This is a genomic window from Puia sp. (assembly GCF_035546395.1).
GTDB lineage: Bacteria > Bacteroidota > Bacteroidia > Chitinophagales > Chitinophagaceae > Puia.
The window spans coordinates 1-115,343 of sequence record NZ_DASZXR010000011.1 but is presented as its reverse complement, the minus strand read 5'-3'; the positions used below and the strand labels follow the sequence as shown (position 1 = coordinate 115,343).

Annotated in this window: 108 protein-coding genes, 2 tRNA genes and 1 pseudogene (1 of these 111 running past the window's edge); 32 read left to right on the top strand and 79 right to left on the bottom strand. The window is 54.1% G+C overall.

The window, feature by feature from the left end; all coding sequences use genetic code 11:
* Both VHE34_RS11180 and VHE34_RS11175 read right to left on the bottom strand, forming a co-directional pair.
* Positions 1-829, bottom strand: the beginning of a protein-coding gene (locus VHE34_RS11180) for a hypothetical protein (RefSeq protein ID WP_325587794.1). It extends 842 nt beyond the left edge of the window; the window shows 829 of its 1,671 coding nt (coding positions 1-829); its start codon is at positions 827-829; the stop codon falls past the left edge of the window.
* 44 nt (positions 830-873) lie between these two features.
* A complete protein-coding gene (locus tag VHE34_RS11175; protein WP_325587793.1) occupies positions 874-3,912 on the bottom strand; it encodes a tetratricopeptide repeat protein in 3,039 nt (1,012 codons plus the stop codon).
* Between the two features lie 191 nt (positions 3,913-4,103).
* On the opposite strand from VHE34_RS11175, the gene VHE34_RS11170 reads away from it, so the two are divergent.
* From VHE34_RS11170 to VHE34_RS11150, 5 genes are all read left to right on the top strand, one after another.
* On the top strand, positions 4,104-4,526 hold the full coding sequence (locus tag VHE34_RS11170) for a DoxX family protein (protein WP_325587791.1): 423 nt from the start codon (positions 4,104-4,106) through the stop codon (positions 4,524-4,526).
* A 25-nt stretch (positions 4,527-4,551) separates the two neighbouring features.
* Positions 4,552-4,971 carry a thioesterase family protein gene (locus VHE34_RS11165; RefSeq protein ID WP_325587789.1) on the top strand — a complete coding sequence of 140 codons (420 nt, stop codon included), beginning with the start codon at positions 4,552-4,554 and terminating at the stop codon, positions 4,969-4,971.
* 27 nt (positions 4,972-4,998) lie between these two features.
* Positions 4,999-6,267 carry a CinA family nicotinamide mononucleotide deamidase-related protein gene (locus tag VHE34_RS11160; RefSeq protein ID WP_325587787.1) on the top strand — a complete coding sequence of 423 codons (1,269 nt, stop codon included), beginning with the start codon at positions 4,999-5,001 and terminating at the stop codon, positions 6,265-6,267.
* Between the two features lie 71 nt (positions 6,268-6,338).
* Positions 6,339-7,700, top strand: a complete 1,362-nt coding sequence (locus VHE34_RS11155) for a dihydrolipoamide acetyltransferase family protein (RefSeq protein ID WP_325587785.1) — start codon at positions 6,339-6,341, stop codon at positions 7,698-7,700.
* 67 nt (positions 7,701-7,767) lie between these two features.
* Positions 7,768-8,487 (top strand): hypothetical protein, encoded by a 720-nt coding sequence (locus VHE34_RS11150; RefSeq protein ID WP_325587782.1) that lies wholly within the window; start codon positions 7,768-7,770, stop codon positions 8,485-8,487.
* 33 nt (positions 8,488-8,520) lie between these two features.
* Here VHE34_RS11150 and VHE34_RS11145 read toward each other — a convergent pair whose 3' ends face one another.
* From VHE34_RS11145 to VHE34_RS11125, 5 genes are all read right to left on the bottom strand, one after another.
* A complete protein-coding gene (locus VHE34_RS11145; RefSeq protein WP_325587780.1) occupies positions 8,521-9,438 on the bottom strand; it encodes a DMT family transporter in 918 nt (305 codons plus the stop codon).
* Positions 9,435-10,217, bottom strand: a complete 783-nt coding sequence (locus tag VHE34_RS11140; RefSeq protein ID WP_325587778.1) for a polyprenol monophosphomannose synthase — start codon at positions 10,215-10,217, stop codon at positions 9,435-9,437. Before VHE34_RS11140 ends, VHE34_RS11145 begins: the two co-directional genes overlap by 4 nt.
* A 62-nt stretch (positions 10,218-10,279) precedes the next feature.
* Positions 10,280-11,047, bottom strand: coding sequence for a 3'-5' exonuclease (locus tag VHE34_RS11135; RefSeq protein WP_325587776.1), 768 nt, complete (start codon positions 11,045-11,047; stop codon positions 10,280-10,282).
* Positions 11,048-11,053: 6 nt separating this feature from the next.
* Complete coding sequence (locus VHE34_RS11130; RefSeq protein WP_325587774.1) at positions 11,054-12,400, bottom strand: UDP-N-acetylmuramate--L-alanine ligase; 1,347 nt, start codon at positions 12,398-12,400, stop codon at positions 11,054-11,056.
* Entirely contained in the window at positions 12,397-12,747 is a 351-nt protein-coding gene (locus VHE34_RS11125) for a hypothetical protein (RefSeq protein WP_325587772.1), read from the bottom strand. The genes VHE34_RS11130 and VHE34_RS11125 overlap by 4 nt, the downstream gene beginning before the upstream one ends.
* 227 nt (positions 12,748-12,974) lie before the next feature.
* Here VHE34_RS11125 and ytxJ point away from each other — a divergent pair, with 227 nt between their 5' ends.
* Genes ytxJ through VHE34_RS11110 form a run of 3 tightly spaced genes read left to right on the top strand, consistent with a single transcriptional unit; the run spans position 12,975 to position 15,480 of the window.
* Positions 12,975-13,304, top strand: coding sequence for a bacillithiol system redox-active protein YtxJ (ytxJ, locus tag VHE34_RS11120; RefSeq protein ID WP_325587770.1), 330 nt, complete (start codon positions 12,975-12,977; stop codon positions 13,302-13,304).
* Between the two features lie 51 nt (positions 13,305-13,355).
* Positions 13,356-14,642, top strand: a complete 1,287-nt coding sequence (locus tag VHE34_RS11115) for an NCS2 family permease (protein WP_325587768.1) — start codon at positions 13,356-13,358, stop codon at positions 14,640-14,642.
* A gap of 7 nt (positions 14,643-14,649) precedes the next feature.
* The gene (locus VHE34_RS11110) at positions 14,650-15,480 is read left to right on the top strand and encodes a 5'-methylthioadenosine/adenosylhomocysteine nucleosidase (protein WP_325587766.1); all 831 of its coding nucleotides are present in this window, start codon (positions 14,650-14,652) and stop codon (positions 15,478-15,480) included.
* Between the two features lie 40 nt (positions 15,481-15,520).
* Here VHE34_RS11110 and VHE34_RS11105 read toward each other — a convergent pair whose 3' ends face one another.
* Complete coding sequence (locus tag VHE34_RS11105; protein WP_325587764.1) at positions 15,521-16,039, bottom strand: CAP domain-containing protein; 519 nt, start codon at positions 16,037-16,039, stop codon at positions 15,521-15,523.
* 280 nt (positions 16,040-16,319) lie between these two features.
* Between VHE34_RS11105 and VHE34_RS11100 the strand changes: the two genes are divergently transcribed.
* Positions 16,320-16,781 (top strand): MauE/DoxX family redox-associated membrane protein, encoded by a 462-nt coding sequence (locus VHE34_RS11100; protein WP_325587762.1) that lies wholly within the window; start codon positions 16,320-16,322, stop codon positions 16,779-16,781.
* Between the two features lie 283 nt (positions 16,782-17,064).
* On the opposite strand, the gene VHE34_RS11095 is transcribed toward VHE34_RS11100, so the two are convergent.
* The 9 genes from VHE34_RS11095 to VHE34_RS11055 all read right to left on the bottom strand — a co-directional run bounded on the left by VHE34_RS11095 (position 17,065) and on the right by VHE34_RS11055 (position 34,757).
* On the bottom strand, positions 17,065-18,495 hold the full coding sequence (locus VHE34_RS11095) for a RagB/SusD family nutrient uptake outer membrane protein (protein ID WP_325587760.1): 1,431 nt from the start codon (positions 18,493-18,495) through the stop codon (positions 17,065-17,067).
* A gap of 10 nt (positions 18,496-18,505) precedes the next feature.
* A complete protein-coding gene (locus VHE34_RS11090) occupies positions 18,506-21,937 on the bottom strand; it encodes a SusC/RagA family TonB-linked outer membrane protein (RefSeq protein ID WP_325587756.1) in 3,432 nt (1,143 codons plus the stop codon).
* A gap of 138 nt (positions 21,938-22,075) precedes the next feature.
* Complete coding sequence (locus VHE34_RS11085) at positions 22,076-23,104, bottom strand: FecR family protein (RefSeq protein WP_325587754.1); 1,029 nt, start codon at positions 23,102-23,104, stop codon at positions 22,076-22,078.
* Between the two features lie 135 nt (positions 23,105-23,239).
* Complete coding sequence (locus VHE34_RS11080; RefSeq protein ID WP_325587752.1) at positions 23,240-23,839, bottom strand: RNA polymerase sigma factor; 600 nt, start codon at positions 23,837-23,839, stop codon at positions 23,240-23,242.
* 80 nt (positions 23,840-23,919) lie between these two features.
* Positions 23,920-24,354: an EamA family transporter gene (locus VHE34_RS11075; RefSeq protein WP_325587750.1), complete on the bottom strand. Its 435-nt coding sequence runs from the start codon at positions 24,352-24,354 to the stop codon at positions 23,920-23,922.
* Positions 24,355-24,359: 5 nt separating this feature from the next.
* The gene (locus VHE34_RS11070; protein WP_325587747.1) at positions 24,360-27,944 is read right to left on the bottom strand and encodes a VCBS repeat-containing protein; all 3,585 of its coding nucleotides are present in this window, start codon (positions 27,942-27,944) and stop codon (positions 24,360-24,362) included.
* Positions 27,945-28,049: 105 nt separating this feature from the next.
* Positions 28,050-29,885 carry a RagB/SusD family nutrient uptake outer membrane protein gene (locus VHE34_RS11065; RefSeq protein ID WP_325587745.1) on the bottom strand — a complete coding sequence of 612 codons (1,836 nt, stop codon included), beginning with the start codon at positions 29,883-29,885 and terminating at the stop codon, positions 28,050-28,052.
* A 40-nt stretch (positions 29,886-29,925) separates the two neighbouring features.
* On the bottom strand, positions 29,926-33,171 hold the full coding sequence (locus tag VHE34_RS11060) for a TonB-dependent receptor (protein WP_325587743.1): 3,246 nt from the start codon (positions 33,169-33,171) through the stop codon (positions 29,926-29,928).
* Positions 33,172-33,284: 113 nt separating this feature from the next.
* A complete protein-coding gene (locus VHE34_RS11055) occupies positions 33,285-34,757 on the bottom strand; it encodes an FG-GAP repeat domain-containing protein (RefSeq protein ID WP_325587741.1) in 1,473 nt (490 codons plus the stop codon).
* Between the two features lie 124 nt (positions 34,758-34,881).
* On the opposite strand from VHE34_RS11055, the gene VHE34_RS11050 reads away from it, so the two are divergent.
* Complete coding sequence (locus VHE34_RS11050; protein ID WP_325587739.1) at positions 34,882-35,181, top strand: hypothetical protein; 300 nt, start codon at positions 34,882-34,884, stop codon at positions 35,179-35,181.
* A 50-nt stretch (positions 35,182-35,231) separates the two neighbouring features.
* Here VHE34_RS11050 and VHE34_RS11045 read toward each other — a convergent pair whose 3' ends face one another.
* From VHE34_RS11045 to VHE34_RS11025, 5 genes are read right to left on the bottom strand one after another with little or no spacing between them, the layout of a single operon-like run.
* Positions 35,232-35,816 carry a gluconate 2-dehydrogenase subunit 3 family protein gene (locus tag VHE34_RS11045; protein ID WP_325587737.1) on the bottom strand — a complete coding sequence of 195 codons (585 nt, stop codon included), beginning with the start codon at positions 35,814-35,816 and terminating at the stop codon, positions 35,232-35,234.
* A gap of 10 nt (positions 35,817-35,826) precedes the next feature.
* Positions 35,827-37,500 carry a GMC family oxidoreductase gene (locus VHE34_RS11040; protein WP_325587735.1) on the bottom strand — a complete coding sequence of 558 codons (1,674 nt, stop codon included), beginning with the start codon at positions 37,498-37,500 and terminating at the stop codon, positions 35,827-35,829.
* A gap of 3 nt (positions 37,501-37,503) precedes the next feature.
* Entirely contained in the window at positions 37,504-39,183 is a 1,680-nt protein-coding gene (locus tag VHE34_RS11035; RefSeq protein WP_325587733.1) for a GMC family oxidoreductase, read from the bottom strand.
* 26 nt (positions 39,184-39,209) lie between these two features.
* Positions 39,210-40,106 carry a hydroxypyruvate isomerase family protein gene (locus VHE34_RS11030; RefSeq protein WP_325587731.1) on the bottom strand — a complete coding sequence of 299 codons (897 nt, stop codon included), beginning with the start codon at positions 40,104-40,106 and terminating at the stop codon, positions 39,210-39,212.
* A 46-nt stretch (positions 40,107-40,152) separates the two neighbouring features.
* A complete protein-coding gene (locus tag VHE34_RS11025) occupies positions 40,153-41,403 on the bottom strand; it encodes an MFS transporter (RefSeq protein ID WP_325587729.1) in 1,251 nt (416 codons plus the stop codon).
* A 123-nt stretch (positions 41,404-41,526) separates the two neighbouring features.
* Here VHE34_RS11025 and VHE34_RS11020 point away from each other — a divergent pair, with 123 nt between their 5' ends.
* The 4 genes from VHE34_RS11020 to VHE34_RS11005 are packed head-to-tail and all read left to right on the top strand — an operon-like array spanning position 41,527 to position 44,983.
* Positions 41,527-42,684 (top strand): Gfo/Idh/MocA family oxidoreductase, encoded by a 1,158-nt coding sequence (locus VHE34_RS11020; RefSeq protein ID WP_325587727.1) that lies wholly within the window; start codon positions 41,527-41,529, stop codon positions 42,682-42,684.
* Positions 42,685-42,694: 10 nt separating this feature from the next.
* Positions 42,695-43,750: a sugar phosphate isomerase/epimerase gene (locus VHE34_RS11015; RefSeq protein WP_325587725.1), complete on the top strand. Its 1,056-nt coding sequence runs from the start codon at positions 42,695-42,697 to the stop codon at positions 43,748-43,750.
* A 27-nt stretch (positions 43,751-43,777) separates the two neighbouring features.
* Positions 43,778-44,200, top strand: a complete 423-nt coding sequence (locus tag VHE34_RS11010; protein WP_325587723.1) for a c-type cytochrome — start codon at positions 43,778-43,780, stop codon at positions 44,198-44,200.
* A 24-nt stretch (positions 44,201-44,224) separates the two neighbouring features.
* Positions 44,225-44,983 (top strand): ThuA domain-containing protein, encoded by a 759-nt coding sequence (locus VHE34_RS11005; protein WP_325587721.1) that lies wholly within the window; start codon positions 44,225-44,227, stop codon positions 44,981-44,983.
* 27 nt (positions 44,984-45,010) lie between these two features.
* Here VHE34_RS11005 and VHE34_RS11000 read toward each other — a convergent pair whose 3' ends face one another.
* The 6 genes from VHE34_RS11000 to VHE34_RS10975 all read right to left on the bottom strand — a co-directional run bounded on the left by VHE34_RS11000 (position 45,011) and on the right by VHE34_RS10975 (position 51,111).
* Positions 45,011-45,823: a phosphatase PAP2 family protein gene (locus tag VHE34_RS11000; protein ID WP_325587718.1), complete on the bottom strand. Its 813-nt coding sequence runs from the start codon at positions 45,821-45,823 to the stop codon at positions 45,011-45,013.
* 246 nt (positions 45,824-46,069) lie between these two features.
* Positions 46,070-47,404, bottom strand: coding sequence for a Gfo/Idh/MocA family oxidoreductase (locus tag VHE34_RS10995; protein ID WP_325587716.1), 1,335 nt, complete (start codon positions 47,402-47,404; stop codon positions 46,070-46,072).
* A gap of 72 nt (positions 47,405-47,476) precedes the next feature.
* Positions 47,477-48,040 (bottom strand): hypothetical protein, encoded by a 564-nt coding sequence (locus tag VHE34_RS10990; RefSeq protein ID WP_325587714.1) that lies wholly within the window; start codon positions 48,038-48,040, stop codon positions 47,477-47,479.
* A gap of 126 nt (positions 48,041-48,166) precedes the next feature.
* Positions 48,167-48,826 carry a hypothetical protein gene (locus VHE34_RS10985; protein ID WP_325587712.1) on the bottom strand — a complete coding sequence of 220 codons (660 nt, stop codon included), beginning with the start codon at positions 48,824-48,826 and terminating at the stop codon, positions 48,167-48,169.
* A 95-nt stretch (positions 48,827-48,921) separates the two neighbouring features.
* On the bottom strand, positions 48,922-50,784 hold the full coding sequence (locus VHE34_RS10980) for a M1 family metallopeptidase (protein WP_325587710.1): 1,863 nt from the start codon (positions 50,782-50,784) through the stop codon (positions 48,922-48,924).
* Positions 50,785-51,037: 253 nt separating this feature from the next.
* Positions 51,038-51,111 (bottom strand) — tRNA-Val (locus VHE34_RS10975).
* Positions 51,112-51,221: 110 nt separating this feature from the next.
* On the opposite strand from VHE34_RS10975, the gene VHE34_RS10970 reads away from it, so the two are divergent.
* A complete protein-coding gene (locus tag VHE34_RS10970; protein WP_325587708.1) occupies positions 51,222-52,136 on the top strand; it encodes a hypothetical protein in 915 nt (304 codons plus the stop codon).
* On the opposite strand, the gene VHE34_RS10965 is transcribed toward VHE34_RS10970, so the two are convergent.
* Positions 52,102-53,337 (bottom strand): proline dehydrogenase family protein, encoded by a 1,236-nt coding sequence (locus VHE34_RS10965; RefSeq protein WP_325587706.1) that lies wholly within the window; start codon positions 53,335-53,337, stop codon positions 52,102-52,104. The genes VHE34_RS10970 and VHE34_RS10965 overlap by 35 nt on opposite strands.
* A gap of 55 nt (positions 53,338-53,392) precedes the next feature.
* Between VHE34_RS10965 and VHE34_RS10960 the strand changes: the two genes are divergently transcribed.
* The 3 genes from VHE34_RS10960 to VHE34_RS10950 all read left to right on the top strand — a co-directional run bounded on the left by VHE34_RS10960 (position 53,393) and on the right by VHE34_RS10950 (position 56,913).
* Positions 53,393-55,063, top strand: coding sequence for a D-aminoacylase (locus tag VHE34_RS10960; protein ID WP_325587704.1), 1,671 nt, complete (start codon positions 53,393-53,395; stop codon positions 55,061-55,063).
* A gap of 8 nt (positions 55,064-55,071) precedes the next feature.
* A complete protein-coding gene (locus VHE34_RS10955; RefSeq protein WP_325587702.1) occupies positions 55,072-56,214 on the top strand; it encodes a dipeptide epimerase in 1,143 nt (380 codons plus the stop codon).
* A 177-nt stretch (positions 56,215-56,391) separates the two neighbouring features.
* The gene (locus VHE34_RS10950; protein ID WP_325587700.1) at positions 56,392-56,913 is read left to right on the top strand and encodes an acyl-CoA thioesterase; all 522 of its coding nucleotides are present in this window, start codon (positions 56,392-56,394) and stop codon (positions 56,911-56,913) included.
* On the opposite strand, the gene VHE34_RS10945 is transcribed toward VHE34_RS10950, so the two are convergent.
* On the bottom strand, positions 56,900-57,652 hold the full coding sequence (locus VHE34_RS10945; RefSeq protein WP_325587698.1) for a LytTR family DNA-binding domain-containing protein: 753 nt from the start codon (positions 57,650-57,652) through the stop codon (positions 56,900-56,902). The genes VHE34_RS10950 and VHE34_RS10945 overlap by 14 nt on opposite strands.
* Before the next feature lie 6 nt (positions 57,653-57,658).
* Positions 57,659-59,731, bottom strand: a complete 2,073-nt coding sequence (locus tag VHE34_RS10940; protein WP_325587696.1) for a tetratricopeptide repeat-containing sensor histidine kinase — start codon at positions 59,729-59,731, stop codon at positions 57,659-57,661.
* Positions 59,732-59,882: 151 nt separating this feature from the next.
* Here VHE34_RS10940 and VHE34_RS10935 point away from each other — a divergent pair, with 151 nt between their 5' ends.
* Positions 59,883-60,434, top strand: a complete 552-nt coding sequence (locus VHE34_RS10935; RefSeq protein ID WP_325587694.1) for a hypothetical protein — start codon at positions 59,883-59,885, stop codon at positions 60,432-60,434.
* Between the two features lie 25 nt (positions 60,435-60,459).
* Here the strand turns inward: VHE34_RS10935 and VHE34_RS10930 are convergent, their stop codons facing one another.
* Complete coding sequence (locus tag VHE34_RS10930; protein ID WP_325587692.1) at positions 60,460-61,278, bottom strand: lysophospholipid acyltransferase family protein; 819 nt, start codon at positions 61,276-61,278, stop codon at positions 60,460-60,462.
* 43 nt (positions 61,279-61,321) lie between these two features.
* Here VHE34_RS10930 and hxpB point away from each other — a divergent pair, with 43 nt between their 5' ends.
* Entirely contained in the window at positions 61,322-61,993 is a 672-nt protein-coding gene (gene hxpB, locus VHE34_RS10925) for a hexitol phosphatase HxpB (protein WP_325587690.1), read from the top strand.
* 26 nt (positions 61,994-62,019) lie between these two features.
* Here hxpB and rpsA read toward each other — a convergent pair whose 3' ends face one another.
* The 32 genes and pseudogenes from rpsA to VHE34_RS10765 all read right to left on the bottom strand — a co-directional run bounded on the left by rpsA (position 62,020) and on the right by VHE34_RS10765 (position 85,624).
* Positions 62,020-63,939, bottom strand: a complete 1,920-nt coding sequence (gene rpsA, locus VHE34_RS10920) for a 30S ribosomal protein S1 (RefSeq protein WP_325587688.1) — start codon at positions 63,937-63,939, stop codon at positions 62,020-62,022.
* 231 nt (positions 63,940-64,170) lie between these two features.
* Entirely contained in the window at positions 64,171-64,575 is a 405-nt protein-coding gene (locus tag VHE34_RS10915; protein ID WP_325587686.1) for a VOC family protein, read from the bottom strand.
* 3 nt (positions 64,576-64,578) lie between these two features.
* Positions 64,579-65,814, bottom strand: coding sequence for an NAD(P)/FAD-dependent oxidoreductase (locus tag VHE34_RS10910; protein ID WP_325587684.1), 1,236 nt, complete (start codon positions 65,812-65,814; stop codon positions 64,579-64,581).
* 3 nt (positions 65,815-65,817) lie between these two features.
* Positions 65,818-66,636 (bottom strand): type I methionyl aminopeptidase, encoded by an 819-nt coding sequence (gene map / locus VHE34_RS10905; protein WP_325587682.1) that lies wholly within the window; start codon positions 66,634-66,636, stop codon positions 65,818-65,820.
* 163 nt (positions 66,637-66,799) lie between these two features.
* On the bottom strand, positions 66,800-68,137 hold the full coding sequence (gene secY / locus VHE34_RS10900; RefSeq protein ID WP_325587680.1) for a preprotein translocase subunit SecY: 1,338 nt from the start codon (positions 68,135-68,137) through the stop codon (positions 66,800-66,802).
* Positions 68,138-68,316: 179 nt separating this feature from the next.
* The gene (rplO, locus tag VHE34_RS10895) at positions 68,317-68,766 is read right to left on the bottom strand and encodes a 50S ribosomal protein L15 (RefSeq protein WP_325587678.1); all 450 of its coding nucleotides are present in this window, start codon (positions 68,764-68,766) and stop codon (positions 68,317-68,319) included.
* A gap of 131 nt (positions 68,767-68,897) precedes the next feature.
* Positions 68,898-69,080 carry a 50S ribosomal protein L30 gene (gene rpmD / locus VHE34_RS10890; protein ID WP_325587676.1) on the bottom strand — a complete coding sequence of 61 codons (183 nt, stop codon included), beginning with the start codon at positions 69,078-69,080 and terminating at the stop codon, positions 68,898-68,900.
* A 12-nt stretch (positions 69,081-69,092) separates the two neighbouring features.
* Positions 69,093-69,611: a 30S ribosomal protein S5 gene (rpsE, locus tag VHE34_RS10885; RefSeq protein ID WP_325587674.1), complete on the bottom strand. Its 519-nt coding sequence runs from the start codon at positions 69,609-69,611 to the stop codon at positions 69,093-69,095.
* A gap of 34 nt (positions 69,612-69,645) precedes the next feature.
* A complete protein-coding gene (gene rplR / locus VHE34_RS10880) occupies positions 69,646-69,999 on the bottom strand; it encodes a 50S ribosomal protein L18 (protein WP_325587672.1) in 354 nt (117 codons plus the stop codon).
* A 51-nt stretch (positions 70,000-70,050) separates the two neighbouring features.
* Positions 70,051-70,605: a 50S ribosomal protein L6 gene (gene rplF, locus VHE34_RS10875; RefSeq protein ID WP_325587670.1), complete on the bottom strand. Its 555-nt coding sequence runs from the start codon at positions 70,603-70,605 to the stop codon at positions 70,051-70,053.
* 90 nt (positions 70,606-70,695) lie between these two features.
* Positions 70,696-71,094 (bottom strand): 30S ribosomal protein S8, encoded by a 399-nt coding sequence (gene rpsH, locus VHE34_RS10870; RefSeq protein ID WP_325587668.1) that lies wholly within the window; start codon positions 71,092-71,094, stop codon positions 70,696-70,698.
* A gap of 87 nt (positions 71,095-71,181) precedes the next feature.
* A complete protein-coding gene (gene rpsN, locus VHE34_RS10865) occupies positions 71,182-71,451 on the bottom strand; it encodes a 30S ribosomal protein S14 (protein WP_325587666.1) in 270 nt (89 codons plus the stop codon).
* A gap of 23 nt (positions 71,452-71,474) precedes the next feature.
* A complete protein-coding gene (rplE, locus tag VHE34_RS10860) occupies positions 71,475-72,044 on the bottom strand; it encodes a 50S ribosomal protein L5 (protein ID WP_325587664.1) in 570 nt (189 codons plus the stop codon).
* The gene (rplX, locus tag VHE34_RS10855; RefSeq protein ID WP_325587662.1) at positions 72,041-72,379 is read right to left on the bottom strand and encodes a 50S ribosomal protein L24; all 339 of its coding nucleotides are present in this window, start codon (positions 72,377-72,379) and stop codon (positions 72,041-72,043) included. Before rplX ends, rplE begins: the two co-directional genes overlap by 4 nt.
* Before the next feature lie 12 nt (positions 72,380-72,391).
* Positions 72,392-72,760, bottom strand: coding sequence for a 50S ribosomal protein L14 (gene rplN / locus VHE34_RS10850; RefSeq protein ID WP_325587660.1), 369 nt, complete (start codon positions 72,758-72,760; stop codon positions 72,392-72,394).
* 30 nt (positions 72,761-72,790) lie between these two features.
* On the bottom strand, positions 72,791-73,048 hold the full coding sequence (gene rpsQ / locus VHE34_RS10845) for a 30S ribosomal protein S17 (protein WP_325587658.1): 258 nt from the start codon (positions 73,046-73,048) through the stop codon (positions 72,791-72,793).
* Positions 73,049-73,073: 25 nt separating this feature from the next.
* Entirely contained in the window at positions 73,074-73,286 is a 213-nt protein-coding gene (rpmC, locus tag VHE34_RS10840; protein WP_325587656.1) for a 50S ribosomal protein L29, read from the bottom strand.
* Between the two features lie 102 nt (positions 73,287-73,388).
* The gene (rplP, locus tag VHE34_RS10835) at positions 73,389-73,808 is read right to left on the bottom strand and encodes a 50S ribosomal protein L16 (RefSeq protein WP_188938242.1); all 420 of its coding nucleotides are present in this window, start codon (positions 73,806-73,808) and stop codon (positions 73,389-73,391) included.
* Between the two features lie 247 nt (positions 73,809-74,055).
* Positions 74,056-74,721, bottom strand: a pseudogene (gene rpsC / locus VHE34_RS10830) (30S ribosomal protein S3); the annotation flags it as partial.
* A 26-nt stretch (positions 74,722-74,747) separates the two neighbouring features.
* Entirely contained in the window at positions 74,748-75,101 is a 354-nt protein-coding gene (rplV, locus tag VHE34_RS10825; RefSeq protein WP_325587651.1) for a 50S ribosomal protein L22, read from the bottom strand.
* Positions 75,102-75,117: 16 nt separating this feature from the next.
* Positions 75,118-75,390 (bottom strand): 30S ribosomal protein S19, encoded by a 273-nt coding sequence (gene rpsS, locus VHE34_RS10820; RefSeq protein WP_325587646.1) that lies wholly within the window; start codon positions 75,388-75,390, stop codon positions 75,118-75,120.
* Between the two features lie 16 nt (positions 75,391-75,406).
* Positions 75,407-76,246, bottom strand: a complete 840-nt coding sequence (rplB, locus tag VHE34_RS10815) for a 50S ribosomal protein L2 (RefSeq protein ID WP_325587644.1) — start codon at positions 76,244-76,246, stop codon at positions 75,407-75,409.
* Between the two features lie 25 nt (positions 76,247-76,271).
* Positions 76,272-76,571 carry a 50S ribosomal protein L23 gene (gene rplW / locus VHE34_RS10810; protein ID WP_325587642.1) on the bottom strand — a complete coding sequence of 100 codons (300 nt, stop codon included), beginning with the start codon at positions 76,569-76,571 and terminating at the stop codon, positions 76,272-76,274.
* Positions 76,572-76,599: 28 nt separating this feature from the next.
* Positions 76,600-77,232, bottom strand: coding sequence for a 50S ribosomal protein L4 (rplD, locus tag VHE34_RS10805; protein WP_325587640.1), 633 nt, complete (start codon positions 77,230-77,232; stop codon positions 76,600-76,602).
* Positions 77,233-77,252: 20 nt separating this feature from the next.
* A complete protein-coding gene (rplC, locus tag VHE34_RS10800; RefSeq protein WP_325587638.1) occupies positions 77,253-77,870 on the bottom strand; it encodes a 50S ribosomal protein L3 in 618 nt (205 codons plus the stop codon).
* 290 nt (positions 77,871-78,160) lie between these two features.
* Positions 78,161-78,466 (bottom strand): 30S ribosomal protein S10, encoded by a 306-nt coding sequence (gene rpsJ / locus VHE34_RS10795; protein ID WP_188938226.1) that lies wholly within the window; start codon positions 78,464-78,466, stop codon positions 78,161-78,163.
* 95 nt (positions 78,467-78,561) lie between these two features.
* On the bottom strand, positions 78,562-80,730 hold the full coding sequence (locus VHE34_RS10790) for a S9 family peptidase (RefSeq protein ID WP_325587636.1): 2,169 nt from the start codon (positions 80,728-80,730) through the stop codon (positions 78,562-78,564).
* Between the two features lie 156 nt (positions 80,731-80,886).
* Complete coding sequence (locus VHE34_RS10785; protein WP_325587634.1) at positions 80,887-81,192, bottom strand: hypothetical protein; 306 nt, start codon at positions 81,190-81,192, stop codon at positions 80,887-80,889.
* Between the two features lie 136 nt (positions 81,193-81,328).
* Complete coding sequence (gene fusA / locus VHE34_RS10780) at positions 81,329-83,476, bottom strand: elongation factor G (protein WP_325587632.1); 2,148 nt, start codon at positions 83,474-83,476, stop codon at positions 81,329-81,331.
* Between the two features lie 91 nt (positions 83,477-83,567).
* On the bottom strand, positions 83,568-84,035 hold the full coding sequence (gene rpsG, locus VHE34_RS10775; RefSeq protein ID WP_325587629.1) for a 30S ribosomal protein S7: 468 nt from the start codon (positions 84,033-84,035) through the stop codon (positions 83,568-83,570).
* Positions 84,036-84,066: 31 nt separating this feature from the next.
* Entirely contained in the window at positions 84,067-84,480 is a 414-nt protein-coding gene (gene rpsL, locus VHE34_RS10770) for a 30S ribosomal protein S12 (protein WP_188938214.1), read from the bottom strand.
* 79 nt (positions 84,481-84,559) lie between these two features.
* Positions 84,560-85,624, bottom strand: coding sequence for a branched-chain amino acid aminotransferase (locus VHE34_RS10765; protein ID WP_325587625.1), 1,065 nt, complete (start codon positions 85,622-85,624; stop codon positions 84,560-84,562).
* Between the two features lie 168 nt (positions 85,625-85,792).
* Here VHE34_RS10765 and VHE34_RS10760 point away from each other — a divergent pair, with 168 nt between their 5' ends.
* From VHE34_RS10760 to VHE34_RS10750, 3 genes are read left to right on the top strand one after another with little or no spacing between them, the layout of a single operon-like run.
* The gene (locus VHE34_RS10760) at positions 85,793-86,341 is read left to right on the top strand and encodes a hypothetical protein (RefSeq protein WP_325587623.1); all 549 of its coding nucleotides are present in this window, start codon (positions 85,793-85,795) and stop codon (positions 86,339-86,341) included.
* Positions 86,338-86,949, top strand: coding sequence for an RdgB/HAM1 family non-canonical purine NTP pyrophosphatase (rdgB, locus tag VHE34_RS10755; RefSeq protein WP_325587621.1), 612 nt, complete (start codon positions 86,338-86,340; stop codon positions 86,947-86,949). Before VHE34_RS10760 ends, rdgB begins: the two co-directional genes overlap by 4 nt.
* A 2-nt stretch (positions 86,950-86,951) precedes the next feature.
* Complete coding sequence (locus tag VHE34_RS10750; RefSeq protein ID WP_325587619.1) at positions 86,952-87,383, top strand: thioesterase family protein; 432 nt, start codon at positions 86,952-86,954, stop codon at positions 87,381-87,383.
* Here the strand turns inward: VHE34_RS10750 and aroE are convergent.
* The 3 genes from aroE to VHE34_RS10735 all read right to left on the bottom strand — a co-directional run bounded on the left by aroE (position 87,380) and on the right by VHE34_RS10735 (position 90,461).
* Positions 87,380-88,117 carry a shikimate dehydrogenase gene (gene aroE, locus VHE34_RS10745; protein ID WP_325587617.1) on the bottom strand — a complete coding sequence of 246 codons (738 nt, stop codon included), beginning with the start codon at positions 88,115-88,117 and terminating at the stop codon, positions 87,380-87,382. The two genes, VHE34_RS10750 and aroE, sit on opposite strands and share 4 nt — an antisense overlap.
* The gene (locus VHE34_RS10740; protein WP_325587615.1) at positions 88,114-88,887 is read right to left on the bottom strand and encodes a phosphosulfolactate synthase; all 774 of its coding nucleotides are present in this window, start codon (positions 88,885-88,887) and stop codon (positions 88,114-88,116) included. Before VHE34_RS10740 ends, aroE begins: the two co-directional genes overlap by 4 nt.
* A gap of 152 nt (positions 88,888-89,039) precedes the next feature.
* Positions 89,040-90,461: a tetratricopeptide repeat protein gene (locus VHE34_RS10735; RefSeq protein ID WP_325587613.1), complete on the bottom strand. Its 1,422-nt coding sequence runs from the start codon at positions 90,459-90,461 to the stop codon at positions 89,040-89,042.
* A 310-nt stretch (positions 90,462-90,771) separates the two neighbouring features.
* Between VHE34_RS10735 and VHE34_RS10730 the strand changes: the two genes are divergently transcribed.
* On the top strand, positions 90,772-91,134 hold the full coding sequence (locus VHE34_RS10730; RefSeq protein WP_325587611.1) for a hypothetical protein: 363 nt from the start codon (positions 90,772-90,774) through the stop codon (positions 91,132-91,134).
* Positions 91,135-91,136: 2 nt separating this feature from the next.
* On the opposite strand, the gene VHE34_RS10725 is transcribed toward VHE34_RS10730, so the two are convergent.
* The 4 genes from VHE34_RS10725 to VHE34_RS10710 form a co-directional block, all read right to left on the bottom strand.
* Positions 91,137-91,793, bottom strand: coding sequence for a hypothetical protein (locus VHE34_RS10725; RefSeq protein WP_325587609.1), 657 nt, complete (start codon positions 91,791-91,793; stop codon positions 91,137-91,139).
* Between the two features lie 328 nt (positions 91,794-92,121).
* Positions 92,122-93,954, bottom strand: coding sequence for a membrane protein insertase YidC (gene yidC, locus VHE34_RS10720; RefSeq protein WP_325587607.1), 1,833 nt, complete (start codon positions 93,952-93,954; stop codon positions 92,122-92,124).
* Positions 93,955-94,039: 85 nt separating this feature from the next.
* Positions 94,040-95,698, bottom strand: a complete 1,659-nt coding sequence (locus VHE34_RS10715; protein WP_325587605.1) for a CTP synthase — start codon at positions 95,696-95,698, stop codon at positions 94,040-94,042.
* 251 nt (positions 95,699-95,949) lie between these two features.
* Complete coding sequence (locus tag VHE34_RS10710; RefSeq protein WP_325587603.1) at positions 95,950-96,132, bottom strand: hypothetical protein; 183 nt, start codon at positions 96,130-96,132, stop codon at positions 95,950-95,952.
* Between the two features lie 282 nt (positions 96,133-96,414).
* Between VHE34_RS10710 and VHE34_RS10705 the strand changes: the two genes are divergently transcribed.
* On the top strand, positions 96,415-97,560 hold the full coding sequence (locus VHE34_RS10705) for a hypothetical protein (RefSeq protein WP_325587601.1): 1,146 nt from the start codon (positions 96,415-96,417) through the stop codon (positions 97,558-97,560).
* A gap of 29 nt (positions 97,561-97,589) precedes the next feature.
* Here VHE34_RS10705 and proC read toward each other — a convergent pair whose 3' ends face one another.
* From proC to purL, 3 genes are read right to left on the bottom strand one after another with little or no spacing between them, the layout of a single operon-like run.
* Positions 97,590-98,387, bottom strand: a complete 798-nt coding sequence (gene proC, locus VHE34_RS10700; RefSeq protein ID WP_325587599.1) for a pyrroline-5-carboxylate reductase — start codon at positions 98,385-98,387, stop codon at positions 97,590-97,592.
* The gene (gene rfaD / locus VHE34_RS10695; RefSeq protein WP_325587597.1) at positions 98,384-99,373 is read right to left on the bottom strand and encodes an ADP-glyceromanno-heptose 6-epimerase; all 990 of its coding nucleotides are present in this window, start codon (positions 99,371-99,373) and stop codon (positions 98,384-98,386) included. The genes proC and rfaD overlap by 4 nt, the downstream gene beginning before the upstream one ends.
* Entirely contained in the window at positions 99,370-101,601 is a 2,232-nt protein-coding gene (gene purL / locus VHE34_RS10690; RefSeq protein ID WP_325587595.1) for a phosphoribosylformylglycinamidine synthase subunit PurL, read from the bottom strand. Before purL ends, rfaD begins: the two co-directional genes overlap by 4 nt.
* Positions 101,602-101,730: 129 nt before the next feature.
* On the opposite strand from purL, the gene VHE34_RS10685 reads away from it, so the two are divergent.
* The 4 genes from VHE34_RS10685 (at position 101,731) to VHE34_RS10670 (ending at position 107,174) form a co-directional block, all read left to right on the top strand.
* A complete protein-coding gene (locus VHE34_RS10685; RefSeq protein WP_325588095.1) occupies positions 101,731-102,879 on the top strand; it encodes a glycosyltransferase family 4 protein in 1,149 nt (382 codons plus the stop codon).
* A gap of 4 nt (positions 102,880-102,883) precedes the next feature.
* Positions 102,884-104,125, top strand: coding sequence for a hypothetical protein (locus VHE34_RS10680; protein WP_325587593.1), 1,242 nt, complete (start codon positions 102,884-102,886; stop codon positions 104,123-104,125).
* 110 nt (positions 104,126-104,235) lie between these two features.
* A complete protein-coding gene (locus tag VHE34_RS10675) occupies positions 104,236-106,428 on the top strand; it encodes a glutamine synthetase III (protein WP_325587591.1) in 2,193 nt (730 codons plus the stop codon).
* 104 nt (positions 106,429-106,532) lie between these two features.
* A complete protein-coding gene (locus VHE34_RS10670; protein ID WP_325587589.1) occupies positions 106,533-107,174 on the top strand; it encodes a transposase in 642 nt (213 codons plus the stop codon).
* A gap of 93 nt (positions 107,175-107,267) precedes the next feature.
* On the opposite strand, the gene VHE34_RS10665 is transcribed toward VHE34_RS10670, so the two are convergent.
* From VHE34_RS10665 to VHE34_RS10655, 3 genes are read right to left on the bottom strand one after another with little or no spacing between them, the layout of a single operon-like run.
* The gene (locus VHE34_RS10665; RefSeq protein WP_325587587.1) at positions 107,268-108,032 is read right to left on the bottom strand and encodes an FkbM family methyltransferase; all 765 of its coding nucleotides are present in this window, start codon (positions 108,030-108,032) and stop codon (positions 107,268-107,270) included.
* 10 nt (positions 108,033-108,042) lie between these two features.
* Positions 108,043-108,720, bottom strand: a complete 678-nt coding sequence (cmk, locus tag VHE34_RS10660; protein WP_325587585.1) for a (d)CMP kinase — start codon at positions 108,718-108,720, stop codon at positions 108,043-108,045.
* 50 nt (positions 108,721-108,770) lie between these two features.
* Positions 108,771-111,296: an ATP-dependent Clp protease ATP-binding subunit gene (locus VHE34_RS10655; RefSeq protein WP_325587583.1), complete on the bottom strand. Its 2,526-nt coding sequence runs from the start codon at positions 111,294-111,296 to the stop codon at positions 108,771-108,773.
* Between the two features lie 93 nt (positions 111,297-111,389).
* Between VHE34_RS10655 and VHE34_RS10650 the strand changes: the two genes are divergently transcribed.
* Positions 111,390-111,770 (top strand): STAS domain-containing protein, encoded by a 381-nt coding sequence (locus tag VHE34_RS10650; RefSeq protein ID WP_325587581.1) that lies wholly within the window; start codon positions 111,390-111,392, stop codon positions 111,768-111,770.
* Between the two features lie 158 nt (positions 111,771-111,928).
* The gene (locus tag VHE34_RS10645) at positions 111,929-112,831 is read left to right on the top strand and encodes a ribonuclease Z (protein ID WP_325587579.1); all 903 of its coding nucleotides are present in this window, start codon (positions 111,929-111,931) and stop codon (positions 112,829-112,831) included.
* Between the two features lie 125 nt (positions 112,832-112,956).
* Here the strand turns inward: VHE34_RS10645 and dapA are convergent, their stop codons facing one another.
* Together dapA and VHE34_RS10635 are read right to left on the bottom strand one after the other, a co-directional pair.
* Positions 112,957-113,838: a 4-hydroxy-tetrahydrodipicolinate synthase gene (dapA, locus tag VHE34_RS10640; RefSeq protein ID WP_325587577.1), complete on the bottom strand. Its 882-nt coding sequence runs from the start codon at positions 113,836-113,838 to the stop codon at positions 112,957-112,959.
* 154 nt (positions 113,839-113,992) lie between these two features.
* Complete coding sequence (locus VHE34_RS10635) at positions 113,993-114,970, bottom strand: acetyl-CoA carboxylase carboxyltransferase subunit alpha (RefSeq protein WP_325587575.1); 978 nt, start codon at positions 114,968-114,970, stop codon at positions 113,993-113,995.
* Positions 114,971-115,268: 298 nt separating this feature from the next.
* Between VHE34_RS10635 and VHE34_RS10630 the strand changes: the two genes are divergently transcribed.
* A tRNA-Asp gene (locus VHE34_RS10630) sits at positions 115,269-115,342 on the top strand.
* Position 115,343 lies beyond the last annotated feature (1 nt).

The following is a 115,343-nucleotide window of genomic DNA, read 5'->3' as shown; positions in this document are numbered from 1 at the left end:
ATGGGTTCGAAGCCCCTGCCGGCGCCGTCATGCTGTAATGCGTCAGATCGGCCGTAAAGCCCAGGTCAAAGGCATAATCCTTCCCGATCGTCTTCTCGAGCGGCAGGTTCAGCACCGTATTGGCCTCCGTTCCCTTGGGATCGTGGTTATCCGTAAAATAAGAGATCTTGATATTGGGATGATACAACAGCCCGAATTCCGTCGGCACCGTATTACGCAGGCTAAGCCCGCCAAAAAAGGTCTGGAATCCCTGCTTCAGCTGATCGTTGGTAAACTTCAGCGTGTCCGGCCGGTACCCATAAAGATGATAGACATCGTTCTTGAACCCGACATTCCCGCTCCACTCCAGGTTATTCGTAGTCTTCACCGTCCCGATCAGCTTCACATCCGTAAGGCTGTTCTTCTGATTGGGCAAACTCCCCTTCGAGCTGAGTTGATTCGCAAAAAGATTGAAGAAGGTGGTCTTCCCATCCCCAAAGCTAAAACCCGTCCGGATATACGGGATATGTACGTTGCCCACCCCGATCTTGATAAAATTGTAATTCACCCAGGGATTGATGGTGTCGCGCTGCAACGCCACCGGTTTTAGTTCCCCGGGCTGATAGCTGAGAAAAAGATAGGACGGCGGGATCGTATAGTTCAATCGGGGCCGGCCCGTATCCACCGCCGGCGGCGCAGCATTGAAGTTTATCTTCACCGCCTCCCGCAGCACCGGCTTAAAAGAGGAGGTGATATCGATCGTCCTGCGCTTGGTCGTATCCTGCGCGTGCAGCGAAACGCTGGCGCAAAGCACGCCGGCGATCACAAGCAAAAAAAGTTTCTTATCCATGAAAGCGTACATTCAGATTGATTAATAGGTACCGGGAACGCGGCTTAATTACTACCACTGTCTACCTTACTTCCCTTCTTCTCCTCCTCCGTCACCTGCGCCAGCTTCTGCTGGGCCTGTAACCGCAACTCCTCGATCTTGGCATTTTCAATGATGCTCTGATAGGTCGCCTTTGCATTGAAATAGTCCTTCTCCGCAAAATAGATATCCCCCAGCAACAGGTAAGCCTTCGTCACCCACTCTTCATACGACCCGGATTTATTCACCACTTCGAATGCCGCCTTCTCCGCATCTTTCAGCTGACCGGCGCCGAAAAGACAGGCCGCGATCTGGTACCGCGCCTCCGCGCTATAAGCCGATTTGGTCAGACCCGCGGCGACCCGAAAGTACTGCAGCGCCTGCTCACACTGGTTGTTCACCTGGAAGGATTTGGCGATCGCCATATTGGCCAGCACCTTGTCATCCGTGCTCACTCCCCGCTGGCCAAGCAGCTCCTTTGCATTGGCCACCGCATCCGGCCACTTCTGCAGCTGGTACTGGCTGCGCAGCAGGCCGCGCATCGCCTCCATCTTATTTGCTTCGGAAGACGCAAAGTCCTTCAGCCGGCTGAAATATTTCTCGGCATTCGCATAGTCCTTCAGGTTGAAATAATAGAGGGTCGCAGCCTGTAGCAGCGACTTCTCGCCGAATCTGTTCGGCGCCCGGTCCCCGACCACCGCATAACCGACCACCGCCTTCGCATAGTCCTTCTGCGAGAAATAGATCTCACTCTTATAATAGTTGGCCTCCAATGAATATTTTCCATTGGGGAACTTGGCCAGGTATGCCTCGAAGCGTTGGACCGCAGCTGGGAAATTCCCGTTGTTGAACTGCACCTCCGCCTCCTGGTAGGCCAGCTGGTCCTCCTGGCTCGCACTGACCTCGACCCCCATCCCCTTGGCAAAGTTGACATACTCCCCACTCCGGCCTTCCTCCACATAGATGGTCTTTGCATTGTCCAATCCATCCTGCGCCTCGGGGGAATTTGGATACTGCCGCAGCAGCGAATCATATTGCCTCAGCGCTTCGGCATTATTATTCAGATTGTACCAGGCGATCCCCGATTGCAGATAGGCCTTCGGTTTCAAAGCATCGGCGCCGGGCGTCCGCAACACATTCTTCAGATAGGGCAACGCCTCCCGGTACTGCTCCCCGGCAAGATAGGTCCCCGCCACCTCCATATTGACATCCGCCGCAAGACCCGAGGTCGGGTATCGCCTCGCAAAGGAGTTCAACAGGTCTATCTTCTGCCTTCCGTTACTGACCCCCGCGATCATCGCCTTCTGAAGCGTGGCATAATCACTCGCCGGCCAGCTGAGGTCCAGCACCCTGTTGTACATCGCCAGCGCCGTCTTATAGTCCCGGTTCATATAATAACAGTCCGCATCCCGGAGATACGCATCCTGCTCCAAAGGAGAAGAACCGAGGCTGGGCGCCCGGACCACCTTCTCGAAAAAACCCTGCGCCTGACGATAGTTCTCCTTTTTCAGGAAGCAATATCCCAGGTTATAATTGGCGTCCGTCGGATTCACTTCCCCGTTGACGACCGGGGTCTTAAGATATTCGATATAATACCGGATCGCATCGTCGATCCGGCTCAGCCGGTAGGCGATCTCTCCCTTCCAGAAATGGATATAAGGCAGCACGCTTGAATTATTGGGCGATTTCAGCGCCTTGTCCAGAAGTTCGTTTGCATTCAACAGCATCCCGTCATTCACCAACTCCGTCGCCCGGCCATAGAGGATCCGCGGGATCAGCCGCTTCGCATTCTCCGAAGGATGGTCCAGGCTGTCCAGCAAGGTCAGCGCATCCCGGTAATTATTGGTGCCGGCAAGCACACTGACCAACATATCCCTTCCCTCCTCGGCATATTCCGACTTCGGATACCGCTGCAGGAATCCCTGCAGTTCCGTTAAAGCCACATCCTGGAAACCCAGCTCGTACGACAGCTTGGCGTAATTGAACTTCGAGATCTCCTTCTGCTTGGGGTTGCTGCTGTTGATGCTGCAGAACAAGAAAGCATTCCGCGCATTGGCCTTCTGGCCGGTCCGCAGATAAGCATCCCCCAGCAGGTACATCGCATTCTGTGACATGCTGTCGGCCGCCCCGCCCAGCTGCTTGAACCCGCTGATCGCCTTGTTCCAGTCCCTGGTCTGGTAATAACAGTAGGACAGCTCATACAGGTCCTCACGGCTCACCTTCTTGGAAGAATTGACATATTGCTCGAGGAAAGGCAGCGCCTTGGCAAAATCCTGCTTCTCGTAATACCCATGACCTACCAGTTGCCGCAGCTCCGAGTCATAATATTGGTTACCCTTCTTCAGATGCGCCTCCGCATATCCGATGGCTTTGTCCTTCTGGCCCTGCGCAAGGTAGATGTTGGCGACATAGTAAGGGACCACCTTTTCATAGGTAGGCGAATTCTCTACGATCTTAAAAGCCTCCAGGGCATCGTTGTATTTCCGCTGGTAAAAGCAGATGAACCCGTAATAGTAATTGGCGTCGGAATAATTGGGGTCCTTCGGCATCTGCCGGACGGCATTGAACAACGGCAAGGCATTGTCGAACTGTTTGGTCGTAAAATAACAATACCCTTCATGAAATTTCAGGTCCGCGATCTCCCGGTTGCTGAGATTCTCGATATCGGCATGCTCATACAATTTTACCGCATTGGCATAGTCCTTTTGACGGAAATAATATTCGGCAAGGTGGAAGCTGAGCATCGCCACGCGGGGCGCATTGTTCTCCAGTTCGATATAATCCTCCGCCGCCGTCACCGCGATCTTATCGTTCTGTTCCAGCGCACAGACCAGGTAATAGTATTTTACATCCTGGTATTCGACGGCGTTATTGCTCTTGTCCGTCTCCCGAAGCGTATACCGCAGATCCCGGAAGATCGGGTAGGCAAGACTATAGAACTCATGCTCGAAGAACTCCTTCCCCTGCCTGAACTCGGCCTGCGGGTCGTCATAATAACGCGTCTGCTGGGCAAAACAACAACAGGTCAGCAGAATGGCGAATAGCGATAATGCAGTATGCTTCACTGGAAATAAAGTTTGAATTGTGCCCGAAACGTCCGTTCCCAACAGGCCTAACGCGCTAAGTTTCTAATTATTTTGCCTTTTACCAAACATCGTTCCAAACACGTGTGGATAACTGCAAGGATTAACATTTCCTTATAACTCTTTGCACCACAACTCGCAATTGCTATCTTCACGGCAAATTCAAATCGCACATGAAAAAGTTCTTCTCCACCGCCTACTCCGAATCCGCCTTCAACGTCGCAACGCTGGCGATCCGCGCGGTCTTCGGTCTTATTCTCTGCTACTTCTATGGACTCGAAAAAATAAAGAACTTCAGCCATCTTCAAACCGTCTTCCCCGATCCCTTCCATATCGGTCATCGCATATCCCTCGCCCTCGTCGTCTTCGCCGAGCTGCTCTGCAGCCTCCTCGTCGCCCTGGGCTTCCTTACCCGCTTCGCCTCCCTTGTCCTCGTCATCGAATTTGTCGTCGCCGAATTCCTGATCCACAAAGGCCACGTCGCAACAATGAACGGCGCCCTGCACGAGCAGGCCTGGCTCTATCTCGCAGCCTTCTTCTCCATCCTGCTGGTAGGCCCCGGCCGTATCAGCATCGACGGCGCAATGGGCAAGTGATCCGCTGGGCAAATAACTCTACATCATGTACACAAGCGAAACACAAGTAAGGGTCCGCTACGCCGAGACCGACCAGATGAACATCGTCTATCACGGTAATTATGCCCAATATTTCGAGGTCGGCCGCGTCGAAGCCATCCGCCAATTAGGCTTTAGCTACAAAGACCTCGAATCGACAGGAATAATCATGCCCGTCATCGAGTGGACCGCAAAATTCCTCCGCCCCGCCCACTACGACGATCTCCTCACCGTCCGGACGACCCTCAAAGACTGGCCGGTCGATCACCGCATCGAATTCCACCAGGAAGTCTACAACCAGCGCGGAAAGCTCCTCACCACCGGCCTCGTCCGCCTCTACTTCCTCGTCGCCAAAACCATGGAAAAGACAAGTATGCCGCCCGAAATGGCCGACCGCCTAAGGCCGTGGTTCCCGTCAGAACCATAACGGGCCGGAAACCCCTATCTTTATCGAATGAATAAGGTTGTTGCCAGCATCATTACCATCGGAGATGAACTATTGATTGGCCAGGTGATCGACACCAACAGCGCCTGGATGGCGCAGGAACTCAACAAATACGGCATCTGGGTCGCCCGCCGCGTGGCAGTCGGCGACGTCTGGGACGATATCTGGCTGGCCCTCGATGAAGAATCCCGCCGCTCCTCCATCATCCTCATCACAGGCGGCCTCGGCCCCACCGCCGACGACATCACAAAACCACTATTAAACAAGTATTTCGGCGGCAAAATGATCATCGACGAAAAAGCCCTCGACAATGTCAAATGGATCTTCGAGCGGGTCCTGAAACGCCCCATGATCGACCGCAACCTCAGGCAGGCCGAAGTGCCGGACTCCTGTACCGTCATCCCAAACAAACGCGGCACCGCCCCCGGCATGTGGTTCGAACGGGAAGGCCGCATCTTCGTCTCGATGCCGGGCGTTCCCCATGAAATGAAAGGGATGATGACCGACGACATCCTTCCCACCCTCCGCGAACGCTTCCAGCTGCCCTATATCGCCCATCGGACCCTACTCACCGCCGGCATCGGCGAATCCTTCCTGGCCGAACACATAAAGACATTCGAAGAAGCCCTCCCCGCCTCCATCAAACTGGCCTATCTGCCCAACTACGGCATGGTCCGCCTCCGGCTGACGATCCGCGGCGGAGACCCAAACGATACCGCGACGGCCGAAACCCTCCTCCAGCAGCGGTTCGACACCCTTAAGGGACTGGTCGCCGAATGGATGGTCACCGACGAGGATATCTCCCTGCAGGAAGCCATCGGCCGCCTGCTGAAAACCCACGGTAAGACCCTCGGCACCGCCGAAAGCTGCACCGGCGGCTACATCGCCCACCTCATCACATCCATCCCCGGCAGCAGCATCTATTACAAAGGAAGCATCGTCAGCTATGCCAACGAGGTAAAAATGCATTCCCTCGGCGTAAGCGCCGGCACCATCGCGGCCCACGGCGCCGTCAGCGAAGAGACCGTCCGGGAGATGATCCACGGCGCCCTCACCGGACTCGACACGGACTATGCCATCGCCACCTCAGGCATCATGGGCCCGGACGGCGGCACTCCCGATAAACCGGTCGGCACGGTCTGGATCGCCGTTGGAAACCGTCAAAATATTCTTGCTCAGAAATTTTCATTCCGCTTCGATCGCCTCCGGAATATTGAATTAACGGCAACAAATGCCCTCAACCTGTTAAGGAAATTCATAGTTTCACCCGCTCAATAGACCCGCTCATCCCGCACCCATGATGAAAATCGAAAAAAGACTACCTTTGACAATCTTAAATTCAACGTATTATGTCCCTTGTTGACCTGGTAATGCCAAAAATGGGTGAAAGCATCATGGAAGCCACGATCCTGAAATGGCACAAACAACCCGGCGATGCTATAAAGCAGGATGAGACCCTTTTGGAAATCGCCACCGACAAAGTGGACTCCGAAGTGCCCTCCATAACGGAAGGGGTCGTGGAACAACTCCTCTACCAGGTCAATGACGTTGTGCCCATCGGCTCCGTCATTGCCCGCATCCGGACCAATAACGGCACGGCCGCCGCAACACCGGCACAGCCCGCCGTCACAACCCATGCCCCCGCACAGCCTCTCGCAACGGCGCAGGCAACGGTCATCGACACCGCCGCACCACGGCAGCGCCCCGCCGCCGTAAACACGGGCGGACCAAGATTCTACTCCCCTCTCGTCCTCAATATCGCCGCAGGCGAAGGCATCCCGCTCAGCGAGCTGGAATCCATCCCCGGCTCCGGCAACGAAGGCCGCGTCACCAAAAAGGATATCCTCCAATACATCGCCGACCGCAAATCCGGCCATACCGCCGCAAGCCAGGTCGCCGGCGGAAGCTCCACCCAAGCCGCAACCCAAACCCCCGCTCGCACGGAGACCCCTGTACGCACGGAAGCAGTACCAACCCAACCGCCCATGGTCATCCAAAGCGGGAATGTCGAGATCGTCGAGATGGATCGCATGCGTCGCCTCATCGCCGACCACATGGTCCGCAGCGTTCACACCAGCCCGCACGTCACCAGTGTCTCCGAAGCCGACGTCACCCATCTCGTACACTGGCGCGACAAGGTCAAAAAAGAATTCGAGACAAGAGAGAATACAAAGCTCACCTTCACCCCGCTGTTCATCGAAGCGGTTATCCGGTGCATCAAGAAATACCCGCTGATCAACAGCTCCCTCGACGGCGACAGGATCATCATCAAAAAGGACATCAACATCGGTATGGCCACCGCCCTGCCCTCCGGTAACCTCATCGTCCCCGTTATCCGCAACGCCGATCAGCTCAACCTCACCGGCCTGGCCCGCCAGGTCAACACCCTCGCGGACAACGCCCGCCAGAACAAGCTGCGGCCGGAAGACACCCAGGGCGGCACCTTCACCCTCACCAACGTCGGCACCTTCGGCAGCCTGCTCGGCACCCCGATCATCAACCAACCGCAGGTAGCCATCCTGGCCGTCGGCGCGATCAAAAAGCGGCCCGTCGTCCTCGAAACCGACGGCGGCGACGCGATCGTCATCCGGCACATGATGTACCTGTCCCTCTCCTATGACCACCGCATCATCGACGGCAGCCTCGGCGCCACCTTCTGCTCGGCCGTAGCCCGCGAACTGGAGAACTTCCCGGCCGACAGACAGCTGTAAGGCGCCCCCTTGCATCTTTCAGAGGAATTTCGTAAATTCAACTAATGCATGAATTAAATGAAGCTCCATGAAGACGCTATCCGAGACCTGGTTCGCCGACGGTTACATTGATTTCGAACTGAAAAAATACACCCTACTCGCCTATCTGCAGGAAATACACCGCTATTTCAATGAAAATAAGCTGTACCCGCAACTGGCCGACATCATCTTTCATTATAACAACCTCGCCGCCTTCCGCGAGAACAAAAAATACCTGCAGGAGCAATTCCCCAAAAAACTTACCGGTATCCAGATAGAAAAATTACAGATCCTCTACGAACAGATGATCGAGGATGATGAACTGATGAAAGAGCTCGAAGAGATCATCAATTATGCCACCACGGAGATCCGCCAGACCATCAGCAACGGCACCGAGATCTACGAGTTCGTCGAAGACAAGCTGGTCATCTATCCCATCGGCCTCGTACCCCTCGAAAACGTTGAAGGATATTTTTTCCTCAGCACCGGCGCCGCCACCGACACCCGCGTCTATCAATACCGGCTCAGCTTCTTCGAGAAACACGACGAAAAATATCGAAGCATCCGCACCGAATACATCGATACCTGGTCCCGCAGCATCGTCAACACCTACGAGAATATCAAGGCCGAACTGCTCCGCCTCAAAACCGGGCTGCCCAACCCGGCCGTATACTCCATCGAAACGGATTTGAAATTTCCCGTGGACGAGACCCTCCTGCCGATCGCCAAACGAAGCCTCGTCCGCTATATCAGCGGCCGCGCCGCCTGACGGACCACCGGTCCGTCGGCCGAAGGCCCGACATCATTGGCTTTGCGCCGGAGGGTAAGTTGCCTTTGACCCGGAGGCGCGAAGTGCCCGGCGGCGCCACAACCGCAACGTCTGCAAAACAATGGAAAGAAGAATAAGAAAGAACCCCACATAAAACCCACCCCCCAAATACCGATCCTCCCGAAACAGAACAAAAGCCAAAAGTATCCCATACACCGGCTCCAAATTATAACTCAAATTCACCGTAAACGCCGAGATCTTCTGCAACGCACTCATCGAAAGATTGAAAGCCAGCACCGTACATGCCCAGCTTAACACCAGCAGCCATCCCCAGTCGGCCAGGCCCGGAAGCAGGGAAGGGGCCGGAAACAGATACAAGTACAACGGCATCAGCACCGACAACACAAGAAACCCGCCCGTCAGCTCATACAAGGTCACATTCTCCGAAGACACCCGCCGCAGCACCCGCTTGTTCAGCACGGGAAACAGGCTGCCCAGTAACGCCGATACCAGCCCGATAAGGATACCCGTCTTATAATGGGGATCAACCTGGAAGATAAAGAGGATGCCCACGATCACCAGCATCCCAAGCAACAGCTCCACCCGGTCCACCCGATGCTTCATCACGAGCGGCTCGATCAGCGCCGTGAAAAACCCAATCGCCGAGAAACACAACAACCCCACCGATACATTGGAATACTTGATGCTCGCATAAAAGCTCACCCAATGCAGCGCCGCGATCCCCCCGATCCCAAAGATGCGCCACAGATCGCGCCGGCCGATCCCAACCGATTGCTTACGCAACAAGGCCAGTAGCCATAACGAAGGCACAGTGAGCAAAAGCCGGTACCAAACCAATAAACCCGCATTAAGGGAAATAAGCCTGCCGAGTACGCCGGTAAGGCCTGCGAGAAGAACGGCTATATGCAGCCGGATGAACGCTTTTTTCATTTTGCCGGGACGGAATTCGCCCCCACAGCGGCCACTACGTCATTTTTTACGCGGTTGCGATAATTCTTGAACAACGAGTGCCAGCGCAGATTCAGCACCCCAAGAACGCCCTCCTTCACGATCCCCTTATTCATCTTGCTGACGCCAAACTTCCGGTCTTCGAAGATTATCGGCACCTCCTTGATCTTGAACCCCAGCTTCCACGCCGCAAACTTCATCTCGATCTGGAACGCATACCCCACGAACTTGATCTGGTCGAGGTTGATCGTCTCGAGAACCTCCTTCCGGTAACAGACAAAACCGGCCGTGGGGTCCTGGACAGGCATCCAGGTTATCAGCCGGGTATATATCGACCCACCCCGCGATAGCAGGATCCGGTCCTTGGGCCAATTGATATTGCCGCCTCCCTTTACATAACGGGAACCGACAGCCACATCCGCCCCCTGGTACTTACAGGCATCATAAAGCCGGATCAGGTCCCTGGGGTTATGCGAGAAATCGGCATCCATCTCGAAAATGAACGAATAATTGTTCCGTACCGCCCATTTGAACCCGTAGATATAGGCCGTACCCAAACCCAGCTTGCCCTGCCGCTCTTCCAGGTACAGCTGACCGGGATATTTCCCCTTCAGCTGCCGCACTATCTCCGCAGTCCCATCCGGCGAGCTATCGTCGATCACCAGCACATGAAAGCCCTGACCCAACCGAAAGATGGCTTCCAGGATAGCAGCGATATTCTCCCGTTCGTTGTAAGTAGGTATGATGACGATCTTTTCCAACTAGTTAGTTGATTATGCGTTAAGATGCAAAGTTACAATTTTTCAGCAGCGGCCTGTTGCCGCTAACCCTTTTTTAACATAGTCCTGTTGAAGATTTCCGTCAGTTTCTGCTTGGTATGCAGTGGGAAATCGCCCTTCATCATCCAATCATAGTATTGCGGCTCCGCCTTCAGGATCTCGGCTACCGATCGCCCCTTGTACTTGCCGAAGTTAAAGACTTCCACCCCGTTCTCCAACACAAACCGCCGCGCAAAATCCACCAGCGGCTCTTCGCCTATACATTTGAGGATGGTATCGATATTCGTTCCCAATTGGGGATATTTTACCACCTGCGCAACCAGCACCTCCCAGGTGGCCGAAGCATCCGCCTCCGCACCATGGGCGCCCTCCAGCTCCTTTTGACAGTAGAACCGGTAAGCCGCGCTAAGCGTCCGCTGCTCCATCATGTGAAAGATCTTCTGTACGTCCAGCAGCTTCCTTCCTTTGCTGTCGAATTCCATTCCTATCCGCAGGAATTCTTCGACCAGCATCGGGATATCGAATCGGTTGGAATTATATCCCGCCAGGTCACAATGATCGAGGAACTGCTTCAATTCGTTGGCCACCTGCCGGAATGTGGGCGCATCCTTCACCATCTCGTTCGTGATCCCATGGATATCCGTCGATGTGCTTGAAATAGGTATTTCCGGGTTCAGCAGCTTCCGCTTTATCTGCTTCTTCCCATCGGGCATGACCTTCACGATGGCAATTTCCACGATTCGGTCAGTCCCGAGATTGACCCCCGTCGTCTCAAGGTCCAGGATCGCTAAGGGGCGTGTAAGTTGTAGCATTCTAATCTATAATATTAAAAAATCTCTTATAGTGAGCCCGTCGAAATTACCAGAGCTCATCAATAGCAAATTAACATTTTTGTAAGACTGTTGCGCCAGCCAGTCCCGCAATTCTTCCTTCTCCGTCACCACCGCAAGACCGGCCTTGCCAAAGCCCGCCGCCACTTTATCCTTCGGCAGCAGGGGTAAGCGCTTCAGTTCAAGGGCATGACGCGAGTAGAACACCGCCGCATGGTCCGCCAGGTCCAGCGCTCCGGAATACTCCGACAGGAACTGCTCGTTCAGACTGCTGTACGTATGGAGCTCCAGCACCGCGATCAATTCCCGATCCGGGAACTGCGTTTTCACCGCCTGGATCGTCGCCTTTACCTTCGAAGGAGCATGGGCAAAGTCCCGGTAGACATTCAACCCCTCCTTCTTTTCGATCAGCTCCAACCGCTTGGCCGCACCCGAAAAAGCCGCCATCCCCTGCAAAAAGCTCCTGGCGTCCATCCCCAACTCCCTGGCAACCAGGAAGGCTGCGTGGAAGTTCAAAAGGTTATGCTCGCCAAAGACCTTTAAGGGTCCGGATTGACCTTCCAGCGTAGCAAGCGTTATGCCGTTTTCAATGCGGTATTCCGGAATTCCATAACCGACCTTTCGAACGGGGGCCGGGTGTTCATCCACCAGCCTCTTCAATACGGGATCCGTCTCATTGTAGATAAGGACGCCCCCCGGCTCGATCATGCCTATGAAGATGCGAAACTGCTCGAGGTAATTGTCGAAGGTCGGGAAGACATTGATATGGTCCCAGGCAATCCCCGTAAGGACCGCGATATGCGGATGAAGAAAATGGAATTTCGGCCGCTTTTCCAATACGCTGGCCGGATACTCATCGCCTTCGCAGACGATTACCGGCGCATGAGTGATATTCACCGACTGCGAAAACCCATCCAGTCGTGCCCCGACCAGGTAGTCGAAGTCTTTCCCGGCCGCGGCCAGCACATTCATGATCATCGCGGTCGTCGTCGTCTTCCCATGACTGCCTCCCACCACAACCCGTTTCTTGTCCCGGCTCTCCCGGTAGATATATTCCGGGAAGGAGTATATCGGCAAGGACAACTCGAGCGCGCGCTGCAGCTCGGGATTGTCCCCTTTGGCGTGCATCCCAAGGATCACCGCATCGAGATTGGCGTGGATCCGCCCCCCTTCCCAGCCCATCTTAACCGGCAACAACCCCTCCTTTTGCAGATTTGTCAACGCCGGTTCAAAGATCTCGTCGTCGCTTCCCGTCACTTCATATCCTTTGCGGCTCAAGGCAATAGCCAGCTGATGCATCACGCTTCCACCGATCGCGATAAAATGAACTTTCATAATTGATCCCTTAGGGCTTGCGAATATCGATTTTTTGTTTTTATTTTGTGCCAGATCATTGCGAATTCTACGAATTCTTTCTCTATCCTTTCGAAAATCTCCCCTAATTTAATGTCCTGGCCTTCGGCCGCCGAACCTTCGGTTCGTCCTGTAATGTCCTGGCCTTCGGCCGCCGAACCTTCGGTCAATCCTGTAATGTCCTGGCCTTCGGCCGCCGAACATGTGGTTCGATCCGTATCCCCTCCTTTGAAACCCGCGCAGGTTCCATTCGACCACTGGAGAGACATTTTCTCCGGATGAATTACCTGGTCCAAGATTCCCCAACCAGGCAATTTTCGTTCGTTCATCTTAAATACCACAAAAATGAGAAAGACAATCGTTATTTTGGCTCTTGCTATGGCTGTTGCCACCGCTTTTACTTCCTGTGCTTCGACCTACGGTTCGGGCTCGCGCGGCGGGTGCAAGATGAGTCAGGGTTATGTTGGCTACCGCTAGTCCAGCTTCCCCTCACCCGAAAAATATTGAAAAGGTTATCCCCGGATAACCTTTTTGTATTATCCGCGTTATATTGCATATGAATTGGATCACCCTGCAGACCGAAGCCCAGCTGGAAGAAATAAGGCAGAGATCGGCCTCCCGCCCCCAGCTCATCTTCAAACACAGTACCCGCTGCTCCACCAGCGCCCTCGTCAAAGGCCGCCTGGAAAGGGCCAAACAGCCGGAAACCATTGATTTCTACTTCCTCGACCTCATCCGGAACAGGCCCGTTTCCAACAAAATAGCCGAAGATTTCTTCGTCGGGCACGAATCCCCCCAGGTCTTACTCATCCGTAACGGAGAATGCGTCTACGACGAAAGTCACATGGGCATCACCATGGATGATATCCTCGACGCCGCAGCCTAGCAGCCGGGATAAAAGCCATTCCTTCGTATCTTCCGGTTCAAACGACCGGACATGCCTCTTTTTGACTTTAGCCACGACTTTAGCGCCAACAAGACCACCCGATCGACCGAGATCGTCGCCGGCGTATCCTCCTTCCTCGCCACGTCTTATATAATAGTCGTCAATCCGGCCATCCTCAGCCTCACCGGCATGCCCTTCTCCGGCGTCCTCACCGCCACCGTCCTCGTCTCCTTCTTCAGCACCCTGATGATGGGCCTGTACGCCCGCAACCCCGTCCTCGTCGCTCCGGGGATGGGCCTGAATGCATTTTTCACCTTTACTGCCGTCGCAGCCCTCAAGATCCCCTGGCCCGTCGCCCTGGGCGCCGTTTTCTGGTCCGGCATCTTCTTCTTACTTCTCACTCTATTGAATATCAGGCTTTTAATTCTCCGTGCCATTCCCCGCCCCCTTCGGTATGCCATCGCCGGCGGAATTGGCCTGTTCATCACCCTGATCGGCTTTGTAAACGCAGGCTTTGTCGTCCACAAGCCCGGAACCATTGTCGGCATCGCGCCCCTTAGCCCCGCCGTAGGCGTCTTCCTGGCGGGTCTTTTTGTTTCCGCCTTGCTCATCGCCCGTGGAGTCAAAGGAGCTATATTATATGGTATTGTTTTCACCACACTCTGCGCCTGGCCACTCGGCCTGGTAAAACCCACCGGCTGGTGGGCCCCGCCGGACTTCAGCCTCCTGTTCCGCCTCGATCTCGTTCATTCCCTGAAATGGGCAGCCATCCCGGTCATCTTTTCCTTCATCTTTACTGATCTTTTCGACAGTCTTTCGACCCTCGTAGGCCTGGCCGAGGCCGCGCAGCTGCTGGATGAGAATGGCGAACCCCGCCATGTCCGGCGGGCCCTCTTCACCGACGCCGTGGCCACCACCATCGCCGGTTTGCTCGGCTCCAGTCCGGGCACGGCCTATTTCGAATCCGCCGTCGGCATCGAGGCCGGCGGGCGCACCGGGTTCACCGCCGTCGTCGCCGCATTTCTCTTCCTGCCCTTTCTCTTCCTGTCGCCGTTGCTTTCCGCGATACCGCCGATCGCCACCGCACCCGCCCTCGTGCTCGTGGGCGTATTCATGCTCCGGCCCGTAAGCCGTATCCAGTGGCAGCTTCCCGATGAAGCGATCCCCGCCTTCCTGGCGCTGGTGCTGATCCCCTTTACGTATTCGATCACCCAGGGCATCATCTGGGGCTTCTTTTCCTGGACCGCGATAAAGGCGGGTGTAGGTAAATACAAAGAGATAACCCTAGCCCTATTGGTCATCGATGCCCTGGCGCTCCTATCTTTACTCATTGAATAGACTGGCTATGAATACATCCATCCGGCTGCTTCTCTTCATCCTCCTTCTGGCACCCCGCCCCTCCATCGCCCAAACCACTGCGATCCTCGGCGCCTATGGAGAGGAGATCTCGCTCTTACTCGGAAAAGTTCAGGATAAAAAGGAATCGGTCATCGCCGGTCTCCACTTCACCGAGGGAACCCTCAATGGAAGGAAGGTGGTTGTTGCCCTCACGGGGATCGGGAAGGTCAACGCCGCGATCACCACTACGCTGATGATCGAGCATTTTCGCCCCGCCGAGCTGCTCTTCAGCGGAATTGCCGGCGGTGTCGACCCGGCCCTGTCGCCCGGCGACCTGGTCATCGGGAAAGAGCTGGCTTACCATGACTATGGGATACTTGGCGATACGTTAAGGCTGGATTCCACCCGCAACCCCGCGACAACAAGGCGGAATCCCCTGTATTTTCCCAGTAGCGACCGGCTCATCCGCATCGCCGAGAACGTAGGCCGCAACCTGCCTCTGGAGAAACCCATCGAGGGCAGACCCGCGCCCCGGGTTGTCACTGGAACGATCGTCACCGGTGATGTCTTCGTCTCCAGCCGCGTCGTCACCCAGCGATTCTGGCAGAACATGCGCGCCGAAGCAACCGATATGGAGGGAGCTGCTGTGGCCCAGGCCTGCTGGCAGCAACAGGTGCCATTCATCGTCATCCGGTCGCTCAGCGATGGCGCCGATGGTGAAGCGGAAAAGGACATCGCCCGGTTCTATCGCGCGGCCGCCCATAACGCCGCCATGCTCGTCGCCGCCATTACCGGCCAGCTGGCCATACTCAGAACCGGTAGCCCTTCGACCCCCTGAAGGCAACCCGCCTGGCAAAAACCCGCGTCCGGCGGGCATTTTAATAGGGCTTTTGCCCGATCACATTCCCTGGGACCGAGTAGCGGCAGACCAGGTAATCCATCTCCCCATTGCTCGCCAGCGCGCACCCGACGGTTGTCGTATTCTTCCAGACGATTTGGGTATAATGTCCGACCATAGCGGATTTATTCGTGCTCACGTCGGGGAACACCCCGTATTTGAAGACACTTTTCTCATCCCCCCACTTCGCCACCATGTCGGTGTAGGAAAAGGCGTCCGCCGTTCCCCAGAACAGATTTTCTCCCTCTTTGCCCCTGACCGAGCCATCATGCTGTCCCTGGTTGATGGAAGCCAGGTGCTGCGCCCACGCCAGCGCATCCTTTGCCAATTCCGGCGACCATACCAAGTCAGGCAACTGCAAGGCCGAACGGTACGTATTATGTTGCTGCAATATGGCAGAAATAAAGGAAGGGTCTTTATATATCGATTTTGTGCTCTGGGAATAACCATGAAGGACGAAAGATAAAAATAAGGCGACGAACAGGGAGTTACGGTACATATTTTTTCGTTTATGAATAATAGATGGACCCATAGAACGTTTAAGGTCCGGAAAAATTCTAACGACGCTTGCAGGAAAAAGTTAAAACGGAAAATTAATCGATCGAAGTTGCTACTCTAATAATTTTTGCCGATATTTAACTAGTAATAACCTGTTCCTTTTTTATCCTCCTTTTTCTATTCATATCCGACCCGTTACAATACGTTTCTCCCTATCCACAGATGATTACTGTAAACAATTTTGCCATAAGCCCAGGTCTTGTGTTCAAATTATTTTAACTATGTTCAAGCGACAGGTATTGCTGGAGTGTATCTCGGCCCTACTGATACTGCTTTTCGTGTACGCTAGCCTAAGTAAATTTCTCGATTTCAGGACCTTTTATAAGGAGATGGATAATCAGCCGCTGCCCAATTCATGGACGCCCGTCCTCGTTTGGGTGATCCCCTGTACGGAAGTAGCCATCTCCGTTAGCCTAATCTTCGAACGTACGAGACTGTTAGGTTTCTATAGTTCCCTGATCGTAATGGGCCTCTTCACGATCTATACAGGTATCGTTCTCGCACATTTCTTTCCGTATGTCCCATGCTCCTGCGGCGGTGTCATCAAACGCCTCACGTGGACGCAGCATCTCTTTTTAAACCTTTTCTTTGTGGGGATCTCGATTGTCGGCGTGGTCATTCAAACCAGGAAACGTTTCACCCAAATATCAGTTAATTCAAAAAACAAAAACAGTTTCGTATGAAAAAAATCAAAGCGACCATTTTGTCTCTGGCCGTCGTATTCAGCGTCTGCGCCGCCTTCGCCACAAAGCCCCATTGGGATTGCACTACGCTGCCCCAGTATTGGTTTAACGGGACCGGATATCAACCGGTATCTCAATTCTATGGCTGCATGCAAGGCAGTACGACCTGCACTTTCTATACACTGAATGGTGGTATTACCTATTCACCTTGCGCCGTGGGAACATATAACAATTGCCCAAGCTGCACAGTTGAAACTCCAAACGCCCCTCACATCAACACGGCTCATTGATTTCGGGGATTCTGTTGTATTGCCCCATTAAGGCTAATTACATCAGGTGGTATAGGCAATGTGTAGTTTAAATTATTCGGCGCCAGTGTATACCTCTTCGTGTTTTGTGCTGAGTCGACCAGCACACGCGTTAAGGTTATATTGGCGCCCTCTTTGTTCAATCGGCGCAGATCAGTCCACCGCAGCCCACGAAAAGCGAGTTCCTTCCTTCGTTCAGTACGCACCAATTCCAGCACATTTCCCACCGATGCAACCGTATAGTCAGTAAAGGTTCCTGGCTTCCAACGGCTTCTCAGCAAGATGTTGATGTCATTAATTGCAGCCAATGCATCGCCCGCTTTCGCAGCTCCTTCCGCCCGTATCAGAAATAATTCGTCCACCGCAAGGCCTCCGAAGGGATAAGCCATTCCAGTGTAGCCAAACCTCAGGGAAGTCGTGTCGCTCGGCCTCGATCGGTAGAAGGTTATCCGTCGAAGGTCATTTGAATCATAGGACTTGATAAGCCCGGTGTCGATCCACGTGGTTGGATAATTCGCCGAAATGGATGAAAAATAAGCTACAGTGTTCGGACCACCCAGGAAACTCGCCTGGTAAAGCGTTTCGGGGTTGAGCATGTTGATCGGCACTGGCGTAGTTACCGCCAGGTCGCTATAATCCATAAGCGTGGAATATACTTGCAGAACGCTGTCTGCGCAAAGTCGAGCCTTAGTATAATTCCGCATACTGAGATACACGCGGGCCAGTAGCGCCTGCGCGGTGACCTCCGTCGGCCGGTTAAGGACCTTTCCCGGCAAATCGGTCGGCAAAAATGCTTCTGCATTATGCAGATCATTCAAAATCTGATCATAGGTGACTTGGACACTCGATCGGGCGGAAAGAGTATCGACCAGCGAACTGGTCCGAATGGGAATCCCCAGGTCAGTGCTCGCTGTTGTACTATCATATATTGGGGCAAACAGTTGTGCAAGATTATAAAAGGCAAAGGCCCGACAAAAAAGAGCAGCCCCCTCTATCGCCTTCCATTGCGCCACGCTATCCGGAGCCAATTTCATTTTTTTTATCCCTTCCAGCACCACATTAGCATAATATACCTGCTGATAAGGTACATTCCAATCCTGTTGCTCGCCCTGTCCACCATAAATATCTTTAGCCCAAATGTATGCATTGTGTTCCCGCGTCGGCAGGATTAACCAAGCCGGATACGAAACAAAATAATTGTCAGCGGACGCTTCACCAAGTGTCGGCACAAGGCCGAATACCTTTACATTATCCATCAAAGCCTGGAAATCACTTAGGGTTGTAGGCACTACCAGCGTAGTGCTTGGCTTTTTATTCAGAAAATCCTGCTTATGGCAAGCAATACCCAGCATCCAAAGAGCGGGAATCAGCCACAAAAGATTTATCGATTTAAGCAGTTGGCTCATTATAAACTCTTTAATAATCGATTTTCACTCCTACTGCCAGGGTCTTGGGTGGTGACAAAGTTTGTACATAGTCCGGATCGATCCCAGCATGATTTGCCTTCCAGAGAATGCCGATATTATTTGCATATAGATAGAATTTTATTGCCTGGACTGGCAGATTTGGATGTGTTGGTCGACCAAGAGTATACCCCAATTGCAAATCTTGCAACCGAACATTATCACCCCGTTCGATCAACGCCTCCGAATTTCGATAGAAATCGTCTCGGTTGGGGTCTGTAGATAGTACCAAAGAGGGCACATTGGTTCGCTTCTCATCTCCTGCGGTTTGCCAGCGCCGTTCATAGTCGGGATGGCCGGGTGACGCCTGAATAAAGACGTTGTAATAAAAAATAGAGCTGCGACGAAATACGTAGCCGAATTTATAAATAACATTGAACGAAAGCTCCCATTGTTTCCGGTAAAAGGTATTTCGCCAACTGCCGAATAGAGTAGGATTGGCAGCGCCCTTATAGATCATATTGCTGAGTATATCCGAACCAAGAATATTCGCGTAATCAGTACTCATTTTGCCTTGGAATAATCCCTGCGGATCACCTGTCTGCGCGCTCAGCCCCTTCCAGGGTAGAGCAAAAATGGAATACAGCGGTCTCCCTTTCAATGGATTGATCGTTCCTACAGACATATAGTCTCGCACCGTTCCTTGCTTCGCGAGGTAGCGCGTCACTCTATCTCGAGCAAAACTGAAAAGCAGAACGGCATTCCAGCGGACGGAACCAATATTAATATTTCCCTGCAAAGTCATATCAAGTCCATGATTGATCATATTGGCGGTATTGCCTGTAAAGGTTGAAAAACCTGTCGTGGGGTCGAGGGGACTCTCGCCAATTAGGTCGATACCAGATTTGATAAAATATTCAATAGTGCCGCTAAGACGGTTTTCTTTCGTAGCAAAGTCGATCCCTGCATTGAATATTTGTACTCGTTCCCATCGCAAAGAGGGGTTAGCCGGATTGACAATCGAAGCATTAATATTGTTGTAAGGATTCAACCCTCCATTGATTACTGCTGTAGTATACGCCGATACATTCCGGTCAATGTTCCCGTTATAACCATTTGTAACCCGCAGTCTCAAAAAAGGCATGGAACTCCAGCGGTAAAATTGCTCTTTTGACAATTCCCAGGCCCCGCCTACCGACCAAAGCGGTACACCTTTTTGATTAGCATTGACCCCGAACAAATTAGACTCATCCCGCCGGACGCTGGCTGAAAGCATATATCGACCGCGGTAGAGATAGCTGCCATTTGCATAATAGGAGATATAACGTTCGGCGCTGCCCGTTCTCGTGTCCTGATAGGGTAGTTGCATAGGTTGGTCATTCGTGTAATTTGGATAGCTATGTAAATAGTCAACCGGGATACTGCTACCTAATTCTGGGTTATATCCGTATAACCAGTTCACCCGCCCGGTTCCCTCTATATCTCGAACCTCGCTCCCTGTCATTAGGCTCAACCATCCATTTCGAAACAGCGAATCATTGTAGCTCAACAGAAGTCTGACATTATTTCCACTAATAGCGCTAAGGTTCTCATTCAGGATACCCCCGCGAGGTACTGGAAAGTTGAAAATGCCAGCTGAATCCTGCGCGAAAGAGTTGATCAGATTCCTTGCTCTGTACGTCTTAAGGCTAAAATACTGCACGAAATTGGAATCGGTCTTGCTGTACTGATAGTAGGCTCGTGCCTCCAATCCCTTTCGAATGCAATACCGCAAGCCCAAATTAATCCGGTAATCATTCAGGTGAACGACATTATTCGCATTCCTTAGTTCATCCAATGGCCGGTAGTGCCAGTCCAGTAACTTTCCTCCACCGGCCGTATCTACATAGGGCAGGCGGAGGCCATAAGCCACAGGAAGGGGATTTCTTTGGGCATCGGCCAGTTTGGCGTATGGATAATTGATCCCATAGTTTCCCGAATTGTTTAAATAGGTCGTGCTGCCCGCAAAAATCAGGTTCGTGCTCAATTCCAATTTCTTCGGCACCAATGTATAACTATTATTCCCTAACAGTGTGACCCGGTCATAATCATCATGTGTCAGAAAAGTCAGATTCCGATCATATCCGGCAGACAAATAATATTGATCCTTCTCATTCCCGCCGGAAAAACTCAAGGAATACCGGCTATTTAATCCTCGTCGGTAAAAATATCTGTCCACATCCTTCCGCGTATCTATTTTTTTCAACGCATTAATCTGTCTCGCGGAGTCGTCCGCCGTAATCATTCCTCGACTCCGTTGGCCAAAAATCTCTACTGCCGGCGTCAAAGCAGGGTACAAAGGACTCGTAAAATAGCCATCATACCATCCCTGTCTGAACAAATACTGCTCAATATCAATATAATCACTCGATGACAATACCTGCGGATAATACAAATTCACCTTTTGACTCCCCGTCTGACTCGTCGTAAAGCTAATCCTCTGCCCCTGCCCCGCCTTCGCCTTCTTTGTCGTTATCACAATCACTCCATTCCCCGCAAAAGCGCCCCAAATAGCCGCCGCAGCCGCATCCTTCAATACCGTAATATTCTCAACGTCCGCCGGATTGATATTATTAATATCCCCATTGTAAGGAAAATTGTCCAAAATGATCAACGGATTCGGATTCCCAAAAATCGTACTCCGCCCCCGCACCGAGATCGTCGACTGATTAACCCCGCTGGCAATATTCTTATTAAACAGAACCCCACTCGTCACCCCATCAATATGATCCAAAATATTCGGCGCCACATGCCGATTCAAAAGATCATTGTCCACCACATCGAACGACCCCGTCGTATTCAACTTCCGCTGATCCTGGTACCCCGTATGCACCGTAACCACCTCTAACGTCCCCACATGCGACGCCAACTCCACCTGCAGATCCCTACCCGGCTCCGGCAACGCCACCTCCTTTCGCTCATATCCTACCATGCTGAACACCAAATGGACACCCGCATAATGCACCCATACCTTGAACTCCCCATTGTCCCCACTCATCGCATCTCCCTCCCCCACAACATGGATCGACACACGCGCCATCGGCTCCCTGTTCTCGTCAAAGACCCACCCATGCACCTCCCGATCCTCCTTTGGCCTCACCCGGATGGAAATAGTGCGATCCACCGTATTGACCTCATAGATCAACGGCTGGTCCCTGAAACAAAGACTCAACACCTCATCGATACTCGCATTGGTAACGGAAAAGCTCACCGGCCGGCTGACCGACGGCCAATCACCAAAACCGGCATACGTATAACCTGTCTTCTCATGAATATCATCCAGCACTTTTTGAAGGGGAGCGTTCTTCTCGGTTAATGTAATGGCAATAGCAGGCTGACAATAGGCAGGTCGGCTTTTAATAAGGAATGGCAGCAGAAGGAAAACAGTCAGTTTCAGTGGCCTCATTAACCGGGCTGGTTTATGCAACTAAAGTTACAGCCTACAAATCATGAATGAATATAAAATAAATACTTATTTTTTCTATTCACCCATGACCGCAGGCTGTAACGGCGGACTCGGTTCAATGGTTATGGACAATATGCTCTAAAGTGTGACTTTCACTTTCGTCCCGTGATTGCTGACTTTCATCCCCTGGAATTGTCTAAGATTAGCCGTCAAATCCTTGGCTCTTGAAACAGACCCTGAGACTCTCGTAACAGCAATATTTTGATCGTATTCTATCTCAACGTTATAATACCTCTCCAAAACACGCGCAACTACCTGGAACTCCTCGTTTCGGAATACGAAATACCCCGTCTTCCATGCCATCACATCCCCAATATCAACCCTGGGGACTATCGCAATGTCTCCCGTTGAAGGATAGGTTATAATCCCCTGCTGACCCGGAGTCAACTTTTTCTTGTCTGACCGGCTCTCGATCGACACCGATCCATCGATCAACGTCGTCTTGCACACCGACTCATCCCCATACGCTCTCACGTTGAAGCTCGTACCCAACACATCCACCTCCGCATCCTTTACAAGCACCCGAAAAGGCCGCGCCGCATTCGGCTTCACTTCAAAATACGCTTCTCCGGATAATTCCACCACCCTCTCCGAGCCTGTAAACGTCTCCGGGTATCTCAATGTGGAAGCAACATTCAACAATACCTTGCTTCCGTCCGCTAATAGCAATTCCTTCTTGTCTTCACCACCTTTGGGATTCTCGGCCGTCTTCACCGCCGACGTAAAATCAGTCAGTTTATGAAACCCCGGCTTCACACTACCCTGCTGAGTATACCAGATCGCACCCGCCCCCAACACAACAACCACCGAAGCGGCCGCAACCCAGGTCTTGCGCCTGAAGCTCCATTTCTCCCCAATCACCGGGATCGGCGCTTCTTCTACTCCCAGATCGTCCAGTTTGCCCTCCAACCGGGCCTTCCACTCCGCCGACGGCATCAGCCCCGTAACATCCCAACGCTCATGCTGCGCCTCATGCTCATCCGCAATATCATTCAACTCCTCCAGGGTCGCCCCTTTCAGCCAGCGCAGAAACGTCGCATATTCCTCCCGGGTGTAATCCCCGTTGACGAAGTGAGCGACAAATTGCTTGGCTTCCTGTAGATTCATAACATAAGGTGTCTTATCTCTAAAGACACTTAACGGGCCGGAGAGGATACCTCACCCCATAAATTTTTTTGAATTTTTTTTAAGCTCCGCCAGCCGCTGCCAAGCCCCCGGCTAAAGCAAAGCCCCGGCCATCGCTCAGCAAACCTCCAAAAGAGAAAGAAAAAGGAACAAAAAGACCGTCATCTCCCCATGCTCCTGCAAATATTGCCGCACAAAAGCCGTAGCCGCATACAACTGCTTCTTCACACCCGCCCGCGAAATATTCAACTCCGCAGCGATCTCATCCAAAGAAAGCCCGTCATCGATGCTCATTTTCAATACTTTACGCCGACCCGGCGGAAGCTTGTCCATCGCCTCCTGCGCAATCCGGTAATATTGCCGGAACAGGATCTCACTCTCCAGGTCATCCCCCACCGTCTCAGCCACCCCATCCAACTCCCTCACCTTCTGCTGCACCTTCAGACTCCGCAGATAATTAAAGACCACATTCCGCGTGATCAGAAAAAGATAGCTCTTCAACGACTCCACCTTACCCAAATGCTCGCGCTTTTCCCATATGCGGACAAAAACATCCTGCGTCAGCTCCTCAAGACTGCCGCCCGATGGCTCGAACAGCGCAATATACCGTTGCACATACCCATAATAATGTGTGTAAAAAATTCGGAACGCATCCCGATCTCCCTGGGATATCTGCCGGAGCAGGTCTGGCTCATTATGGATCCGTTCAAAAGGCACTCCGTAAAATAACGAGATATTCCCGTCCACGGCGGCAAAAGACCGGCTTTTTGTGATTTATTTTCACCGATATCCACGGTCTACTTCCAAACAAGCACGATCATCCCCCCAAAGATCAAAACAGCAGCAATCAATACTCTCGCAGTCAACGGCTCCCGCAAAAAGAAAAAAGCCAGAAAGATCGTAAAAAGAATACTCCCCTTATCGATGATGCTCACCTCCTGCACCCTGCCGATCTGCAACGCGCGGTAATAAAAAAGCCAGGACATCCCCGTAGCCACCGCCGACAAGACCAGAAAAAGCCAATTGTTTCGTGACAATCCCCTAAGCCCAGCCGCCACACTGCCCCGGAACAACACAATGCCCCACGTGATCAACAATATCACCGCCGTGCGGATCGCCGTCGCCAGGTCGGAATTGACATCTTTCAACCCCGCCTTGGCAAATATCGCCGTCAACGCAGCAAAGAACGCCGACAACAAAGCATACACCAACCACAATGGAAAACTGGACATACTGTCTATTTTATACTCCTCTTTTCTCCTTTTTCATTCGTGATCTCCACCGAGACCACCCCATCGCCCCACTCCAAAAACCGGCCCGACTGCGAGAGAAACGATTCCCCATAATGAAACTCCACCCTCCGCACCTTTCCATCCCGAAGCTTCACCTCCGCACTCACATCATCCGGCCGCACCGGGATCATCCGCCCCGGCTTCCGCTGTTCGAACACCAGCAACGGCCCCCGGTTCTGCCCCGCAGCCAGTATCACTCTCCCTCCTGCCCCTCCGAGCGCAACCAGCGCCTTCCCATCCCCGGGAATATAAATACCACTTTGCACGATCGTTTCGGCACTGAACCCACCCTTCCCATCCCCCTTCAAAAATAGCCCGTTCAACGCATCATATCGACCCGCAGCAACCTCCGTACCATAGTCGTTCCCGTTAATAACAAGGTCCAGGTTACCGTCATGATCGAAATCCCCCGCCACCATCCCATTCAGACCTGAAAGCTGGGCCTGCATCGGCAACGCGATCATCGTGAACCTGCCGCCACCGTCATTGCGGAACAGGCAGCTCCGGAATTGGTTGGCCTCGAGAATGGTGGCCCCTTGCCGCTGGTCGGGGCTAAGCACCTCGTCCATCGTCGCAACGGCATAGGACTTATACGTCGGGAACCGTGTCCGCATGGAGGTCATTTGGCGCAACAGGTCATCCCTCGACATCGCCGGATACTCCCGTTTCTCTCCATTCGAATCGGGCAGGTACAATGAAGGGATCATATCATAGATCCCATTCTTGTCGAAGTCCTTCCCATACACTCGCACAGGATATTCCGGCGAAGCCCGGTAGAACGAATTCAGCCCCACATTGCCGACGACATAATCAATGTCCCCGTCATTGTCAAAATCTCCGCTCACGATGCTGTTCCACCATCCCTTTTGGTCGCTGGTACCCGAAACGGACGTGATATCCTTCAATACCCCGCGATCATTCCTGAATACAGTCAGCGGCATGAACTCTCCCGCCATTATCAGGTCGGGCCAACCATCATTGTCGATGTCCGTCCAGAGACCGTCACAAACCATTCCCACTTGCTGCAGACCCGGTGCCATGCTGGCCGTCACGTCGGTGAACCGCAATTGCCCATCCTTCGAATCATTCCGGTAAATAAAGCTGGAAACCGGCCGCGGATAATGACCGGGGTCCACCCGTCCGCTGACAAAAAGATCCAGTTTCCCGTCATGATTGAAGTCCGCCGCACGGACACAAAACTTGCTGGTGAAATTTTCCGGCAACGCTTTTGCCTGTAAAACAAAATGCCCCTTCCCATCGTTGAGGTACAACCGGTCGCGGTAAGCATCGCTGTTCTCGGGGTTCTCATAGCCGCCCCCGGCTATATAAAGGTCTGCATGCCCATCGCCGTCGGCATCGAAAAGCAACACCCCCTCGTCATCACAAACCTTTTTCACCGCGGCGGAATCCGGCATCAGCTTCGAAGTCACGAAATTTCCAGCGGCCTGCTGCAAAAGCAACACGGCGCTATGTCCAGCCGATCCGCCCACGACGAGGTCGTCCAGTCCATCGCCGTCGACATCCCCCACCGCAATGCCGGGTCCATACTGGGAAAACTTATGGGGTAGCAGCCGCTGAACATTGAAATCGATAAAGTCCCCCTCCTCCTGCCGGTATTGGAGCCCAATGCTGTCCGTTATATTCCGGAACAGGGCCGAAGAAGCAAACCGCTGGCCCTTCACCACCCCCTCCTGGTCTGCATTCCGGATATCCACCGTCAGCACCTGGTCCACCTTCACATTCGTCAGCAGTTGCACCTTACCGTTCTGCCACAGCACTCTGACCGTATCCACCACTCCCACCGGACCGAGTCCGAAATGGGCATGGTCGGCCATCGTGGACAGATATCCCCGATAGGGATTGTTCTCGTACACCTGTTGCCGTCCATGATCGTAATGAAGCTCCACGATCGCCCCGAATCCCTTTCGATTCATACTATCCCCGGCAAGCCTGATGTCCAGATAGTGAGAAGATTCCGGCTTTTTTTCCCGCGTCAAATTCCGGTAAACTTGCGCCTCATCATTGATGTTATTAATGACGACATCAAGATCACCGTCCCCATCAAGGTCGACATACACCGCGCCGTTGGAAAATCCCCGTGCCGTCAGTCCCCATTGTTTCGATACGTCCGAAAAGGTCAGATCGCCATTATTGCGGAATGCGAAATTCCGGATGCGCACCTGCGGGATCTGGTCCAGGATCCATTTCTTTGAGGCAAGATTGTTGGACTGCCTCATGAACATCACAAAATCATGATCCGTAATATCCTTGGGATAACCGCCCGTTACGATGATATCCCGGTTGCCGTCATTGTCGAAGTCGGCAACCAGCGGCGACCAGCTCCAGTCCGTCTCCGCGATCCCGGAATACCAGCTGATCTCACTGAACACCGGATCTCCGATCGAGTCCAATCCCCCCACCCGCGGCCCCTGGTTTATTTGCAGACTGTTTCGGACATACTGGTATTGATATCCATAAAGCTCCGTGTTCTGGTACAGAAGATAGTTGGAGGAATTGAGGAACATCTTTTTTCGGTAATTGCCGGGCGGATTCATATCCAGCTCCACAATATCCGGCAGCCCGTCATTGTTGATATCCTCGATATCCTGTCCCATCCCGTTGGCCGACGTATGTTTGAAATAGGATTTGGCCTGATCGGTAAAAGTCCCGTCATGGTTGTTGATATACAGAATATCATCCCCAATGAAATCATTGGACACATAGATGTCCTTCCACCCGTCGCCGTTGATATCGGCAATTGTGGCCGCATGCCCCAATCCTTCGATCGTCACCCCAGCCTGGCGGCTCACATCATGGAACACAGGATGGCCCAGCGAATCACTCCGGTCGTTCCGGTATAGATGACCGGTACTGGGAAAACTCCCATCCCTGATTTGCGGCCGGAAGTTATTAGGATTCGATCCCTTTGGGATCTCATTGACCGTCAGATACATGTCCAGATCGCCATCGTTGTCGTAGTCGAAAAAGCTGGCCATCGTGGAATACAGGGTATCGGCCAATCCATATTCAGCCGCCATCTCCTTGAAACGCGGGACACCATTGGCATCCTTGCCCTGGTTGACATACAGAAGATTTGTTCGTTGCCGCGCATCCGCCTTCATATTCGCACAAAGATAGATATCGGGCAAGCCGTCATTGTTGATATCGATCACGGACACTCCTCTGAACCATTCCCCATTGCCGGCTACCCCCGCCGCGTCCGTGACATCATCAAAATGAAAATTTCCCTTATTCAAATAGAGCTTGTTCGGAACAAGATTCCCGGTAAAATAAATGTCCTCAAGCCCGTCTCCGTTGAAATCACCGACCCCCACCCCACCGCCATTGTAAATGTTCGTCATGTCCATGGGATTGACACTGTCATTCTCGACGATCAGGTTGTTGAAATGGATCCCCGATTCGTTCGGATCCACCCTTTGCAGCATTGGGTTACGGCCATGACAGGCCGCAAGGCTTAGGACGCAGCAGGCCGCCGCAACCAGCGCCCACCGCTCTTTTAATGCGATCATAAAAGCAATTTCGGTAAAAAATGAACAATTACCATGCATTAAAAAACGAGGCCGTCTGCCGACGGCCTCGTTTTTTAATGGTTGTAGTAGCTGTTGTAAACTTGTTTAGTATCCCGGTATCTGCTTCAGGACAACCTTACCGGAGGCATTGTTGGCATCGATCTGATCCTGCGGGATCGGGAAATATTCCGACTTCCCGGTCGTAAAGGTCACATTCTTATATTGAGCCGGATGGATCGGCGCCTGGATCTGTGCATACGTATTCAGAATCGCCGTCATACTCCCCGGGAACGCCACCTGCCAGCGCTGCAGATCGAAGAAACGATGACCTTCCATGGCCAGTTCAAGCCGTCTTTCCATTTCGATGGCCGCCATCGCGATGGCGGCATTGGCAAAATATCCCAAAGGATAGACACTGATCTTGTAGTTATCGGCCGGAATGGTGCCACCCTTATAGGTGTAAGTGGCAGCATCGAATGCGCCATCCTTGTACACCCACCAGTTGGGGTTGGCGGCGCGGGTTCGCACCTGGTTGACCAGGGCCTCCGCCTTCGCCAGATCAACGGCGGACCCCAGCACATAACACTCCGCACGCCATAGAAGCACATCGGCAAAGCGGATCAGATTGACGTTATTGGCGTCCAACTCTACGTTCGCCCAGTTATTCTCGACATCGGAGAGAGTCCCCTGCTGCGATTTTGCATATACATTCTTCTTAGGGCTGAAGTGGCCGTCATCACCCGTGCTGCGGATCCAGCTGTCGCCGGGATGCGGCCCCCAGTCCAGGTAAGGGATTCCGGCTCTGCCGATGCTGATATCAATGCGCGGATCGAGATTGCCGGTATATTGACCCGCCGTCCCGTCACTGACATTTGCACCGGCCTGAAATGCCGTCCCAAGAAGCGGGAGCCCGTTGGCATCCGTCTTATAGGCATTCGCAAGGTCCTGCGAAGGATTGAAGAATCCGCAGCAGGCGCCCGGGCCGCCGCCATATGGGAAGTTCAACACATCGCCGTAGTTCCCGTTACCGGAGCCGGCAGCAGCCGAACCGTCGTTGACCGACATCTGCGCGGCAAATACACTTTCCGGATTGTTCTTGGCGCCTGGATCCGGATCGAAATTCGTGGAATAGTTTGTCTGCAAAGCATACTTGTCGCCATGCGCCGTTACTCCGTTGGTGATAAGATCATCCAACAGGGGAGCTGCCTTGTCGTATTGTTGCTCGAACATATACACTTTCGCCAGGAAAGCCTCGGCCGCATATTTATTGGCTTGCCCTTTGTTTGGCTGGGTGGCGGGCAGATTAGCCATTGCGTATTGGAAGTCGGCTTCTATCTTCGGCCAGATCTCGACATAATTGCCGCTACCATCGACATTAGGTACCCGGAAATTATTGTTGGAAAAAGTTACGCTCTCGTCTACCCAGGAGGGATAGTGGAATATTTTCCGCAGCTCGAAATAATAGAATCCCCGCAAAAACAAGGCCTCAGCCTTGAACTCCACCGTATCGGCGCCGCTGATATCCTTTGCCTGCCGCATCGTACGGATCACGTCATTGCAACGCTGGATAGCGTCATACATCGCATCCCATTTGTTGGATACATAGCCGTTGGTCGGGGTCGCATTCCATTGGAACAACCCTACGACATCGCCCTGGTCCGAGGCAGTTGAACCCTTGTAGGCATTGTCGGCCGCAACCTCGCCATAGGTCCAGTTGGAAGCCGCCGAACCCCAGCCGGAATTGTTCAACCCCTCTCCATCGAGTCCGGAATAGGCGCCGATCAGTATCCCCTGCACCCCATCTTTGTTGGCAACAATGGAGGGATTCAAAGTTCCCTGGGGTGGCTTGTTCAGGAATTTCTTCCCGCAAGCGACGAGCAGCACCAGAAAAAGAAACACGCCCGGCAGCAATATTTTATATTTACGTTGTAGCTTGTTCATACAGCATTATTTTTATCTGTCGATTTTAATAGGTTCAAATTTAGAAGGTCAGGTTGATGCCCAACACATAAGTCTTCTGATTGGCCGGGTAATTACCCAGGTCGATCCCGAAATTGGTTTGATCGGACAGGTTCGCACCCTGTAACTCCGGATCAAGGCCCTTATAAGGAGTGACCGTAAACAGGTTGGCGCCCTGCAGGTAGATTCGCAGCCGGTCGATACCCACCCTCTTAAGCAGGTTGGGGTCGATCGTATACCCTATGGTCAGCGACTTCAGGCGGAGATAAGAACCCTTCTCGACATACCAGCTGTTGATAACGTTCGTATTGCTGAACCCGGATACCGTAGAGATCTTGGGATATTTCGGGTTTAGGTTGGTCGGCGACCAGGAATTCTGGATCAGATCCGCGTAAACATTTCCCTGGAACACTTGTGGCAACGCAGTCCAATATTTGACATAATTGAAGATATCTTGCCCGTACGATCCATAGAAGAAGGCGGCAAAATCAAAGCCCTTGTAACTGGCCGCCAGGTTCAGGCCATAGGTAAGCTTCGGATTGGGATTGCCGATCCAGGTACGGTCGCTATCGGTGATTGCGCCGCTATGGTTGACATCGTCATATTTGAAGAAGCCCGGCGCTGCATTTGCCTGAGTCGGCGACTTCTGTACATCCGCATCGTCCTTGAAATAGCCGTCGACCTTGTAGCCGTAGAATTCGCCGATCGGCTGGCCGGGTTGAAACCGTGTAAACGAGCCGATCCGGTTCGAACCCGCATTGGTATAGTCGACATATTTGATCCCCGGAGGCAGGCTGATCACTTTACTCGAATAATGCGTAAAGGTACCGGTAATGTCAAAGTGGAAATCCCTGTTCACCTGGCCATGGTAAGTGATGCTACCATCAAAGCCGACGTTCTGAATATCCCCCAGGTTAACCTGCGGCAGCGCAGCCCCGCCGATAAAGGCCGTGCCCGGCGACGTAAACAGCAATCCGCTGATCGACTTCTTGAACCAGTCGACAGTCACATCGAAATGCTTGACGGTGAAGTCTACCCCTACATCCGTCAAATTATCCTTCTCCCAGGTTGTAGCCGGGTTGCCCAGGTTGCTGGCATAAAATCCAAGCGTCGAACCGGTACTGCTTCCGGATATGTCGTAATACGAATTATAAGCGTTACTGCCGAAGAGGTTATACGGGTTGGTGCTGTTCACGTTCCCGAGATTACCCGATTTTCCCCAGCTGCCGCGCAACTTCAAATCGTTCAGCCAGGTGACGTCCTTCATGAAATCCTCCTGGGAAATACGCCAGCCAAGGGAAACCGAGGGGAACCAGCCCACCTGATGTCCTGGACTGAACTTGGAAGATGCATCCCTGCGCAGCGTACCGCTTACCAGGTACTTGTCTTTAAAAGCATAGTCCAACCGGCCAAGATAGGACCAAATCGAGTTTTGATAAGGGTCACCCGCATTGTAAGCGGTGGTCAATCCCCTGTTCGCCTGCGTAGACGGCGAACCCGTTTCGAGCGTCCAGTAATCCGGGTTCGTCGAGAAATAATTAGCGCGCTGTCCCTGCAGACCGCGACCCGAATAGTTCTTCGCCTCCGTACCAACCAGCACCTTCAAACTATGATCGCCGAAGGTCTGGCTGTAGTTCAGCGTATTGGTCCAAATCACCGTATTATTGTAGCCCCCGCCTTCGGTGAACCCGTTTTGCGCGGTACTGCCTTCCGCATTCTCATACGGAGTGTAGTTGAAGTAGTAGTAGTAGTAGTTATCAACCGTCCCGCCCACACTCGACCTGGCGGTGAAATGGTTCAGAAAATCGACCTCGGCAAAGACATTCCCGCTGATTTGCCAGTCATTGCCCTTATTGTCTTTCTGCCTCTCCTGTACCGCTACCGGCTGAGCGGAGTTATTGATGGTAAAGGAATGGGTACCGGCATAGTTTCCGACGACATCATAGACGGGGACCAACGGCGGGATACGATACGCATAAGAGATCGCATTGCCTTCATTCTGGTTGGTGATCTGCGGATTCTCCTTGAAGAAGATATAGGCATTCTCGCCGATCCGGACATGGTTCTTAACATTAAAGACCGTGTTGGCGCGAACCGCATAACGCTTCAGATAGGTATCGATGAGCGTTCCCTGGTCGTTCAGATAGTTCAGCGAGAAATAATACGAAGATTTATCACTCGATCCGCTGGCGGAAATAGAATGCTGCTGCCAGGGCGCAGGTTTGAATATCTCATGGAACCAATCCGTCCCTACCTTATTCGTTTTTGTGATCTGGTTGTTGACAATATCATAGGCACCCGGATTCTGATTGGCGGTATAGCTGGGGTTCGGTGTCCCATTCGCATCACTGTACGGGGTCGGCGACAGATAATCAGGCAGCGTGGGAGGAGCATAGGTCGCACCACCCTTTCCAAACCAAAGGTTCCCCGGCACCGTCCCTTCGTTGTACGACTCCAGCCAGAGAACATCCGCATAGTTTTGACTTCCTCCAAGACGGAACCCGTTCTTTAACGGCCGTTGTGTGCCGTAAAACCCGTCATAAGTGATCGTGGCTTTCCCTTTACCCCTCTTCGTGGTAACGACGATAACCCCGTTCGAACCCTGTACCCCATAGATCGCGGTCGCACCGGCATCCTTCAGCACCTGGATGGATTCGATATCGGCCTGGTTCAAATCATGCAGGCTTCCCTGCACCCCATCGACAATTACGAGAGGATCGACATTTCCGTTAGACGTAATACCCCGGATCCGCACGTTACTCCCACCACCCGGCTGACCCGAGTTGATCACCGTAACACCCGCCGCCTGGCCCTGCAGAAGGCTTTCCGTCGTCGAACCCGGAACGCTCTTCATGTTCTTGATGTCCACGACAGCAACGGCCCCGGTGATGTCCTTCTTCTTCTGCGCCGTGTAACCGGTGACGATCACATCATTGAGCGTACTGTTGCTCTGCGTGAGCGAAAGATCACCCAGGCTCGTCCGCCCCGCAACGGGAATCTGGAATTGCTCAAACCCGATCGCCGTGATCACCAGCGTCGGATTGGCATTGTTACCCGGTAATTTTAAACTGAATGTTCCGTCTGCTCCTGTAGATGTGGCAGCTTTCGAGCCTTTAACCTGAACCGTCGCGCCAAGTACCGGCTGGTTGTCCAACTTACCAATGACCCTTCCGGTAATGGTCGTCTGCGCAAAAAGACTAAAGCTTAATAGCAAGGCAATAACACCAAGGCCATAGCCTTTGCAAGCTCCGTTAGTTTTGGATGGCATAACTTCGTGAGTAGTTTTGAATGGTTGTATAAAATCTAAGTCGAAACTACACCCAATGTAGATAAAAAATTGATATTATTTTAACAATTCCTTGTACTTTTTTTTAATCTCCGTTAACGCCTATTCTTTCCCAGTCCCTTCAAAAGCAATACGCTGGGACCTTTCTTCCAATCCGTCGTGTCCCTGCTCAAAACAGGCCCCACCGAAAAGTTACCCAGTACCAGGTCGGTCTTACCGTCCCCATCCATGTCCGCCGCATCCATCGTCAACCACCTCCCACTCCTCGCAGCCGCGACCGTATACGGCCGGAACACCCAATTCCCCCGGTTCTCGAAGTACACGAACCCCTCGCCTGGATTGTGCTCATAGTCGGCAAAAAAAGCAGTCACCGCCAGGTCCATGTCCCCATCTCCGTCAAAGTCCCGGGCAAGGGCCTTATAACACCCGTTGATCGGGTAGAAGAACTTTCTGTAAAATCGGTTTTTCCCATCGTTCAAAAAAATATAAACCCCATGGTAAGGCTTGAACTCCACGGAATAATCGGCATTGTCACCACAGGTATATACTATGTCCGGATGACCATCCCCATTCATATCGGCCAGTTCGAACGACGAAGACCCGTAGACCGGCGGGAAGCGCAGCACCCTCCGCTCCTCGAATCTCCCCTGTCCTTTGTTCATATACAGGAAGATCCCCTCGTCCCCCTGCGCAAACAACACCCAGACATCCGGTCTCCCGTCCTTGTCGACGTCCTGTATATAGGCCCGGATCGCACCCGGCTGCGCTCTCAGTACATGCCTGACAAAACCACCCTTGCCGTTATCCTCCATCCAGCTTAGCGCGCCCCTTAGGTTTCCAAACTCACAGACCAGGTAATCGGTCCGCCCGTCTCCATTCAGATCCGCACCCGTTACCTGCACCGGCCTCGCCAGGTCCCATAAAAAAGGTTGGCTGTCCATCCGCATCCCGCCCCCACTGTCGATATGGACTCTATAGGCGCCGCCAAGCCGGGCATTGTTCGGATTGATATTGCCGATATCACAAGCCACTCCCGACGTATCCCCGAGCTGCATATCGACGATCCCGCCGCGAACGATCAGTGAATCCAGTTTTTGCAACCGGCTGTTGTAACGGTTCAGCACACCCGGGAACACCCTTCCCATCAGAAGCTGACGTCGCTTTCCGGCAGTGTCGATACGTACGAAACAAGTGACGGGTCCATATCCGCCAGGGATACCGGACGGAGCAAAAAGAGAAAAGCCCTCCTGAATGGCCTCGTGCCGGGGTTGCGGCGGCATCGAATCCGGCGCCACACCCGAATAATAGTCGATAAGTTCCTGCCACTGCCAGTCGGCCAGCAATGGCCTCGAGGGATAGGCGCCGCTGCCTACGTAAGGATCAAATCGATACGAGGGGTATTGTACCCGGTTATAATGAAAGATCCCCAGCCGCGGCCCCATCGCCGGCAATACGCCCTTCTCCCACGTTCTCTTATCCAGCAATAGGGGGTCCGGTAAAAGATGACAGGACTGGCAATACGTCGCGGCCAGCGCCCGGCCATGCCTTATCGATGAGTCGGCGATCAAAACCCCGTTCGAATTATGCGCGGGTTGACGGCAACAGAGAATGAACAAGGACGCAAACGGCCAGCCCCGCCACGAAAAAAATCCCTCGCACCGCACAGTTATTTTTTGAAGTATCTTCATTGGCATGAAAAAGATAGCCTGGTCCGTATTGTTGCTCCTCTTCGCCATGGTAAACTGCCGGACTAAAAGGTCGGCCGAAGACCTGAAAGATCATCTCAAGGAAGCAATGGCGAAAAAATTACAAAAGCAAAGGCCACCCAATACACCCCCGATCAATTTCCAGATCACCGACGTTGTCTACTACGAAGACGTTAAATATTATGATTGTGAGTTTACGATCAGACTCCAACGGTCCGACGGCTCCGATACTACCGGAAAAGTAAGAGGAAGAGTCTCAAAGGACTTCAATACCGTCATAAAATGACGGAGCGGCGTTGCGCTGCAACGCCGCCACTGTCCTAAAACTTCAGCTTATTAAGACGTCGCCCACGCCTTCTCACCCTTCTTATAGTCGACACAACCCTCGTACTTGCCTGGAACGGCTACATAACGCAAAGCCTTCGTTGCACCCGGCTCCGAAGTAAAGTACCCCCAAAGCGTAAGCTCCTTCATCATGCGGAAATAGTGCGAAGGATCCTCCTTCTTCTTCTTGGCCATATAGTCTTTTTGCTCCTTATCGAGGTCGACCAACAGATCATGCCGCTGCTCGGGCGTGCAATCCATAAAGGACTTGCCGCCATTCTTCGTCTTACAGGCAGCATCCAGCTTCTGCATCCCGTCGATAAAGACCTTCTGATCGGCCTCGGTATAACAATCCTTCACGATCCGCCCCATGAAATCACCCACCTTCGCCTCTTTGGCGCCCGGGGTGTCCGTCTTGGGCAGGATGGTCTCGGCTACCTCGTCGAGAAAAGCGATATCGTCATTGGAGAAATTGGTCCCCGCACCGCCGATATTCTTCGCCGGCGGATTGGTACAGCCGGACAGAAAGGCCTCGGCCCCGATAATGGTCCCGCCCAGTAACAGCCCGACCCGGGCCAATGCGTCTCTTCTATTCATATTCGAAATTTTAGATGTTTCCTTTTTTCAATTCCTTCACGGCATGATCCGCCGCCCTCGCCGTCAGGGCCATGTAAGTTAAGGAAGGATTCTGACATGCCGACGACACCATACAGGCCCCGTCCGTCACAAAGACATTCGGCGCATCCCATACCTGGTTGTACCCGTTCAGCACGCTGGTTTTCGCATCACGCCCCATCCGCGCCGAACCCATCTCATGAATGCCATCCCCCACCGGGTGACCCCGGTCCCAGGTATGAACACCCTTCACACCCGCCGCCTCCAGCATCGCCACGGCCTCCGACTGCATGTCCTTCCGCATCTTCCTCTCGTTATCCTTTAACTCCGCATCCATCGATAACACCGGCAATCCCCACTTGTCCTTGCGATTGGCGTCGAGCGTGATCTTATTCTCATGATACGGCAGCAACTCTCCAAAACCCGTGATCCCGATCGTCCACTGCCCCGGCTCCGTCAGCGTTTCCTTCAACGGAGCCCCAATGCTCATCTCGGCCACATTCCGCTGCCACCCTTCCCGGCTCGCCCCACCCTGGTAGCCAAAGCCCCGAAGATAATCCCGCTTGTCGCCAAACAGGTTCGCGAACCGCACGATATAGATCCCATTGGCCCTCCGCCCATACACATACTTGTCCTCATATCCCTCCATCACCCCGGCAGCGCCGGTATTATAGTGATGATCCATGATATTATGCCCAAGCTCGCCACTGCTGCTGCCAAGCCCGCCCGGCCACACATCCGTGGCGGAATTCATCAACACCCAGGCGCTGTTCAACGCACTCGCATTGACAAAAACGATCTTCGAAGTAAAGGTATAGGTTTTGTTCGTTTCGGCGTCCAGCACCTCCACCCCCGTTGCCCGCTTCTTATCCTTGTCATACAGAATGCGGGTTACGATCGAATAGGGCCTCACCGTCAGCTTACCCGTCGCCACCGCCGCCGGTAACGTCGAAGACTGTGTACTGAAGTATCCGCCGAACGGACACCCCTCCCAGCACCGGTTGCGGAATTGACACTGCGTCCTCCCGGGGATCGGCGCCGTCAGGTTGGCCGTGCGCCCGATGATCATCCGCCGCTGGCCCTTCCAATGCTCCCTGATCCGGGCCGCCACATCCTTCTCCACACAATTCATCTCCATCGGCGGCAGGAAATGCCCATCAGGCAACTGGGGTAATCCCTCCTTACTGCCGCTTACGCCCGTAAACCGCTCCACATGATCATACCAGGGCTCGAGATCCTTATACCGGATCGGCCAGTCGATCGCCCACCCGTCTTTGGCATTGGCTTCAAAATCGTGGTCACTCCACCGGTAGCTCTGCCGGCCCCAGAGGATGCTTCGGCCCCCCAGCCGGTATGCCCGCCACCAGTTGAAGGGCTTGACCTCCGAATAAGGACAATCCACATCCTTTGCCCAGCTGTCGATCACCGCCTCCGTGGCGCCCCAGGTCCTGGCGATATACGGCCGGTCCTTCAGCTCCTGCTGCGTCACCTTACCCCGGTGCGGAAAATCCCAGGGATCCAGTTGCGCCGTCTTATAGTCTTTTACGTGCTCATAGTTCGGTCCGCGCTCGAGCATCAGCGTCGTAAGCCCCTTCTCGGTCAACTCCTTCGCCGCCCAGCCGCCGCTGATCCCGCTGCCGATCACTATCGCATCAAAATTGTTCATCGTTTAGATATTGCCTTTTTTCAACTCGCTCACCGCATGGTCCGCAGCCCGCGCCGTGAACGCCATATACGATAGCGACGGGTTCACGCAGTTGGCCGAGACCATAAAGGAACCATCCGTCACAAACACGTTCTTCGCATCCCATACCTGGTTCCAGCTGTTCAGCACCGAAGTCTTTGGGTCCCGTCCCATCCGCGCCGTACCCATCTCGTGGATGCCACGGCCGGGAAATGGATTGTCGCTCCGGCTCTTGACATTTTTAACGCCGCAGGCCTCCAGCATCTCCACAGCATCGGCCTCCATGTCCTTACGCATCTTCAATTCATTCTCCTTCAGCTCGCAGTCGATGTTCAGGACATTCAATCCCCACTTGTCCTTCTTCGTCCTATCCAGCGTGACCTTATTGTCGTGATAAGGCATGATCTCCCCAAAACCGCCGATATTCATCCGCCACGGCCCGGGTTCCGTCAACGCCTCCTTGTATTCCTTGCCGATAGCGTATTCCGCTACCTCATGAGCATAACCCTCACGGCCGCCGCCACCCTGGTAACCAAAACCACGCAGGTAGTCGCGCTTATCGCCATTGATATTGCGGAAGCGCGGGATATAGATCCCGTTCGCCCTGCGGCCGAAATAGTATTTGTCCTCATATCCTTCAACAAGCCCACTGGCGCCTACACCGAGATGGTGGTCCATGAGATTATGACCCAGTTCGCCGCTGCTGCTGCCCAATCCATCGGGCCAGATATCGGTAGCAGAGTTCATGAGTATCCACGCGCTGTTCAGCGTGGAGGCATTCAGGAAAATGATCTTCGCCTTATACTCGTAGGTCTTGTTGGTCTCGGCATCCAATACCTCGACGCCCGTCGCCTTCTTCGTATCCTTGTCATAAAGGATCTTCGTCACGATGGACCAGGGACGCAGGGTCAGCAGACCCGTCGCCTGCGCCGCCGGCAACGTCGACGACTGCGTGCTGAAATACCCGCCGAACGGACAACCCAGCCAGCACTTGTTCCGGAACTGGCAACCCGGCCTTCCTTCGTGCGGGACCGTGATATTCGCCACCCGGCCGATGATCATATGCCGCATCCCTTTATAATGCTCCTTCAGCCGCGCGGAAATATCCTTCTCCACACAGGTCATATCATAAGGCGGAAGAAAATGGCTGTCGGGCAGATGCGGAATGTTCTCCTTCGATCCGCTGATGCCCGCCCATTTCTCGACATACGTATACCAGGGCTCGATCTCATGATACCGTACCGGCCAGTCTATCGCGATCCCCTCGCGCTTGTTCGCCTCGAAATCGAAATCGCTCCACCGGTAGCTCTGCCGTCCCCACATCAGCGAACGCCCGCCCGTATGATATCCCCGGAACCAGTCGAATCGCTTCGTCTCCGTATACGGACTCTCGCTGTCCTTGCACCAGTAATCCAGGTTCGTCTCGTTCAACGGGTAATCCCGCTTCAACACCGGGTAGTCCTTCTTCATCTGCTCCGTGGCATGCCCGCGATGCGGATAATCCCAGGCCTCCTTATTGGCGTTGACATAATCTTTCACATGCTCGATATGACGACCGCGTTCCAGCATGATCGTCTTCAATCCTTTTTGGGTAAGCTCTTTGGCGGCCCAGCCCCCGCTGATGCCCGATCCGATGACGATCGCGTCATAAGTATTGTCAGCCATGTTCTGTATAGTGTTTTATAATGTTTCTAGATGTCACAAATAATAACGCCCTGCTCCAGCGACTTCAGTTTGTCCGGCCGCGAAGGAATGAACTCCTGCGCCACAAACCCCTTGTACCCCGTCGCGGCAATCCCCCGCATTATCGCCGGGTAGTACAGCTCCTGCGTCTCATCGATCTCATTCCGCCCCGGAACGCCACCGGTATGATAGTGTCCGAAATATTGATGGTTGTCCGTGATCGTCCGGATCACATCCCCTTCGTCGATCTGCATATGGTAGATATCGTAAAGGAGCTTGAAATTCTCCGAACCCAACCGCTTCACCAGCTCGATCCCCCATTTCGTATTGTCACACATCTGGTCCTTATGATTGATCTTGCTGTTCAGCAGCTCCATTTGGATGATGACTCCTTTCTTCTCCGCAAGCCCGATGATCTCCTGCAGCCCCGTCACACAGTTCTTCAAACCCGTCTCGTCATCCATCCCCTCGCGGTTGCCGCTGAAACAGATCAGGTTCTTGTAGCCGGCATCGGCAACAAGCCCGATATGCTCCGTATAGCTCTGGATCAGCGTCGGGTGATACTCCGTATGGTTCCAACCCTTCGTCAGGCTGATCTCCGCACCGTTACACATGGAGGAATAAATATCGTGATTCTTCAACGTCGGCCAGTCCTTCGGCCCGACCAGGTCGATCGCGCTGAACCCGATCTTCCTGACGGCCACACAAAGGTCTTCCAACGGAATGTCCTGGTAACACCACCGGCATACCGAGTGGTTGATCGTGCCTTTTAATTTCAATTGGTGAGTTTTTTCCAGCTTCTCCGCAGAAGCCTCGAGTGAAGATAAGAGTCCTGTGGCTCCGAACGCAGCGGTCCCCGCAACGATATTCTTGATTGCGGTGCGTCTTGAAGATGATTTAGACATATTTTGTGGTCCCGGCGATTAAAAAAAGTAATTTACAAAAAAACGATCAATGTGACGCACCCGCAGCCTGCGGTTTGCCCGCCGCCTGCGATTTCCGGCGCAGAACATAGATCAGCGAAAAGATCACGATCAATATAGCCGGCATGATCGCCACCTTCAGGAAGGTGCTCGACCCCGCCACGGCATCCGCCCCCGCGGCGCTCGTCCCCGAAGCGATCGCAGCCGCCTTGAAATCGTCATACCATTTTCCCATCAGCGGCAGGATCAGCGAAACGGAGAACATCCCCGCCCCTCCCATCAGCGAAAGTCCCAGCGCACCGGATTTCGGCACATATTCGGCCACAAATCCCAACATCGTCGGCCAAAAGAAACAGATACCCGCAGCAAAGACCAGCGCCGCGCCAAACGCAGCATAACCCGTCGCCTTGCTCAGCAGCACAAGCCCGATCGCTGCAAATATGGCGGAGAAGATCAACATCCCATTGGGGTTCAACCGGTGCACCACCGGTCCGGCAAAGCTCCGGCCCAGGGCCATGATCCCGTTGATGAAAACAAGCACCAGGATCCCCGATACACCCGCTCCCTGCAACAAGGCAACGATCCATTGATTGGTGCCCAGTTCCGTGGCAGCCGTCAGGAACATACAGAGCAGCATGATGAGGAACAACGGCGTAAGACAGGACAGGAACATATCCTTGGTGCTGACACCCGACGTCACCCGCTCCGTTTTGGGAAATTCGAGGCGCCAGAATAAGACCCCATAGATGATGGCCGGAATGAACAGCACCGAAATAAGGGCGTGCCAGCCCAGATGCATCACATCCATCATAAGGTAAGCGATGATCCCGCCGACGGTGATCCCGCCGGGGAACCAGACATGGAAACGATTCAGCATCGTCGTTTTATTGTTCGGATAAAGCGTAACCGTCAGCGGGTTACAGGCGGCTTCCACCATCCCGTTGCCGATCCCGATACACAACGTCCCGATGAACAACATGGTCGCGTCTTTCGATACGAGATAAACGACCACCCCCGCGACATGCCCGATAAAGGCCAGTCCCAAAAGCCTCTTCATCCCCAAAACATCGCACAACGGGCCTCCAAAGACCATAGCCAGCGTAAACCCGTAAAAGGCCGGCCCGAAGACCCAGCCGATCTGCTCCTTGGTCAGGTGAAATTCATTCCCCCACACACCCTCCAACGAAGCCCGGAAGGCAAAGGTCATGGCAGTAAAAATGAGGGCAATTCGACTGGCCAGAAAGAGCTTGCTGGCATTGATAGAGGAAGTGTTACTCATGGCAAGATCGTTTAATATAGTGCCTTCGGCACTTTAATTGTCAACTGGACACAATGTAAATGTAATTTTTTAATTTTAATAATCTAACCTAAAATTGCAGACAACTTCGAACGAATATATACTATGAATAGAAAACTTCGAATGGGAATGATCGGCGGCGGCCGGAACGCCTTCATCGGCGCCGTTCATCGCATCGCCGCCAATATGGACGGTCTCATCGAGCTGGTCTGCGGAGCCTTTAGCAGCCAGCCCGACAACGCGCGCGCATCCGGTAAAGACCTCTTCCTCCCGGACGACCGGATCTATCTTTCCTACGAAGAGATGATCGAAAAGGAAAGCAAGCTCCCGGCGGATAAACGAATGGACTTCGTGGTCATCGTAACCCCCAACCACCTCCACTTCGCCCCTGCCATGCTCGCTCTGGAGAAAGGATTTCATGTCGTCCTCGACAAACCCATGACCTTCTCCCTCGACGAAGCAAAGCAGCTAAGTAAAAAAGTAGCTGACACCGGTCTCCTCCTCTGCCTCACCCACACCTACTCGGGTTACCCGATGGTCAAACAGGCAAGGCAAATGATAAAAGAAGGCGTCTTCGGCGCCATCAGGAAAATATATGTAGAATATCCCCAGGGCTGGCTCAGCCGCCTCTCCGAAAAGGACGGCAGCAAACAGGCCGAATGGCGGACCGATCCCAAACGCTCGGGGAAAGCCGGCGCCATGGGCGACATCGGCACGCATGCAGCCCATCTCGCAGAATACATCAGCGGGCTGAAAATAAGCCAGCTTTGTGCCGATCTCCACATCTTCGTACCCGGCCGCGCCCTCGACGACGACGGCAACGTCCTTCTCCGCTTCGACAACGGCGCCACCGGCGTCCTCACGGCCTCCCAGGTCGCGGCAGGCGAAGAGAACGCATTGAAGATCCGCGTCTATGGCGAGAACGGCGGTATCGAATGGGCCCAGCAGGAGCCAAACACCCTGCTCGTAAAATGGCTCGACCAGCCCACCCAGTTGTACCGTGCCGGCATGGGCTATCTCGGCTCCTACGCGAAATTCAACACCCGTACGCCCGGCGGCCACCCCGAAGGCTACCTCGAAGCCTTCGGTAACCTCTACCGCGACTTCGCCATAACACTCGCGGCCCGCATCGACGGTACGACCCCGCCAAAAGAAGCCCTCGACTTCCCCTCGGCTGAAGACGGCGTTCGCGGAATGGCTTTCATCGACAATCTCATCCGCAGCAACGAAAGCAAAGAGAAATGGACCCCGTTCACCATCTAATTATAAAAACATGCAAACAATAAAAGGACCCGGCATCTTCCTCGCCCAGTTCATGGGCGACCAGGCCCCCTTCAACTCCCTCGCCTCCATCTGTAAATGGGCCGCGGGCCTCGGCTATATCGGCGTTCAGATCCCCTCCTGGGACAGCCGCCTGATCGATCTGCAGAAAGCCGCTGAAAGCAAGACCTATGCGGACGAGATAAAAGGCGTCGTCCAAAACGCCGGCCTCCGGATCACCGAACTCTCCACTCACCTCCAGGGTCAGCTCGTAGCCGTTCACCCGGCCTACGACACGCTCTTCGATGGCTTCGCCCCCGCCGCCGTACACGGCAATCCAAAAGCCCGTCAGGAATGGGCGGTCCAACAATTGAAATATGCAGCAAAAGCCTCCCAAAATCTCGGCCTGAATGCCCACGCGACCTTCAGCGGCGCCCTGCTCTGGCCCACGGTCTATCCCTGGCCGCAACGCCCCGCAGGCCTGGTGGAGACCGGCTTCAAAGAACTCGCCGCCCGCTGGCTCCCCATCCTCGACGAATTCGACAAAAATGGCGTTGACCTTTGCTACGAGATCCATCCCGGCGAAGACCTGCACGACGGCATCACGTACGAACTCTTCCTCCAACACACCAACAACCACCCCCGCGCCTGCCTGCTCTACGATCCCTCCCACTTCGTCCTGCAATGCCTCAACTACCTGGAATATATCGACAACTACCACGAACGCATCCGCATGTTCCATGTAAAGGACGCAGAGTTTAACCCGACCGGTAAACAGGGCGTCTACGGCGGCTACCAGGGATGGGTCGAACGCGCGGGTCGGTTCCGCTCCCTCGGCGACGGCCAGGTCGATTTCAAAGGCATCTTCAGCAAGCTGACGCAATACGACTACAAAGGCTGGGCCGTACTCGAATGGGAATGCGCCCTCAAACATCCCGAAGACGGCGCAAAAGAAGGCGCCCCCTTCATCAAACAACACATCATCCGCGTCACCGAAAAAGCCTTCGACGACTTCGCCGGCACCGGCAGCGACGAAAAATTTAATCGTTCCGTGCTCGGATTAAAGTAATAACTTCGACGACCAAAGCGCAATTATATGACTAAACAGCTAGTAGCCGCATTTTCCATCACCGTCCTTCTCGCCGCATGCGGCGGTTCCGGTGACAAAAAAGCAAACGAAACAAAAGACACCACCACATCCGCCGCTACGACCACACCGGCCACCGCTGGCGCCGGTAACGCAGCCGCGGACAAAGCCCTCGACCTCATCGGCGCCAGCGACTGCACCACCTGCCACCGCCTCCACAAAGCGCAAGGCGGATCCAGCATCGGCCCGGCGTATGACGATGTCGCCGCAAAATACAGCCCCGCCGCCGACACGACCGTCGATCGCCTGGTAAAGAAAGTGATCTCCGGCGGCAGCGGCGTCTGGGGCACCGTTCCCATGACACCGCACCCGAACCTGAAACCGGAAGATGTAAAGACCATGGTCACCTACGTCCTGACGCTTAAACAATAGTGCAACAACAATAGTCTTACCAATATGCAAAGATCAACACGCCTCGGTTGGGCCGTCGCAAGCCTTTGTCTCGTCGCCAGCACGCTTATCAGCAGCTACGCCGCCCACCCACGGGCCAAACGATTCGCCAAACCATCCGTGCTGATCTTCTGCAAAACCAACGGCTACCACCACGCCAGCATCACCACCGGCATCGCCGCCATCAAAAAGCTGGGCGAAGAGAACGGCTTCGCCGTCGATACCACCGCCGATTCTACCTGGTTCCGTGAGAAAACTTTGAAAAAATACAAAGCGCTCATCTTCCTGGACCCGACCGGCAAGGTCTTCGGCCCCGAAGAAGAAAAAGCGCTGCAGGACTATATCCATCATGGCGGCGGCTTCGTCGGCATCCACGCCGCCGCGGACTGCGAATATAACTGGCAATGGTACGGCGACCTGGTCGGCGGTTATTTCAAGTCCCACCCAAAACAACAGGAAGCAAAATTCATCATCGTCGACAAGAACAACCCCGCCACACAAGGCCTCCCCGATCCCTGGACCCACTTCGACGAACTGTATAACTACAAATACTACGCCCCCGATATCAAAGTCCTGATAAAGATAGACGAATCCTCCTATACCGGCGGCGAGAACGGCGCCAACCACCCCATGGCCTGGTACCACGACTTCGAAGGCGGCAGATCCTTCTACACCGCACTCGGTCATACCGACGCGACATGGTCCGACCCACTGTTCCTCCACCACCTGCTGGCAGGAATCCAATATGCAATGGGAAAAAAATAGCACTGCTCCCGCACAGGAAGCCGCGCCCTAAAAACGCTTCACCCAGGATAATCCAAACGACCCGTTGTTATAGGTCGGCATCACCACATTCACCACCTCCGGATTCTTCGGCTTGCCAAATATCCCCTGGATCTTCGGGTACAACCAATAGGCTATACGCGTCGACGCAATACCAACCCCAGCCCCTGCCACCACATCGCTCAGCCAATGCTTGTCATTGTACATGCGCAACACCCCCGTAGCCGTAGCCATCGCATAACCCGCGACCCCATACCACGGAGAGACATCTTTATATTCAAGCCGCATGAACTCCGCTCCGACAAACGCCTCCGCGGTATGCCCCGACGGGAAAGAAGCATGATCCGACCCGTCAGGCCGCATCTCATGCGACCAGCCCTTCACCGAAAAGACAGTACCATTGGCGATCACATTCGCCATCAGCAGGATAGCCGTCCGGTCCTTGAAATTGTGCGCCCCATGGATCCCCGCGGCATTCAATGCATACACCGACAAGGTCGGCGCAAACATCAGGTAGTTGTCCACGTGCATGGGCTTGTGCGGGTTGTCCTCCCAGATCTGGTCCTTGACCCCCGAATTGACCTTCTGCAGCGTCCCATTATGGACAGCCGTCGCACCATAGGCGATCATCGCCGCCGGCAGAATAAGACTGTGGAAGGGGAAAGGTTGCCTGTAGGAAGCCGCCAGATGCCAGTCGATCTTGTGCGGCACCGTGTCCGGTGCCGAACCCCAGGTCGGGGTGATACTCACTTCCCTGATCGTATCCATGGCAGCAAACCGGTTATTCTCGTTGATGGGTTGTGCCCAAGCCTTGTGGCACATGCAGGTCAAACAAATTGCCGCTACGGTTACGATTCTTTTCATATTAGGTTGACCCTTTCGGGCTTTGTCAGAAAATAGCCCTCGGGCCAACCACGCTCATGATGGGCCTTCGGCCATCCGGCCCGTGGCCGGATTCAATGATGAACGGCAAAAATGCACCAAAATTTTGTCATTTCAAGGCAAATGGGTGCGTTTGCGACAGCAAACGCCCATAATTAACACCAATTTTGGTTAAGGCAGTTAACGCTAAATCGTTTTAGGGAGCGAATATCCATTGTGATATTCCTTCATTAAATATTGTTGATTAATACGTTCATCGGTAAATTTCCCCGCCGCCGCATCCCAGCTAAGCCGCTGCCCGCTCCGCAGACTAATATTCCCCATCTGCGCCACCGTCGCCACCAATGACCCCGCCTCTATCGAACAATGCAGCTCCTCCATCTTACGGCTACGCACAACGCTGAGAAAATTGGCCATATGATTGTCCAGCCCATTGTCGGATACGGCCACAAAAGGCTTGCTCACCTTGTTCTTACTTTGCTTCTCTTCTATCACCTCCCATCCGCCACGACTCAACACCAGCGTCCCGTTATTACCGATATACGCGATCCCATGATCCCGCCCATAACTGCCGTTGTCGATGCCCATCGCATGATCCCACACCAGGTTGAACTTGTCGAACTCATACAGCGTCGTCAAAGTGTCAGGGGTCTCCTCATACAGGTCCGGGTATGCGAAGTCGCCACCCAACGCGGCGATCGTCTTCGGATACTGCGCCTTCATACCCAGCAGACCATAATCCAACAGGTGCACGCCCCAGTCGGTCATCAACCCACCGGCATAATCCCAAAACCATCGGAAATTGAAATGGAACCGGCTCGCGTTGAACGTCCGCCTGGGCGCGGGACCCAGCCACATCGCATAGTCCACACCCGCCGGCGGCGCCGAGTCCGGCACGACCGGACCTGGCTTCATCCACCCCTGGTAACACCATACCTTCACGGTCCGGACATTCCCCAGCCGGCCCGACTGCACAAAGTCCACCGCATCCTTGAAATGCTGCTGGCTGCGCTGCCATTGCCCGCCCTGCACCACCCGGCTGTATTTCTTCTGCGCCGCCATCATCGCCCGGCATTCGCCGATGGAATTGCCCACCGGCTTCTCCACATAGACGTCTTTCCCAGCCATGCAGGCCTCGATCATGATCAACGCATGCCAGTGGTCAGGCGTGCCGATGATCACCACATCGATATCTTTTTGGTCCAACAGCTTCCGGTAGTCGCCATAAGTCTTGATCTTGCTCACATCCACCTTCTTGGCCTCAAGGTCCTTCATCCGCTTGTCAAGGACGTTCTTGTCGACGTCGCAGAGCGCCACGACGTTCACACCCGGCACCTTAAGCGCTGCTGAAACATCGGCCCAGCCCATCCCGTTCAACCCGATCGCCCCTACGTTGATCTGGTCGGAAGGCGCCACGCCACCGGAAAAAGAAAAAGGATTGTTGCCAAATGCAGAGAGAAGCATCGCTCCGCCCGCCAGGGCCGAGCCTTGTTGAAGGAATTGACGACGGGAGTTTTTCATATACAAGCAGCGCAGTTTTTACTACGCCGCTTCAATATACAAAACATTTTGCAACCGATTGTAGCCCCCGGTTTATTTCGATCGTTTCATCGTGATCACCGTCGCAAAGTCGGTATGCGCCCCACCGCTCGTATCGATACCGTTGGAAGTCAGCAAAAGGCTATCCCCTTTAATTGCATACGTACACGACTGACCCGTAGACGCCGAATCCAGCGCGGTAAGTAAACCGCCCTTGGGGAAATAAAGCGAATCGCCGCCGATGAGCGTGTATTTGGAAGTGGTCGAGGTAGGCGGAACGGTATAGGTCAGCCTCTGGCTGGAAGAGTCATACTTCACACCGCCATAGTAGAAATAAGCCCAAAAGGCAGTATCCACCGAATAGCCGACACCCGAAGCGATCATCGAGTCCTTGGCGAAAGTAATGGTCCCAACATTTCCCGTTGTAACAAAAGCCGGATAGGCCACCATGGACACTCCCAAACCCTCATTGACCTCCGTCTTCGTATGGCCCGATACCCCAAGGAAGTTCCAGGTGCCGGCAAGGCCCTGCGAAGTAAGATTGTTGTTGGACTTCTTACAGGCACAGAACATCAAAAAACACAGTACAGGCGTCAGGATCAGGAGGGGTTTGCGCATAGCATCGGATTTGGCTTCCATAACGAAATAAGCAGGGCTTTAGTATTGACACGTCGCTTCCCCAGCCCCCATCCCTATGCGCTCACACCCGGGACACAGCCCGCACCCGCGGCACGCTCCCCCCCGCTATTTCAGACTCTTGCCGGTCAGCGTCGCCGAATAATATTCATAGAAGATATTCTTCCCACCCGTCGTATCCGTCCTCCAGTCCTCCATCCGCACCGGTCCAACGCCCGGGCTCAGATAGGTATTCACCTGCTCGAGGACAACATTATTGCAATCCTTGACCACCTCGACATTCTTATAACATTGATAGCCGTAGAGGGAAACAGGCGCCGCATAGGCATATTGAGCCGAACCGATCACGCAGGCCGGATTGGAATAATCCCCGCCCGTGCCAACCACCCCATCCTGATTCACCGTCTGGAGTAATATATAGGGATTATAATCCGGCGCATCCGCCTCATAAACCGCATAATTGCTCGGATCCACCGCGACATAGCTGCTATCGAACCAACCATACGGGCCGTCCTGCAATCCCAAAAAGATCGTTCCCGTACCCGGATCGGTCCAGGTATTCTTCGTAGCCACCATCGTGTCCAGGTAACCCCCCGCCGAGCTCGAATCGGTAAAGACCGAATCCGTAAAATACCAGGTGTCCCCCGCCGTCAAAGGAAATAGCGAATTAGGGCCATAACCCGGGTTCGGACCCGAGGTATTCTTGTGACAGGCTACGGAAAGTACGGCCACAGCGGCAAATAGGCTTAAGATAAAGGATCTTCTCATAATGAAGCGATTTCGGGCGCTTTGGACAAAAAGACAACGCCGGAGTTTATCCGGTTTTTGTTAACGATTTCCTAAGAGGTATACGTAACCTCCGGCTAATCGGCCTTCCATCCATTATCTTTCTCATTCGCATCCATAAAGATCCCCCCATCCAGTTTCAGGGATTTCACCACCTTGCTCGTCTTGATCCTGACGGATATCTCCTTCTGATCCTTCTCCCATACCTTCGGTGTCTGGTGGAAACTCTCGCTCATCCCATCATCATAGGTGGCAATTACGTCGAACGGTATCGCAAATCCGCCAATATTTTTAATAGACAACGCATATCCCCTCCCTCCCTTCTCAGCCTTCACCAGGGCAAGATCGATGTAATAAGGAGTATAGAACCAGTTATAGAAGAACCAGTCGAGATTCTTCCCCGATCCCTTGCTCATGGAATAGAAATAATCCCAGGGAATGGGATGTTTGCCGTTCCAATTCTTCATGTAGTTATGTAAAGCCTTCTTGAACAATTTGTCGCCGAGCAGGTCCTTTACGGCAAGATAGCTCAGTGACGGTTTCCCATAGGCATTATTACCCGCGCCGAAGCTAACGTCGGGGCTGGGAGTGATGATGGGATTTTCCTTCTCGTGAGGACCGTGTATCCACCGGGTAACCCGGAAGTTCTTATAAAAATCATCGGCTGTCTTCTGCCCTTTTTCGGAAATGCCGATGAGGTACTCCCAGGTCGTCGCCCAGCCTTCGTCCATAAAAGCATATCGGCTTTCGTTGGTGCCCATGTAAAAAGGGAAATAGGTATGAGCCTGCTCATGATCCTGGACCAATTCGGCAAAGCCGAGATCCGGTGCATGACTGTCGTTGATCATCATCGGGTATTCCATATCGGCATATCCCTGGAACGCGGTCGACTTTGAATAGGGGTAAGGAACACCCGGCCAGTTATGGGAGAACCAGGCGAGCGAATATCTCCCGAATTGCACGGAGTGATGAAAATCCTGTGCCGAATCGTTGAAAGCCGCCTGCATGCTGGCGCGCCGCTGCGTCTTGTCGTCTACAACTACACTCCCGGCATCCCAATCATAATGGTCACTGACGCCGATCGCCACATCGCTCACGTTATGGGCAGACCATTTCCAGACATTGGTCGGATTCTGCGCAGTCACCGCCTTATCGTGGAGTTCCTGTGCAGTGGCAACATGGATCGTAGAGTCGCTGGTCATTGATTCTTTCAGCCGCTCGGCGATCGCCGGCTGCAGCACCTGCGAAGGATTCTGCAGGTCACCCGTTGCCCACACGATAAAATTACCCGGAACCGTCACATCCACCTCGTAGTCGTTGAAATCGTTATAGAACTCGAGGGAACCCGTATGCGGCTGCTCATCCCAACCCCGGTAGTCATCATAGACAGCCACCCGCGGATAGAAATACGCGATAAAGAAGCTGGTCGAATCGATCACCCCATCCCGCCCGCGTCTCTTCGACAGGTTATAATGCCAGGCAATACTCAAATGGATCGAATCATGCGGAAGCAGCGGCCGGGCCAGCCCGACCATTTGATTGGTAGTAACGGCTGTATTGTTATCCCACGCGGTTCGGACGCCGTCGATCGACAGCTCATCGATCTTGATCCCCGCCGACGTGTCCGCCTGCCCCCCACGCATCCCGCCGCGGTGAACGTTCACGATCAATTTCATGTTCAGCCCCTTTAGCGTGTCCGGACTATTGTTGCTATAGGTGATCTGCTCGGTGCCGGTAATCTTGTTGTCCGGGGGCATCACCGCTAACGCTATTTGATAACGCCCGTGATTTTGCCAGTAATTTTTCCCAGGCTTGCCATCCAGGCTGCGGGTCCCGTTCGCATAGGCTTTCTGGATCTCCGGCGGCATGGTAAGCGTTTGTGCACCGGCTTGCAAGAATCCCACGAAGGCAAAAGCAATAAAGAGGATTGATTTAATCATTCGTAAATGTATTGAAAAAGACCCTATATCATAGCCACTTACAAAAAAAGCGCATCAAATGATGCGCCTTTATCCACTTTCGGTGGGTCGTACAGGATTAGCTCGCTGCTCCTTTAGCCTCCGGCGGTTCCCTTACCCAAGGCCCCACCTTCCGCTTTCGCGGAACCGGGCTTTTCCATGCATCCGCTCTGGCGAACACAGTTCGCCTCGCTACCGCATGAAAAAGCCCCGCGGCTATCGCCGCGGGGCCTTGTGGGTCGTACAGGATTCGAACCGGTGACCCCTACCATGTCAAGGTAGTACTCTAACCAACTGAGCTAACGACCCGGAAAAAAGCCGGCCCTTCGACCAGCCGAAATCGGACTGCAAATGTTACTCAAAATCCGCAATTAACAAAATCCGTCCGCCCAAATCCCCAATTTTTTTACATTTAACCGATGGAACCAAGCGAAAACCCCTCGCTCACCCGCACCGTAAAGCTTCAATACAAAGACTATGAAGCGGGCGAATATAGCAGCGTCATGCCCCGTACGGCCGACGCAACCGTTCAGCTGATCAACACCTACCCCTGGGACCAGCAACGCGATCACCTCGCCATCGACCTGACAAACCCCTCCATAACCATCGAAGGCGTTGACAATGACTATCTAAAGCTCTCACCCTGGTACAACGGGAAATTCGTCCTCCACTATTTCGACAGAACGCACCACCTCTATACCCGCTCATTCGACCATCTATCCGACGCAACACCCCTCATCCGCACCTATTTCGCAAGTAGCCTCCCCGATCTCTCCACCTTCAAAAAAGAGATCACCTGGCTGCAAAGCAATACCGCCCATTTCCGCACCGTCGAATTCATCTACTCGATGCGCCTCGCAAGGCTCACTTCGGTGGCCCTCCTGGCTCTTTACACTCTCTTCATATCCGCTACGTTCACTGGCGTCGTAATACAACACCCTCCGTTCTACCCGATACTCCTGATGCCGCTTGTACTGCTCTTTCTCATCATCCGCCTCGCCATGGTAGCCGTCAATCATTATCGCTCCGCAAAAGATATGGTACTAATCATTTCAAGGGGAAAACAGGAGTTCTCCTACGGCCCCGCCGCAACACCGGAACGCTTCAACAAAAATGATATAAAGGAGATAATTACGTATGGCCGCCGCGCAAAAGGCGGCTTTACAGCGCTTACAAGAGTGGAGATCCGGTTTCTGGACGGCCGCTGCATCAACATCTCCTGCCTGATGATCCCGCAGGAAACGCTGACAGCAAAATTCCCGCATTGTTCAAGATCCGAAGTGGGAACAACCTTCCCGCTTATAATCCCCTCCGCCGCAGTTCCTTCCGGATAAGCCCAAGCTCCCTCCCCGTCTGCCCCGACACCGAACTGTTCTCCTGCGCCCGTCGCATCAGGTATGGGATCACATCCTTCAACGGCCCGAACGGAAGATACTTGCTCACCGCACAGCCGGCCTTCGCCAGGTTGAACGTGATATTATCGCTCATCCCGTACAACTGCGAAAAATGGACATGCCGGTGATTCAACGGCAGCCCCCGCTCCTGCAGCAGTTGCACCGCCAACAGGTTACTGTACTCATTATGCGAAGCCACGATCACCGAGATGCGATCGAGATGTGCGATACAGAATTCCACCGCCGAATTATAGTCCCGGTCCGTCGATTCCTTATCCACCTGGATAGGGCTTCGGACACCCCGCTCCTGCGCCCGCTTCCGCTCCTTTTCCATATAGGCGCCCCGCACCAGCTTGGCCCCAAGAATAAAATCCCGCTGCTCTGCCGCTTCAAAGGAATCCTTCAGAAAAGTCAGCCGGTCCCACCGGTAAAGTTGGATCGTATTGTACACCACCGTCCGCCCCCGGTTGAACTGCTCCATCATCAGCATCGTCAGCATATCCACGCCGTCCTGTATCCAGGTCTCCTCGGCATCCACCAGCACCCCGATCCCCCGGTCGGCTGCCGCCCGGCAGATCTGCTGCATCCGGCGGCTCACCGATTGCCACTCCGCCTGCTCTTCCGCCGTCAGCTCTTCTATCGCCCGGGCATACCGTTTCATCAGCGAACCTTCCTTGCCCGCCATCAGCGCATCCAGCCTTTCCAGCAACCCGAATCGCGCAAAACCGGTTACCTTGATGCTCATGAGTGGGATATTGGCCTGCGTCGCCGCATAGTCGATCACCCGGATAAATTCGGTACAGGCATGATCGAAACCCGCCTCACCTTCCTCCCCGCCTTCCACCCCATAGTCGAGTATCACCTGCACCCGGTATCCGCCCAGCTTTCGCGCAACGACCGCCGTCTCCTCCAGCGTCTCCCCACCCACAAACTGCGTGAAAATGGTATCCCGGATAATGCTCCTCACCGGGAACCCCGACCGGATCATCCACGGAGTCACCCTCGTGCCGATCTTGACCAGCGTCGAGAACCCCATGCTCCGGAAAAGGAACTCGGCCTTCCTCAACTCCTTATTCGACTTGTATTCAAATGCATTGGCAGTGTTTTCAAATGAAACAGACTTCAGGGGGGCGCTACTCATTGACAGACGGTAATTTGGCGGCAAAATTAGTATATTCGACTCAAAGTCATCGCTTATGAGAAAACCCGCCGCACTTTGGCCACTTTTAGGCCTCATCCTATCCTGCCACCCCACCCCCCACTACGACACGATCATCAAAAACGGCACCATCTACGACGGCGCCGGCGCCAAACCCTACACCGGCGACATAGCCATCCAGGACGACACCATCGCCGCCATCGGTGACCTGAAAGGAGCCACAGCCACAAACACCATCGACGCACGGAACAAGGCGGTCAGCCCCGGCTTCATCGACCTCCAATCCCAATCCATGATTTCCCTCCTGCAGGATGGCCGCTCCCTCGGAGCGATCAAACAAGGCGTTACCCTCGAGATCTTCGGCGAAGGCTCCTCCGAAGGCCCCTATAACGACACCATGAAAGCCATCGAACAGAAAGACCAGGGCGATATCAGGTACAAGGTAGAATGGACCAGCCTCAAAGACTATCTCCAATACCTGCAAAAACGTGGCGTATCCACCAACGTCGCCTCCTTCGTCGGCGCGGCGACCATCCGGCAGAACTTCCTCGGTTATGCCAACCGCGCCCCCGACAGTGCGGAACAGTCAGGGATGAACGCTCTCGTTAAAAGATCCATGGAAGAAGGTGCGCTCGGCATTGGCTCCGCGCTCATCTATGCCCCCGGCGCCTACGCAAAGACCCCCGAGCTCATCCAGCTGTGCAAGTCCGCCGCCCCTTATGGCGGGGTATACATCTCCCATATCCGCAGCGAAGGCAACCGCCTGCTCGAAGCCGCCGACGAGCTGATCCGCATCTCCGCCGAAGCCCATATCCCCGCCATCATCTACCATCTAAAGGCCGCCGGCAGACCCAACTGGAGCAAAATGGACAGCCTCATCGCAAAGGTCGACAGCGCCCGAAAGGCAGGCCTCGATATCACAGCCTGCATGTACACCTATACCGCGGGAGCCACCGGGTTCGACGCCTCCATGCCGACGAGCGTTCAGGAAGGCGGCCTCGATAAATGGGTCGCACGGCTAAAAAACCCCGCCATCCGCAAACAGGTGATAAAAGCCATGCAAACCCCATCAAAGGACTGGGAGAACCTCTATCTTGGCGCCGGCGCCGACAACATCATCTGCACCGGCTTTAAACAGGATTCCCTGAAATACCTCACCGGCAAACGGCTCAGCGAGATCGCAAAGATGCGGCATACGACCCCGGAAGAGACCATCATCGATCTGGTCATCGCCGACCATTCCCGCGTTGAGGTCATCTATTTTTTGATGAGCGAGGACAACGTAAAAAAAGAGATCGGCCTCCCCTGGATGGCCTTCGGTTCCGATGAGGCCAGCATGGCCCCGGAAGGTGTTTTTCTAAAGAGCAGCTGTCACCCCAGGGCGTACGGCAACTTCGCCCGCCTCCTCGGTCACTACGTACGCGATGAAAAGTTGATCCCCCTCGAAGAGGCCATCTACCATCTCACCGGTATGCCCGCAGGTTGGCTGAAACTAAAAAGGCGCGGCGCCCTAAAAGTGGGCAATTATGCCGATGTGGTGGTCTTCGATCCGGCTGCAGTGAAGGATAACGCCACTTACGAAAACCCTCATCAGCTCTCCAGTGGCGTGGAACAAGTATTCGTCAACGGTACCCAGGTGCTCAAAGCCGGCGCCCATACCGGGGCCAAACCCGGCCGTGCCGTCTTCGGACCCGGATATCGCCCATAACATTATCTTTGCCGCGCCATCGGCCCGCCGACAATGCCGACCGCAACCCAGCTATGACCATCCTCCGCACCGATATCTATAAGTACTCTATCCCGATGCACCCCTTCACCATCGCAACGGGAACCATGCACTATGCCCAGAACATCCTCATCCATGTCCATACCGATGCCGGTCACTACGGCATAGGTGAATGCTCAGCCTTCCCGATGATTGTCGGCGAAACCCAGGCGACCTGTTTCGAGATGGCAAAGGATTTCGCCACCCTCTGGAAAGGCGAAGACGCGACCGCAATTGAAGCCCGTATGCAGCAGCTGCACGACTTCACCGCCTACAACGCTACCATCAAAAGCGCCTTTGACATGGCGCTGCACGATCTGGCGGCAAAGGCGGCAGACCAACCCCTCTACCGCTACCTGGGCGGAAGTAAAAAGCCCATCGAAACGGATCTCACCATCGGCATCGACACGCCGCAAAAAATGGCGGCAACCGCCATAAAGTTCAAAGCAGACGGCGTCCGCATGATCAAGATAAAGCTCGGAAAGAACGGCCCCGAGGATGTCCAACGCGTTAAACTCATCCGCGGCGCCGTCGGCCAGGACATCATCCTGCGCATCGATGCCAACCAGGGCTGGGACTTCGACACCGCCCGCGACGCGCTTATCCAAATGGGCGAATACAACATCCAGTTCTGCGAACAACCCATGCGCCGCTATAACGATCACCGGCTGCCGGAGCTGCGCCGACTCTCGCCGGTAAAGATCATGGCCGATGAAAGCGTCTTCGATCATCACGACGCAGAACGCCTCATCGCCGCACAAGCCTGTGATTACGTAAATATCAAATTTGCAAAATCAGGCGGCATCCTCGAAGCAAGAAAGATCGCCGCCGTCTGCAAGGAACAGAACATCCCCTGCATGATGGGCGGAATGCTCGAGAGCCGCGTGGCCCTCACCGCATTCGCCCATTTCGCCCTGGCGCATGACAACATCATCTTCCATGATATGGACACCTGCATGCTGGGCCACACGACAGACCCCGTCACCGGGGGAGTCCGCTACAACGGTTATTTCCTCGAAACACCCGATACCCCGGGCCTGGGCGCAGATGCCGACAAAGCCTTTCTCGAAAAATGTGAGCAGGTATCCATCTGACATCCCAAAGCAGCAATCCGGTCCCGGTACCCCGGATCATGATAAAGATTCTTCAATTCCGAAGGATCACTACAGCCTTCCGCTGCGCGGGCGTGAACCGGTTATAGATACTGCTACGATCATCGCCCGCATGCAGCTGTAGAATGATATGTCCCTTCATCTGTATATATTTGCAGTATGCAAAATAACGCAAAGACGGCAAGCGAATCCCTGATAGTCATGACCGAGCTGGTATTGCCAAACGATACCAACGTATTCGGCAACCTCATGGGCGGCCGGCTCATGTACTGGATGGACATCGCCTCGGCACTGTCCGCAAGCAAACATTGCAATGCCCCGGTCGTCACCGCCTCCGTCGACAACATCTCCTTTGAAAACCCGATCAAGCTGGGCAACGTCGTACACATTGAAGCAAAGGTCTCCCGGGCCTTCAACAGCTCCATGGAAGTTCACATGAAGGTCTGGGGCGAAGATCTTCCCCAACAATACCGGTATAAAAGCAACGAGGCCTATTATACCTTCGTCGCCCTCGATCCCAATCGCCGCCCCCGCACCGTCCCCGAGCTCCTCCCCGAAACAGAGGAAGAAAAAAGATTATATGACGGCGCCCTCCGTCGTCGCCAGCTGCGCCTCATCCTCGGCGGCAAAATGAAACCCGAAGAAGCCGGCGAGCTGAAGGCCTTCTTCATAAAAGGTTGAGCTGCGCCAGGAACTCCTCCTTTCTCCGGGTCGACACCTCGACAATGGTGTCGTCCGTAAGCGTCACCGTCCCCCCCTGCCCCTTCTGGTAATTCTTGATGTATCTCAGGTTCACAAGATGGGAATGATGCACCCGGAAGAACCGGTAGGGCGTCAATAATGCCTCGAACTCCTTCAAGGTCTTCGACACGACGAGCTTCTTTCCGTCCGTCGTGAACAATAAAGTGTAATTGCTGCTGCTCTCACAACGGAGGATCATGCTGACCTGTACAAAGATCAATCCCGAAGCAACCGGCAAACCGATCCGTTTGTCCGCCACCCCGGTTTCCAATAAGTTGTGCAACAAGGCCTCCAACCTCCGCGCCCGGTCCTCCGCCGATCGGGCACCCTCAAAACGGTCAATCGCCCGCAACAACTCATCCCCCGCCACCGGTTTCAACAGGTAGTCGATGGCACTGAATTGAAACGCCTGTACCGCATACCGGTCGTAGGCCGTCGTGAAGATGACCCCATAGGTAAGTTCCCGCGTTTCCTGTAAGACATCGAATCCCGATCGGTCCTTTACCTGTACATCCAGGAAAACCAATTCGGGCCTCCTCTCCCGTAAGGCCTTGACCCCGCTGTCGACGGTCTCATAGACACCCTCGATCAGTACCCGGTTGCCTGCATGACGCCGGACCAACTCGATCAGCCGCTCGCTGCAATGCCCCTCGTCTTCCACGATGATAGCTCGTATCATAAAAAATTATTGATCCACCGACAGCGGCAGCCAGACTTCCACCCGGGTCCCTTCTGCAAGGTCCGTTACCCGCCAATTGGCATTGTAATTCCTTGTCTTGTTCAAAAGTTCGATCCGTTCGGTCGTAAGCCTCATCCCAAACGACCGCTTCTTCCCTTTCACCACTTCCATCCTCCGTCCTGACCCATTATCCTCCACGACACAATGAAGCCGCCCCCCATCCTTGCCGATGGTCACCGACAAACAGCCCTCGCGCTCCGTCAAACCGGCAAGCCCATGCCAGATGCTGTTCTCGATAAAGGGCTGGAGCACCAGCGGAGGAATATAGGTCCGCCCCTGGTCGATCGACTCATCCACCCGCACCGAAAAGCGGAATCCCTTCGGCAATCGCTTCGACTCCAGTTCCATATAAAGCTGCATCGCATTCAGATCATCGCTGATCAGCACCTCCCGGTGCTCGGCATTTTCCAACGTCAGCCACATCAACCGCGAAAAACGGCTAAGATATTCATTCGCCTCCTCAGGGGAATTGCGCAGTACATAATCGCCGATCGAATTCAACGAATTAAAGATGAAATGTGGATTCATCCGGCTCCGGAGCGCCTTCATTTCCAGTTCCGTTTGCTCCGCCTTCCGTTCTGCAGCCTGCCGCCGCCGGTAAAAACGAAACCCCACCCAGCCCGCGATCGCAAGAATGGCCCCCGCCACCAACACCATCTCCGTGATTAACCGTTGCCGGTTCAGCGCCGCCGCCGCGATCGCCTGCCGGGCTTCGAAACCAGCCTGCAAAGCCGCCTCTTTCTTGTCGGCCTCGTACTGCATCGTCAGCCGCATGATCTTACGGCGGCCGTCGTCATTCACCACGCTATCCTTCAACAGCACAAACCGCTTATAAGCCGCCAGCGCAGCCCTCGCATCTCCGGCCGCTTCATAAGTCCCGGCAAGGATCTCCCAGACATCCCGCTGGTTATCCGTCGACCCGATCTCCTCGGCAAGCCGCAGCGCCTCCCGTTCGTACCCCACCGCCCGGCTAAAACGCTCCTTCGCCGGGATGCCCTGCTCCCGCAACACCGCTGCCGGCGAACGCTCGCAAAGCTTGCCCAGTTCACTCAGCGCAATGGCCATGCTATTCTTATCCCCCAGACCCTTGTAGCGTTCCAGCCCCCGCCGCAGGTGATCAAACGCCTTCCGGTATTCGCCAAGCTCGCTGTACACGATCCCCATATTCAGCAAATTGCTGGCGATCCCCCGCTCATTGCCGGCGGCTTCCTGTATTTGCAGTGATTCGGAATAATAGCGCAACGCCTTCTCCCGGTCATCCATATCATCGTAGATATTGGCCAGGTTAGCCAGCACATTCGCCTTCTGCGCAAAGTCCTCCGGTCTCGTAAAACAAGCCATCGCCTTGTTGCAGTACTCTATAGCCTTCCCAACCTCGGACACCCGCCGGTACACGATACCCAGGTTGGTATACGCATTGCCCACACCCCGCCGGTCATCCCGCTCCTGGTAAATCTGCAATGCCCGCTGGTAATACTCGATGGCCTTCGGATAGTCCGCGAGATAGAGATAATTGGTGCCGATGCTATTGGCTGCATTGGCCACCCCGGAACTGTCCTTCAGTTCCATAAAAAGGTCCAGCGCCCGCCGGTGATAATCGATGGAAAGGCCATACTCCGACTGGCTGTTATAGACAAGACCGACGGCATGCAAAGTCTTGCCCATCCCCTCTTTGTTGTCACTGGCCGCGTCCAGGTCCAGCGCCTTCCGATAAGCCCCCAGGGCAAGCGAATCATCCCCCTCGCGGAAATGACTGAGCCCCCGGTTTCTCCAACCCGTCGCCTGGGCCCCGGCATCGCCAAGCGTCTTCGCCAGCCCGATGGCCTCATCCGCAAAAACCCGGCATTTCCCCGGATCGCGCGCATAATAGGCATAGGCAACGGCATTCAGCAGCCTCAGCCGCGTCGTATCGGGCACTAGGTGATAGTGCAATGCCCGGATCAACGAGTCCCCGGGATCCTGGGCCCTGGCAAAGATCAGCGCCCCAAGGCAACAGCAACAGAAAAGCGCCTGTTTCATGGTAGTTAGAGTCCTTCAAATTAAGCAAAAACCCGTAGACTCCGCGCAGTTATCCCCTCTTTCCACGCAGTTGCTGGATCAACTCCGGCGCCCGCTCGAAACCGGTTCGCCGGACCGCTGATTGGCAATAAATTCGGGTAACAGCTATAACATGAAACAGATAATCGCAGCTACAAAACCCATCACTCTATATTGGACCACCGGCAAGGTCGCCGACGCCGGCAAGAACATGGAAACCATCGTCAGGGGAGGCGGAGGAGGAGGCTACACCTACAATGGCACCGGCTCCACCGCCCCGGTGACCATCACCTCCACCACCGTCGTCCATGATCAAATCTTCCTCGTCGACCGCGACGGCCGTGAACACGCATTCCAACTCCAGGGATTCAATGTCGCCTGCCGCACCGACAACCAACTGTCCATCATCTGGGCCATCCGGGAAGGAAAAAAGACCGGCCCCTATATCATCGCCTATAACCACAGTACACGCAACGCTTTCTACAACGACGCGTCCCTCAACAAGCTCTTCCGCTATCCTGTCTACTACCTGCTTGGCGCGATGCTCGCCTGCCTCCTGCTCGGCCGCATCTCCGGCCTCTTCTACGCACTTTTCCTCGCCGCACCCATCGTATGGCTGCTCCTGGCAAGACAGCAGGCAAAGCGTTTCAAAAACTCCCTTGATTTTTCCGAATTCGACCGATGACGATGCCCCGCAGCTCCTCCGCCACTCAGCGGCCAACACTCCCGGAATGAATGCCCGCGGCCTGGTCGGTCGCGACACCACCGTCCGGCGCCGTACGCCAGTGATGCGCCCCCTTCATCATATACTCCTTACTCTGTTCTATCGAATCCATGACCTGCTTCAAAATGCATTCCGCCGGAGCATCGTAGTCGATATCCAGCGGCGCCTTAAAGGTAACGGAGAGGGGCGTCCCCTTCTTCTTGAACTTCAGTCCCTTCTTGTCGAAGGCCCGCCAGAATCCGCTGATCACCACCGGCACGACAATCGGCTTGGATTGTTTGATGATATGCGCCGTTCCCTTCCGGCCGGGCGCGAAAGCCTTCGTCGTCCCCTGCGGGAAAGTTATCACCCAGCTGCTCTCCAACGCCCGGAAGATCTTCCGCGTATCCGACGGATCGAGCCCCCTGCGCACCTCCGTGCTCTCCTTGTTCCAGGTTCGCTTCACCGTCAGGGCTCCCGCTATCGTGAAAAGCCGGCTCACCCATGTCGCCCGCATCGTCTCCTCCGCAGCCACATAATAGACATTGGTGAAAGGATTCAAAAGATACCAGGGCAGGCCAAGACGATCCTTCCTGCCCCATTTAACGGCACAGAAGATATGGAGGAAGGTGATGACATCGGCAAAATAGGTCTGGTGATTACTGACAAAAAGAACATTGCCCTTAGGAAGCTTGCGCAGATGTTCCGTTCCGCGAATGGTGAGGCGGTTCACAATCGTCAACCCGGGATAAGAAACCATCCCTACTATGGCATAGACGAGTTTCCGTACCAGCCGGAAATTCTTTAATCTTTCTCTCAGTGGCATTCTACCTCGAATGTACGGAAGAATCGGCATAACTTCGCACCCTATGCCGCTCAACACTGTTATCTTCGACATGGACGGTCTGCTCATCGACTCCGAACCCTGCTGGCAGGAAGCCGGAACGGAAACCCTGCTGGAGTTCAAGGTGACGCTGACCCCCGTTCAGTACCACCACACCACCGGCCTTCGCACCCGCGAATGGCTCGATTATTGGTTCTCCCAATTCGGTATCGGCAAGGAAGGGATCCCCGCCGCCGAAGACGCCCTTCATCACAATGTCATCGACAAAATAAAAAAGAATGCCGCACCCTTGCCCGGCGTAAAGGAGATCATCGCTTTCTTTAAAGCCCGCGGCTTCCATATCGGCCTGGCCACTTCCTCACCACTTTCGCTGGTAAAGGTCGTCGTCGAAAAACTCGGCATTGAAGATTCTTTCGAGACCGTCGCCTCCGCCGAACATCTTCCCTTTGGCAAACCCCATCCGCAGGTGTATATGGACTGCGCAGAAGCGCTCGACGTAAGCCCGCTCCAATGCCTGGCCTTCGAAGATTCCTTCAACGGCCTCATCGCCGCCAAGGCCGCCCGGATGAAATGCGTGGTCGTGCCCGTCCCCGATCAGGCCCATCTCCCCAAATGGAACGCCGCCGACCTCAAGCTCGGCTCCCTCCTCGAATTCACCGAACAGCATTTGCTGCAAATAAAAAACCCGGTCTCTTGACCGGGTTTCCTTATTTGTAACTCTTCTTACTTCTTCTCTTCCCCACCCTGCGCATTCTGATCCTTCTCTTCCTGCTTCAGCTTCTCCTTGATAGAGGCCAAGGCGCCCAGATCACCAAGCGTCGGCTTCTCAACCTTCTGCTGGATATTCTTGACAGCCTTGCGCGTCTTGTCGGCATCGGCGCGGGCTTCCTTCTTCACTGCTTCGCGTTCTTCATGCTTGTGCTGTTCCCAAAGCCGGGTATGGGACAATACGATCCGCTTTTCGTTGCGATCAAACTCGATCACCATAAACGGAGCCGTCTCGTCGGCCTGTACCTGCTTGCCGTCTTCCTTATTGAGATGACGGTTGGGAGCGAATCCTTCCAACCCGTAAGGCAGTTGCACGATAGCACCCTTCTCATCCTTACGGATGACCAGGCCCTCATGCACGGAACCAACGGCGAAAGTTTCCTCCAGCGCATTCCAGGGATCTTCTTCCAGTTGTTTGTGACCCAACTGCAACTTGCGGTTGGACTGGTCGATACCCAGGATCATCACGTCGATATGCTGACCCACCTTCGTGTACTCGGAAGGATGGTTGAAGCGCTTCAGCCAGCTCAGATCGCTGATATGGATCATACCGCCGATGCCGGGAGCCAGCTCGACAAATACGCCATAAGGAGTGATATTCTTCACCAGCCCGTTGTGCTTGCTGCCAACAGGGAACTTCTGCTCGATCGTATTCCACGGATCTTCGCTCAGCTGCTTGATGGACAGGCTCATCTTGCGGGCGTCCTTGTCCAGCGTAACAACCTTCGCCTGGTGCTCGTCGCCCAGTTTGAAGAATTCCTTGGCATTGATCGGCGTGTTCGCCCAGGTGATCTCGCTCACGTGAACCAGCCCCTCTACGCCCGGCATGATCTCCAGGAACGCACCGTAATCTTCGATATTCACCACACGGCCCTTCACGATCTCGCCTTCCTTGATCGTCTCAGGCAGCACGTCCCACGGATGCGGGGTCAGCTGCTTCAGACCAAGGCTGATACGCTTCTTGCCGTCGTCGAAATCCAACACCACCACCTGCAGCTTCTGGTCCAGCTTCAGCACCTCGCTCGGATGGCTGATACGTCCCCAGCTGATATCGGTGATATACAGCAGACCGTCCAGGCCACCAAGGTCCATGAACGCGCCAAAATCGGTGATATTCTTGATCGTACCCTCGAGGACCTGTCCCTTCTCCAGCTTGCTGATTATCTCCGCACGTTGTGCTTCGATATCGCTCTCGATAAGGGCCTTGTGGGATACAACGGCATTCTTGATCGCTTCGTTGATCTTCACGACCTTGAACTCCATCGTCTTGCCGACAAACTGATCGTAATCGGTAACGGGCTTCACATCGATCTGGCTGCCCGGCAGGAAAGTCTCCATGCCGAACACGTCGACGATCAGGCCACCCTTGGTCTTGCTCGTAACGGTACCCGTGACCACTTCGCCGGTCTTGTGCACCTCCACGATCTTCTCCCAGGCACGCGTGATCCGCGCTTGCTTGCGGCTGAGATGCAGATGACCTTCCCGGTCTTCTTTCTCGACAACCATCACTTCCACCTCGTCACCCGTCCGCAGATTCTGCAGGTCACGGAATTCGTTCAGGGATACGAGACCATCGCTCTTGAACCCGATGTTCACCACCACGTCGGTCTTCGTCAGGCCAACGACCAGGCCCTTGACCAGCTCGCCATCCGTGATGGATACGAAGGTGTTCTCATACACCTTGTCGTACTTTTCCTTCTCTTCCTTGGTGTAAACGGCCACATTGCGCTTGTCAATGCTCCAGTCGAAATCATCATGTGCGGTCGGCACAGGCACAGGTGCTTTTGTTGTCGCTGTAGCCCCGGCAGCAGCAGTCGCCACCTCCGCGGTCTCCTGTGATTCAGCGTTTGAGTTAACAATATTGTTTTCAGACATAATAAAACCCCGGGTTTTTGATCGGGGCTGCAAAGATACAAAAAAACCACCATTTTCCGACCGTTGGGCGTTCCCCTCCGGGTCGGGCTCTCCGCTATAGTCCTCGGCCTCGTATCTCGGCCTCCGGGCTGCCGCTCCGATCCCTAACGCGCCCCGCACCAAACTCCGACAATAGGACTTTTCAATCATTTTATTTTACCCACCCAAAACCCCCCATCCTGCCCTCGTCGACTACAGGGGTGCGCCATCCGGCCCAATCACCCCCGTCCACGCACTGGCCAGCTTCTTCTGCAAGGTCCAATGAAACCCAAACGGATCCCAAAAAGATCCCTGCCGATACCCATATTCAAAGTCCTTCATCGGCTCAATAAGTCGCGCACCTGCCGCTAAAGCCTTGTCCATCAACGAGTCCGGATCATCCAAAAACAACCCCAACTCCACCGTCGTAGTCGCGGCCGTCTCAGGCGCCCCCTCATGAAGATGAAAAAGAGCCCCCTGTAACGACAACTCCGCCACATGGATCGACCCGTCCTCATTCTTCACAAGCAGCACTTCCTCCACGCCGAAGGCGCTTTTGTAAAACTCCAACGCCGGTGCCACCACTTTTAACTTCAACAAAGGTGCAAATGCCGTCATATATTAAGTTGTTGATTCCAAAGCTCGGATCGAATCCGCCACCAGCCACCCACTCGTCCAGGCATGCTGAAAATTGAATCCCCCGGTCACCCCATCCACATCTAGTATCTCCCCCGCAAAGTACAGCCCCGGCGCCTTCCGGCTCTGGCAACTCCCCGCATCCACCTCCGAAAGCCGAACTCCCCCGGCCGTCACAAACTCCTCCTTGAAGGTCGTCTTCCCCTTCACCGTAAAGGTAGCCGCACAAAGCAACCCCGCCAAGCGATTTTGATCCCGAATGGGCAGATCCGCCCACCGGATGTCCGTTTTGACCCCCGAAATGCCAAGCCAATACTCCCAGAGCCGCCGGGGTAGCCCCAACGGCGGCCCGGAACCCACCATCCTCGGCGCCCATTCGTATCGCAGCTCCTGCAGCCGGTCCCGCACCTCCTGCTCAGAGAATTCCGGCAGCCAGTTGACAACGATCGAAAACTGGTATTCCCGCGCCGCCAGCTCCCGCGCCCCCCAGGCCGACAACCGCAGCACGGCTGGACCGCTAAGTCCCCAATGAGTTATCAGTATGGGCCCCTTCTCGACCAGCTTCGTACCCACGACCTTTACCTGCGCCAGAGGCACCGACACCCCCATCAACCCCACGATCCCATCCCCCGGCATGTTAAAGGTAAAAAGCGACGGCACCGGTTCCTCGATCGTATGGCCCAATGCCCGGATCCAGTCGAACATCCCCGATTTCGGATACCCGCCGCATGCAATACACACATAATCAGCCGCCAACGAACGCCCGTCCGCCAGCGTCACCGTAAAGCCCGTATCGCCCTTCAAAATACCCTTCACCTCCGCATGCATCCGCACCTCTACCCCGTAAGAATTCACCTCCCGCATCAAACTATCAATGATCGTCTGCGACGAATCCGTCACCGGGAACATCCGCCCATCCTCTTCCGTCTTCAACTCCACTCCCCGCTCCCGGAACCAGTCGATCGTATCGGTCGTGAACCACCGGTGAAACGCCTTCCGCACAAAATGCTGTCCGCGTGGATACCGCGCCGCCATCGAAGCGATGTCAAAACAAGCATGCGTGACGTTACATCGCCCTCCACCGCTCACCTTGACCTTGCTCAACAGCTTACCCGTCTTCTCCAGCACGGTCACGCGCAACCCCGGGCTCATCCGCGCCGCATTCACCGCGCAAAAGATCCCCGCGGCCCCGCCGCCAATTACAATAAGTTCCCTGGCCATGATTTAGGACGGCAGCGCCGCTGCCCGTCCGACAAAAAGATGAGGATTGGCTGCCTCGGCAGCCTCGATAATGGAATAATCGGAAAGAATATCCGCCTTCCCCTTACGCACCGCTACATCATGCTCAAAATGCACCGAAGGCTGATGATCCGTCGTCCGCACCGTCCACCCATCACTCTCCGTATAGACATCCCGCTTGCCGAGATTGATCATCGGTTCGATCGCAAGTACCATCCCCTCCTTCAGCTTCGCCCCCGTGCCCCGGCGCCCATAGTTCGGCACCTGCGGGTCCTCATGCAGGCTCTTGCCCAGCCCGTGCCCAACCAGCTCCCGGACCACACCATAACCGTATTTCTTGGCCGTATACTCTTCTATCGCAGACGAGATGTCCCCTACTCTGCCGCCGGCAACCGCCTTCTCGATCCCCTTATAAAGGGATTCCTTCGTCACCTGGATCAATTGAACCGTCTCCGGCCCCGGATCGCCGATCGCAAAGGTATACGCATGATCCCCATGCCATCCCTTCTTGATGACCCCGATATCCACCGAGATGATATCCCCTTCGTTCAAGGCCTTCCCATTCGGAAAACCATGTACGACCACATCATTCACCGAAGTACAGGAATTGAACGGATATCCCCGATAGTTCAGGAACGACGGAATGCCGCCATTATCGCGGATAAACGTCCCGATCAGCTTGTCCAGCTCGAGCGTCGTGATCCCCGGTTTCAGCACGCGCGCTACCTCCGTCAGGGTCTTGCTGACCAGCAGGGCGGCATCCCGCATCAATTCAATTTCAGCCGAATTCTTATAATGAATCATAGTCGTAAAATTGCGCGAATAGGTCTAACCAGCCAAACTAGCCCTATTCGCGCAAACGGCTAATGTCTGACCTTCGGTCGAACCGCTTCCAGCGGTTCTTATAAAAAGACCTGTCAGGAGGTCTAATTCCTAACAGGTCACTATAGTAAAAAGTTTATTGATCCTAAATGACGGCATTGGACACAGAGGACGCACGCCCCTGGATCCTTCCGCTCTTCATCAACCCGTCGTACTGACGCATCAACAGCTGAGTCTCTATCTGTTGGAGGCTGTCCAGGATAACACCCACCATGATCAGCAGGCTGGTACCGCCAAAGAAAGAAGCAAAACCCTGGGTGATATTCAGCCGCTGGGCAAAGCCAGGCAGGATACCAACTATAGCCAGCAGGACGGCGCCCGGAAGCGTTATCTTATCCATCACCGATCCGATATAGTCCGCCGTCGGCTGCCCCGGTTTCACGCCCGGTATAAAGCCGTTGTTCCGTTTCAAATCGTCCGCGATCTGCTTCGGGTTAAAGATCAACGCCGTATAGAGGAAGGTAAAGCCAACCACGATCACACCGTAGATCACCATATGAATATAGTCCCGGGGATCCGAGAAAAGCCGGGCAAGCCCCTTCGTAGTTTCAAAGCTGGCGAAAATGGTAGGCAGGAACATGATCGCCTGCGCAAAGATGATCGGCATCACACCGGCACTGTTCACCTTCAAAGGCAGGAACTGCCGCGCCCCACCAAACTGCCGGCTGCCGACGATCTGCTTGGCGTAGTTGACCGGCACCTTGCGGACACCCTGGATCAATACGATAAGCCCCATAATGATCGCCACCAACACAGCGATCTCGATAACAAACACCAGGATACCACCGCTGCCGGTAGCTACCTTGGCATTCCACTCCTGTACAAAGCTGCGCGGCAACCGGGCCAGGATACCGATCATGATGATCAGCGACTGACCGTTACCCAATCCTTTGTCCGTTATCTTCTCACCCAGCCACATGACAAACAGCGTACCTGCCGTCAGCACGATCGGGGTAGTCAGCCAGAAATAAGCGCTGAAGGAATCGAGGATCGCATCCTTGCCAAGTCCCTTCAAATAAGTCACATACGCATACGCCTGCACAAAGGTTACGATCACCGTGAGGTAACGCGTGTATTGATTGATCTTCTTCTGCCCACTCGCACCCTCCTTCTGGATCTTCTGCATCTGCGGGATCAGGATCGTCATCAGCTGCATAAAGATGGAGGCGGAAATATAAGGCATGATCCCGAGCGCCAGGATCGACGCCTGTGAGAAGGCGCCACCCGAGAACGCGTCGATAAGCCCAAGCGCACCACCCTTGGAATTGCTGCTCAGCGCACTGAGCTTATTCGGATCGATCCCCGGCAATACGATGTAGGTTCCAAGCCGGTAAACGAAGATCAGGGAGAAAGTAACGATGATCTTACTTTTCAGATCCTCGATACTCCATATATTTCTAAGTGTCTGTACTAGTTTCTTCACGGAACAATGCAATTAATAGATAAGCAAAAAAGGACGCCCCAAAAAGCCACGCATAGTAGGGCAAGGGCGTCCATGCAAGTTACAGAAAATTGTGCAGAAATGCCCTTGGGCAAAAATAAGGGCATTTCCTGCAAAGATCTAATGTCTGTCCTTCGGACGCGCCGCTACCGCGGCTATGGTTATTTCACAATTTCTATTGTTCCGCCAAGGCCTTCGATAGCCGTTTTGGCCTTGCCGCTGATAGCGTGCACCCGGAAACTGAACTTACCCTTCAGGTCCCCGTTGCCAAGGATCTTAACGAGATCGGTCTGGCTGATTAACCCGTTGATATACAGATTTTCAGGTGTGAATTCGGTGATCCCGTACTTCTCGGCCAGCTGATCCAGCTGACCCAGGTTGAACACCTTGTACTCGACACGATGGACATTATTGAAACCACGCTTCGGGATACGACGCTGGATCGGCATCTGGCCACCTTCGTGCGCCATCTTGCGCTGATAACCGGCACGGCTCTGACCACCCTTGTTGCCCTTGGTCGAAGTACCACCCTTACCGGATGCTTCACCACGGCCCAAACGCTTTTGTCTATGTGTTGCGCCTTCTGCAGGCTTGATCTCGTGTAATTTCATGATTGCTGATTTTTACTTACGGGGAATCGCCCCTCGCTGCACACCGGGCTGGTTTACCACCCAAAAGAACCCATCCCGGTGTGCGGCTAATGATGGGCCTTCGGCCGGTGGACCCGTGGTCCACCCTGAAATTATTTTACTTCTTCTACAGTCACCAGGTGCGTCACCTTACGGACCATACCCAGGATTTGCGGAGTAGCTTCCACTTCCTTCGTAGCATGAAGCTTGTTCAGACCGAGCGCCTTCAGCGTCTGCTTCTGACGCTCCGGACGGTCGATGCCGCTCTTTACTTGCGTGATCTTGATCTTTGCCATAGAAAACAAATATTATCCGTTGAATACTTTCTTTAATGAGAGATGACGGGTACGGGAAACATGGATGGGTTCACGCAACATGGCGAGTGCCTTGAAAGTCGCTTTAACCACATTATGAGGATTCGCAGAACCCAGCGACTTGGCCAGAACGTCCGTTACACCGGCGCTTTCCAGCACAGCACGCATAGAGCCCCCGGCGATCACACCGGTACCATGAGCCGCCGGCTTGATCAGCACCTTCGCAGCACCTTCCTTGGCCAGCTGGTCGTGAGGAATGGTCCCATGCATCACAGGCACCTTGATCAGGTTCTTCTTGGCATCCTCGATCCCCTTGGTGATCGCTTCCTGAACTTCCTTGGCCTTGCCAAGACCGTGACCAACAACGCCGTTCTCGTTGCCGACTACCACCAATGCAGAGAAGCTGAATGCCCGGCCACCTTTGGTCGTCTTTACCACACGATTTATAGCAACCACTTTCTCCTTCAGTTCCAGGTCACCGGCCTTAACTCTGTTTAAGATTACTTTTGACATTGTAATTATTTACGAAGCTTATTAGACAATATTATTAGAAACTCAGTCCCCCCTCACGCGCGCCGTCGGCAACAGCCTTCACCCGGCCATGATAGAGATAGCCGCCACGATCGAACACCACATCCTTCAGCCCCAGCTCGCTGGCCTTACGGGCGATCGCACCGCCGACCAGCTTGCTCTTCTCCGACTTGGTCCCCTTCTGCGCAGCGATATCCTTATCCTTGGAAGAAGCCGAAGCCAGCGTCCTGGCGTTATCGTCGTCGATCAGTTGAACATAGATATCCGTGTTGCTCCGGAATACCGACAGACGGGGGCGCTGAGCAGTCCCGGCGATCTTCTTGCGGACGCGGAATTTGATTTTCTCTCTTCTGAGTGCTTTCGTAACCATGATATTTTATTTATAGGCCGTGATTCCAGCCACAGCCCAATTTCCAAAAAATTATTTACCGGCAGCCTTACCAGCCTTCTTCCGAACCACTTCACCGACATAACGGACACCTTTACCCTTGTAAGGCTCAGGCTTACGCAGGCTGCGGATCTTCGCGGCAACCTGGCCGATCAGCTGCTTGTCGACGCCTTCCAGCGTGATCTTCGGGTTCTCACCCTTTTCCTGCGACGTAGCCAGCTTCAGCTCCTTGGGGATCTCGAAAATGATATTGTGAGAATAACCAAGAGCGAGGTCCAGCACATTGCCCTGGTTCGAAGCCTTGAAACCGACCCCGATCAGCTCCAGCTGACGCTTGTAGCCATCGGTCACACCCTTCACCATATTGAACACCAGCGCACGATAAAGACCGTGCAACGCCCGGTGACGGATCTGGTCCGTAGGCCGCGTGAACTCGAGATGATCTTCCTTTACTTCAACCTTGATATCCCGGTCTATCGCCTGCTTCAACTCGCCCTTCGGCCCCTTCACCGTCAAAACATTGTCAGAACTTACCGTCGCAGTCACACCCTTCGGCAGGGTCACCGGCTGTTTACCTATACGAGACATACTCTATAAATATTTAAGTGTTATGGTATCACTGCCGGCCGGTCAGCCCGTATAGGTACAGGCTTAATGTACCGACAGCTCATCGAAAAACTAATAAATGTACGCAAGCACCTCGCCGCCGACATTCTGAGCCTTGGCTTCCTTGTCGGTCATCACCCCCTTCGAAGTGGAGATGATCGCAACCCCCAAACCGTTCTTTACACGAACGAATTCGGCAGGGCTCGCATACTGGCGAAGACCCGGACGGCTCACCCGCTCCAACGACTTGATCGCGGGCTCCTTCGTGGCCGGATCATACTTCAGAGCGATCTTGATGACGCCCTGCTTGCTGTCATCCTCGAATTTATACTTGAGGATATACCCCTTATCGTAAAGGATCTCCGTCATACGCTTCTTCAGATTCGAAGCCGGGATCTCCACGATCCGGTGGTTCGCCATCTGCGCATTACGGATTCTCGTCAGAAAGTCTGCTATTGGATCAGTAACCATTGTCAGTGTTCAGTTTTCGCGGACCACAGGTCCGCAGTGTTATAATTTTTTTTACAATGCGATATCCCATCAATCACCACAACGAGATTACCAGGACGCTTTCCTGACACCCGGGATCTTACCCTGCAGCGCCATATCGCGGAAGATCACCCGGGAGATACCGAAGTACCGGATATACCCGCGGGGACGGCCTGTCAGCTGGCAACGGTTCTTCAGCCTTACAGGAGATGCATTCCTGGGCAACTGATCCAATGCCTTATAATCGCCGGCGGCTTTTAAAGCGGCGCGCTTCTCAGCATACTTGGCCGATAACGCTTCCCTTTTCTTTTGTCTCGCCTTTACAGACTCTTTAGCCATGTTTTATTACTTTTTAAGTTTTTTTAGTCTCTCTTGATATTACGGAAAGGCATGCCCAGCTCCTTCAACAGCTCGTAAGCCTCTTCGTTGGTACCCGCCGTCGTAACGAAGGTGATATCCATACCGGTGATCTTATTCACCTTGTCGATGTCGATCTCCGGGAAGATGATCTGCTCGGTGATCCCCAGCGTATAGTTGCCGCGGCCATCGAAAGATTTCTCATTGATCCCCTTGAAGTCACGAACCCGGGGCAGCGCCGTGGAAACCAGGCGATCCAGGAATTCGAACATCTTCTCGCCACGCAGCGTGACCCGCGCACCGATCGGCATATTCTTACGAAGTTTGAAGTTGGAGATGTCCTTCTTCGACTGCGTCGTAACAGCCTTCTGACCGGTGATCATCGTCAGCTCGTCAACAGCTACCTCGACAAGCTTCTTGTCGGTAACAGCCCCATTGACGCCGCGGTTGATACATATCTTCTCCAGCTTCGGCGCCTGCATGATCGTGCTATAGCCGAACTTCTTCATGAGGGCAGGTACAACTTCCTTCTTGTACTTTTCTGCCAGACGCGGAGTGTATTTTACAGTACTCATTTGATTACCTCCCCAGATTTTTTAGCGATTCGAACTAATTTCCCATTCTCCCGGCTGCGCTTTACCTTGGTAGCGCCACCCGTCTTCGCATCGAACAACTGGATGTTCGAAATGTGAATGGGAGCTTCCTTCTTCACGATGCCACCCTTGGTGTTCTGTGCCGAAGGTTTGGTGTGCTTGGTCACGATATTTACCCCCTCGACCAGAACCTTGGCCTCGTCGGGATAAACTTCCAGGACTTTCCGGGCCTTCTTAGGGTCCTTGTCGTCACCGGTGATGACTACCACGCTATCACCTTTTTTAATATTGAACTTGGGTTTGAATCTGTTGCTCATTTTTATATGTTTTTACAGCACTTCAGGTGCAAGGGAGATAATCTTCATATATCCTTTGTCGCGCAGCTCCCTGGCGACCGGCCCGAAGATACGGGTGCCGCGGGGCTCGTCGGAGGCATTCAGCAATACCACTGCATTGTCGTCAAAGCTGATATAGCTGCCATCCTTACGGCGCAATTTCTTCTTGGTGCGAACGATGACGGCCTTGGCGACAGTGCCTTTTTTGATACCGCCGGAAGGCAACGCATCCTTCACGGTGACTACGATCTTGTCGCCGATGCCCGCATAGTCCTGCCCGCTGTTCCCCAATACCCGGATGCACAGCACCTCTTTGGCGCCGCTGTTATCAGCCACATTTAATCTGCTTTCTTGCTGAATCATTTTATTCTAGCTTTATAAACTTAAATAATATTATTTAGCCTTCTCGACCACCTCGACCAGGCGCCAGCGCTTTGTCTTGCTCAGCGGACGGCTCTCCATGATCTTCACGATATCACCTACGGTGCACTCATTCTTTTCATCATGAGCGTGGAAGCTGGTAGTCTTCTTTACGAACTTACCATAGATCGGGTGCTTCACCTTACGTTCAACAGCCACGGTGATGGTCTTATCCATCTTGTTGCTCTTCACAACCCCGATCCTCGTCTTGCGCAAATTTCTTTCAACCATTGTATTAGCTTTTTGCATTTATAACTTACGCCTTAACAGCGACTTTTTGGGCCAACGCCGTCTTCAGACGGGCAATGTCTTTTCTCAAAGAGCGGATGCTCATCGGATTCTCCAGCGGAGAAATAGCATGCGCAAACTCCAGCTTCTTCAGGCGCTGCTCGTCTTCCTGGATGCGCGCCTGCAGGTCATTCTCATTGAGGTCCTTCAGGCTGTTATTAAAGTCGATTCTCTTTGACATCTTATTTTGATTTTACTCTTTCCTACTTGTCGTGAACCTGCGGTTCACCATTTGTGAAGCTTTAATGTCCGCCCTTCGGGCACCGCCCCTCCGGGGCAGGTCTTAGGCAACAACATCGCGACGAACAATGAATTTCGTCTTGATCGGCAGCTTCTGCGCAGCCAGCTCAAGCGCTTCCTTGGCCACGGCCAGAGGAACACCGTCCGCTTCGAACAGGATACGACCCGGCTCGACTACAGCCGCCCAATACTCGGGGTTACCCTTACCTTTACCCATACGCACCTCCAACGGCTTCTTCGTGATCGGCTTGTCGGGGAATACCCGGATCCAAACATTCCCTTCACGCTTCATAGCGCGGGTCAGCGCCTGACGGGCAGCTTCCAGTTGACGATTGGTCAGCCAGATAGCCTCCAGGGATTTCAAAGCATACGAACCAAACGAGATAGTGTCTCCTCTCTTAGCCACCTCACGGATCCGGCCTTTCTGTGCTTTCCTATGCTTGGTTCTTTTAGGTTGTAACATCTTGAAATTATTTGCTGGTTACTTGTTTCTTTTTAATATAAATGCCCTCAATAGCCTACCGCCGGCCACCGCCGCCGCTCGGACGACGATCCCCGCCGCCACGATGGTCGCCGCCGCCACGACGGTCTCCACCACGATCCCCACCGCCACGACGCTCGCCGCCGCGATGATCGCCACCACGACGATCGCCGCGATGACCATGATCGTCACCATCCCTTCTGTCCCGGCGATCGCTAAGCCCGCCTTCCTTACCACCGACAAAGTTCGGGTTCAGATCCCTCTTCGCCAGTACTTCACCCTTACAGATCCATACCTTGATACCGATCTTCCCGTACACCGTCAGCGCGAACACATTCGCATAGTCGATGTCCATCCGCAGCGTGTGCAACGGCGTACGACCCTGCTTGATCTCCTCCGTACGGGCAATTTCAGCACCGCCCAGACGGCCGCTCACCTTGATCTTGATCCCCTCGGCGCCCATCCGGAGCGCGGAAGCGATCGCCATCTTGATGGCGCGTTTATAGTTGATACGATTCTCGATCTGCCGGGCAATGGTGTCACCCACGATATTCGCATCGAGCTCAGGACGACGGATCTCCAGGATATTGATCTGGACATCGTCCTTCCCCGTCAGCTTCTTCAACTCTTCCTTGATACGATCCACCTCACCACCGCCTTTACCGATGATGATACCGGGCTTCGAAGTGTGGATCGTCACGATCAGCTTGTTCAGCGTACGCTCGATCACGATCTTCGCAATCCCGCCCTTATTGATACGGGCATTCAGGTAGGTCCTGATCTTGTTGTCCTCGATCAACTTGGAAGCATAGTCTTTCTTGCTGCCGTACCAGTTGGACTCCCAACCGCGGATGATCCCTAACCTGGCCCCAATTGGATTCGTTTTCTGACCCATATTATTCTTGAATAAGTTTTATCTGATTAGTTTTCCGACACTTTTTGATCAACGATAATGGTTACGTGGTTGCTCCGCTTGCGGACACGATAACCTCTACCCTGCGGGGCCGGGCGCATCCGCTTCAACGTACGTCCACCGTCAACAAAGACCGTCTTCACCACCAGGGCGGCATCGGCCGCACTCTGACCTTCATTCTTCTGCTCCCAGTTCTTTACGGCGCTCCACAACAACTTATGCAGGGGAGTGGAAGAATGTTGCGGATGGTGCTCCAGCAATGCCAGGGCTTTCTCAACATGCATACCGCGGATCTCATCAGCCAGTAAGCGCATCTTACGGGGCGACGTCGGGTAATTTCTCAATTTAGCTACTGCTTCCATTGTTATAGTTTTACGCTTACGCGATCTTTTTACTCGAATGTCCTTTAAAGTTTCTGGTCGGAGCAAACTCCCCCAGCTTATGTCCCACCATAAACTCCGTTACATACACCGGGATGAACTTGTTCCCGTTGTGCACCGCCAGCGTATGCCCCACGAAATCGGGAGTAATGGTGCTGCGGCGGCTCCAGGTTTTGATCACCCCTTTCTTGGCAGTCCCTTCATTGATCGACAGGATCTTCTCTTCCAGGTTGGAGTCTACGTAAGGACCTTTTTTAATTGAACGACCCATAATAGATGATTATAAATTATTTCGACAATTTTTTACCGTTCTTCCGTTGGATGATCAGCTGATCCGAGCCCTTGCCCTTCTGACGGGTCTTCAGACCGCGGCTGTACTGAGCATTCCTGCTCCGGGGCTGACCACCGGATGCCTTACCTTCACCACCACCCATCGGGTGATCCACAGGGTTCATCGCGACACCACGGTTACGCGGGCGGATACCCCTCCAACGGTTACGGCCGGCCTTACCCATGCTCTGCAGCGAGTGATCGCTGTTCGATACCACCCCAACCGTAGCATAACAGTTGATCAACACCTTACGCAGTTCGCCTGAAGGCATCTTCAACACGGCATATTTCTCTTCCTTGTTCGTCAGCTGAGCGGAAGTACCGGCGCTGCGCACCAGCTTACCACCCTGGCCAGGCTGCATCTCGATATTGTGGATGTTGGTACCCAGCGGCATGTTCTTCATCTGGAGAGCATTGCCAACCTCGGGCGCCACCGTATCGCCGGACAGCACCGTAGCGCCAACCTGCAAACCCTGCGGAGCCAGGATATAACGCTTCTCACCATCGGCATAATGAAGCAGCGCGATGAAAGCCGTACGGTTCGGATCATATTCGATCGACGCAACGGTAGCAGGGATCTCCTTCTTGTTACGCTTGAAATCGATCACCCGGTACATCTTCTTGTGACCGCCGCCGATATACCGCATCGCCCTGCGGCCCTGGATATTCCGGCCACCGGTGGACTTCTTCTTCTCCAGAAGGCTCTTCTCCGGCGCATCGGTGGTTACTTCGGCATAGGCGTTACCAATCCTCCAGCGGGTCCCAGCGGTGATCGGTTTGTATTTCTTCAGTGCCATGTTGGTTCTACTTTAATATTTTATATTAGATACTTGCGTAAAGATCGATCGCCTCTCCTTCAGCCACCGTTACCAGCGCCTTCTTGTAAGCAGGCTTGCGGCCCTGTACATACCCGGCCTTCGTAAAGCGGGTCTTGTTCTTACCCGGCACCACGACCGTGTTCACATCCACCACCTTGACACCGTAGAAATCCTCCACAGCCTTCTTGATCTCCAATTTGTTCGCCTTACGGTTGACACGGAAAGCATAGCGGCGCAGTTTGTCCTGCTGGGCATTTGCCTTTTCCGTCAGTATCGGTTTTACTAAAACTTCAGAGAGTTTCATCTCTTATAAATTTTTCTAATTAACGAAATTAAGCTTCTTCATTCTCGGCAAAGATCTTCGCCGCACCTTCGCTCAACACCAACACTTCCGCGTTTACGATGTCATATGTATTGATGTCGGTCAGCACCGTGCCCTCGACCTTCGGAAGGTTACGCAGGCTCAGGTACAGGTTGCGATCGTATTCCGCAGGCAGCACGAACAGCACCTTCTTACCGGCAGCATTCAGCTTGGTCAAAGCATCAGTGAACGTTTTGGTCTTGGGAGCATCAAGCTTGATGTCCTCGACAACCACGATCGCCCCAGCCTTGGCCTTGTGAGCCAGCGCAGAGATCTTCGCCAGATCCTTCACCTTCCGGTTCAGCTTGAAATCATAGTCGCGGGGCTTCGGTCCAAAGATGGTGCCACCGCCCTTGTACAAAGGGTTACGCAGGTTACCCTTACGGCTGCCCCCCGTTCCCTTCTGACGATGCAGCTTCTTGCTCGAACCCTTCACTTCCAGCCGGGTCTTGACCTTGTGCGTACCCTGACGCTGCGCGGCCAGGTACTGCTTGACGGCCAGGTAGATCACATGATCGTTCGGCTCCGCGCCAAAGATCTCCTCGGGCAATTCCACCGTCCGGCCAGTCTTCTTTCCTTCTATATTTAAAACATCTGCTTGCATGATAGTCAAATTAAAAGTTGTTACTTCTGAATAAAGACAATTGAACCGATATGACCAGGAACAGACCCGCTCACCAGGATATAGTTCTTCTCAGGGAAGATCTTCACCACCTTCAGGCTCTTCACCTTCACGCGGTCGCCGCCAAGACGGCCCGCCATGCGGACACCCTTCATAACGCGGCTGGCGTCTGAAGAGTTACCCAGCGAACCCGGTGCCCGCTGACGGTCGTGCTGACCGTGAGTAGCCTCACCGACACCGCTGAACCCGTGACGCTTGACGACACCCTGAAAACCCTTACCCTTCGATGTGCCCACAACCTCGACCTTCTCACCTTCGGTGAAAATGTCTACGGTAACGGACTCACCAAGAGTCTTGGCTATGGAAAAATTGCGGAATTCTTTTACGAACTGTTTGGGAGATGTGTTGGACTTGGCGAAGTGATTTTTTTCAGCTGCAGTAGTGTGCTTCTCTTTCTTGTCGCCAAATGCTAATTGGAGGGAAGTGTACCCGTCAGTTTCCTGGGTCTTCACCTGCGTAACGACGCAGGGACCCGCTTCAATGATCGTGACGGCTGTTTGCTTGCCGTCAGGACTGAAGACGCTGGTCATCCCGATCTTTTTACCAATAATGCCTTTCATTTTCTTAAAAAATTTGTGCCATCGGGTATGAGACAGAGCATAGACTTACTGCAGGCATGCAGCATCGATCTACATCTTCAATCCCTCGTTTGCAGCCGACCTTTTCTTTGCGCCACCCTATGGTGAACAGAAGTACCGGCAGTAAACAAACCCAGAACGGCTTGTTCATATGTAAACTCACTTGCGCGAGCATTTTACCATTATGCTATCCAGCGCTGCTTTATCCTTACAGGAGTTTGCAGATGGATGAAAGAACTATTGACCGCCCGCGGCCCACTAACCCAAAGCCGTCAGGCTTTGATCTCGACATCCACCCCACTCGGCAGATCCAGCTTCGACAACGCATCCACCGTCCTCGAAGAAGACGTATAGATATCCAACAAACGCTTGTGCGTATGCAGTTGGAACTGCTCACGAGCCTTCTTGTTTACGTGCGGCGAACGCAGTACGGTGAAGATCTTCTTACGCGTAGGTAAGGGAATAGGACCCGTTACCACAGCCCCGGTACTACGTACGGTTTTGACGATCTTTTCAGCGGATTTATCCACCAAATTGTGATCGTATGACTGTAATTTGATTCTGATTCGTTGAGACATAAGCCAAATCCCATTTTTTCGAATGGGATGCAAAGGTATGCATTTGTTTGCCTCGCTCCCAAAAAATAGGCAGGTTTTTTAGAAAAAACCCCAAATTACCGGCCTCCGCCCGGACAGTTCCGCCGCAGAAAGTCCGTATACAACAACGCCAGGTGCCGCCTGGTCCCATCCCCCTCGTATATCCCATGACTCCGGTTCGGATAAGCCATAAAAGAAAAGACCTTCCCAGCCGCGATCAAAGCATTCAAAAGCCGCTCCGCATTCTGGTAATGCACATTGTCGTCCCCTGTCCCATGAATATATAAAAGATTGCCTTTCAAATTTTTAGCATAAGTAATAGGCGACCCCGCCACAAAATCCTCCCGGTTCTCCTGCGGCAATCCCATATACCGCTCCTGGTAAATATTGTCATAGCTCAACTGGTTGCCCACCGCCGCCACCGCAATCCCCGTCTTGTAGATCTCCGGGTACTGGAACAGCAGGTTCAACGTGCTCGACCCTCCCCCACTCCAACCCCAGACCGCCACCCGGCTGCTGTCCACGAACGGCCACTTCAGTATCTCCCTGGCCGCCATCGCCTGGTCCCGGATATTGAGCCGCCCGATCTGCCGGTAAATGGCCTTCCGCCAGGCCCGCCCCTTCGGCGCCGGCGTCCCCCGGTTGTCCACGCTCAGGTAGATATACCCGTCCGCCGCCATATCTCCCGTATACAGGAAATTGTTCCCGACCCCATACTCGTCCCGCACCGTCTGGTCGGCCGGCTCCCCATAGACGTAAAAGACCACAGGATAACGCTTCGTCGAGTCAAACGGCGCCGGCTTCACCATCCAGCCATCCATCACCACCCCGTCCACCGTCCGCACCTTGAAGAACTCCACCTTCTTCTTCACACCACCACCATCGCCGCCAGTCGCCTTCGCCAATGAAACATGCCCGGGCAAACCTACCATCTCCTGTCGCTCCTCCTGGTTGGCGCTACTGTACGTATGCAGCGCAAACCGGGCCCCGGGAGAAACATCGTAGGAATGCGTCCCCGATTCGCTGAGCGGCGTCAGCCGCTCAGCCGCCCCCTTCCCATCCAGCCGCGTCCGGTACAAATATCGTTGCGTAGCATTGGCCGGGCTCGCCAGAAAATACAACCACCCACCCTTCTCATCCACCCGGCTCAGCCCCATCACATCATAGTCCCCCCTTGTCACCAAAACTTCCTTGCGCCCGTCCCGGCTGATCCGGTAGACATGCCGCCAACCATCCTTCTCCGACACCCAAAGAAACTCCTTGCCGCCCGCGATCCAGTCCCACCCCGCAATCACCCCGCCCTGCCAGACATCCTTGCAGTCGATATAGGCGCTGTCCCGCTCGTCATAAATCTCCGTCGTCCTGCCGGTAGCCACCTCGCCAAGGAAAAGCTTGCTCTCATTCTGCTTCCGGTTCAGCTGCTGCAGGACCAGCTCCGTCGAATTCGCCGCCCATTCCATCCGCGGGAGGTAAGTCTGCTGCGGATCGCCGGGAATGTCCAGCCACCGGTTCACCCCCGTCACCACATCGACAACGCCGATCCGGTATGGCGAAGGCGATTCCCCCGCAACCGGGTACTCGACCGGCACTACAAAGGGATAGGTCGAATCCGTCGTATTGATCATCAGATAGTCCTTGATCTTGTTGGCATCGATCTGCCAGTAAGCAATATGCTGCCCGTCCGGACTCCAGCGAAATCCATCCCGGCAGTCCAGCTCCTCCTCATAGGCCCAGTCGAACGTGCCGTTGATCAGCTTCGGCGTCCCCCCGGTGGAGGTCAGACACTTCGCCAGCCCCGTCGACAGGTCTTCGACATAGACATTGTGCTCGCTGGAATACGCCACCCTCGATCCGTCCGGCGAGAACTTCGCAAATTGCAGCGAAGCCGGCGGCCGCTCCCGGCCCACGGGCAATAATTCCCGTTTTCCGAGATCCAACACCCAGTAATCCCCCCGGGTATCATACCTCCATACCCGCTTGGCATTGGTATACACCAGCAGCTTCCGCCCATCGGCCGAAAAAGAAAAGTCCCGGACGTTCAAAGGCCGCCCATGCCCCACCGGCCGCAACAGGTCAGCCGCCACCACCACCGTCTCCCGGCTCTCCGGCAGATCCACCCGCACGATCGATCCCTCCTTCACCTTGTAATAGGAAGTCCCCTCGGTATTCCACTTCAACAACGTAGACCCCGGCTGCGCATAGCCGCCAAAAGACAATAACAGGAAGCCAAAGAATAGATAACGCATAAGAACAAACTTACAACAAAAAAGGGCCACAGACCCTTTGGCCGAAGGCCCATCATTAACTGTTTTTGTGGCGAAGGGGCTTTTAACCAAACCCGAAGCCGCAAAAACAAAGCCCGGCATCCGCCGGGCCCGGTTAGTGAATTAAAAGCATGGCGCTTAGCGGCGAGCCCAATGACCCCGCCTCCAATACTCCCCACGGCGCTCCCGCACCCAGTGACCGGGGATCCAAACCCAACCCGGATGGGGCGGCATAGCCCAATGCCCACCGACGGCCACATACGTACCGCCGCGTGCCTCCCACTCCTCATCGATCCACACATGCCGCGGACTCGGCGCCACCGGACGCGCAACAGGACGCCATACCGGCCTTACAGAAACATAGACCTGGGCAGAAGCCGCCATAGTACCGGCGCCGACCATCAAAAGAACCAGAAATGCCAGTTTTACAACTTTACTTTTCATATGTTGGTTTTTAAGTATGACTATTGGATAGTCATAGGTCAGCAAGGTTAAAACGGTCCAATGTAAAAATTATTACAAAAAAAGAACCCCATCCAAAGAGGATGGGGCTCCGGCATATAAAAGAATTGTATTATTCTTACGCGTTCACCTTCTTACCCTTCACCTTCGCGATCACCTCTTCGGCGATATTGTTCGGTGCCGGGGCATAGTGAGAGAACTCCATGGTCGAAGTGGCACGGCCGGAACTCATGCTCCGCAGCTCGGTTACATAACCGAACATCTCCTTCAGCGGCACCTTGGCCTTGATCACCTGCAGGTTGTTACGGCTGTCCATCCCTTCAAGGATACCCCGGCGACGGTTCAGGTCACCCGTGACATCACCCATGTATTGGTCGGGAGTCAGCACTTCCACCTTCATGATCGGCTCGAGGATGATGGGCTTCGCCTTGGCGCCCGCTTCCCGGAAACCGGACTTGGCGCAAAGTTCGAAGCTCATGGCATCGGAGTCCACATCGTGGTAGCTGCCGTCGAACACCCTTACTTTCATGCTGGTCAGCGGATAGCCGGCCAGAACACCCGTCGTCAGGCAGGATTCAAAACCCTTCTGGATGGGTTGGATGAATTCCTTGGGGATACTTCCACCGAAGATATCGTTGACGAACTGGAATTCCTTGCCCTCGTTCTCCTTCAGCCATTCTTCATCGGCAGGCCCGATCTCGAACTGGATGTCGGCGAACTTACCACGACCACCCGTCTGCTTCTTCAACACCTCACGATGCTGAATGGACTTGGTGAACGCTTCCTTATAGGCCACCTGGGGTGCACCCTGGTTGACTTCTACCTTGAATTCCCGCTTCATCCGGTCGATGATGATCTCGAGATGCAGCTCACCCATCCCGCGAAGGATGGTCTGACCCGTATCTTCATCGGTATTGACGCGCAGCGTGGGATCTTCTTCCACCAGCTTGGAGATAGCCATCCCCATCTTATCGACGTCCGCCTGTGTCTTAGGCTCGACGGCGATAGCGATAACCGGCTCGGGGATGAACATATTTTCCAGCGTGATCGGATGATCTTCGTCACACAGCGTATCCCCGGTCTTGATTTCCTTGAAACCCACAGCCGCGCCGATATCGCCGGCCTCGATAAAGTCTATCGGGTTCTGCTTGTTGGCGAACATCTTCATGATTCGGCTGATCCGCTCCTTCTTACCGCTACGCACGTTCAGTACATAGCTGCCCGCATCCAGGTGACCACTGTAACAGCGGAAGAACGCCAGGCGGCCAACGAAGGGGTCCGTCATGATCTTGAACGCAAGCGCCGCAAAAGGTTCTTTCGGGCTTGCCTTCCGGGTCAGCGTCTCACCGGTGTTCGGGTCTGTACCAACCGTATCTTCGATATCCAGCGGCGAAGGGAGATAACGGCAAACCGCGTCAAGCGCAGTCTGTACGCCCTTGTTCTTAAAGGAGCTTCCGCACATCATCGGAACGATGCTCAGATCCACCGTGGCCTTCCGGATCGCCTCGTGCATCTCGGCTTCCGTAATGCTATCGGGGTTCTCGAAGAATTTCTCCATCAGGTGGTCGTCGTACTCAGCAACGGCTTCCACCAGCTTCGCCCGCCATTCCAACACTTCTTCCATCATATCGTCCGGCACCGGGATCTCGTCGAAGGTCATGCCTTCCGTCTCCATATGCCAGATAATACCCTTCATCTTGATCAGGTCGACCACGCCCTTGAAGTCATCTTCGGCGCCGATCGGCAGCTGCAAGGGAACGGCCTTCGCACCAAGCATCTCGCGAACCTGGTTGACTACCATCAGGAAGTCGGCGCCGCTCCGGTCCATCTTGTTCACAAAGCCGATCCGGGGAACCTTGTAACGGTTGGCCTGGCGCCAAACGGTCTCGGACTGGGGCTCCACGCCGTCAACAGCCGAGAACAGGGCGATCAGCCCGTCCAGTACACGCATCGAACGCTCCACCTCTACGGTGAAGTCCACGTGACCCGGAGTATCGATAATGTTGAAATAGTATTTTTTGGTATTGGCATCCACCTTACCCTTGTCGGTAGGGAAATTCCATTGGCAGCTGACGGCAGCAGAGGTGATCGTGATACCCCGCTCCTTCTCCTGCTCCATCCAGTCGGTGGTAGCTGCACCATCATGCACTTCCCCGATTTTATGAATCATCCCTGTGTAGCGCAGGATCCGCTCCGTGGTGGTGGTTTTACCGGCGTCGATATGGGCCGCAATCCCGAAGTTTCTTTGAAATTTTAAGTCTGCCATAATATTATTTGAAAAGATGCGCAAAGGTACGCATTTTAAATATAAAAAGAGGCCGCTGGCGGCCTCTTTTTATATTTACTTTATAATCAATTTATACCTTAAAATGCGCAAAGGCCTTGTTCGCCTCCGCCATCCGGTGGGTATCCTCTTTTTTCTTGAAAGCACCACCCTCACCCTTGCTGGCCGCGACGATCTCCCCGGCAAGCTTTTCAGCCATGCTCCGGCCGTTGCGCTCGCGGCTGTAACGGATCAGCCACTTCATGCTCAATGAGATCTTCCGGTCAGGACGAACCTCGGAAGGAATCTGGAACGTAGCACCACCGATCCGACGGCTCCGAACCTCAACGGCCGGGGTCACGTTCGACAGGGCACGCTTCCAAATATCGTAACCATCTTCGTTGGTCACCTTGGCAACCTTCTCCAGGGCGTCATAGAAGATGTTGTACGCAGTGTTCTTCTTACCCTGCCACATCAGGTTGTTCACAAAACGGGTCACCAGGATGTCATTATACTTAGCGTCGGGGGCCAGCGGTATTTTTTTGGGTTGCGTCTTCCTCATTGTATCTTGAAATTATATCAATTAGTTGTTTTTATTTCTTTCCTGCAGGTTTAGCCGCGGCGCCCTTTGCACCCGCCTTTTCCTTCTTCGTACCATACTTGCTCCGGCTCTTCTTCCGGTCCTTCACACCCGCCGTATCAAGGCTGCCCCGAACGATGTGGTAACGAACACCCGGTAAATCCTTAACACGGCCACCACGGATCAGCACGATCGAGTGCTCCTGGAGATTGTGCCCCTCCCCCGGAATATACGCGATCACCTCCACCTTGTTCGTCAGACGAACCTTAGCTACCTTACGCAGCGCGGAGTTCGGCTTCTTGGGCGTGGTCGTGTAAACACGGGTGCAAACCCCACGGCGCTGCGGACAAGCGTCCAAAGCCCGGGATTTACTCTTTGCACGGATAATCTCTCTTCCTTTTCTTACTAATTGCTGTATGGTAGGCATTCTGAACCTATTTATTTTTGGGACTGCAAAAGTACAGTCCGTTAGCTTACATTCCAAATTTATCTACTGAATTTAGTACCTAAACCGCAAACATCCAACCCCTCGTATCCGCCCTCCGGCCCTCCCGGATATCCGTCAACACCCGCTTCACCATCGGCGCCACAACCCACTTATCCGTATCGAGCTTCATCGTATAGTCCTCATAAACAAGCTCTTTGATCATCGAAATGGTCGCCGCGGTCCCCGTTCCGAACATCTCCTTCAATTCCCCCGCCTGCCAGGCCCTGACCACATCGTCAATATTGATGGGGCCCTCTTCAACCGTATACCCCTCGTCCCGCAACACCTCTATCGCACTGTCCCGGGTAACCCCCTCCAGGATGGTCCCCTGCTCCAGGTCCGGCGTCAGCACCTTGTCGCCGATCATAAAGAACACATTCATCGTCCCGATCTCCTGCACATATTTATGTTCGAACGCGTCCGTCCACAACACCTGGTCAAAACCCCGCTGCCTGGCCACCGCGGTCGCCAGCATGCTCCCGCCATAATTACCCGCAGCCTTGGCAAACCCAAAACCACCCCGCGCCGCGCGCGTATATTTCTCCTCCACATAGATCCGCATCGGAGCCGAATAGTACGGGCCCGTCGGACTCAACAGGATCATGAACTTATAAGTGTCCGAAGGCTTCACCCCGATCGCATCGTCCGTCGCAAACATGAACGGCCGGATGTACAGGGAAAAATCATTCTTCATCGGGATCCAGTCCCGGTCAACATCGATCAGCCTCCGCATCCCCTCGATAAAAAGATCCTCCGGTACCGCCGGCATCATCATCCGCTCGGCGGAAATATTGAATCTCCGGTAATTATCATACGGCCGGAAAATGAACGGCTTCCCGTCCCGGTCCTTATACGCCTTGATACCCTCGAAGATGGACTGACCATAATGCAGCGCCGACAATGCCGGCGAAAGCTCCAGCGGCTGATACGGCCTGATCCGCGCCTGGCCCCACTCGCCGTTCGCATAATCCACTTCCAACATGTGATCGGTGAAATACTTGCCAAAGGGAAGATTATCAAAATCGATCTCGTGAACTCTCGTCTTCCCCGATTTCGTAACTTGGATATCCAGGGCTGCAATCATACGTAGGTAAATTTTGTATCCACAAAGAAACGAACAATCTTTATGTCATCCAAATCAAAAACTAACACCTGTTAGTAAATGGCCCGGAGGGCCGTCGGCCGAAGGCCAGACATTGGCGTATCGTTGGAGATTCGCTACTTTTGTCAAAGCGAATCTCCAACGCATAATATGTCAATCAACAACATCGTACTATCTGATCTATTGGTCCGGGAGCTATACGGCAACACCGCGCTCGTCCCTCCCACGAACCCGCCCGTCGCGGCAAAGCCAGCGCCCATCCCATCCCAACCCGCATCCGCAGCACCCGCAGAACCCCAGGGATATAAATTCCTCGGAAAAAACAACCGCGGCATCGCCATCATCGTCGACACCCCCGGAGCCGCCTTCCTCCCCGACCCTCAGCTGGAGTTCCTCACCAAAATACTCGAAGCCTGCCGCATGAACATCGGCGACGTCGCCATCGTCAACCATCATACCGCCCCCGTCGCCATCGCCGCACTCCGCCAACAACTGCAACCGCAAAACGTCCTCCTTTTCGGCATCGAACCCACCGCCATCCGCCTCCCGATCAACTTCCCGGAGTTCAAGATCCAACCCTATGACCAATGCACCTATCTCTCCGCCCCACCCCTCCAACAACTGGTAGCCAACACCCCCGATGCCAAACTGCTGAAAAGCAAGCTCTGGGTCTGCCTCAAAACCCTCTTCGACGTATGAACAACGCCCCCGCCATGGCCGACAAACCCCGCATCATCTTCGCCACCAACAACGAACACAAGGTCACAGAGATCCAGTCCGCCATCGGTGACAAAATAAACATCGTCAGCCTCAAGGCCGCCGGTATCGACATCGATATCCCCGAACCCCACGAGACCATCGAGGCAAACGCCACCGAAAAGTCCACGACCATCCACAAGTTGACCAACGGGAACGTCTTCAGCGAAGACACCGGCATCGAAGTGGCCGCCATCGGCGGCGAACCCGGCGTACACAGCGCCTACTACGCCGGCGAGGAAAGATCCGCAGAAAAGAACAACGCAAAAGTTCTCCAAAAGCTCGGCGACAATCCAAATCGGAAAGCACGCTTCCGCACCATCATCTCCCTCATCTGGAACGGCCGCGAACATCTCTTCGAAGGCGTCACCGAAGGCCATATATTAATGGCGCCCGCCGGTTCCCAGGGCTTCGGCTACGATCCCATCTTCGTCCCCAACGGCGAAACCCGCTCCTTCGGCCAGATGACGCTGCAGGAAAAGAACAGATACAGTCATCGCCGGATAGCCGCCGACAAATTGGTGGCTTTTCTTCAAACCCAAATAGCATAGCCATGCCAAGGATCAAACTGACGATGCCCACCCATTTCTCCTTCACCGCGGAGATCCCCATCCGCATCACCGATATCAACGTCGGCGGTCATGTCGGCAACGACTCCGTCCTCTCCCTCATCCACGAGCTAAGAGTAAAATTCCTCCGCCACCACGACTACCAGGAGTTGGACATGGCCGGCGTCGGCCTCATCATGTCCGACGTCACCATAGAATTCAGAAGCGAACTGTTCTACGGCGATACCCTCCGCGGCTCCATCGCCGCCGCCGAATTCTCCCGCGTGGGATTCGATCTGTATTATAAGCTGGAAAAATTAACCAATGAAAAATGGGTGGCCGTCAGCTTCGCCCGCACCGGCATGGTCTGCTTTAATTACGCCACAAAAAAGATCGCCCCCGTTCCAAAGGAGGCGATAAACAAATTATTGTCCTAAATAGAGTTCCAGATCCGCCAACTCTCCTCCGCCTGCAGGAGCAGCATCTCGTGCCCATTCTCCACCACCGCCCCACGCTCTTCGGCCTTCAAAAGAAATAAGGTCCTGGCAGGATTGTAGATAAGATCAAAGAAATAGTGTTGCGACCCCACCGCCTCATATGGCAGCAAAGGGCATTCGTCAACGCGCGGATACATCCCCAAAGGCGTCGTATTCACCACCAGCGTATGCGAACGAAGTACCGCCGCATCCACCTGCTCATACCCCAGGTCACTCGTCCCCTCCCGCGGCCGCCGCGTCACCAACCGGTATGCGAGGCCCAGCTTCCCCAGCACATACTCCACCGCCTTTGAAGCCCCGCCCGTCCCCAGCACCAATGCCTGGCGATGATGCGAGGCCAGCTTCGGCAACAACGACCGCTCAAAACCCACCACATCGGTGTTATGCCCAACACGCCGCCCGCCGTCGATCCGGATGCAATTACAGGCCCCAATGGCCGCAACCACGGGACTCCGTTCATCCAGGAAGGACAAGACCTGCTCTTTATATGGTATAGTGACATTGAGCCCGCAAAGCTCGGGATCAGCCAGAACAGCCGAAAGCTCCCCGATCGAAGCAATAGGAAAATTAGAATAGGCGCAATCCGTGATCCCCTCCCGCCCGAACTTCTCCGTAAAATACTTCTGCGAAAAAGAATGCGTCAGCGGATACCCGATCAGCCCATACCGCCTCATCGCATGGCGCCTTTATCCAGGAATAAATGGAAAGTATCTCCCCGTAACCCTACCCGCATCGCTTCCATCGCGATCACTTCGGTCGGGGCAATATTGCCAAGGTTGACATTGCAACCGATCAGCTCGATAAAATACAACTGCTGCGCCTTCTGTGGAGCCTCCCAAAGGATCCGCTCGGCAGGGATCTGCGTCAGTATCTCCTGCACAAGCCCTTCCCGGACCTCGCCGCTGCCACGATAGATACCCACATTACCCGCCTCACGCGCCTCGGCGATCACATAAGAGGCGCCCGCGCCCAACTCCGCCGACATCAGCTCGATCCATTTATAGGGCGGAATGATATGCGCCGCATCCTTGCTGCCCACCTCGCTGAAAACCGTCCCATACTTGGTCAGCTTCTCGATATACCCGCACTTCTCCGAATGGGGGATCGTAATGCTCCCATCGCTCACCTCCATATGGGTGATGCCATATTCTTTAAGGACGGCAATATAGTCATCCAACTGCCCCCGGATCAGGAATGCCTCGAAAAGAGTACCGCCAAAATACACCGGGAGTCCAAATGATTGATATACTTCGATCTTCTCCCGGAGATTGGGAGTCACGAAAGAAGTCCCGAAACCCAGCTTCACCACATCCACATGCGGATGCGCCACACTCAAAAAATTCTTCGCCTCATCGACGCTCAACCCTTTGTCCATTACCATCGTAATCCCATTCTGCCGTGGCTTTCCCAGCCGCTCCGGCATCTGCGTGAGTTTAAAATTCATCCTGTTGTTTTATTGAGTCCGTAATCTGATTTCTGTTTTCCCCGGCAAAGCCCACCCCCCTCGCGCAACCGCCACAAACGCCTGTACGGCCTGCCCCGGTCACTCCGCAAAAAAGTAGTAACCGGCGCAAAAATAGGAAACTATCGACTTTTCTAAATGGATTTATTCTTTTTGTAACGGGCAATAATGTCCACCACCGGCTGATACTGGAGGATGACAGGATTCAATTCCAGTAATTTCTTCAACAGCTTCGGAGCCTTCGCCATCGCATTCTCCAGCTGCAAAAGACCCTCGCGGCTACGGCCAAGGGCAAAATATACGGCAGAAAGATAGAAGACAAATAATGGTTTACCCCCAGTGATCCGGATCGCCGTCTCCACCTGTTCCAGCGCCTCGTCAAAATACTCGGCATTATAAAGACACCGGATCAGCGCCTCCCAGCTGGAGATATTCCGGGGCCGGATCCGCACCACATTAGAAAAATATTGAATAGCCTCTTTGAACTCGCCCAGTTGCATCTTGCACTCGCCCATGGCGAGATTATACTCCGGCTGCATGGCATGGATGCGCATCGCCGCCTCCAGCTGCTTCACCGCCTGCCCCCACTGCTCTTCGTTGATATAAGTGCAGGCCAGCTTATAATACAGCTTGCTGTCATCCGGGTTGAGGTGCGACGCCTTGCGATAATAGAACCGGGCCTGCGCATAATTGTCCAGTTTGTCGTAGCAATGGCCGATCGCCTCATAGATCACATCCTCCGGCCTCGAAAGCTCCAGCACCTTCTCAAGCGACTCGATCGCATCCCGGTACTTACGCAACCGGATATACGCATCGCCCATATTCCGGTAAGCATAATCGAACTTCTCGTCGATCGCCAGCGCATACTTGTACGCATCCACGGCCTTCTCATACAGCTTCAGCCCCTGGAACGCCGCCGCCAGGTTGAACCATGCCAGCTCATTGTACGGCTTCTCGTCGATGATCGACTGGTGCAGCCGGATACTCTCCTCGTTCCGCCCCGTAAAATCGGTCCAGAAACAGATCTTGTACAAGGCCTCCTCATTCGAAGGGTCCTGCTCTAGGATCAGCTTCAGACAATCGAATATCTTATCGAACTCCTCGTAATCGTCATAGACGTCCGCCAGCTCGAAAAGCAGCTCCACCCGCTCCTCTCCCTCGAAATGCAGCAACGCGCTCTCCAGCAGCAATGCCGCCTTCTGCGGTTGGTCAAGCGCCAGGTAGGCGTCCGTCTTTAAAATGTAAAGGTTGATATCGCTGCTGTCGAGAAGCTCCACCTGCTCGAGAATGGCGAGAGCTTCATGATACCGCCGGGTGGCGATCATCAGATCTGCCTTTTTCACCAACAAAGCCGAAGAATAAGGATATTGCTCGATCCCCAATTCCACCGCCTCTATCGCCTGGGTCAGATCCTCCGTGTCATCAAAATAGTCGATTATTCTTTCAAATGCTTCTTCCTCCAAAAAGGAATGTTGCCGTCCACTTTTCAAATCCGAATACTGTTTCAACAACTCCTTCATTTCTTCGCGGTCCTGATGGTATGGATTTTCTTGCATGTGTTAAAGGTTATCGTAAGTTACGCCATTCGTACCGGCTTACCGAAAAATAATTTCTCCCCGGATGTGGACCCGGACACGCTCCCAAAAACATTACTCTCACAGGTTAAAATGTCATTAAGGATGGCAACCCTCCGCGCTTATTTAACGTATTTTTAAAAGGGTTCGGAACACTTATCTGTAACATTATCGGCATCAGGCCGTTAAAAGTTTACTAAATTTTGTGATAAGCGGTTAAATATTACCCAATTTTTTTCACTACATTTGTATTGGAATGCTTATACCGGCACACATAGAATGGAGAAAATTGATGCGCAAAACGCTCATCAGCGGTCTCATGATCACCGTGGTCAGTCTCGCTTTCGCCAGCAAAGGCGGCGGCGGCGAAAAGAAAGCACCCAACAATAGCCTGAAGACGAATTTCACCCCCATTCGCACTACCACCGGGTTCACGCTCAAAACCGGTCCTTCCTTTACCGGTAGCGTTCTGCTGGGCACCGAAAAGAAAGACAACCACATATCTTTCAACACTTTAGTCACCTACGAAAAGGGCAACACCATGTACATCCTGCCCTATCGCTACAAGATCAACAGCTCTCTCTTCCTCCGCAATAGCAGCAACAGCAGCCTCCAGTTGCTGGACCTGCACATCAACATGAGCGGCCGCAAATAAGCTTAATTTAACTTCTTACTTTCCTCGTAATTCATCTCCCGGTACCCACCGGTAGGAATATCGAACTTCGACGCCGGCACCGGATTCAGGCTCATTTTGGAAAATCGGTAGGATATCTTCACATTCCCATTCGTCAGTTCATATTCGAGCGGTAACCCCGCCAACGTCCTGAATAGCGGATCGTAAGTCCTGTTCTCCGGCACCAGTTCCTTCGTATAATACACCGTCACCATAGCCCCCGCCGAGGTCTGCCCCGTAGCCTTGATACAATTGTAACCCGCGATCACCTTCGACTCACCCGTATTCTTGAACTCCACGCCGTCATACATCCGGTTCTTCTCCGACCAGTTGTCGGGATTCATCCGGATCAGCAGCTTCTGGCCGCTTAACTCCTTGAGGATCACCCCAAAACCCGTATTTGCATCGTAAATGGAAGTAGAAGAGAACAATTGATTCGTCATCTCGCTGCGGCTCTTATTGCCTTTGATATATACGGTATGAGACGCATTGCCGACGCCTTCCAGCTTATTACCGCCCTCGATGATAACAGAATAATCGTATACTAAAGTAAGCTCGGAGATCCTCTTCTGAGCCCGCGCAGGCAGGAAAAGGATACATAGGAAAAACAGGCAGAAAGGGTTACGAAGGATATTAAACATTGATTAAAAGTAAGAAACACCCCTCAAACCTCCAAGCAAGACCGCAATTAAGCCCCCGCCGCAAAGGCCGCCGCAACGAACCCAGCAAACACCTCAGGCGCCCCAAAACTGAAACCGGCACCCGACGGCCTCCACAGCCCCCGCCCCTCAACCATCCAAAAAACCAACGCAAGATAATCCGCGCGACAGACGAGGACGTCCCGGTCCGGCCAAGCGGAGAAACCCCAAGGAAAAAAATCTGGAAAACATAAAGCCCCCGCCCCGTACCGGCGCCGTCGGCGCCTGGCAGGGCCGATGTTGGGCCTTCGGCCAGCCGGCCCGTGGCCGGCTAGCGCCCTTTCTTCTGCGCCTCCTTCTGCGCCTCCTGCATCTGTTCCAGCCGCTCCTGCCATTTCGACTTCGCCTTCGGCTTCGTCCGGTTCTCCTGCAGTTTCGCCAAAATTTTGGCGTGGTCGATAATATAGTTCTGGATCACAAACTGCAAACCCAGCGTGATCAGGTTGGACACCGTATAATACCAGGTCAGCGCCGAGGCCAGCCGGTTAAAAAAGATCAACAGGAAGACCGGCATGATATACGGCATATACTTCATCGCCGGGTTACTCTGATCCGGCGTCATGCTCATCCCATACAATGAGATCAGGAAGCTCGTCACCACCGCGCACAAGGCAAAAAGGCTCACATGATCGCCATACCCAGGGATCGAGAACCCAAAGCTAAGGATACTGTCGTAGGACGACAGGTCATGACTCCATAAAAAGGTTTCACCCCGCAACCCGAGATTGCTGCTGAAGAAACTATACAGGGCAAAAAAGATCGGGATCTGCAACAACGCCGGGATACACCCCCCAAGCGGGTTGACCCCCGCCTCCCGGAACAGCTTCATCTGCTCCATCCCCATCTGCTGCTGGTCATCCCCGATCTTCTTCTTCAACTGCTCGATCTCCGGCCGCAAAGCCTTCATCTTCGCACCGCTGAGATAGCTGCTGTACACCAGCGGAGAAGTGATCAACCGGATGAACAACGTCAGCAGCAGGATCGCGATCCCATAGCTGGCGATATATTTCTTGAAGAAATTGAACACCGGCATGATGATATAGACGTTCACCGGGCGGACAAAGCTGTACATCCCTCTGCCGAGGTCGATGATATGCGTCATCCCCGGCTCCTCCTTTTCCAGGATAGTAAAATCATTGGGCCCGTAATAAAGCCGCAACGGCAGACTGGCGTTTGCCGCGGCCGGGATCTTGGCCTGCAAGGCGACATCGCCCCGCGCGACGACATTCGAAGAATCCGATGCCTCCCGCGCCCAGTGGACGGCCCCGCCGCTAAACCCGTTCCTGGCGATCAGCGTCGTATTGAAGAACTGCTGCGACAAGGAGATCCATTTTACCGGTTTTTCAAAGGTCCGCTCGCTCTTCGAAGACATATAGTCGAATTGGCCATCCTCCATATATCCGATACTCGTCAGCCGGCGCTCCTCGGAAACGATCTTCTGCGCCCGTTGAGTTTCGAAATGCCAGCCCAGGTTGAAATTGTTCTGGGCGAACAGCTTGCCCGGGTTATTGATGTTGACGTTCCAATCCAGCACATAGTCATTCGCGGGCAGCGTAAATTCATGTTCGATCGACTCACCCGCGGGCGTCGGCAGTTGGAATCGCACCGTCTGGCTGCCATCGGCATTCTTGACCACCTGCCCCGCCTTGAAATACAGCTCGGCGACATCGGCAGCGCCCGAACCGGTATTTATCGGGTAGCTGATCCGGCTGTTCGGCCCCACCAGCTTCACCGGCGTACTGTCATAGGATTTGTACTTCTTCAGCTCCACATCCACCGGCTGCCCCCCCTTATTGCTAAACACGACCTTCACCAGGTCGTTCTCGATCGTCACCTGCTGCTCGGTCCCCTTGAAAGCAAGCTCAAAACTGTTCGAATCCACCACCGCGGGAGCCGCCTTAAGATTCGTATCCTGCTTCAAGGTCGCCTGGCGCTTAAGACTATCGGCCGCCTCACGCGCCCTGGTCACCACCGCAACGCTGTCGGCGATATGCTTCCGCTGCGCCTCCAGCTCGTGGCTGCTCTTCGTATTAATGTACAGGTAACCAAATAACAAAAGCCCAAGCAACACAAAGCCGATAACCGTATTACGATCGAATCCCATATATATTTTTTAGGAAGTGCAAATATACAAAGATCGACCACAGGTCGATCCGCCAAAACCACCGATTGCCGAAAACTCGCCGAAATTAGATCATTTCACTCTGCAACAGCGGATTCTTCACCGCATTCTTCGCCTCGGCAAACTCCTTGGCCGCCTTGATGAAGTGAACAAAGATCGGCTGCGGGTTCTCCACCGTGCTCTTCAACTCCGGATGGTACTGTACGCCGAAAAAGAAAGGATGGGAATTAGTGGATAGCTCGATGATCTCGATCAGCCCGCTTTCGGGGTTGGTGCCGCTCAGGATCAGCCCGGCTTGCTCAAAAGATTGCAGATACGCATTATTGAATTCCCAACGATGACGATGCCGCTCGCTGATCTCGGGCTTACCCTCGTAGATCCGGCTGGCCAATGAACCGGCCTTCAGCGCGCAGGGATAGGCCCCCAGGCGCATCGTTCCACCCTTGGCCGTCACTTTTTTCTGCTCCTCCATCAGGTCGATCACCGGGTGTGGCGTATGGACATCCATTTCCGTGGAATGCGCATCCTTCAGCCCCAACACATTGCGGGCGTACTCGATCACAGCCATCTGCATCCCGAGACAAATGCCGAAGAAAGGCAGCTTATTCTCCCGGGCATATCGCACAGCCACGATCTTCCCCTCTACCCCGCGATGACCAAATCCGGGCGCAACCAGCAACCCGTCCAGGTTAGCCAGCTTCTCGGCCACATTCTCTTCAGTGATAAATTCACTATGGACATTCACCACCTGCACCTTGCACTCATTGATCGCGCCGGCATGTACGAACGACTCCAGGATCGATTTATAAGCATCCTGTAATTCAATATATTTCCCGATCAGCCCGATCGTTACCTTGCTCTTCGGATATTTCAGCTTATCAAGGAACTCCTTCCACCTCCCCAGCTCGGGCTCATGCGTATTCGTAATGTTCAGCTTCTTCATACAGATCAGATCCAGCTTCTCCCGCATCATCGTCAGCGGGACCTCGTAGATCGTCGGCGCATCCGCCGCCTCGATCACCGCCTCAGGCTTGACATTACAGAAAAGCGCGATCTTCTTCCGGATATCCGGCGACAAAGGCTCCTCCGTCCGACAGACGATGATGTCCGGATGAACCCCCTCCTGGCTGAGTAATTTGACGCTATGCTGCGTAGGCTTCGTCTTCAGCTCCTTCGCCGCCTTTAGATAAGGCACCAGCGTAAGATGGACCACCACGCAATCCTCCTCCGGCATCTCCCATTGCAGCTGCCGGACCGCCTCGATGAACGGCAGCGATTCGATATCGCCTACCGTTCCCCCCAGCTCCGTAATGATGATATCCCATTTGTTGCCCTGGCCCAGCAGCAACATCCGCCGCTTGATCTCATCGGTGATATGCGGGATCACCTGCACCGTCTTGCCGAGATAGGCCCCTTCCCGCTCCTTGTTGATCACCGTCTGGTAGATCCGCCCCGTAGTGACATTGTTCGCCTGCGAAGTATAGATGTTCAAAAAACGCTCGTAATGGCCAAGGTCCAGGTCCGTTTCCGCACCATCCTCGGTTACGTAACACTCCCCATGCTCATAGGGATTCAAGGTGCCCGGGTCGACATTGATATAGGGGTCGAATTTCTGGATCGTCACCCTTAGCCCCCTTGCCTGCAATAATTTAGCAAGCGAAGCCGCAATGATCCCTTTTCCCAGTGAAGACGTTACACCACCTGTTACAAAAACATACTTAGCCATAGTATGGTCAATTAATTTATTATTAAATGCGTTGTTGTGCTGTTAGGCGACAGGCGGAAACCAATAACTTAGCTTGAACAATATCCTGGCCGCTGCGATGACCCATTGAAAACCATAAAAGAAGGGAAATTCAAGAAGGTCATGCAAAGTTACACGATTTTGCAATGCCGCAAAAACCCATGTGGATAACTTATAAGCCAAAGAGGCCCAACCTTCGGTTGGGCCTCTTCACATTCGTTAACGCGCGGTATTTATTTGAGGACGGCAAGCGTAATAGCCGGCTTCGCCCGGTTATCCATTGCCTCGGCGGCAGGCTGGCTCCGGGAAAATTCCTTGGCGGTCTTTTCCGTGTGATTGATCTTCACTGCGTGCAGAATAGCGATAGAAGCGATCTCAACGACTAATACAATTCCGGTAAGGGTCTTTCCTTTCATTGTTTATTGGATTTAGGTCATTTCCAGGGATCAAGATTTTTCCAAATGCGACAGATTTCGACTGCGCGGCGCAAAATTAGCTCCGCACACTCACAAACGCAAGATAATGCGGGTTTATTTTAATTAAAAGGTAGAATTCGCTACTTAATTTTCGGGCCTTTACGTGTCATTTTTCCCCTCCGGCCAAGGCATCTAACCTTTTAACAATCATTTACATATGAAAGAAAATTGTATTTCAGTAATGCCCAATTTTTTCTATTTTGTCGCAGATTTACTCCGACTATGAAATACCCAGTACCCTTTATCGGCTTGCTAGCCCTTTCCCTCACCGGGATGGCACAAAACAACATTCCTACCCTCTCTCTTTCCACCCTTCCCAGCGTCACCATCGATCTGAAGCGCTCCGGCCCCACCCGGCCCGGCGTATTCACCCATTTCGACGTGATCGATCAACGCACCGACACCGTCCGAATCGGCATCCATACCTTCGTCCCCACCATCGGCCGCAGCCATAACAACCAGCTCGTTTTCCCCCGACCCGCCGCCGCCGAGGTCGCCGCCTTCCTCAACAAGAATTTTGCAACCCCCGGCGGCCATTGGTCAGCCCTCATCGTCCTCCGCAACCTTTGGCTTTCCGACGCCAACTATCTCAAAGAGGATAAAGTTAAAGACGACCGGATTATCGATCAAAAGACCCATATCCGGCTAAAAGCCGAGATCTACGCCTGCAACGACAGCGTGTATATCCCCATCCTGCGATTCGATACCCTGCAGACCTATAAGAATAGCAATCAATACAACAACTGGAGCAGCTATTATTCCCTTTGGGAAACCGATCTCACCGCCGTCCTCAGCGAAATGGCCGACAGCATCTCCGCTTTGGCCCCGGCCAGGATAGAGAATGGCCGCCGGCTTCACCGGGAAGATATCCTGCAATTCAACCGGTCCCGCTTCGACCCGGCTATCACCGCTTCCAACGTCCTGTCCGCCGGCGTCTACGCCAGCTTCCAGGAATTCAGAGACAACGCTCCGTCCGTTCAGAATTTTGAGATCCAGCAGCAAAAAGGGGATCGCATGCTATACCTGAAGGACGCCGGCGGCTCTCTGCAATATTCGCACGATGCATGGGGGTATTGTGATGGGAAAACGATATTCATCATGCGGGATGGGAAGCTCTATCCGCTATGGAAGGAAGGAAAGGCCTTCTATTTCTTTAGCCAGGCTTATAAGGAGTATAAACTGCCCGATCCCTATATAAATCCCCAGGGCCAATCCCCGGTCGCGGCCGCCGACATCCTCCTGTCTGGCCCGCCTCCCCCCGGCTATAGGCCCACCTCGGGGGGGATAACGCAGCCGTGGGTAACCAAAAACGCTCACAACCGGCAACGCATCTACACCCTCGACATGGACTCCGGCTCGGTATATTAGGGTTTCCCCCGACCGGCCAGGGGCCGGTCTCAATCTTTAGCGATCTTATCATAGCTCGCCACCAGGCCCTTGATCAGCGAAGAACTGAACCCCTGGTGCTCCATCTCATTCAGCCCCGCGATCGTACAACCCTTGGGCGTCGTCACCTTGTCGATCTCCTGCTCGGGATGAGACCCCTTCTTCAACAACAGCTCCGCCGCCCCCTTCACCGTCTGGGCCGCGATCAGGTTGGCCGTGGCCGCATCAAAACCGATCTCGATACCCCCCTGGATATTCGCCCGGATATATCGCATGGCAAAGGCGGTACCACAGGCGCCAAGCACCGTCGCGGCATCCATCAGCTTCTCATCGATCCGCACCGCCTTGCCCAACTGGTTGAAAATGTCCAGCGCATATTGCAGTTGTTCTTCGTTGACATTGCGGGCCGCGATACAGGTCATACTCTCCTGGATCGCGATCGCCGTATTCGGCATCGCCCGCACCACCGGCACCCCGTTCCCAAGCACGCCCGCGATATGCTCGATGGTCACCCCCGTCACGACAGATACCAACACCTGCTTGTCCACCCGGAACTCGTCCTTCAGCGAACGCAGGATATCATTCACCTGGAACGGCTTCACCGCCAGGATCACCAGGTCGGCATATCGCACCGCCTCCTCATTCTTGTCGCTCACAAGCACGCCCTTCCGCTCCAGCTCGTGCAACGTATCGATATTCCGCTTGGTGATAAGGATATGCTTGGGCAGGACAAACCCACTCTGGATCAGCCCCTCGGCAATCGCCGTCCCTAAATTCCCACCCCCGATGATCGCGATCTTCTTATTCATAAATAGTTCTTTCTGGCAAGGTAATTCCTCACATAATCGATCACTCCTTCTTCAAGGGTATTGAACGCATTCTTATACCCCGCCGCCCGCAGCTTACCCATCTTCGCCTCCGTAAAATACTGGTACTTGTCCCGGATATCCTCCGGCATATCGATATACTCGATCCTCGCCGGTAGATCCAATCCCGCGAACGTGGCCTTTACCAGGTCCTCAAAAGACCGCGCCTTCCCCGTACCCAGGTTGTACAACCCCGATTCCGGCCGGTTCTCCATAAGCCAGAAGCACACCTTCACAACATCCTTGACATATACGAAGTCCCGCAACTGCTGCCCATCGGCAAAGTCCGGCCGGTGACTCTTGAACAACTTCACAAAACCATCCTTCTTGATCTGGTTGAAAGAATGGAAGATCACACTCGCCATCCGCCCCTTGTGGTATTCGTTAGGACCATACACATTGAAGAATTTCAACCCTGCCCAGAACGGCGGAGCCGTAACCCCACCCGCAGCCGCCTGCCGCAACGCCCACTTATCGAATTCGTTCTTCGAAACCCCATAAGGATTCAGCGGCTTCAGTTCATAAGGCAGATCATGCCGGTCCTCATACCCCAGCTCACCCGCTCCGTATGTCGCCGCAGAAGATGCATACACCAACGGAACCCGATGTTGCGTACACCAGGCCCACACCTTCTGCGAATACTCCACATTCAAATGCTGATGGATCGAATAGTCGAATTCCGTTGTATCCGTCCTGGCGCCAATGTGAAAGACAAAATCAACCACCGGTTGCTCCGCCGCCAGCCAGTCGAAAAAAACCTCCCGCTCCACAGCCGAGGCATACACCTTCCCGGCTAAATTAGGTTCCTTCGCAGCATCCCCAAACTCATCCACCAGGATGAGATCGGTAAACCCGTGTTGATTCAAAAATCCAACAAGACAGCTGCCAATGAATCCCGCCGCACCGGTGACGACAATATATTTTTTCATAGTTGATCTATGTCTACCAGCCGGGCCATATAATTCTCCAGGCTATGATCGTATTTATCCTTCCACCCGGCCACATGGCCCCAGTCGGCGCCGTCGACGACAAAATTCCCTCCGGTGACAACCCCCAGCTGCGCCGCCGGGAAGCCCCCCAATGCCTTCAAAAACTCCTCCACCCGCGAAGCCCCCACACTCACCACCACCCGGCTCTGCGCTTCCCCAAACCAATACGCGTCGGGACGGATCGCCGCATCCGAAGTAGCAACCTCGAAACCAAGCCCCCGCGGGAACGCCGACTCGGCCAGCGCAACAAACAGCCCGCCCTCGCTCACATCATGCGCACTGCGAACAAGCCGGCCGGCGATCAGCGCCGCCACCTTCTGCTGCAACGCATACTCCTCCTCGATATCGAAATGCGGCGCGGGGCTCTTCTCGACCTTGCGGACCTTATGCAGGTACTCCGAAGAAGCAATATCATTATAGGAATTCCCCAACAGGAAGATGACATCCCCCTCGTCCTTGAAGTCCAGCGTCATCTTGTTCTTCACGCTTTCCAGCAAACCGACCATGCCAATGGTCGGTGTTGGATACACCGCCCCATCGGGGTTTTGGTTGTAAAAGCTCACGTTCCCACCCGTCACCGGGGTGTCAAACTTCCTACACGCGTCACCCATTCCCTTGATGGCGCTGACAAACTGGTAATAGACCTCAGGATCATAGGGATTGCCGAAATTCAGACAGTTGGTCACCCCCAGGGGCTTCCCCCCGCTGCAGACGATATTCCGCGCAGCCTCGGCCACCGCGATCATCGCCCCTTTATAAGGGTCCGCAAACACATAACGGCTATTGCAGTCCGTAGTCACCGCCAAAGCTTTATCCTTCCCGGCGCCCTTCGCCAGCACCACGGCCGCATCACTGGGTTGGTTGGTCGAAGTATTCGCCGCACCCACCGTACTATCATATTGAACAGCCACCCATTTCTTGGAAGCGATATTCGGCAGCGCGATCAATTGCCCGGCAACCTCCCGCAGATCGGCAGGAACCGAAACAGATGAAGCATCGAAAGCATTCACCTCCTTCAGATATCCCGGTTCACTATAAGGCCGGTCATACTGCGGCGCACCGCCGCCCAGCACCAGCTCATGCGCAGGGATCTCGGCCTCAAGCTCGCCACCCATATAAAATTTCAAAAGCCCATCATCCGTCACCTCACCGATAACCGCCGCCGGCAAATCCCATTTCTCAAAAATAGCGACCACCTCGGCCTCCCGCCCCTTCTTCACGACCATGAGCATCCGCTCCTGGCTCTCACTCAGCAGCAACTCCCAGGCCTTCATATTTTCCTGCCGCGCCGGAACCCGGTCCAGGTCGATCCGCATCCCTACCTCACCCTTGGCACTCATCTCCGCCGTCGAACAGATAATGCCCGCAGCCCCCATATCCTGCATGCCCACGACCGCCCCGGTATGGATCACCTCCAGGCAGGCCTCCAACAGCTTCTTCTCCTGGAACGGATCTCCCACCTGCACCGCCGGCAACTCCTTCGTGCTCTCCCCCGTGATATTGGCCGAAGCAAAAGAAGCCCCGCCGATCCCATCCTTGCCCGTCGCACTACCCACAAAGATCACCGGGTTACCCTTCCCCTTCGCCGTCGCCGAGATCGTCTCCCCGTTCTTCAGGATACCCACGCTCATCGCGTTCACCAGCGGATTCGTATGATAACATTCTTCGAAATAGATTTCCCCGCCTACCGTCGGCACCCCAAAACAGTTGCCATAGTGGCCGATACCATGCACCACACCCGACAGCAAATGCTGGGTCTTCGCATCCTTTATATTGCCAAACCGCAGGGAATTCAGCGACGCGATCGGCCTGGCGCCCATCGTAAAGATATCCCGGTGGATACCCCCGACCCCCGTAGCCGCACCCTGGAAGGGTTCGATCGCCGAAGGGTGATTATGGGATTCGATCTTGAAAACCACTCCATAGCCATCCCCGATATCCATCAGCCCCGCATTCTCCTCACCGGCCTTCACCAGCATCTTCTTCCCTTCCCGGGGCAGCGTCTTCAACCACTTGATCGAGTTCTTATAACTGCAGTGCTCGCTCCACATGGCGCTGAAAGCACATAATTCCGTAAAATTGGGGGTCCTGCCAAGCTTTTTTCGGATCAGATCGAATTCTTCCCCAGTAAGCCGCAGCTGCTCGGCCGTTTTTACCGTAATGTCCATATTATAGAACGAGCCGGGTTTGATGGCAAAATAACCCGGCTCGTTCTAATATCTAACGTCGGGCCTTCGGCCGAGAAGCCCCGGCTTCTCCGGCGCAAAAGTACGAGAAAATCAGTACGTTTGTCCCTTATGACCGCAAAAGGAAGAATCGCATTTGTAGCAAATACCAGCTGGAGCATCTACAAATTCAGACTCTATCTTATTGAACGACTGCTAAAAGAAGGGTTTACCATCTACGTGCTGGCGCCCCGCGATGCCTATACGGAAAAATTCGAACAGCTGAAAGGTCTCACCTTTATCCAGCTGCATCATTTTTATCCAAAAAGCATCTCCCCGATCCACGACTACCGGCTTTATAAAGAACTGCTCCACCACTACCGGACCACAAGGCCAGGACTCATCTTTCATTATACCATCAAAGCCAACCTCTACGGTGCCCGCGCCGCCGCCCGCGCCGGCATCCCCTCCATCAGCGTTATCACCGGGCTGGGTTACACCTTCTCCGGCGAAGGCTGGTTGCAACGCGGCGTCCGCATCGGCTATCGCCGCCAGCTCCAAAAAGCCGCCGAGGTCTGGTTCCTCAATGCGGATGACCGCAAGGTATTCACGACCCAACATCTGGTCGCGGCGGACAAGACCTTCCTCCTGCCCGGCGAAGGCGTCGACCAAAACTATTTTCATCCCGCCCCCTATGACCCGAACCATCCGCATCCCACCATCACCTTCCTGCTTATCGCCCGCCTCATCCGCCACAAAGGGATCGCCGAATTCGTGGAAGCCGCAAAACAGCTGAAACAACAGCAAGTCCCCGTCCAATGCCAGCTGCTCGGCTTCTTCGATGACGAAAGCCCCGTGGCCATCCCACGGAAGCAATTGGAGGAATGGATATCAAGCGGCATCATCACCTGGCTCGGCCACGCCGACGACGTCCGCCCCTTCATCGAAAAGGCCGATTGCATCGTCCTGCCCTCCTACCGCGAAGGCATGCCCCTCAGCCTCCTCGAAGGCGCATCCATGTGCAAAGCCCTCATCGCCAGCGACACCGCCGGCTGCCGCGACCTCATAGAAGAAGGCGTCAATGGCTACCTCTGCCGCCCAAAAGACAGCGCCGGCCTCGCGGCAAAAATGGCCGAGTACGTACACCTGCCGCCCAATACCAAAAAACAGCTGGGGCTAAGCAGCCGGGAACGTATCCTTCAACGTTTTACCAGTGACACCGTAGTTGCTATCTATTTGGAAAAAATAAAAACACTCGGGTTAATCCCGCACGAACACTAACGCTATGGAAGTTCTCCTGCTGCTGCTGTATGGGATCCTCCTCGGCTATGCCGTGGTAAAAATAAAATTCATCCGGAGAAGCAGGATCCGCACCATGCCCCTGCTCTTCCTCTTCGGCCTCCACGTGGCGGCCGGCTTCCTGCACACGCTCATCGCCTGGTACTACTATCCCGAACATGGCGACATCTGGATGTATTTTCAATTCAGCTCGATCCAAACCTATCGGCTCTTCAACGACTTCGATCTCTTCTGGAAGTTCAACTCCGACTGGGACTCGTTCTCCCACAACGCCGTCATCCTCATCCATGTCCTGCTCGACCCGCTTTCCCGTAACAACCTATACATCAATACCCTGCTCTTCTCCTTCCCTGTCTTCCTGGGCGCCATCGCCCTCTTTCGCACCTTCCGCCACCGGTTCCCGGATGACCCCCTCGCGGCCTTCTCGGTCATCGTCCTTCCCTCCATTCTCTTCTGGACATCCTGCATCCACCGCGAAGCGGTCCTGTATATGCTCATCGGCTTCCTTCTCTATAACATCCATCGCCTCCTGTATAATGGATTTACCTGGAAACGAACGATTTATAGTGTCGTTTTCTTCCTGCTCATCGTTTGGATCCGCACCGCCGCCGCCATCCTCCTCCTTCCCGCCATTTTCTGCTGGCTCTTTGGCGAAAGACCGAGGCTCCGCAAATCCCTGGCCCTCTTCGGCGTTATCGCAACCATCAGCCTCCTCCTCACTCCCAACTTCCAGCACCTGCCCGCAACCATCGCCCGCCATCAACACGAATTCCTCGTCCTGCAAGGCAATTCCCGCCTGGACCTGCCCGCCCTGAACGGTTCCTGGGGAAGCCTGTTCCGCATCCTGCCCATTGCCATAAAGAACGGATTTTTCGAACCGCTCCCGGGATCCGGCGGCCAGCCGATCTACCTCCTCTTCTCCCTCGAACTCCTCCTCATCTGGGGAACCGTCGTCTTCGCCCTCGTTCATAACTACCGGAACCGCCGCAACCTCGGCCGGCTGACAAAAGACTCCATCCTGAACCCCTTCAACTGGTTCTGCTTCCTCTTTGCCATCTCCGGGATGCTGATCATTGGCGTCATGATCCCCTTCGCCGGCGCGATCGTTCGCTACCGCAGCATCTACCTCCCCTTCCTCCTCGTTCCGTTCCTGCATTCCCTCCGGACCCTCCCCCTTTACCAGGCCCTGAACCATCGGCTCTACAGTTATTTATCACACAGATTATGAATTATTTAATATAATACTTTTCCCCATTAAACTCCCCATTTCATTCAGATAGACCAAAAAATTATTTAAATATCCCTCATTCATTGTAGTTTCGCTAAAACTTTTCAAGCATGTCCTCATTAAGATTCAAAGCGATTGACAACCTGGCGAAGGCTGACGGAACGCAGGTCCCCGGAGCCGCCAAGATCACCGCCATCTTCGGCGAAAACGTTTTCACCCTGAAAACGGCACGGGAATTTTTAAGTGATGAAGCCTATAAAAGCCTGGTGGCTTCTATAAAAGGCGGCAAGAAGATCGATCGCACTGTGGCCAACCAGATCGCATCCGGCATGCGCCAATGGGCTGAGGCAAAAGGGGTCACCCACTTCACCCACTGGTTCCAACCTCTCACCGGAACCACCGCTGAAAAGCACGATTCATTCTTTACCATAAAGAGCGATGGCACCCCCATCGAAGAATTTGACGGCGCCGCGCTGATCCAGCAGGAACCCGACGCCTCCTCCTTCCCCAGCGGCGGTCTGCGCGCCACCTTCGAAGCGCGTGGCTACACGGCATGGGATCCCTCCTCTCCGGCCTTTATTATGGAAGTCGGTGCCGGCAAAACCTTTTGCCTCCCCACCATCTTCGTCTCCTATACCGGGGAATCCCTTGACTACAAGGCTCCCCTCCTGAAGGCCCTTGCCGCACTCGACAAGGCCGCCGTAGAGGTTTGCCATTACTTTGATAAGAATGTCAGCAAGGTCACCGCCACCCTTGGATGGGAACAGGAATACTTCGTCGTCGACGAGGGTCTCTTCAACGCCCGTCCCGACCTGGTGATGAGCGGCCGCACCGTCTTCGGCCACGCTCCCGCAAAAGGCCAGCAGCTGGAAGACCTTTACTTCGGCAGCATTCCCGAACGCGTCTATGCCTTCATGCGCGATTTCGAGGCCGAAGCCTATAAATTGGGGATTCCGCTCCGCACCCGCCACAATGAGGTCGCCCCCGCCCAGTACGAGTGCGCCCCCATCTTCGAAGAAGTCAGCGTAGCAGTCGATCATAACATGCTCCTGATGGACGTAATGGACCGGGTCGCCCGCCGTCACAAGCTGCGCGTCCTGCTCCACGAAAAACCCTTCGCCGGTATCAACGGTAGCGGCAAGCACAACAACTGGAGCATGGCCACCGACACCGGTGTCAACCTCCTCGCTCCCGGCAAGACGCCGAAAACCAACCTCATGTTCCTCACCTTCTTCGTCAACACGATCAAGGCGGTATATGAATATTCCGACGTCCTCCGCGCCTCCATCTCGGGAGCCGGCAACGATTACCGCCTGGGCGCCAACGAAGCGCCTCCCGCCATCATATCGGTTTTTATCGGCGAATATCTCTCAAAGGTTCTCGCAGATGTAAAGGAACGCGTGGGCGATAAGTTCGACGAACAGGACGAAGCCATCCTCAAGCTAGATCTCCACCGTAGCATCCCCGAGCTCCTGCTCGACAACACTGACCGTAACCGCACCTCTCCCTTCGCCTTCACCGGCAATAAGTTCGAGTTCCGCGCCGTAGGCTCCAGCGCAAACTGCGCAAACGCCATGATCGCCGTCAACACGATCCTCGCCGAGACGCTCAAGAAGTTCAAGAAGGATGTAGACGCCCTCATCGAGAAAGGCGATAAGAAAGAGATCGCCCTCATGCACGTCATCCGCGAGTATGTCGTTAGCAGCGAGAAGGTCCTCTTCGAAGGCGACGGTTACAGCGAAGAATGGCACCACGAAGCGGAAAGACGCGGCCTGCCCAATGTCCGCACGACCCCGCTGGCCCTCGACGCAATGGTCACTGAAAAGGCCAAACATTTGTACGAATCGAATGGCGTTTACACCCACATCGAGCTGGAAGCCCGCCATGAGATCGAACTGGAAAAATACATCAAGCGCGTACAGATCGAAGCCCGCATCATGGGCGAACTGGCAACCAGCCATATCCTCCCCCCGGCCATCAAATACCAGAACATCCTGCTCGCCAATATCAAGGGCATGAAGGATCTCGGCCTTCCCGCCGCTGCCTATGCCAACCAGCAGCAGATCCTCGAAAAGATATCCCTGCACATCGGCAAGGTCAGCGAGATGGTAAGCAAGATGATCGAGGCCCGCAAGGTCGCCAACAACATCACCGACACCCGCACCAAGGCCATCGCCTACAACAGCCAGGTAAAAGAACCCTTCTTCGACGAGATCCGCTACCACGTGGACAAACTCGAACTCCTTGTCGACGACAAGGAATGGGTCCTTTCCAAATACCGCGAACTTTTGTTCCTCCGCTAAATAAAAAGAGGGTGTCTCATAAGTAACTGAGGCACCCTTTTTTCTTTTGCGGTTTTTACGTAACTCTATCGGTGGTATTCAAGGCGAACCACCAACATCAGATCATGGCCTTTCCACCCGGTTTGGATGAACTGGTGGCGGCTGATCACCCGGTTCGGGTGGTTCACGAGGTGCTGGAGCGGGTGGACATCACCGCAGACGCCGGCTATGGCAGCGAAGAGAACTATCAATGGTTAGAAGACGAGCAGAATACCGCCTATGTAAAGCATAATGAGTTCGACCGGGATCAAGTCATAAGAAACGAGACAAGAAGCCGTAATACAGCGGACCAATTTATCTATACCCCCCTCACCAACCGCTATAGATGTCCGGCAGGCAAGATCATGAAAAAGACAGGAGAACGGATCAAACCCAATCATAGCGGCTTCGAACAACTGCTCACCCGCTATCAATCCAAGAACTGTACCGCCTGTCCGCTGCGTGCCCAGTGTAATCCGGATTGTGAGTACCGGACTATTGAAGTCAATCTCAATTGGCATCGGCTGAAACAAAAAGCGCAGAATCGCTTAAAAACCAAACGGGGAATCCAAAAGCGCAAACAGCGTTGCTTCGACACCGACCCGGTCTTCGCCCGTATCAAGCACAATCACCAATTTAAACGCTTCCTGCTTCGGGGCATCGATAAAGTGAGCATGGAGTTTGGATTACTGGCCCTGGCCCATAACCTGAGAAAAAAAGCCGCCTGAAAGAGGCTTAAATTGCCCTCAGGCCCTCCCCGGTTTCCCTCTTAGTCCCATGGTAGCCTCCAGGTGGTGCCATATAGCAAAAAAGGCCACCTCTTATCTATGAGACGGCCTCTTTTTTATTACCATATCAAAAGAAAATAGCTTCGTCTCCTGTACCCATTTCAATATCTCCTCATACCCCACCCACTCCGGCAACACCAGTTCCTCGGCATACACCACATTATACATCGATCCGTCCTCCAGCCGCCGCAAAATAGCCAGTAGATCGTCTTTAAACTCCGGCAGCTGACACTCGAACGAAATACAAGACACCCGCTGATGAAGTCCGTCCACCACAAATTTCTCGTATCCCTCAACATCGATCTTTATAAAGTCGGGAACTCCATGGACCCGGATCAGTTCATCCAGCGTCGTCACCCGTACTTTCTCCTCGTCGGCAAACCGGATCTCCTCCTTCCACCGGGCCTGCCCATCTTCCTCCAGCATTTCTTTCCATTTCACATTCAGGGTATTGAAGGCCGAGCCGGGATGATGCACCAGCAGCTTAGCCGTCCCCTCCTTCTCACCCAGCGCCGTCTTCAACAGCGTAACCCGCCTCCGACCGCGAAACCGCACGGTCAGCAATTGGAAATTATAGGCATCTGGCTCACAGGCCACAACACGGGCGCCCAGCTCCAAAAAGGCCGCCGTCTTATGTCCGTCATAAGCGCCGATATCAAAGATCAGCCCAACGCGTTTGCCCAGGATCTCCCTGTAAAGCCGAACCTCTTTGAGGTGCGCAGCTCTGACTGCTGGTCGGAAAACCCGCTCATATAGCCCAAAAATGCCCGAGTATTTTATTCGTTGTTTCAACCCCATCGCCAAAGGTTTATCCCATCCGTTCCTTCACCCATCCCTCTGCAATCTCCAGTTGTTGTTTTATTGTCAAATGCGAATTATCCAGCACCACCGCGTCCTCGGCCTGCCGCAGCGGGCTGATCTCCCGGTGCGAATCGATATAGTCCCGGTGAGAAAGATTCTGCTTGACCTCCTCGAGCGTGATATTGGGGTTCTTCTCGTAAAGCTCCTTGAATCGCCGCTGCACCCGTACCTTCTCATCCGCCGTCATGAATATCTTCAATTCCGCATGCGGAAAAACCACCGTTCCAATATCCCGGCCATCCATCACGATCCCCTTCTTGCGCCCCATCTCCTGTTGCCTGGCCACCGCAAATTCCCGTACCGCCCGCACCGCCGCCACCTCGCTCACCTTCTCGGCGATCACCAGGTCGCGGATCACATACTCGACGTTCTCGCCGTTCAGCCACATCTCCGTCTGACCGTTCTTGTGGTTGGTCACGAACTCGAGCTTGATATGCGTCAACGCCTCCTCCACCGCGGCCGGAATGGTCCAATCGACATGATTCCGCAGGAAGTACAGCGTAATGGCCCGGTACATGGCCCCGCTGTCGATATAGACATAATGAAGTTCCCGCGCCAATTGCTTGGCCAGCGTGCTCTTCCCGCAGGACGACCAACCGTCGATAGTAATTATAATCTTCTTCATAATAAAAAAAGCCGCACCAAAGGTGCGGCCTTTTTTTATTCGATGGCTATTTAAGCTTCTGATTTTTCTTTAGCCCGTTCCTTCAACGAGAACTTGATCTTCGAGTTCTCCTTGTCCAGGTCTGCCAGCAGGATATCCCCATTCTTGATATTCATATTCAGGATCTCTTCCGCCAGGGGATCTTCCAGGTATTTCTGGATGGCCCTGTGCAGCGGCCGCGCCCCAAACTGCGAATCATACCCCTTGTCCGCGATGAAGTTCTTGGCTTCGTCCGTCAATTCGAGCGTGAACCCGAGATTGTTCAGCCTTTTCAGCACGCCCTTCATCAGGATATCGATGATCTGGAAGATATGCTCCTTGCCAAGCGCATTGAAGATGACCACGTCGTCGATCCGGTTAAGGAACTCGGGACTGAACGTCCTCTTGAGCGCCTTCTCGATCACGGCCTTATTATTCTCGTCCGCATTTTGCGTCCGTGCCGCCGTGGCAAACCCGACACCATCCCCGAAGTCCTTCAATTGGCGTACCCCGATATTGGACGTCATGATGATCAGCGTATTCTTGAAGTCCACCTTGCGGCCCAGGCCATCGGTCAGCTGGCCGTCGTCCAGTACCTGCAGCAGGATATTGTAGATATCCGGGTGAGCCTTTTCAATCTCATCCAGCAGGATCACCGAGTACGGTTTGCGACGAACCCGTTCCGTCAGCTGACCGCCCTCTTCGTATCCGACATATCCCGGAGGCGCACCGATCAGGCGGCTCACCGTGAATTTCTCCATGTATTCGCTCATATCGATCCGGATCAGGGAATCCTCGGAATCGAACATGTACCGCGCCAGCGCCCGCGCCAGCTCCGTCTTACCAACCCCGGTAGGCCCCAGGAAGATAAAGGTTCCGATGGGTTTCTTCGGGTCCTTCAGACCGACCCGGTTACGCTGGATGGCCTTCACCACTTTGGTGATCGCATCATCCTGCCCGACCACCATGCCCCGCATGTCGATCGCCATATTCTTCAGTTTCTCCGTCTCTGCCTGTACCATCCGCTTGACGGGGATACCGGTCATCATACTCACCACTTCGGCGATATTATCCTCGTCTATCGGGTAGCGCTTGTGTTTGCTCTCTTCTTCCCACTCGGCTTTCGCTTTCTCCAATTCTTCCTGCAAACGTTTTTCGGTATCCCTCAACGATGCCGCTTCCTCGAACTTCTGGCTCTTCACCACCTTGTTCTTTTCGTTCTTCACATCTTCGATCTTCTTTTCAAGCTCGACGATATTCTGCGGAACATTGATATTCTTCAGGTGTACCCTCGCCCCTACCTCATCCAGCACGTCGATGGCCTTGTCCGGAAGCAGGCGGTCCGTCATATACCGGTCGCTTAACTTGACGCATGCGTTGATGGCATCGTCGGAGTAAGTGACATTATGATAATCCTCGTATTTGGACTTGATGTTGTTCAATATCTGGATGGTCTCCTCCACGGAAGGAGGATCCACCATCACCTTCTGGAACCGGCGATCCAAAGCGCCGTCCTTCTCGATATACATCCGGTACTCGTCCAGGGTGGAGGCGCCGATGCATTGGAGTTCACCACGCGCCAGGGCAGGTTTAAAGATGTTCGAGGCATCCAGCGAACCGCTCGCCCCACCGGCGCCGACGATCGTATGGATCTCATCGATAAAGAGGATCACGTCCCGGTTCTTCTCCAGTTCGTTCATGATCGCCTTCATTCTTTCCTCGAATTGACCGCGATATTTGGTACCCGCGACCAATGCCGCCAGATCCAGCGATATCACGCGTTTGTCGAACAGCACCCGCGAAACCTTGCGCTGCACGATACGGAGGGCCAGGCCTTCCACGATCGCCGTCTTACCCACGCCGGGCTCCCCGATCAGGATGGGGTTGTTCTTCTTACGGCGGGAGAGGATCTGCGATACACGCTCGATCTCTTCTTCCCGGCCAACGATGGGATCGAGGGCCCCCATCTCGGCCAACCGGGTGATATCCCGGCCAAAATTATCCAGCACGGGCGTCTTGCTCTTCGCATTGCCCGCGGCTCTTGCTTTCTGTTGCGAATACTTCTTTTCTTCATCGAAATCGTCATCGTTCTCCTCTGCGTATTCGCTACGAACGTCGTTGCTCTTGACAACACCCAGCTCGTTTCTGAATAAGTCGTAATCCACGTCGAATTGATTTAAGATTTGTGTAGCAATGTTTTCTTTGTTCTTCAGGATCGAGAGCATCAGGTGTTCGGTCTCCACGGTAGGACTTTTCAGGGCTTTTGCTTCGAGGACGGTTACCCGTATCACCTTCTCCGCCTGTTTGGTCAGCGGTAAACTATTGATATTGGCGATGTTCTTGCCCGTCTTATCCTTGACAGCCATCTCCACCTCCTTGCGCAGTTCATACAGGTCCACATTGAAACTCTTTAAAATGCGGACAGCTGTATTATCCCCTTCGCGGATCAACCCCAGCAATAAGTGCTCCGTACCGATAAAATCGTTCCCCAGTCGCAAAGCTTCCTCCCTGCTGAACGATATGATCTCCTTTACCTGGGCTGAAAAATTATTATCCATTTTTAAGTAATTGAGCTTTATACAATAATAACGAATATTTTTGACTTCCGATTCCGCCACTTTATTAACGGCCGTTAATAATCATTAGTGTATATGCAAGTCAAAATTGATACCAGAGAAAAATTTCATGCCATTACTATCCTTGACGCCGTTCTTGCTGCTAATATGACAGGAGCGCTTGAACAAGGTTTACTGCCGTTCCTTCAAGAAGAAGTTAAAAACGTGGTTCTCATACTAAAAGACATCAGGGAGGTGGACGATGCTGCTGCGGAATGCCTGGTTCGGATACAACAGCGCTTCTACGACGAAAGCGCTTCCTTCGTAATATGTGAACTTACCCCTGAAGTCGAGAAAAGCCTCGAGGATAGCGGCCTCCTCGAGCTCATGAACGTCACCCCGACAGAGAGCGAAGCCTGGGATATCGTACACCTCGAAGAGGTGGAAAGAGAAATGCTCAACGGGCCGGATCTCTGATCCAAAAAGCAGACAGAAAGTCAGCCGATGCCTCTGGAAATCAAGCAGTTTCTTCGTGATCACCCTCCGGGGGTCTTCGGTACGGCTACCTATGACTCATAACAGCCGGTGGTTTACGAAGTTCGATCCGTCCGCCGATTTTCATTATATTCGCTAATATGTTGGCCGTAACCATCTTAGGTAACAACTCCGCTTTACCCGCGTTCGACCGTCACCCCACGGCGCAGGTGGTCACCATGGAGGACCAGATTTTCCTCGTGGACTGCGGCGAAGGCACCCAGATGCAGATGGCCAAATATAAGATCCGCCGCAGCAAGATCAACTACATCTTCATCTCCCACCTCCACGGCGACCACTATTTCGGGCTCATCGGCCTGCTCACCAGCATGGGCCTCCTCGGCCGCACCCAGGAACTCCACATCTTCGCCCCCCGGGCCCTGCAGGACATCATCGACCTCCAGCTGAAAGTAGCCGATATCCAGCTCTCCTACCCACTATATTTTCACCCCCTCACCGTGGAAGGCCCCATCGTCCGCGAATCCAAATTCGAGGTCAGCTGCTTTCCCGTCTACCACCGGATCGAATGCTGGGGGTTCCGCTTCCGCGAGATCCGCCCCTTCCGCCGCGTCAATCCCGAGAAAGCCCGGCAGATGGAAGTCCCTTCCTCCTTCTTCGACCGCCTGAAATGGGGGGAAAGCTACCTCCGGAAGGACGGCGTGCTGGTCGACAACCAGGCCGTGACCGAGGCCGCCACCAGGGCCCGATCCTATGCCTACGCCTCGGACACCCTCTTCGACGAACGGATCGCCGAATACGTCAAAGGCGTCGACCTCCTCTACCATGAGACCACCTACCTCAGGGACCTCGAAGAACAGGCCGGGAAACGATTCCACAGCACGACCGCGCAGGCAGCCACTATCGCCCGCCTGGCCGGCGTCGGGCGGCTGATCATCGGCCATTTCAGCTCCAAATACGAAAAGCTGCTCGCTTTCGAGCAGGAGGCAAGGGAGATCTTCCCAAACACCGACCTCGCCATGGAGGGAGTCACCTACCGGATTTAACCCGGTAACAGGAATCCGGGCTTATCCAGCCGGTTCAGCATCCCCGATTCGGGGTGCCAATGCCCCAGGTTCCCGGCATATCGCACCTGCATGCTGTTGCCTTGAAAATGTTCGTCGTAGAGAGGTTAACCCTTCACGTAGTGATGGATCTTCTCCTGCAGCGGCTCGCTCACCGGCACCACCGGCAGGCGCAGGTAGTTGCCGATCAGCCCCAGCTCATACATCGCCGCCTTGACGCCGGCGGGATTGTTCTCGGCAAAGAGAAGCTCATACCCCGCGATCAGCCGGTCATTGAGAGCTTTCGCCTCACGGAACTGGTGCTTCAGCGAGAGCCGAACCATTTCGGTGAACGCCTTGGGGAAGCTGTTGGCCGCGACGCTGATAATCCCGTCCATCCCACACGCGATCTGCGGCAGTGCAAGCGCATCGTCGCCGCTGACCACCAGGAAATGTCCGGGCCGGTCGCGCAGGATCTCCATGCATTGCGCCATGTCCCCGCTCGCTTCCTTGATGCCCGCGATATTCTTCACCTCCCTTGCCAGCCGCAGCGTTGTTGCCGCGCTGAGGTTCCGGCCCGTCCGGCCCGGGACATTATAGAGGAGGATCGGCTTGGGCGAAGCGGCCGCAAGCACTTTATAATGTTGGAAGAGACCTTCCTGCGAAGGTTTACTATAGTAGGGGCTCGCGCTGAGCACCGCGATAGCCTTGTCCAGTGGGAACCAGCCCAGCTCTTTTTCCAGCTCGGCCGTATTGTTACCGCCCACCCCGACGACGACCGGCACCCGGCCGGCGACCTTTTCGTAGGTGAACTGGATGATATCTTTCTTTTCTTCTTTGGACAGCGTCGGCGTCTCGCCGGTAGTGCCCATGGTCACGATATATTCCACGCCACCGTCGATCACGAAATCGATGATCCCGGTTAAAGCGGTATAGTCGATGCTGAGGTCAGATGTAAAAGGAGTTACCAGCGCCACCCCGGTTCCCCGGAGTTGTTGTATGAGAGACATTACGATATAGTATTAAGAGATAACAAATGAAGTTTGTCCACCACGCCCCGATCCCGCCGGCAGACTATGCCCCGCTGGCCCCGGTCGTGGCTATCCGGGTTAGGCCTGTCTTGCTTCAGGAATGATCTTCTCGGTGCTTGTTCGCCATCGCGGCTCAGGCCGGCACCTCATTCCAGAAGCCCATCTTGCCGAACTTCACGATCCGCTTCTCGATCCGTTCCTCGGGGCTCAGCTGTTTAAGCTCTTCGAGCGTCTCGATCAGCTTTGGCTTTAGTAAATTGGCGGCCTCGGTGTAGTCCCAATGGGCCCCGCCAAGCGGTTCCGGCACGATGCTGTCGATCAGCCCGAACTGGAACATATTGTCCGGCGTCAGCCGCAGTTCTTCCGCGGCCTTCTCTTTTTGATCCCAGCTGCGCCAAAGGATAGAGCTGCAGTTCTCGGGTGAGATGACCGTATACCAGGAATTCTCCAGCATAAACACCCGGTCGCCAACCCCGATCCCCAGTGCGCCACCCGAGGCCCCTTCGCCGATAACGACGCAGATCACCGGCACCTTCAGCCGCATCATCTCGTAGATATTGCGCGCGATCGCCTCGCCCTGTCCGCGTTCTTCGGCTTCCATACCCGGATAGGCTCCGGGCGTATCGATGAGCGTTATGATAGGTTTGTCGAACTTCTCGGCGAGCTTCATCAGCCGAAGGGCCTTACGATACCCTTCCGGGTTCGCCATCCCGAAATTCCGCAACTGGCGCATCTTCGTATTGGCGCCCTTCTGCTGCCCGATCATCATCACCGTCTGGCCATCCAGCTGCGCGAAACCGCCCACCATCGCCTTATCGTCCTTCACATTCCGGTCCCCAAATAATTCCACAAAATGCGTGCACATCTTATCGATGTACTTCAAGGTATAGGGGCGGTCCGGATGGCGGCTCAATTGCACCTTTTGCCAGGGCGTCAGCTTCTGCGTGATCTCCCTGCGCCTCTCCGTCACCTGGTCCTCCAGTTTCCGGATGGAGTCGCTCAGATCCACCTTCGTCTTCTCGGCGGTCTGTTTCAATTTCTCGATCTCATCAAACAACTCTTTGATCGGCCTTTCAAAATCCAGGAACTGACGGTTTTTTGCTTGCGGCATATTTTTTACCATAGTCTGTCGGTGATGGGTTCCACCAAAAGTACCCATCCGGCAAACGTCTAATGATGGGCTTTCGGCTAGTAAGGCAGCGGAGCGAAACTTACGAACTTCTCCCCCTGACAGTGTCAAGAGAAGAAGTTCCCGTGGCTCACGCTGCAATGCCTCAAAATTAAGGGAAAGCAAATTTTTCCATAAAAGTTTGTTGGAGAAAGTCAAAATTCTCCTATCTTTGCCATCCCGAAAAACGAAAGGGTCACCGGCTTCACCGCCGCAAAACCCTCTCCCACATCGCTCGGTTGGATCGGTAGTTCAGTTGGTTAGAATGCCGCCCTGTCACGGCGGAGGTCGCGGGTTCGAGTCCCGTCCGGTCCGC

Excerpts from the sequence above, each read along its gene's own strand:
- VHE34_RS10980 (WP_325587710.1), bottom strand. The coding sequence starts at position 50,784 with ATGATTAAATCAATCCTCTTTATTGCTTTTGCCTTCGTGGGATTCTTG.
- VHE34_RS11090 (WP_325587756.1), bottom strand. The coding sequence starts at position 21,937 with ATGAGGCCACTGAAACTGACTGTTTTCCTTCTGCTGCCATTCCTTATT.
- rpsQ (WP_325587658.1), bottom strand. The coding sequence starts at position 73,048 with ATGGTTGAAAGAAATTTGCGCAAGACGAGGATCGGGGTTGTGAAGAGC.
- VHE34_RS10945 (WP_325587698.1), bottom strand. The coding sequence starts at position 57,652 with ATGATACGAGCTATCATCGTGGAAGACGAGGGGCATTGCAGCGAGCGG.
- VHE34_RS10705 (WP_325587601.1), top strand. The coding sequence starts at position 96,415 with ATGAAATACCCAGTACCCTTTATCGGCTTGCTAGCCCTTTCCCTCACC.
- rpsA (WP_325587688.1), bottom strand. The coding sequence starts at position 63,939 with ATGTCTGAAAACAATATTGTTAACTCAAACGCTGAATCACAGGAGACC.
- VHE34_RS10765 (WP_325587625.1), bottom strand. The coding sequence starts at position 85,624 with ATGATTGCAGCCCTGGATATCCAAGTTACGAAATCGGGGAAGACGAGA.
- VHE34_RS10685 (WP_325588095.1), top strand. The coding sequence starts at position 101,731 with ATGACCGCAAAAGGAAGAATCGCATTTGTAGCAAATACCAGCTGGAGC.
- rplD (WP_325587640.1), bottom strand. The coding sequence starts at position 77,232 with ATGCAAGCAGATGTTTTAAATATAGAAGGAAAGAAGACTGGCCGGACG.
- VHE34_RS10750 (WP_325587619.1), top strand. The coding sequence starts at position 86,952 with ATGCCAAGGATCAAACTGACGATGCCCACCCATTTCTCCTTCACCGCG.
- VHE34_RS10790 (WP_325587636.1), bottom strand. The coding sequence starts at position 80,730 with ATGCGTTATCTATTCTTTGGCTTCCTGTTATTGTCTTTTGGCGGCTAT.
- VHE34_RS10930 (WP_325587692.1), bottom strand. The coding sequence starts at position 61,278 with ATGCCACTGAGAGAAAGATTAAAGAATTTCCGGCTGGTACGGAAACTC.
- rplC (WP_325587638.1), bottom strand. The coding sequence starts at position 77,870 with ATGAAAGGCATTATTGGTAAAAAGATCGGGATGACCAGCGTCTTCAGT.
- VHE34_RS10740 (WP_325587615.1), bottom strand. The coding sequence starts at position 88,887 with ATGAATTTTAAACTCACGCAGATGCCGGAGCGGCTGGGAAAGCCACGG.
- VHE34_RS11070 (WP_325587747.1), bottom strand. The coding sequence starts at position 27,944 with ATGATCGCATTAAAAGAGCGGTGGGCGCTGGTTGCGGCGGCCTGCTGC.
- VHE34_RS11015 (WP_325587725.1), top strand. The coding sequence starts at position 42,695 with ATGCAAACAATAAAAGGACCCGGCATCTTCCTCGCCCAGTTCATGGGC.
- ytxJ (WP_325587770.1), top strand. The coding sequence starts at position 12,975 with ATGAATTGGATCACCCTGCAGACCGAAGCCCAGCTGGAAGAAATAAGG.
- VHE34_RS11165 (WP_325587789.1), top strand. The coding sequence starts at position 4,552 with ATGTACACAAGCGAAACACAAGTAAGGGTCCGCTACGCCGAGACCGAC.
- rpsJ (WP_188938226.1), bottom strand. The coding sequence starts at position 78,466 with ATGTCTCAACGAATCAGAATCAAATTACAGTCATACGATCACAATTTG.
- rpmD (WP_325587676.1), bottom strand. The coding sequence starts at position 69,080 with ATGGCAAAGATCAAGATCACGCAAGTAAAGAGCGGCATCGACCGTCCG.
- VHE34_RS10710 (WP_325587603.1), bottom strand. The coding sequence starts at position 96,132 with ATGAAAGGAAAGACCCTTACCGGAATTGTATTAGTCGTTGAGATCGCT.
- VHE34_RS11050 (WP_325587739.1), top strand. The coding sequence starts at position 34,882 with ATGAAAAAGATAGCCTGGTCCGTATTGTTGCTCCTCTTCGCCATGGTA.
- VHE34_RS10635 (WP_325587575.1), bottom strand. The coding sequence starts at position 114,970 with ATGCCGCAAGCAAAAAACCGTCAGTTCCTGGATTTTGAAAGGCCGATC.
- VHE34_RS11170 (WP_325587791.1), top strand. The coding sequence starts at position 4,104 with ATGAAAAAGTTCTTCTCCACCGCCTACTCCGAATCCGCCTTCAACGTC.
- VHE34_RS11150 (WP_325587782.1), top strand. The coding sequence starts at position 7,768 with ATGAAGACGCTATCCGAGACCTGGTTCGCCGACGGTTACATTGATTTC.
- VHE34_RS11160 (WP_325587787.1), top strand. The coding sequence starts at position 4,999 with ATGAATAAGGTTGTTGCCAGCATCATTACCATCGGAGATGAACTATTG.
- rplW (WP_325587642.1), bottom strand. The coding sequence starts at position 76,571 with ATGAAACTCTCTGAAGTTTTAGTAAAACCGATACTGACGGAAAAGGCA.
- VHE34_RS11135 (WP_325587776.1), bottom strand. The coding sequence starts at position 11,047 with ATGCTACAACTTACACGCCCCTTAGCGATCCTGGACCTTGAGACGACG.
- rfaD (WP_325587597.1), bottom strand. The coding sequence starts at position 99,373 with ATGAAAAAATATATTGTCGTCACCGGTGCGGCGGGATTCATTGGCAGC.
- rpmC (WP_325587656.1), bottom strand. The coding sequence starts at position 73,286 with ATGTCAAAGAGAATCGACTTTAATAACAGCCTGAAGGACCTCAATGAG.
- VHE34_RS10760 (WP_325587623.1), top strand. The coding sequence starts at position 85,793 with ATGTCAATCAACAACATCGTACTATCTGATCTATTGGTCCGGGAGCTA.
- map (WP_325587682.1), bottom strand. The coding sequence starts at position 66,636 with ATGATTCATTATAAGAATTCGGCTGAAATTGAATTGATGCGGGATGCC.
- VHE34_RS10915 (WP_325587686.1), bottom strand. The coding sequence starts at position 64,575 with ATGACGGCATTTGCACCTTTGTTGAAGTTAAAAGTGGTGGCACCGGCG.
- VHE34_RS10680 (WP_325587593.1), top strand. The coding sequence starts at position 102,884 with ATGGAAGTTCTCCTGCTGCTGCTGTATGGGATCCTCCTCGGCTATGCC.
- rpsH (WP_325587668.1), bottom strand. The coding sequence starts at position 71,094 with ATGGTTACTGATCCAATAGCAGACTTTCTGACGAGAATCCGTAATGCG.
- rpsS (WP_325587646.1), bottom strand. The coding sequence starts at position 75,390 with ATGGGTCGTTCAATTAAAAAAGGTCCTTACGTAGACTCCAACCTGGAA.
- rplB (WP_325587644.1), bottom strand. The coding sequence starts at position 76,246 with ATGGCACTGAAGAAATACAAACCGATCACCGCTGGGACCCGCTGGAGG.
- VHE34_RS11010 (WP_325587723.1), top strand. The coding sequence starts at position 43,778 with ATGACTAAACAGCTAGTAGCCGCATTTTCCATCACCGTCCTTCTCGCC.
- proC (WP_325587599.1), bottom strand. The coding sequence starts at position 98,387 with ATGAATAAGAAGATCGCGATCATCGGGGGTGGGAATTTAGGGACGGCG.
- VHE34_RS11075 (WP_325587750.1), bottom strand. The coding sequence starts at position 24,354 with ATGTCCAGTTTTCCATTGTGGTTGGTGTATGCTTTGTTGTCGGCGTTC.
- VHE34_RS10735 (WP_325587613.1), bottom strand. The coding sequence starts at position 90,461 with ATGCAAGAAAATCCATACCATCAGGACCGCGAAGAAATGAAGGAGTTG.
- VHE34_RS11155 (WP_325587785.1), top strand. The coding sequence starts at position 6,339 with ATGTCCCTTGTTGACCTGGTAATGCCAAAAATGGGTGAAAGCATCATG.
- VHE34_RS11060 (WP_325587743.1), bottom strand. The coding sequence starts at position 33,171 with ATGCCATCCAAAACTAACGGAGCTTGCAAAGGCTATGGCCTTGGTGTT.
- VHE34_RS10970 (WP_325587708.1), top strand. The coding sequence starts at position 51,222 with ATGGAACCAAGCGAAAACCCCTCGCTCACCCGCACCGTAAAGCTTCAA.
- VHE34_RS11045 (WP_325587737.1), bottom strand. The coding sequence starts at position 35,816 with ATGAATAGAAGAGACGCATTGGCCCGGGTCGGGCTGTTACTGGGCGGG.
- VHE34_RS10965 (WP_325587706.1), bottom strand. The coding sequence starts at position 53,337 with ATGAGTAGCGCCCCCCTGAAGTCTGTTTCATTTGAAAACACTGCCAAT.
- VHE34_RS11065 (WP_325587745.1), bottom strand. The coding sequence starts at position 29,885 with ATGAACAAGCTACAACGTAAATATAAAATATTGCTGCCGGGCGTGTTT.
- VHE34_RS10960 (WP_325587704.1), top strand. The coding sequence starts at position 53,393 with ATGAGAAAACCCGCCGCACTTTGGCCACTTTTAGGCCTCATCCTATCC.
- VHE34_RS10910 (WP_325587684.1), bottom strand. The coding sequence starts at position 65,814 with ATGGCCAGGGAACTTATTGTAATTGGCGGCGGGGCCGCGGGGATCTTT.
- rplP (WP_188938242.1), bottom strand. The coding sequence starts at position 73,808 with ATGTTACAACCTAAAAGAACCAAGCATAGGAAAGCACAGAAAGGCCGG.
- VHE34_RS10935 (WP_325587694.1), top strand. The coding sequence starts at position 59,883 with ATGAAACAGATAATCGCAGCTACAAAACCCATCACTCTATATTGGACC.
- VHE34_RS11085 (WP_325587754.1), bottom strand. The coding sequence starts at position 23,104 with ATGAATCTACAGGAAGCCAAGCAATTTGTCGCTCACTTCGTCAACGGG.
- VHE34_RS11005 (WP_325587721.1), top strand. The coding sequence starts at position 44,225 with ATGCAAAGATCAACACGCCTCGGTTGGGCCGTCGCAAGCCTTTGTCTC.
- rplE (WP_325587664.1), bottom strand. The coding sequence starts at position 72,044 with ATGAGTACTGTAAAATACACTCCGCGTCTGGCAGAAAAGTACAAGAAG.
- rdgB (WP_325587621.1), top strand. The coding sequence starts at position 86,338 with ATGAACAACGCCCCCGCCATGGCCGACAAACCCCGCATCATCTTCGCC.
- hxpB (WP_325587690.1), top strand. The coding sequence starts at position 61,322 with ATGCCGCTCAACACTGTTATCTTCGACATGGACGGTCTGCTCATCGAC.
- fusA (WP_325587632.1), bottom strand. The coding sequence starts at position 83,476 with ATGGCAGACTTAAAATTTCAAAGAAACTTCGGGATTGCGGCCCATATC.
- VHE34_RS11030 (WP_325587731.1), bottom strand. The coding sequence starts at position 40,106 with ATGTCTAAATCATCTTCAAGACGCACCGCAATCAAGAATATCGTTGCG.
- rplN (WP_325587660.1), bottom strand. The coding sequence starts at position 72,760 with ATGATTCAGCAAGAAAGCAGATTAAATGTGGCTGATAACAGCGGCGCC.
- VHE34_RS10730 (WP_325587611.1), top strand. The coding sequence starts at position 90,772 with ATGCGCAAAACGCTCATCAGCGGTCTCATGATCACCGTGGTCAGTCTC.
- rplR (WP_325587672.1), bottom strand. The coding sequence starts at position 69,999 with ATGGTTACGAAAGCACTCAGAAGAGAGAAAATCAAATTCCGCGTCCGC.
- rplV (WP_325587651.1), bottom strand. The coding sequence starts at position 75,101 with ATGGAAGCAGTAGCTAAATTGAGAAATTACCCGACGTCGCCCCGTAAG.
- aroE (WP_325587617.1), bottom strand. The coding sequence starts at position 88,117 with ATGAGGCGGTATGGGCTGATCGGGTATCCGCTGACGCATTCTTTTTCG.
- VHE34_RS11095 (WP_325587760.1), bottom strand. The coding sequence starts at position 18,495 with ATGAGCCAACTGCTTAAATCGATAAATCTTTTGTGGCTGATTCCCGCT.
- VHE34_RS11100 (WP_325587762.1), top strand. The coding sequence starts at position 16,320 with ATGTTCAAGCGACAGGTATTGCTGGAGTGTATCTCGGCCCTACTGATA.
- VHE34_RS10665 (WP_325587587.1), bottom strand. The coding sequence starts at position 108,032 with ATGGGGTTGAAACAACGAATAAAATACTCGGGCATTTTTGGGCTATAT.
- VHE34_RS11145 (WP_325587780.1), bottom strand. The coding sequence starts at position 9,438 with ATGAAAAAAGCGTTCATCCGGCTGCATATAGCCGTTCTTCTCGCAGGC.
- VHE34_RS11025 (WP_325587729.1), bottom strand. The coding sequence starts at position 41,403 with ATGAGTAACACTTCCTCTATCAATGCCAGCAAGCTCTTTCTGGCCAGT.
- VHE34_RS10670 (WP_325587589.1), top strand. The coding sequence starts at position 106,533 with ATGGCCTTTCCACCCGGTTTGGATGAACTGGTGGCGGCTGATCACCCG.
- rpsE (WP_325587674.1), bottom strand. The coding sequence starts at position 69,611 with ATGTCAAAAGTAATCTTAAACAGAGTTAAGGCCGGTGACCTGGAACTG.
- rplO (WP_325587678.1), bottom strand. The coding sequence starts at position 68,766 with ATGAAATTACACGAGATCAAGCCTGCAGAAGGCGCAACACATAGACAA.
- VHE34_RS10650 (WP_325587581.1), top strand. The coding sequence starts at position 111,390 with ATGCAAGTCAAAATTGATACCAGAGAAAAATTTCATGCCATTACTATC.
- rpsN (WP_325587666.1), bottom strand. The coding sequence starts at position 71,451 with ATGGCTAAAGAGTCTGTAAAGGCGAGACAAAAGAAAAGGGAAGCGTTA.
- VHE34_RS11130 (WP_325587774.1), bottom strand. The coding sequence starts at position 12,400 with ATGAAAGTTCATTTTATCGCGATCGGTGGAAGCGTGATGCATCAGCTG.
- rpsL (WP_188938214.1), bottom strand. The coding sequence starts at position 84,480 with ATGCCTACCATACAGCAATTAGTAAGAAAAGGAAGAGAGATTATCCGT.
- VHE34_RS10940 (WP_325587696.1), bottom strand. The coding sequence starts at position 59,731 with ATGAAACAGGCGCTTTTCTGTTGCTGTTGCCTTGGGGCGCTGATCTTT.
- VHE34_RS10990 (WP_325587714.1), bottom strand. The coding sequence starts at position 48,040 with ATGCGCAAACCCCTCCTGATCCTGACGCCTGTACTGTGTTTTTTGATG.
- rplX (WP_325587662.1), bottom strand. The coding sequence starts at position 72,379 with ATGAGCAACAGATTCAAACCCAAGTTCAATATTAAAAAAGGTGATAGC.
- VHE34_RS10950 (WP_325587700.1), top strand. The coding sequence starts at position 56,392 with ATGCAAAATAACGCAAAGACGGCAAGCGAATCCCTGATAGTCATGACC.
- VHE34_RS11125 (WP_325587772.1), bottom strand. The coding sequence starts at position 12,747 with ATGAACGAACGAAAATTGCCTGGTTGGGGAATCTTGGACCAGGTAATT.
- VHE34_RS11000 (WP_325587718.1), bottom strand. The coding sequence starts at position 45,823 with ATGTGCCACAAGGCTTGGGCACAACCCATCAACGAGAATAACCGGTTT.
- VHE34_RS10715 (WP_325587605.1), bottom strand. The coding sequence starts at position 95,698 with ATGGCTAAGTATGTTTTTGTAACAGGTGGTGTAACGTCTTCACTGGGA.
- cmk (WP_325587585.1), bottom strand. The coding sequence starts at position 108,720 with ATGAAGAAGATTATAATTACTATCGACGGTTGGTCGTCCTGCGGGAAG.
- VHE34_RS11040 (WP_325587735.1), bottom strand. The coding sequence starts at position 37,500 with ATGAACAATTTTGATGCGATAGTGATCGGCAGCGGGATCAGCGGCGGC.
- VHE34_RS11035 (WP_325587733.1), bottom strand. The coding sequence starts at position 39,183 with ATGGCTGACAATACTTATGACGCGATCGTCATCGGATCGGGCATCAGC.
- VHE34_RS10675 (WP_325587591.1), top strand. The coding sequence starts at position 104,236 with ATGTCCTCATTAAGATTCAAAGCGATTGACAACCTGGCGAAGGCTGAC.
- rplF (WP_325587670.1), bottom strand. The coding sequence starts at position 70,605 with ATGTCTCGTATAGGTAAACAGCCGGTGACCCTGCCGAAGGGTGTGACT.
- VHE34_RS10645 (WP_325587579.1), top strand. The coding sequence starts at position 111,929 with ATGTTGGCCGTAACCATCTTAGGTAACAACTCCGCTTTACCCGCGTTC.
- VHE34_RS11105 (WP_325587764.1), bottom strand. The coding sequence starts at position 16,039 with ATGTACCGTAACTCCCTGTTCGTCGCCTTATTTTTATCTTTCGTCCTT.
- purL (WP_325587595.1), bottom strand. The coding sequence starts at position 101,601 with ATGGACATTACGGTAAAAACGGCCGAGCAGCTGCGGCTTACTGGGGAA.
- VHE34_RS11115 (WP_325587768.1), top strand. The coding sequence starts at position 13,356 with ATGCCTCTTTTTGACTTTAGCCACGACTTTAGCGCCAACAAGACCACC.
- rpsG (WP_325587629.1), bottom strand. The coding sequence starts at position 84,035 with ATGAGGAAGACGCAACCCAAAAAAATACCGCTGGCCCCCGACGCTAAG.
- VHE34_RS10985 (WP_325587712.1), bottom strand. The coding sequence starts at position 48,826 with ATGAGAAGATCCTTTATCTTAAGCCTATTTGCCGCTGTGGCCGTACTT.
- VHE34_RS11020 (WP_325587727.1), top strand. The coding sequence starts at position 41,527 with ATGAATAGAAAACTTCGAATGGGAATGATCGGCGGCGGCCGGAACGCC.
- VHE34_RS10785 (WP_325587634.1), bottom strand. The coding sequence starts at position 81,192 with ATGAAAAGTAAAGTTGTAAAACTGGCATTTCTGGTTCTTTTGATGGTC.
- VHE34_RS11110 (WP_325587766.1), top strand. The coding sequence starts at position 14,650 with ATGAATACATCCATCCGGCTGCTTCTCTTCATCCTCCTTCTGGCACCC.
- yidC (WP_325587607.1), bottom strand. The coding sequence starts at position 93,954 with ATGGGATTCGATCGTAATACGGTTATCGGCTTTGTGTTGCTTGGGCTT.
- dapA (WP_325587577.1), bottom strand. The coding sequence starts at position 113,838 with ATGTCTCTCATACAACAACTCCGGGGAACCGGGGTGGCGCTGGTAACT.
- VHE34_RS10725 (WP_325587609.1), bottom strand. The coding sequence starts at position 91,793 with ATGTTTAATATCCTTCGTAACCCTTTCTGCCTGTTTTTCCTATGTATC.
- VHE34_RS10995 (WP_325587716.1), bottom strand. The coding sequence starts at position 47,404 with ATGAAAAACTCCCGTCGTCAATTCCTTCAACAAGGCTCGGCCCTGGCG.
- VHE34_RS10655 (WP_325587583.1), bottom strand. The coding sequence starts at position 111,296 with ATGGATAATAATTTTTCAGCCCAGGTAAAGGAGATCATATCGTTCAGC.